This is a genomic window from Frateuria sp. GZRe12 (assembly GCF_051900535.1).
In the GTDB taxonomy this organism is placed as follows: Bacteria; Pseudomonadota; Gammaproteobacteria; order Xanthomonadales; family Rhodanobacteraceae; genus Frateuria_A.
This window is the reverse complement of sequence record NZ_JBHZGI010000003.1, coordinates 276,702-392,044: the sequence shown is the minus strand read 5'-3', so window position 1 is coordinate 392,044 and position 115,343 is coordinate 276,702. Positions and strand designations below refer to the sequence as shown.

Sequence of the window (115,343 nt, the reverse complement as noted above, 5' to 3'; positions counted from 1 at the left end):
ACACCCTAGTGTGCGGGCCCTCCCCCGTCTACGGGGGAAGGCGCCGACAGGCGGACCGGGGGCGCGATCCCCCGGCCCTCACTTGCGCTGGTCGGCCGTCTTCTCACGCACCGCGCGGAATTCCGAATCCTTCGACCAGGCCGGCCAGGCGTCCGAGTCGGCGAGCTGGTAGCCAAGCTGGTAAAGCAGCCGCAGGTCGTGCGCCATGCCGGTGAACGTCCAGCTGGCCTGCCATTCGTCCGAGGGCTGGTGGTAGTGCTCGCGGTTGTAGAGCTTGCCCGCGGCCTCGCCCGCCGCCTTGCCGCCCTTGACCAAGTCGTTGCCCGATTCGAACGAGATCGCCGGGATGCCCTGCTTCGCAAAGGAGAAATGATCGGAGCGGAAGAAGCTGCCTGCCTCCGGGTGCGGATCGGGCGCGTAGCTCATGCCGTAGGTCTTCGCCAGCGCGATCAGGCGATCGAGCAGCCCGAGCTTCGCGTTGCCGGAGATGGAAAAGTTGCGCGCGGGGCCGCTCGGGTCGAGCGCGTCGGTGTTGATGTCGGCCACGGTCTTGCCAACCGGGTACAGCGGATGCGTGGCGTAGTACTCCGAACCCAGCAGGCCCTTTTCCTCGGCGGTGACCGCCAGGAACACGACCGAACGCTCGGGCCGAGGTGCATGCGCAAAGGCGCGTCCCAGCTCGATCAGCGCCGCGGTGCCGGTGGCGTTGTCGACCGCGCCGTTGTAGATGCGGTCGCCCTTGGCATCGGGTGCGCCCACGCCCAGGTGGTCCCAGTGCGCGCTGTAGATCACCGTCTCGTCCGGGCGTTTGGCGCCCTCGACGCGGCCGACGATGTTCTGCGAGGTGATCACCTTGGCGTCGACGTCGTAGTGCGCCGAGAAGGTCACGCCATCGAGCGTCACCGGCTTGAAATCGCGCCGCTGCGCCTGCTTCTTGAGCGCGGCGAAATCCAGCCCCGCGGCCTTGAACATCTGCACCGCCAGGTCGTGCTGGATCCAGCCTTCCAGCGTGGGGTGCTCGGCGGCCGGCTTGTCCCGCACGATGTCGAACTGCACGTTGGTGTTGGAATTCTTCACCGTGGCCCAGCCGTAGGAGGCCGGCGCGGTCTCGTGCACCACCAGCATCCCCAGCGCGCCCTGGCGCGAGGCTTCCTCGTACTTGTAGGTCCAGCGGCCGTAGTAGGTCATTGCCTTGCCGCCGAAGTCGCCGCGGCCAGTCTCGAAGTCCGGATCGTTGACCAGCACCACGCCGATCTTGCCCTTGAGGTCCACGCCCTTGAAGTCGTCCCAGTGGCGCTCGGGTGCCTTGACGCCGTAGCCGACGAACACCAGCGGCGCGTTCTCGATGTCGACCTTGCGGCTGCCGTCCATCGCCGCGCGCACGGCGATCTGCTCGCCCTGGGTCAGCGCCATGGCCTTGCCGTCCTCGCTCAGCGAGAACGTGGGCGTACCGACGATCTCGAAGCGGCCCAGCGGCACCGGCTGGGTCCAGGTGCGCTTGCCGTCGACGATGGCGCCGCCCGGCGAAAGACCGGCGTCCTTGAACCGCGCGATCACGTAGTCGACCGTCTTCGTTTCGCCCGACGTGGCCGGGCCGCGCCCTTCGAAGGCGTCGGAGGAGAGCGTCCTGACCTCCTGCGACAGGCGGTGCGGGTCGAACGTCGGCAGGTCGGTGGACCATGCGGGGCTGGCGAGCGCGGGCGCGAGCAAGGCCGCGGCGATGGCGTAAGCGAGCGATCGGTTCACGGGAGTACCTTTGCGAGGGGACACCCCTTGCATGGTAGGCATGCGAGCTGCGGATTCCTACCGTCCCGAAGCTTGCCCTTGCAGGAGCTTCGAGCTCTTGCAAGGGCACGGCGCAGGTCAGGCGCCCATCACTGCCAGCACCTTGCGTTCCAGCTCGTCGTCGCGGAACGGTTTCTGCACCACCCGCTCCTCGCCGACGCCCGCCAATGCGGTCTGGTCGGCATAGCCGGTAACGAACAGCACGGGCAGTTCGGGCCGGCGTGCGCGCGCCTGCTGGGCAACCTCCACGCCGTTCATGCCGGGCATGGCGAAGTCCGCCACCAGCAGGTCCACCTGCGCCGAACGGTCCAGCAGATCCAGCGCCGCACCGCCAGACCCAGCCTCCAGCACCTCGAAGCCGAGCTGGCGCAGCCGCGCGGCGGTGACATCGCGGACCGCGCTGTCGTCATCGACCAGCAGCGCGAACCGGCGCTTTGGCAGCGGCTCGGCATGGGCATGGTTGTCGGCCATCGCCGGTTCCATGGCCACGCCCGCCTGCGCGCGCGGCAGGTAGACGCGCACGGTGGTTCCAGCATCCGGCCGGCTCTCGATGCGCACGCCGCCACCGGACTGCTGCGCAAACCCGAGCACCTGGGCCAGGCCCAGTCCGGACCCCTTGCCCACGCCCTTGGTGGTGAAGAACGGCTCGAACGCGTGCGCGCGCACTTCCTCGGTCATGCCGGTGCCGGTGTCGGTGACTGAAATGACGACGTAGTCGCCCGGCGTCGGCTCGCCGGGTGATCCCGGCTCGTCGGTGAGCGTGGCATTGGCCGTCTCGATGGCAAGGCTGCCGCCCACCGGCATGGCGTCGCGTGCGTTGATCGCGAGGTTCAGGATCACCAGTTCGATCTGGGTCGGATCGACCAGCGCGCTCCACAACCCCGGTTGCAGGTGCGCCGCCACCGCGACGCTGCCGCCCATGGTGCTGCGAAGCAGCTCGCTCATGCCCTGGACGGTGCCATTGAGGTCGACCACCTTGGGCTCCAGCCGCTGCCGGCGCGAGAACGCAAGCAGCTGCGAGGTCAGCGTGGCGCCACGCAGCGCGGCCTGGCGCATCAGGTCCAGCCGCCGGCGCACCTTGGGATCGTCCACCGTCATTTCGATCAGGTCGAGGTTGCCAAGCACGATGGTGAGCAGGTTGTTGAAGTCGTGCGCCACGCCCGAGGTGAGCTGGCCGACCGCCTCCAGCCGCTGCATCTGGCGCAGCGTCGCCTCGACCCGCTCGCGGCCTTCGATCTGGTTGCGCAGCTGGCGATTGGCCGCCTCCAGCTCGTGCGCGGCGAGCTTCTCCTGGGTGACATCACGCCCGACCGCGTAGATGCGGTCGTGCTCGGCCACCGCCGTCCAGGCGATCCAGCGCCAGCCCCCGTGCTCGCATTGCATGCGGTTCTCGAAGGGGGGAGCCACGTGCCCGCGGCGCAGGCAGGCCAGCACGGCGTCGGCAGTGGCCCGGTCCTCCGGATGGATGAAATCCAGGAACGGCCGCGCGAGCAGGGTCTCGCTGTCGTAGCCCAGGATGCGCGTCCAGGAGGGATTGACGACCTTGAAGTAGCCGTCGAACCCGGCCACCGCGAACAGGTCGCGGCTGAGTTCGAACACCCGCTCGCGCTCGCGCCCGATCCGCAATGCCGCTTCCTGCAGCGCACGGTTGCGGTCTTCCAGCGCCGTCCGCTCGCGGTGCGCGCTGGTCACGTCCTGGTTAACGCCGATCATCCGGCGCCGGCCATCGGAGCCGATGACGGGCGTGCCCTTGGAGAGGATCCAGCGGGTTTCGCCGTGGGTGCGGATGCGGAATTCGATGTCCAGAGGCTGGCCGCTTTCGGTGCTACGGCGGACCGCTTCGTCGACGGCCGCGCGGTCTTCCGCATAGACGGTGGCGAGCCAGGCCTCTTCGGGCGTGATTCCTGCGTCCGGGTCGAGCCCGAACAGCACGTACATCTCGCGCGACCAGCTGGCGTCGCCCGACGGCAGCTCCCAGTCCCATACGCCGATCTTGCCCACCCGCTGGGCCAGTTTCAGCCGCGCCTCGCTGGCGCGCAGCGCATCCTCGGCGCGGCGGCGATCGGTGACGTCCATCAGCACGCCCATCGCCTTCGCCGGCTGGCCATCCTCCGCATGGATCTCCGCGCGCAGCAGCAGCGCACGCCCTTCCCCGCCGGGGCAGACGTAGCGAAATTCGGTCTCGATGAAGCGTTCGCCGTGGGCCAGCGCATCGACCATGCAGGCCTGCAGACGCTCGCGTTCGCCAGCGGGGTAGCCGGCGCGAATCTGCTCGATCGTGGGCGTGGCGTCCTCGGGAAAGCCGAGCAGGCGGTTGAGTTCGGGCGAACCGGCCAACGTCTCGTTGCGCAGGTCCGCTTCCCACACCGCCATGCGACCGGCTTCGATGGCCAGGTGCAGCCGCGCCTGGCTGGTTTCCAGCGCCGCACGCAGCTGGCGCCACTCGCTGACGTCCTGCAACGTGCCGATGTAGCGCACGGCGCGGACCTCGCCATCGACGGGCGCGAACAACGCCTGGCCATGCGCGATCACCCAGCGTACCTCGCCGTCGTCGTGCACCACGCGGTATTCGAAAGGCACGCGCTCGCGGATCTGTGGATCGAGCGCGCGCAGCAGCATGCCGTGCGTGCGCGGCAAGTCGTCCGGGTGGGTGCGTGCCTGCAGCTGCTCCAGGCACAAGGGCTCGTCGCCCGGCGGCAGGCCGCAGATCTCGCGGGCGCGGGGGGAATAGACGAACGTGTTGTCGAGCAGGTTCCAGTCCCAGATGCCCAGCTTGGCCGCGCGTGTCGCCAGCTCCAGGCGCTCCTCGCTGCCAAAAGGCATTCCGGCGCACGCCTGCGTGGAGAACGGATCCGCGCGGTGCTGCATGGCAAACCACCTCGTTCCTGCGACCAGCCAGGGCACTTTAGCGCAGGCTGGACATGGCGACGTGAGGTTCCCGGCAGGATGCGGTGCGACGGCCGCCGATCACGCCCGCAAAGTGCTCAGTCGGCCTTCTCCGCCACCCCGAGCTGGCCGGCGACGTCGGTGATGGCCCGATGCAGTTCGCGCCTGGTGAAGGGCTTGCCCAGCCGTACCAGTTCCATGGCGGGCGCACCTGGCAACTCGGCATAGCCGGAAGCAAGCACGATCGGCAGGCCCGGATCGCGATCGCGCAGGAGTTTGGCCAGCCGGATGCCGGTCATGCCGGGCATCGCCTGGTCCGTGATGACCACGTCGACCTCGCCCTTGGCATCGACGTACGCCAGCGCCTCCTCGGCCGAGCGCACGGCATGGACGACGTGACCGAGGTCCTCGGCCATTGCCATCGTGCTCAGCAGCACGAGCTCGTCATCGTCCACGACCAGCAGGGTCAGCGGTTCACTCGAATGCGTCGGCGCATCGATGTCCTCGCTCACCTCCGCGACTACCGTGGACGAGTCGGCCGTCGCGGCCGCAACCGGCAACCAGATTTCCACCGTGGTGCCCTTGCCCGGCTGACTCTGCAGCAGCAGGCGCCCGCCCGATTGCTCGGCCAGGCCATAGGCCATCGACAGGCCCAGGCCGGTGCCCTTGCCCACGCCCTTGGTGGTGAAGAACGGCTCGGTGGCGCGCCGGACGGTGTCCGGATCCATGCCGTGGCCCTCGTCGGCCACCCACAGGCAGACGTACTCGCCGTGCGGGAGCGCGGTCGAGTGGCCCTCGCCAACCCATTCGCTGCGCGCCCCGATCTCCAGCCGGCCGCCTTGCGGCATGGCATCGCGACCGTTGACGGCCAGGTTGAGCAGCGCCAGTTCCAGCTGGTTGGGGTCGATCAATATCCGCGGGAGCTGCAGCGGGAAACTGGTGCCGATGCGGATTTCCGGCCCCAGCGAGCGACGGATCAGGTCCGCCATGCCATGCACCAGCAGCGGCACGTCGACCGGCCGCGGATGCAGTTCCTGGCGCCGCGCGAAGGCGAGCATGCGCTGAGTCAACGCCGCGCCACGCTGCGCGCCGGCCATCGCGTTGTCCAGCAGTTGCTGCGGGCGCGCGGCCGGCGGCAACCATTTGCGCAGCAACTCCAGGTTGCCCATCACCGCCATCAACAGGTTGTTGAAATCGTGCGCCACGCCACCGGTGAGCTGGCCGATGGATTCGGATTTCTGCGACTGGAACAGCGCCTCGCGCGCGACCGCCAATTCCTCTTCGGCCCGTTTCTTCTCGGTCACGTCGCGGGTGATCTTGGCAAAGCCCACGACCCGGCCCGTGTCGTCGGTCAGGCGGTCGATCACCACATGCGCGAAGAACAGCGAACCATCCTTGCGCCGGCGCCAACCCTCGCCCTCATACACGCCCTGTGTGCGCGCGACGGCGAGATTGCGCGCGGGCTTGCCGGCCCTGGCGTCCTCCTCCGCATAGAAGTCGCTGAAGTGGCGGCCCAGCACCTCGTCGGCGCGATAACCCTTGATGCGCTGGGCGCCGGCGTTCCAGCTGGCCACGTGGCCGTCCGGGTCGAGCAGGTAGATGGCGTAGTCGCGCACGCCCTGCACGAGCAGGCTGAACTGCTGTTCGTTGCTGCCAAGCATGCCGTCGGACTGGTGCGGCCATGGAATGTCGCGGACCAGGTAGGCGTAGCCTTCGAGCTTGCCCGCCCTGTCACGCACGGCCTCCAGGATGGATCGCGCCCATAACCGCTGGTCGTGCTTGCCCTGGCGCCAACCGGTTTCCTCGTCGCGCCCGTCGTCCCTTGCTGCCTTCAGAGCCTGCCCGGGCAACCCGGCCTCGCGGCTCTCCGGGGTGTGCAGCGACTCGAACGGCTGGCCGACGATGTCGGCCGCGGCGTAACCGAAAATGCGTTCGGCACCCGCGTTCCAGCTGGCTATCCGGCCCTGCGGATCGAGGAAAACCATGGCGAGCGTGTCCAGCGCCTGCACCATCCGGCCGTAGTTTTCCTCACCTGTCGACATGACCACCTCTCGAACCCAACAACCTGCCACAGCCGCAGGCAGACGGCGGATTATGCGACCTGCCTCCATCCACGCCGTGAATGCCTAGCCTGCGAGCCTTGCACGCTCAAGCGCCGCCACGTGCCGCTCCAGCCGCGGCCCCAGATAACAATGCGAGCCGCACGGCATCAGACCCGCCTGCGCGAACTCGCGAAGGAACCAAGAGGGCGGCCGCGACAGGAACCCTTCGCGATCACCCACGACGTCGTCGCGACTGGTGAACACCTCCAGGAACGCCACGCCCTCGAGCATCTCGCCGATGCCGGCCAGGCCGGCGCGGATCTCGGCGGGCCTGAGGTAGTGCAGCACGTCGGTGCACACGATCAGGTCGAAGCGGCTGTCGAAGCGCAGGTGCTCCAATTGGCCGAAACTCGCCAGCCCGACGTTGCGGCTGCGTCCGTAGCGGGCCACCACGTAGGCGCTCGCATCCAGCCCGCGGTATTCCACGCCAGGCCGCAACGCCCGCAGCGGTGCGCGCCAGGGCGCCTCGCCGCAACCGACATCGAGCACGTTGCGCAGCGGGCGTCCCAGGTAGTACTCCGCCTGCGCGACCGCCAGCGCCACCTTGCGCTTGAGTTCGGCGGTCGAGGCGACGGCGTGGCGCGGGTCGCGATACCACTTGTCGAAATAGGCGCGGTCGTAGGTCTTGGGCATGGACTGGGCGGCTGCGAAAAAACGCATGGTACGGCCTGGCAATCACCCGACGCATACATGGGGCACTCCAGCATTTTTGCAACCGCCCCATCTGGAGCCAGCCATGTCCATGATTCGCCTGCGCCTGATCGGCAACCGCGACGCCGCCGATTCGATCATCACGGTGCTGCACGGCATCGACGGCATCGAACACGTCGAGGAGATCGAGGACTTCATGCTGGGCGTGCGCGACGACTCCAGCTCGGCCAACCTCGTCGACGACAGCGAAGGCAAAGTCTTCATGGTCGAGGTGGACGCACCGGACGACATGCGGGCAGATGCGGCGCGAGTGGTCGCCGAAGCCGAAGCCCGCCGACTCGACGCGGGCCTGGAAATCGTCGACGGCGAGGACTTCTAGCCGGACTCACGCTGGAGCCCACGTGGGCTCTTCACGAGAGGCACCTCGAATGTCGGCTCCGCCTCAGCCGCGCACCAGCAGGTGCCGCGCCACGTGCCCATGCATGCGGCCCAACCCGCGCGCCAGGTGCAGTGTGGCGAACAGCAGCAGCACGCCCAGCACGCACAGCGCGATCGCGTCGCCCCAGCCCGGCACGTGCTGGCCGAAGCCCCAGTTGATGACCGGATGGCCGTCGACGTACACGTCCGACATCCAGCGCGGGGCGAATGCCCAGGCGATCGGCGCGCCGATGAAGCCCACCGCCACCGAGATCAGCGTCACCGCAATCGTGAAATAGACGATACCCAGCGGCAGCATCAGCAGCATGTACAGCAGCGTGGTCCAGGTGCGCGCGTCGGTGAACATGGCGCCGATGCGCTTCATCAGGGTCAGCTCGCGCGTCGGATAAGGCGGACGCCGTGGCATGCGCGCGCCCAGCATGGCCTCCACGATGCGCCCCTCCACCAGCGAGAGCACCCGCACCGAGCCGAAGAACAACACGATGAACGGCAAGCCGACGATCAGCACCGACAGGCCCGCCGACAACGACACCCCGGTGACTGCCCAGGTGAAATAGAAGATGCCCGTGGCCAGCGCCAGCACCATGTAGAACAACGCGCCATAGGTGCGCGGATCGGCCGCCACGCCGAAGAAACGCCCGGCCAGCGAGCGGCGCCTGGGCTGCAACGGCGGGCGCAACGCGCGCTGGATCCTGATTTCCTGGTCACGGTAGAGCTCGGCCACCTCCTCCGGTGCGCCGTAGCTGCCGACCACGTGGGCCAGCATGTCCGCTTCGCTGCGCGCGGGTTGCTCGGCGAGCTCGGCGCGCAGGTGTTCCTCGGCGTCGTAGAGCGCATCCTGCACCAGCGCCGGGTCGGCGCCGCGCAGCGCGGCGCGCAGTTGGTCGAGATATTCGTTGATCGTGCGCGGTGCGTTCATCACACCTCTCCTTGAAGGACCTTGTCGACGGAATCACGCGTGGCGTTCCAGGCCGCGACCCACTCGCGCAGCACGTCCCGCCCCGGCTCGGTAACGCGGTAATAGCGGCGCGGCGGGCCGCTCACCGAAGGCTCCACTTCGCTGGCCAGCAACCCGGCCGCCTCCAGGTTGCGCAGCACCGGGTAGAGTGCGCTCTGCTTGCCCGCCAGCACGCCCTCGCCCAGTTCTTCGAGCCGCTTGGCGATCTGATAGCCGTAAAGCGGCTGCCTCGATTGCTCCAGCACCGCCAGCAGCACCAGCGAAACGGTGCCGGCGGAGAGCTCCTTCTGGAATTTCTTCAGATGGGTGACCCGATCGTCCACGCGCTCGCCTGCACTGCCACTTGGGTTGACGTGCAGGTTAGTGCGAAGTTCGCACTAGTGCATGGGCCTGAAGTCACGCCTCACGGCCGGCGCGGTCGCGCCCAGGCCCAGCCACGGAATGTGAGTCAGGGCCGCGGGCTTCCCGCGAGCCGCTCGATCGGCACCGAAACGTGCACCTCGAGACCTTCGGGGCGCCACGTGCGCGTCAATTCCCCGGACAACTGGTCGCGCAGGGTCAGGTCGACAAGCCGGGTACCGAATCCGGTCCGCTGCGGTTCCTGCACGGTGGCCCCACCCCGTTCGCACCAGTGCAGGATGAAGCGGTCGCCCAGGCGTTCGCCGCACACTTTCACCCGTCCATCGGGCACCGCGAACGCTCCGTACTTCGCCGCATTGGTGGCCAGTTCGTGGATCGCCAGGGACAGGGGCGTGATTGCACCCGACTCGATGGGAACGTCGTCTCCCGCCAGTTCGACCCGGTCGTAGCCTTCCAGTGCATAGGGCCTGAGCAGGTGGCGCGTAAGGCCGAGCACGGTGGCGCCACTTTCGGAAGGCGCTTCGTCCCGCCCGTGGGGTCGGGCGTAGTCGTGCGCCTCCCCCAGCGCCATCAGGCGCTCCATCAGTTCCCCGGCGAAAGGCCGGCTTTCGGGAAATTGCCGGACTGTGAGGGCGACCAGGCCCGAGATCACCGCGAAGATATTCTTGATGCGGTGGCTCAGTTCCTTGCCCGCCAGCTCCAGTTGCTCGGCCGACGCCTTTCGTTCGTGGATGTCGGTACAGGTGCCCATCCAGCGAAGGATCTCGCCGGTCTCGTTGCGGACCGGGTGCGCGCGGCCCAGCATCCAGCGATAGACGCCGGTGCGGTGACGCATGCGATATTCGATTTCGTAGGCCTCACCGGTTGCGAGGCTGTGCCGCCACCGTTCGAACGTCCGCTCGCGGTCGTCCGGATGGAACAGGTAGGCCCAGTCGTTCCCATCGGTCGTCCCGGGCACCGCGCCGGTGAACTCGTACCAGCGCCGATTGAAAAAGTCGTGGTAGCCGTCCGGGCGCGCGGTCCAGATGATCTGGTCGACCGAATCGACGATCGTGCTGAGCGAGGCCCGGCTTTCTTCCAGCGCCTGCTCGATGCGCTTGCGCTCGGTGATGTCCAGGAACAGCACCGCGAACCGTTCCCCGCCCAGCGGGTGCGCGCGTGCCTCGAACGAACGGAACTGGAGCCCAGGCACCTCGACTTCGAACGCCGAAGGCGTGCCGCTGTCGACCACCGCGCCATAGAGCTGTATCAGCCGGAACGGCACGCCAGGTATCACCTCGGTGACCGGATGACCCAGCACGGCCTGCGCGGAACGGCCCGTCTGCCGGCTGAACGCTTCGTTGATTTTCAGGAACACGAAGTCGACGACCCGGCCCCGGTCGTCGCGCACGACCTCGGCGACGAAGAAGCCTTCGTGGATCCTGGCGAAGAGTTGCCTGTACTGCGTTTCGTCCAGCCCGAGGCCGGGCACCCCTTCCACCCTATAGAGCCCGCCCGTATCGGACGGAGTGCGGACGTGGTGAACGCTGCCGGTCGTGTCGTAGACGAACTGGAAGGCGCCGACCTGCTCCCCGTCGGCGCCGCGCAGGGGGAAGTAGCTCATCTCGTAGCTTTTTCGTTCACGCTGGACGTCGCCGTATTCGGCGATCTGCTTGAACGATTCCCCGGAAAGCGCCCGGCTCCATACCGCTTTGACTTCGGCCTGCTGCCTGGGCTGGTCGGCGAGCAGGTCGAGCATGGAATCGCCGCGCCTGGGCCGCACGCCGAAGATGCGCTCGAACTCGTCGGCGCTGGCGTTGTTGATGGCGAGGAAGCGGTAATCGAGGTCGGCCACCTGGATCATGGCCGGGCTGGCATCGATGAGCTGCTGGAGGATGTCCGGATCCGGAGTTCCGGCGGCCGGCCCGCCGGTGGGGCGGCCGGATGAGTTCGGCATTGCGCTCGGCTGAGCCTGTTGTGGGGTCATCTTGCCATCGCGCCTTCGGTTCGCGTTGGGTGCCCTCCGGTAACGGTTGCACACGCGGTGCTTCCGCATGTTACGCAGGCCGCCCGCTCTGCTGCGCGCGACCGCGACCGGTCCAGGAAGATGGACGCGGTTCGGTAAGGAAAGTGGTCTATCCGGGGTCAACGACGCGTCGGGACCCCGTGAATCCCTATCGCCGATTCGGCCCGCAGCTGCCACCCTGGCCGTTCGTTGAGTGAAGGCGGCAACGTTTCCGGAACGCCTGAGCGCCCCAGCCTGCCGCGCGCTCAGGCTTCGAGCGCGGCGTTCACCATGCCGGGCAGGGTTTCCAGCGAGAACGGCTTCTGCAGCACGCGATAGACCACCGACTGCAGCGTGGGCGGCAGCGGCGACGGAGCGTAGCCGGTCATCAGGATGACTTTCAGGCCCGGGCGAAGGGTACGGGCCGCTTCGGCAACCTGGTAGCCGTCGATGTCGGGGAGCTTGATGTCGCTCAGCAGCACGTCGATGCGCTGGTCCGATTTCAGGGCCTGCACACCGGAGGTGCCGTCGCTGGCCTCGAGCACGTTGAAACCGGCGTCCTGCAGGCCTTCCATGACCAGTTCGCGCAGGAATGCTTCGTCTTCGACCAGCAGGATGTGGGTGGCGGTGTCGGCAGAAGGCATTACGCTTCCTCGGGGAGGGTTTCGCGGGGGGCGCGGGGAAGGATGATGTGGATCGTGGTGCCACGACCGGGGCGGCTCTCGATGTTGGCCACGCCGTCGGATTGCTCGACGTAGCCCAGGATGGTGCTCAGGCCCAGGCCCGTGCCCTTGCCCACCGGCTTGGTGGTGAAGAACGGATCGAACGCCTTGCTGCGCACGTCTTCGCTCATGCCCACGCCGCTGTCGATCACGCGCAGGTGCACGTATTCGCCCGCATCGAGCCCGGCCATCGGATGCTGCGCATCCACGCGCAGGTCGTCGGTGCAGATGGAGATCTGCCCGCCGTCGGGCATCGCGTCGCGCGCGTTGATCACCAGGTTGAGGATCGCGTTCTCCATCTGGTTGGAGTCGCACAGCACTGACCACTGCGAATCGAGCCGGTATTCGATCATCCAGCTGGCGCCGACCGAATGGTCGAGCAAGGGCTGGATGCTGCGGATCAGCGCGTCCAGTCGAAGCGACTGGGGCGACAGCGGCTGGCGACGCGCGAAGGTGAGCAGGCGCTGGGTCAGGCTCGCGGCGCGGTCGATGCCGTCCTGCGCCATGTCGAGGTAGCGCTGGATCTGGCGATGGCGGCTCTGGCGCTGCTCGAACAGCTCGCGCTCCTGCGCCGGCATGGCCCCTGTGTCCGCGCCGGCGACGACACCCTCGCGCTCGAGCTGCGACTCGCGCTCGGTAGTCGGGTCGCTCTGCTGCAAGTGCTTGTTCAGCCGGCCCAGGCTGCCGCGGATGATCATCAGCAGGTTGTTGAAGTCGTGCGCGATGCCGCCGGAAAGCTGGCCGATCGCTTCCATCTTCTGGCTCTGCCGCAGCGCCTCCTCGGTGCGCGCGCGATGTTCCATCTCGGTGCTGAGCCGTTCGTTGGCCTTGGCCAGCGCGCGCGCGCGCCGCTCCAGCGCGGCATTGGCGCGCATGAGTACGCGATGGGCGACCGCCAGCGCGGACAGCATCAGCACGGCCATGAGGGTCAGCAACGCCACGCCGCTGTAGCGCGCCAGTTGCATGATCAGCGGCGTTTCTGCGGCACGCAGGTACACGCTGCCCACGGTGGTGGTGCCCTGCTGCGCGGGCACGGCCACCACCAGGCGGTCGTGCGGCAGCCGCCCGCCGTTGGCCAGGCTGTCCGCAAGCGGCTCGCTGCCAGGACGCTGGAAACCGGCGACCTGGCGGTGCGCCTCGTTGTAGACCGCCGCCGCGTCCAGGCGTGGATCGAGCATCAGCGCATTGACGTACTCCTGCGCGGTGGCGCGATCGTTGAACGCGATCGCGGCGGTGACGCTGGCGGCCAGGATCTTGCCCTGTACGGTGAGCTGACGGCGATGCTCCGTGTGCGCCGTGTGGTACTGGTAACCCGCCGCGAGCGCGCCGGCGAAAAGCAACAGTCCCGCGGCAACCAGCGACATCACCGGCCTGAACGCGAAGGGCTGGCCGATGACCCGCCTTTTCACGACGCCTCCCTCACCGCCAGGGCGAGGTTGAGCAGCTTGGAGCTGATGGTGATGTGGTTGCGCGCGGCCGCACCGGTGTCGATGACGAACCGCACCCGGCCGCGGTCGATGACGAAGTGGACGATGCTGCCGCCCTGGTGCGGCTCGGTCGAGTCGACCACGGTGAGGACCGGTTTGCCGCTGACGGCATCGAGCGCCTGCTGGATGCTTTGCGTCGAGAGGTGGCTGATGAACACGATCTGGCATTGCGTGTCAGACGTGAGGGTTTCGAGTCGGCGGACCTCGAACGGATGCGTGCCCAAGCTGCGCCCGGCGACAGCCTGCTGAAGATAGTCGTCGAACGGGTCTTCGCCAGCCACGCAGATGCGGAAGGGCTGGTCCGCCGCTTCGAACGTGGTGGGCGGCCAGTTGACGAACGGCGCCAGCTTGTAGAGATAGGTCGCCTTGACCGCGTATTCGAGCGACACGTCCGGCTGCGCATGGGCACCGGGCTGCGGCGAGGCCTCGCAGGTCGCGCACGCCAGCAGCACCGCAAGCAGGCAGGCAGGTGCGCGCAGGCGCGCGCCACCGAGACGGGCGAGCAGTCCCGCCGCGCGGGCGCGCAGGGCACCGGATGGGATATGGCGGGTGCGAATCGGCATCTCCTGGGCGCCCGGCAACGTCAGAAGTTCAGGCGCGCGTCGAGCGACACGCCGCGACCGATGCGGTTGCCGGCGGGATATTCCTGGTGCCACGCATGCAACAGGTTCGAGCCGGAGAGCGAAAGCTCGAGCTTGTCGTTCACCAGCCAGCCAATCCGCAGGTCCAGTTCCATGTAACCGGGCACCTTCGGATCGGGCAAGGCATCGACGCCGCGCAGGTCGGCGTACAGCGTCCAGCTGTCGGAGAGGTTCATCATGGAGCGGAGGAAACCCTGGTACTTCGGATCGTCGCCCGCCTGCGCCGCGCCAAGCAGGCCGCTGGCACCCGGCTTGAAGCCAAGGTGCTGGCGCTGCGCATCGAAACCGGCTCCCAGCTGCCACCAGTCGCTGATCGCGTAACTCCCCCAGGCCTCCACGCCGTAGGTGTGGCCTTCCATGCCGTTGCCCCAGACCAGCGGCAATCCCGTAGGCGACAGCTCGATCGACCTGAGGTCGTCGTAAACGTTGTAGTACAGCGACACCGACACGGTCGCACGGGTAGCGACCTGCCCGCGCCAGCCCGCTTCATAGGCGGTGAGCTTCTCGCGCTTGAACGCCGGGTTGCCGGTCAGGAACAGGACCGGGCCCAGCTTTTCCCTGACATCCACGTCGAACGGCGTCGGCGTGCGCACCGCGCGCGAGGCGCCGGCCCACAGCAGCGTGTTCTGGCCGGGAGTCCACGAAAGCCTGAGGTTGGGCAATACCGACACGCCCGAATACGGGTCGTCCTCGGCCTTGAGGCCCAGCGTCAGCTGGGTTTCGGGAGTGAGCGCCACCTGGTCCTGCACGAAGGCGTTGGCCAGGTTCTGCGTGTTGCGCGCCGGATCCCACAGCAGCGAACTGGCCACGCCGATGCGCGGCGTGATGTCGTAGCGATAGACCCGGTCGCCCAGGCCCCACAGCAACTGGTGGTGCTTGCCCACGGCAAGACCGTGCTGGATCTCCACGTCCAGCGTGTCCAGCGCGAAGCCGCTGCCACCGTCGTTGCTGCTGCGGCGATGCACGTGGTCGTAATAGGTCTGCAGCTGGAAGCTCGAGGTGCTGCTGATCGTGTGTTGCCAGCGCGCCAGAACGTCCGCCTCGGTGCTGCGAGCGTCCGACTCGCCGGGCTGGTCGGTACGGCCATCGTGCAGGTCACCCTGCAGCATCAACGCATCGTCGGGGCTGCTTTGCCAGTCCACGCGGAAGCCGACCTGCGGATTGTTCCAGCCGTTGCGCGCCGGCTGGCCCGCGGCGTTGTCCAGTTCGCGGCGGCGCACGTCACGGGCGTAGACGCGGTAGTGCGCATCCTTGCCCAGGACACCGCCATACTGGACGGCCGCGCTGCTCTCCAGGTTGCCCACGCGCACGGCGAGCAGGCCGCCGTCGGCTTCGCTGGTGTTGCGCGTGATGATGTTGATCACGCCGTTGACCGCGTTGGCGCCCCACAAGGCGCCGCCCGGGCCGCTGATGACTTCGATGCGCTCGATGTTCTCCGGCAGCACGAACTGGTCGTCCCAGTACATGCCCGAGAAGATCGGCGAATACACGCTGCGCCCGTCGATCAGCACCAGCAGCTTGTTCGGGAAATTCTGCGCGGTGCTGTTGCCGCTGAAGCCGCGTGCGGTGATGACGTAGTTGCTTGGACTGGTCTGGAACACTTCCAGGTTGGGCGCCAGCCGCAGGATGTCGGGCACGCTCCTGGCGCCCGAGCGCATGATGTCGTCGTGACTGATCACGTAGACCGCCGCGGGCGCCTTGGCCAGCGGCTCGGGGGCCTTGGCCACCGACGAGATGACCACCTTGCCCAGGTCCTCCAGCGAGAGGTTGCCCAGATCGGTCGGCAGCGCCGCGGCGCAGGCCGCGCGCGTCGACAGGGCGAGCAGGGTCATCGCAATGGCGCCATGCGCGAGCGCACGCTTTCCCGTGCTTTCGCGCGCGCTTCCGTGCGGAGTGAAATCCGGGCGGCGCATCGGGGACATCCTTACAGGGCAATTGTGCAACGGCATCATTGTTCGTGATGAGCCCGACGGCAGGAACGGCATCCGGGAGTGGATCGGCCCGCGTCGAGCTCGGTTCGCTGCCGGTCAGTGTAACGGCAATGGAAAAGGCGCACCGTGTCGCCGTGCAAGGATGCGGCTACTCGTTCCCGGATCACGCCACGTTGCCACCGGCACGTGCGCGCACGAACCGGCGCGACGAGCGCCGGTGTGGCGCCGGATAGCGAAGCGAACCGGGACGCGGAGATCGTAGACATGCGCGCAGCCGGGCGGCGGCTGCGCGTCCACAAGAGCATCACGGACTCTCACCGTTCCGGGGGCGTCCTGCACGCGTAGACGTGTCCGCGTCTACGCGTCCAGCGAAGCGTTGTCGATCACGAAGCGGTACTTCACGTCGCTGCGCTGCATGCGATCGTAGGCCTCGTTGATCTGCTGCGCGGGAATCATCTCGATGTCGGCCACGATCCCGTGCTCGGCGCAGAAGTCGAGCATCTCCTGGGTTTCGGCGATGCCGCCGATCAGCGAGCCGGCGATCGAGCGGCGGCCGAAGATCAGCTGCCCCACGCTGGGGCTGGGATGCGCGTGCTCGGGCACGCCGACGAGGCACAGCGTGCCATCGCGCTTGAGCAGGCGCGTGTACGCATCGAGGTCGTGGCTGGCGGCGACGGTGTTGAGGATGAAGTCGAAGCTGCCCGTGTGTTTGGCCATGTCGTCGGGATTCTTCGAGATCACCACCTCGTCGGCACCCAGGTCGTGCGCGTCCTGGCGCTTGGACCCGGACGTGGTGAAGGCGACCGTGTGCGCGCCCATCGCGTGGGCCAGCTTGATGCCCATGTGGCCCAACCCGCCGATGCCGACGATACCGACCTTCTTGCCGGGACCGGCGCCCCAGTGGCGCAGCGGCGAATACGTCGTGATGCCCGCGCACAGCAGCGGCGCGACTGCGGCGAGCTGGTCTTCCGGATGGTGGATCTTCAGCACGAAGCGGTCGCTGACCACGATCCGCTGGGAATAGCCGCCGAGCGTGTGGCCGGGCGCGTCGGGCGTCTTGCCGTTGTAGGTGCCAGTGAAACCGTTCTCGCAGAACTGCTCCAGCCCCTCGCCGCAGGAAGCGCAATGCTGGCAGCTGTCGACCAGGCAGCCGACGCCGACGGTGTCGCCGACCTTGAAGCCGGTCACGTCGCTCCCGACGGCGCTGACGTGGCCGACGATCTCGTGTCCCGGCACGCAGGGATACAGGGTGCCGGCCCACTCCGAGCGCACCGTATGCAGGTCCGAATGGCACACGCCGCAGTAGGCGATATCGATCTGCACGTCGTGCGGCCCGGGCTGGCGGCGCTCGATGTCGATCGCTTCGAGCGGCTTGTCGCTGGCGTGTGCGCCGTAGGCTCTGGTCTTCATGGAGGTTCCTGTGGGGTGGGATTTGGGCAATCGGGAAACGGTAGCAAAGCAGCCTTAGCGCTTGCCAACGCCGGCGAGGTATTGCGCGTCGCTGACGTGCTCCATCCACTCGACCACCTTGCCGTCGAGTGCTTCCTGGATCGCGATGTGGGTCATGGAGGTGGTCGGCGTGGCGCCGTGCCAGTGGCGGTGGCCCGGAGGGCAGTAGACGACGTCGCCGGCGCGGATCTCCTCGATCGGGCCATCGCCGCACTGCGTCCAGCCGCAGCCGGCGGTGACGACGAGGATCTGGCCCAGCGGATGCGAATGCCAGGCCGTGCGCGCACCCGGCTCGAAGGTGACGCTAGCGCAGGCGGTGCGCCCGGGTTCGGGCGCGGTGAACAACGGATCGATGCGGACCGATCCGGTGAACCATTCGGCCGGACCCTGGATCGAGGGCTGGGAGCCATTGCGCTTGATCTGCATGGATGGGAAAACTCGGTAGGTAAGGTTGCCCGCTAGTGTGGGGATGCCGCGCGCGCATGATTAGTCGCTGCAATGCGCATGCACCTATGATCCAAGCTCATGAATCAGCGGCGGTCGCGCAGCATGGGCAGGCAGAACTACAACGATCTACTCGCGTTCGTATCGGTGGCGCGTGAGCGCAGCTTCACCCGCGCGGCCGCGCAACTGGGCGTATCCCAGTCCGCCCTGAGTCATGCCATCCGCGGACTGGAAGCGCGCCTGGACCTGCGCCTGCTCACGCGCACGACGCGCAGCGTGGCGCCCACCGAGGTGGACGAGCGGCTGCTCGCCTCGATCGGCAGCCGCTTCGAGGAGATCGACGCCGAACTCGAGGCGGTCACCGCGCTGCGCGACAAGCCCGCCGGCACGGTGCGCATAACCACCGGCGAACATGCAGCCGAATCGATCCTCTGGCCCAGGCTCCCCGTTTCCTGCCGGCCTATCCGGACATCAAACTGGAACTGGACATCAGCTAGGGGCTCAAGGACATCGTTGCCGAGCGCTTCGACGCGGGCGTGCGCGTGGGCGAGCAGGTCGAAAAGGACATGGTGGCGGTGCGCATCGGGCCGCCGATGCGCATGGCGGCAGTGGCGGCGCCTTCGTATTTCGCCCGACGTGCGCGGCCGCGCACGCCGCAGGAACTGGCCAATCACGCCTGCATCAACCTGCGCCTCCCCACTTACGGCGGTCTGTATGCCTGGGAGTTCGAGCGCGGCCGGCGCGCGGTGAATGTGCATGTCCACGGGCAGCTGGTCTTCAACAACGTCACGCACATCCTTGCCGCGACGCTCGACGGCTTCGGCCTGGCCTACCTGCCCGAGGACATGGTGCTCACGCATGTACACGACGACCGCCTGGTGCGCGTGCTGGAGGACTGGTGTCCGCCCTTCCCCGGCTACCACCTCTACTATCCGAGCCGCCGGCAATCCTCGCCCGCCTTCGCGTTGATGGTCGAAGCGCTGCGTTATCGCGGCGAACGCTGAGCCGGGTTGGGCGATAGCTTGACGGCGCAAATATATTTCCATATTTTTGGAATCATGGAAATCAAAGTTGCCCTCGCGTCCCTCAGCGCGCTCGGCCACGAATCGCGCTTGGCCGCCTTCCGCCGGCTCGTCCAGGCCGGGCCGGAAGGGCTGTCCGTGGGTGAACTGCGCGAGTACCTGGAGCTGCCGCCGGCAACGCTCAGCGCGCATCTCAACGTGTTGCGCGCGGCCGGGCTGGTGCTCGACCAGCGCGAAGGCCGGGTGATCCGGGTGCGTGCCGACTACGCACAGATGGACGCACTGCTCGCCTACCTCACCGAAAACTGCTGCGCCGGGTCCGCTGCATGCGGCCCGACGCAGGCCTGCAAGCCACGCCGCAAGGAAACCTGACGCCATGAACCGCTTCCACGTGCATCTGAACGTCGCCGACCTGGCGACCAGCATCCGCTTCTACACCGCGCTGTTCGGCGCGGAGCCGACCGTGCGCAAGGACGACTACGCCAAGTGGATGGTCGAGGATCCGCGCGTCAACTTCGCCATCTCCAGCACCGGCCGCGAAGCGGGCATCGATCACCTGGGCATCCAGGCCGACAGCGGCGAGGCGCTGGCGGCGCTCGGCCAGCGGCTGGACGCGGCCGGCGGCGCGCTGGTGCCGGAGGAAGCCGCCGTCTGCTGCTACGCCCGCTCGGACAAGCTGTGGACCGAAGACCCGCAAGGCACGCGCTGGGAAACCTTCCACACGCTGGGGGAGGCGACCACCTACTACGCCGGCGAGGCGCCCTGCGCGACCGACGGCGCCACCTGCAGCCCCGACCCGCGGGCGATGAAGCCGAAGGTCGCCAAGGGCGCATCCTGCTGCGCTCCGGACTCCGGCTGCTGCTGAGCGAACGGGCCAGACCATGAAAAAGCGCATCCTGTTCGTCTGCGTGGAAAACGCCAACCGGAGCCAGATGGCCGAGGCCTTCGCGCGCCTGCACGGTGGCGATGCCGTGGAGGCATGCAGCGCCGGGTCCGCCCCTTCCGGGCGCATCAACCCGCGCGCTGTGCAGTTCATGGCGGAGCTGGGCTACGACCTGACCACCCACGCCTCCAAGTCGCTGGACGAGATCGAGGGCGGCTTCGATGCGGTGGTCACCATGGGCTGCGGCGATCGCTGCCCATGGGTGCCGGCGCGGCGGCGCGAGGACTGGAGCCTGCCCGATCCGAAGGACCTGGACGACGCGGGCTATCGCGCGGTGCGCGAGGAGATTTCCTCCCGCGTGCAAACTCTGCTGGCCTCGCTCTGACCATGTTGGGACGCAAGCTGTTGGCCGAGTTCATCGGCACCGCCCTGCTGCTCGCCACCGTGGTCGGCTCGGGGATCATGGGCGTGATGCTCTCGCCGGCGAACGCCGGCGTGGCGTTGCTCGCCAACGCGGGTGCAACGGCGGCAGCGCTGTACGTGCTGATCGTGCTGTTCGGGCCGATCTCCGGCGCGCACTTCAATCCCGTGGTGACGCTTGCCATGTGGCTGCGCCGGGAATTGTCCACCCGCGAGGCGTTGGCCTACGTACTGGTGCAACTGGTCGCGGCGATCGCCGGCGTGCTGCTGGCGCACGCCATGTTCGACCTGCCATTGCTGCAGCCGGGCACGCACGTGCGCAACGGCGCGGCGCAGTGGCTGAGCGAGGGCGTGGCGGCGTTCGGCCTGCTGCTTGCCATCCTCCTCGGGCTGCGGCATCGGCCCGCCGCCGTGCCGGCACTCGTCGCCAGCTACATCTTCGCCGCGTACTGGTTCACCGCGAGCACCTCGTTCGCGAACCCGGCAGTGACCCTCGCGCGATCGCTGACGCGGACCTTCGCGGGCATCCGCCCCGCCGATGTCTGCGGATTCGTGCTGGCGCAGATGGCCGGTGCGTTCGCCGCCGTGCTTGTCGCGGCAAAGCTGGACGGCGGCATGGACGACTGAAGCCACGCTCCGGAAACTCCTTTCGCCGCTTCTCTCTTTTCTTGGCTCCGGCCGAAACGCGCGTTTGTTATTGAAAAGTGGACGAAATTGTCTACGCGAAACGCCACGAATGCCTAGCGGATGCTTAACGGGAGCTGTGTTGCAGTCCGCCTCGAGTACGCCGATCCCCCGAGGTGGAAACCATGCACGACGCACTCGACATCCACACCGCTCCCCGCCGCCGGTCCGACTCCCCCGCCGCTGCTCGGGCCCGTCGTCCAGGCGCTCGCCGGCGCTTCCCGCGGGAAGCGTTCGATGACTGGGACAGCTCCCGCCATCGCGGCTTTGCGCCGGCCTGATCCGGCGTAACCGCTCCCCAAGGGAAACAACCATCACGCCAGCCTGCGGCCCTGCCGCAGGAACGGGTGTCTGCGCCTGCGGCGAGGACACCGCGTGCATTGCCCACAGCCGTCGTTCGCCAGGGAGACTCCATGAAGAAGTTGATTGCGATCTGCGCCGTGTTCGGCGCATTGGCCGCGGGCACCGTCGCGGCAAAGAGCGTGACGATGCTCAACGCGTCCTACGACCCCACGCGGGAGCTCTATCGCGACGCCAACGCCGCCTTCGCCGCGCAGTGGAAGGCGCAGCACGGCGACAACGTGGTCGTCCGCATGTCCCACGGCGGTTCGGGCAAGCAGGCGCGCGCCGTGGTCGACGGATTGCCGGCCGACGTGGTGACGCTGGCGCTGGCCCACGACGTCGACGTGCTGGCCGATCGCGGCCTGATTCCCGCGAACTGGCAGCAGCGCTTGCCGGACAACAGCGCGCCCTACACCTCGACCGTCGTGTTCCTGGTGCGCAAAGGCAACCCGAAGAAGATCCGCGACTGGTCCGACCTGGTGCGCCCGGGCGTGCAGGTCATCACGCCCAATCCCAAGACGTCGGGCGGCGCGCGCTGGAATTTCCTGGCCGCCTGGGGCTACGCGCTGAAGCAGCCGGGCGGCAACGAGGCCAAGGCCAAGGCCTTCGTGCACGAGCTGTTCAAGCACGTGCCCGTGCTGGACACCGGCGCGCGCGGCGCCACCAACACCTTCGTCCAGCGCGGCATCGGCGACGTGCTGCTGGCGTGGGAGAACGAGGCCATGCTGGCCAAGCAGGAGATGGGCGGGGCCGACGTGGAGATCGTGGTGCCCTCCATGAGCATCCTTGCCGAGCCCACCGTTGCCGTGGTCGACCGCAACGTGGACAAGCACGGCACGCGCGCGGTGGCCGAGGCCTACCTGAAGTTCCTCTATTCGCCGCAGGGCCAGGCCATCGCCGCGAAGCACTACTACCGCCCGCGCTCGCCGCAGGTGATGGCGCAATTCGCACGGCAGTTCCCGAAGGTGCAGCTGTTCACGCTGAAGGACACCTTCGGCGATTGGCGCCAGGCCCACGCGAAGTTCTTCGCCGACGGCGCGATCTTCGACCAGATCGGACCGGGGAGCTGACATGAAGCGGCGCATTCTTCCCGGCTTCAACCTGAGCCTCGGCTATTCGCTTACCTATCTCGGCCTGATCGTGCTGCTGCCGCTGGCGGCGTTGGCCTGGAAAGCCTCCGTGCTGGGGCTGGGCGGCCTGATCGAGCTGCTGCGGGTGCCACGCACGCTGGCCGCGCTCAAGCTCAGCTTCGGCGGCGCCACGCTGGCGGCGGCGATCAACGTGGTGGTCGGCCTGCTGGTTGCTTGGGTGCTGGTGCGCTACCGCTTCCCGGGCCGGCGCCTTTTCGACGCGGTGGTCGACCTGCCCTTCGCGCTGCCCACGGCGGTGGCCGGCATCGCGCTGACCGCGCTGTACGCGCCCAACGGCTGGATCGGGCGGTGGCTGGCCGCGCTCGGCATCAAGGTCGCCTACACGCCGTGGGGCGTGCTGGTGGCGATGGTCTTCGTCGGGTTCCCGTTCGTGGTGCGCACGCTGCAGCCGGTGCTGGAGACGCTCGAGCACGACGTCGAGGAAGCGGCCGAGACGCTGGGCGCGCGGCGCTGGCAGATCTTCGTCAAGGTGATCCTGCCGATGCTGCTGCCGACGTTGCTGACCGGCTTCGCACTGGCGCTGGCGCGCGCGGTGGGCGAGTACGGTTCGGTGATCTTCATCGCCGGCAACATTCCGATGAAATCGGAGATCGCGCCGCTCTTGATCGTGCAGAGTCTCGAACAGTTCGACTACGCCGGGGCGGCGGCCCTTGGCGTGGCGATGCTGGCGTTCTCCTTCGTGCTGCTGCTGGTGATCACGCTGCTGCAGCGCTGGAGCCATCGCTGGGCGGAGGTCACGCCATGAGTCGGCGCCATTCGCGTTCCTTCGGTTGGCCGCGGCTGCTCGGGCGGGCCCTGCTCACGCTCGCCGCGGTGGCGTTCCTGATCGTGTTCCTGTTGCTGCCCCTGACGGCCGTGTTTGTCGAGGCGTTCCGACAGGGTGCAGGTGCCTACTTCGATGCCATCCGCCAGGACGAGGCACGCTCGGCGATCTGGCTGACCGTGCTGGTGGCCGCGATCGCGGTACCGGTGAACCTGGTGTTCGGCATCGCCGCGGCATGGGTGATGGCGCGCTTCGAGTTTCCCGGAAAGGCGCTGCTCGGCGCCTTCATCGACCTGCCCTTCTCGGTCTCGCCGGTGATCTCCGGCCTGGTCTACGTGCTGTTGTTCGGCGCGCAGGGCTGGTTCGGACCATGGCTGGAGGCCCATGGCGTGAGCATCATCTTCGCCGTGCCCGGACTGGTGCTGGCCACGATGTTCATCACCTTGCCGTTCGTGGCGCGCGAACTGATCCCGCTGATGCAGGCGCAGGGCAACGAAGAGGAGGAAGCGGCCCGCGTGCTGGGCGCCAACGGCTGGCAGATGTTCTTCCGCGTGACGCTGCCGAACATCCGCTGGGCGCTGCTCTACGGCGTGCTGCTGTGCAATGCGCGCGCGATGGGCGAGTTCGGCGCGGTGTCGGTGGTGTCCGGGCACATCCGCGGCCTCACCACCACGATCCCGCTCGAAGTGGAGATGCGCTACAACGAGTACGACTACGTCGGCGCCTTCGCCGTGGCTTCGCTGCTGGCGCTGCTGGCGTTGCTGACGCTCGCCATCAAGACCGTGCTGGAGTGGCGCTACGGCGACGAGATCGCTTCGCACGCGCCCGGTGGGCGGTGATGTCATGACCCTTCGCACTATTGCCAATGACGGTCGCGCCCGAGTGCGCTCCTGCAGGAAGCCGCTCGGCGCCTGCCATACGACCTTTCCCGGAGACGACGCATGACTCTCGAACTGACCCGCCTCAACCGCCGCTTCTCCGATTACCCCGCGCTCAACGACGTCAGCCTGTCGATCGCGCCGGGCGAGTTCCTGGCGCTGCTCGGTCCTTCGGGATCGGGCAAGACGACGCTGCTGCGCATCCTTGCCGGGCTCGACTACCCGGAGAGCGGCCAGGTGAATTTCAACGGCAAGGACTACCTGGCCGCCGCGCCGCGCGAGCGCAACGTCGGGCTGGTGTTCCAGCACTACGCGTTGTTCCGCCACCTGACCGTGGCGGAGAACGTGGCCTTCGGCCTGCGCGTGCGGTCGCGGCGCACGCGTCCGAAGCGCCACGAGATCGACACGCGCGTCGAGCAGTTGCTCAAGCGCGTGCAGCTGGACGGTTTCGGCCAGCGCTTTCCCTCGCAGCTTTCCGGTGGCCAGCGCCAGCGCGTGGCACTCGCGCGCGCGCTGGCCGTCGAGCCGGACCTGCTGCTGCTCGACGAACCCTTCGGCGCGCTGGATGCCCAGGTCCGCGTGACCCTGCGCCGCTGGCTGCGCCGGCTGCACGAGGAGCTGGGCCTGACCACCGTGTTCGTCACCCACGACCAGGAGGAGGCGCTGGAACTGGCCGACCGCATCGCGGTGATGAACCGCGGGCGCATCGAGCAGGTCGGCACGCCGCGGGAGATCTACCAACAACCGGCCACGCCGTTCGTCTGCGAGTTCATCGGCAAGGTCAACCGGTTGACCTTGCGCCGCGAGGGCGGACGCTTCCTCGCCGGCGGCTGGATCTTCGCCGACGAGCCGTGGGCCGGCGAGCATGCGCAGGCGATCGCCTACGTGCGGCCGGAACACCTGACCCTGTCGGCCACGCCGACGGCAGGCGCGTGGCGCGCGCGCCTGCGACACGTCTACCTCGCCGGCAGCGTGGCGCACCTGGACCTGGAGGTGGCGGCGCTAGACCACCCGCTGGAAGCCGACATCGCCAGCGAGGACCTGGCGCGGATGGGGCTGCAAGCCGGCGCGGACTTGTTCGTCTCGCCCAGCCATGCGGTGATCTTCCCGCTCGACCGCGAGGACAAACCCGTCGCCGACGATCGCTGGCTTTGGCGGGCCGGCGCGGTGAGCCCGCCGGTCCGCCTGCCGATCAAGCGTTCAGAAGCTGAGCTGGGCGCGCAGCGCGTAGATGGTGGGATCCAGCGGTAGGTTGCCCCGGTCGCTGAAGGCGCGGATGACGTTGGCCTGCAGCTTGAAATGGCTGTCGATGTACCAGTTCAGGCCCAGCGTCCAGTCGTGTTCGCGCCCGCCCATCACCGCGCCGTCGTCCAGATCGAGCGTGGCGTAGCGCAGGGCCAGTTCCAGCGCACCCCAGTCGTGCCCCGGCTTCAGCCCGCCGATCGCCCCGGACTTGTAGTCGCGTGACTCGCCGGTGAGTGCCCATGTCCCGAACACGTAGTAGCCGCGGCTGTGGAAGTCGCCCGCTTCCGGGCGCACTGCCTGCATCGCCAGGTATTCGCCCTGCAGCAGCACGGGCCCGTGGATCCACGCGGCTTCCAGCCCCTCGCGGTCGAGCCGGTCGAGCCGGTCGACGCCATCGAGCGTACCGGTGTCGACCAGGCGCACCGGCGTCAGGTTCACCTCCGGGCGCGCGCGGATGCGGCCGGTGCGGTCGTCCCGCAGTTCGCGCGACGCCGAAAGACCCAGGTGAATCACCTCTCCCTTTTCGGCGACCGGGTTGTACACGACCCTTCCGGCGAAGGACTCGCCCGCCGCATCGTCGTTGAGATCGTGCCGCGTGAAGAACCCTGCCTGCAGCAGCCAGTGCGGGATGCCCTGGTACACCCAGTCGAGGCCGACGCGGCGTCCCTCGTAGACCGCCTGCTCGGGCAGGCTGCGCTCCATGAAGGTCACGTTGCCGGTGGCGATGTTGCCGTCTTCCCAACCGACCGGCGTCTTGAACTGGCCCAGGCGGAAGCGGCCGGCTTTGGTTTCCACGCCGATGTAATTGTCGACCCAGCTGTTGGCCTGGAAGTCGTAGCCGGCGTTGGCCGTAAAGACGCCCTTTTTCTCGACGTAGAGATTGAACTCCTGCCGCCGCCAGGTGTGCGCGTCGTCGAACCGGTCGGTCCCGTCGGGCAGCCGGTCGTCGGTGAACTGGTTGACGTCGTATTGCAGCAGGCCCTTGAGGCCGACGTTGACACCGTTGCCCAGTTCCACGCTGGTGGGCCACTGGTCCGAATCGCCCGCAAGCGCGGGTTGGGCCAGTCCGCAGGCCAGGACGGCCGCCGCCAGGATACGTAGACGCATGATCGCTCCCATCCAAAGAAAGCCCTTGGTTCGATGCTGGAATAACAGGGCGCTGGTTAGCCGGTGATCCACTGGACGTTCGCCATCGGTAAGGCGTGCGATTGACGAAAGCGAAACAGGCGCCGGAACAGGCGCGCATTGTCCCACGCATTCGCCGGATCGCGTACACCCGGCGCCCCGCACGCCCGGGGCGAACGCTATAAGCTTCGAGCCTCATCCAAGCCTGCAGGGACCTTAAGCATGCGCCGTACGCTTCTCGCCTTTACGCTCGCCAGCCTCCTTGCCCTGCCCGCGCTGGCCGACGAAGCCAGGCCCACGCCCACCCCCAAGGAACTGCTGGCCCAGTCCCGGCCGCAGGAGTGGCGCACGCCCGATCCCTCCAACCTGATCGACATGGAGCTGCCCGGCGGCCACGTGCTGATCGAGCTGGCGCCGGACTTCACTCCGCTGCACGCGGCCAACATCCGCACGATGGTGCACGAGCACTACTTCGACGGGCTGGCGATCGTGCGCGTGCAGGACAACTTCGTCACCCAGTGGGACGATCCGGCGGCGGACGACGAGGACAAGGCGCACATCAAGCCTTTGGGTACGGCGAAGAAGACGCTGCCGCCGGAATTCACCCGCGCGATGGATGCGAAGCTCGAGTGGACGCCGCTGCCCGACGGCGACGTCTATGCGCCGCAGGTGGGTTTCTCGGAGGGTTTCCCCGTGGCGCGCGATCCGGCTGCGGGGCGCGAATGGATCGCGCATTGCTACGGGACGGTCGGCGTCGCCCGCGACGTCGGTCCCGAGACGGGCAACGGCAGCGCGCTCTACGCCATCATCGGCCAGGCGCCGCGCGGGCTGGATCGCAATCTCGCGGTCGCCGGACGCGTGATCGACGGCATGGAACTGCTCTCGGCCATGCCCCGCGGGCCGGCGCCGATGGGGTTCTATACGGACAAGACGCAGCGCGTGAAGATCCAGTCCATGCGTCTGGTGGCCGACATGCCCAAGGCCGAGCGACCGAAGATCGAGGTGCTGCGGACCGACAGCCCCACCTTCGCGAAACTGGTCGAGGCCAAGCGGAACCGTCGCGATGCGTTCTATACGGTGCCGGCGGGGAAGATCGACCTGTGCAGCATTGGCATCCCTTCGCGCGAAGCGAAGTAGTACCCGTCGGGTGAGCGATCCTCGGGCGCGCGTGCACCACGCTCCGCCCGAGTCCTCGTCCGGGTGTCGACGTCCTTTCCTTCCGGCGTGAGGGTTCGGCGATATCCGGAACCCTCCTCCGGCGCCCCGTCCACCTACAATTGCGCGCCTCCCCTACCGCGACCTCCCCATGCAAGCCATCAGCAAGGCCCGCCTGCAGATCCACTTCTGCGTGGTGTTGTGGGGCTTCACCGCGATCCTCGGCAAGCTGATCACGCTGCCGGCGGCGGCGCTGGTGTGGTGGCGCATGCTGCTGGTGACGGTGGCGCTGATGGTGACGCCGCGCGTCTGGCGCGGGCTCAGGGCGATGCCGGCGCGGCTGCGCTGGGCCTATGCGGGCATCGGCGTGCTGGTGTCGCTGCACTGGCTCACTTTCTATGCGGCGATCAAGCTCTCCAACGCATCGGTCGGCGCCACCTGCATCGCGCTGGGACCGGTGTTCCTGGCTTTCGTGGAGCCGTGGATCGCGCGCCGCCGCTTCGACCCGCGCGAGCTGCTGCTCGGCGTGGCGGTGGTGCCGGGCGTGGCGATGGTGGTCGGCGGCGTACCCACCGCGATGCGGTTGGGCCTGGTCGTGGGAACGGCCTCGGCGCTGCTGGTGGCGCTGTTCAGCGCGTGCAACAAGCGACTGGTCGAGCACGGCGACCCGCTTACGGTGACCTGCCTGGAACTGGGCACCGGCACGTTGTTCCTGGGCCTGCTGGCGCCCCTGCTGCCTCACGCGGGCAACGCGTTCGTCCTCCCCGGACTGCATGACGCCATCCTGCTGGTGCTGCTGTCCTTCGGCTGCACGCTGCTGCCGTTTGCGCTGGCGCTGGTGGCGCTGCGCCACCTGAGCGCTTTCGGCACGCAGATGGTGACGAACCTGGAGCCGGTCTACGCCATCGTGCTGGCCGTGCTCCTGCTGGGCGAGCAGCGCGAGCTGACGTGGCCGTTCTACCTGGGGGTGGCGGTGATCCTGGCCGCGGTCTTCGTGCACCCGTGGCTGAGCCGCCGCCAGGAACCGGCGCAGCCGGAGCTGCTCGGCGTTAGCGAGTCCCACAGCACCACCGACTAGGCCCTGCGTGCTTCCACCGGATAGCGGGCCGCCGGCCTCTATACTTCCCCGATGAATTACCGCCACGCCTACCACGCCGGCAACTTCGCCGATGTCCTGAAGCACGTCGTGCTTACCGCGCTGATCGATGCGCTCAAGGCCAAGCCCACGCCATTCGCCGTGATCGACACGCATGCGGGCAGCGGCTGCTACGCGCTCGAAGGCAAGGAGGCGGAGAAGACCGGCGAGTGGCGCGAAGGCGTGGGCCGGCTCCTGTTCCCCGACGTGGGCCCCTACGCCAGCGCGGGCGGCACGCTGCCGCCGCTACTGCGGCACTGGCTGGACGGCCTGCTGGCGATGCCCGGCAACGAGCACGGCCTGAAGCTTTATCCCGGATCGCCGCTGCAGGCGGCCGTGGCGATGCGCGAGAGCGACAGCGCCCAGTTGTGCGAGCTGCAGCCGGAGGAAGCGTCGCGCCTGCGCGAGCTGTTCCAGCACGACAAGCGCATGCACGTGCACCAGCGCGACGGTTACGAGGCGCTCAAGGCGCTGCTGCCGCCGAAGGAGAAGCGCGGGCTGGTGCTGATCGACCCGCCCTACGAGGCGCAGGAGGCCGAGTACCGGTTGATCGAGCAGGCGCTCAAGGGCGCGCTGGTGCGCTGGCCCACCGGCATCTATGCCGTGTGGTATCCGATCAAGCAGCGCAGCCAGGTGCAGCCGTTCCTGCGCTGGCTCGGCCACAGCGGCGCCCGCCGTGTGCTGCGCGCCGAACTCCTGGTGCATCCGGACGACTCGCCGCTGCGGCTGAACGGCTCGGGCATGGCGATCCTCAACGCGCCGTGGAAACTGGACGACACCCTGCGCGAGCCTTTGCGCGCGCTGTCCCGGCTGCTCGCGCAGGAACGCCCGGCGGAATGGCGGCTGGATTGGCTGCTCGAGGAAGGCGCCGCGCCGCAACCGTCGCCGCTACCGCGTTCACACGGTCGCCGCTAAGCTCGCTCCGGACCGCGACGGCATCCCCGCCGCGCTTTTCCTCGCCCAGGTCAGGAGCCCGCCATGCGCATCCGCCTCGCTTCGATCATGTTCCGCTCGCTCGTGCCCGCCACGCTGCTGGTACTGGCCGCCTGCGCTCCCGCGCCGATCTACAAGCCTTCGCCAAACGCGGTGAGTGCCGCGCCGTTCCAGGTCGCGCAGTCGCCCGAGCAGTTCGCCAGCCAACAGGTGATCTGGGGCGGGCGCATCGTCGGCGTCAGCAACCTCGCCGACCACAGCGAGGTGGAAATCCTCGCCTACCCGCTGGACAAGTCGCAGCGGCCGCAGGCCAACGACAGCGGCAGCGGCCGGTTCATCGCGGTGATGCCCGGCTACGTGGAATCGCTCGATTACCCGGCCGGCGGCCTGATCACGGTGAACGGCCAGCTCAACGGCAGCCGCGCCGGCAAGGTCGGCCAGGCCGACTACGTGTTCCCGCTGGTGCAGGTGAACCAGTCGCACGTGTGGACTGCGGACGAGATGAGCAAGGGCAAGAACAACGTGCACTTCGGCGTAGGCGTCGGGGTCGGCATCCGCTGAGCCTGGACACGTTTTTGGGAGCCCATCGTGGGCGATGTTTTCCGCCGCCCCAGGCGCGTCGCCCACAAGCGGGCTCCAGCGAAAAGCGGTCCACGCGCGGCGCAATTTCATGCGCTGTCCTAGACTAGCCGGCTCATCTGCCACGGAAACGGTTTCATGTCCGGCCACGCCAACTCGCTCAAGGCGATCTTCCTCGCGCTCGGCGCCAACTTCGCCATCTTCATCGCCAAGCTGGTCGCCGCCTTCCTGACCGGTTCGGGCGCGATGCTCGCCGAGGCGGTGCATTCGCTGGCCGATTGCGGCAACCAGGGCTTGCTGCTGCTGGGCATGCGCCAGGCCAAGCGGCCGCCGTCGGACGAGTACCCGCTGGGGTGGGGCCGCGCGCTGTATTTCTGGTCGTTCCTGGTGGCGATCCTGCTGTTCAGCGTCGGCGGCGTGTTCTCCGTCTACGAGGGCGTGCACAAGCTCAGCCATCCCGAGCCGCTGAAGTGGCCCTGGCTGGCGCTTGGCGTGCTGGTGTTCGGCGTCATCGCCGAGGGCATCTCCATGCGCGGCTGCATGCAGGAGGTCAACAAGGCACGCGGCGAGCAGAACCTGTGGACCTGGTTCCGCGAGACCCGCTCCAGCGAGCTGCTGGTGATCTTCGGCGAGGACCTTGCCGCGCTGATCGGCCTGTGCCTGGCCGCTTTGGCGGTAGGCGCCACCATGCTCACCGGCAACCTGCTGTTCGATGCCATGGGTACCGTTGCCATCGGCGTGCTGCTGGTGGTGGTGGCCGTGGCGCTGGCGGTGGAGGTCAAGGCGCTGCTGATCGGCCAGGGCGTCGAGCCGCGCCGGCGCGGCGAACTGCTGGCGTTCCTCCAGAACCGCCCGGAAGTGGCCAAAGTGCTGAACCTGATCACGCTGCAGATGGGCGCGGATGTGATGGTGTCGGTCAAGGCGAAGATGGAGCCGTGTGCCAGCGATCGTGCGCTTATCGACGCGATCAACGTCGTCGAGCGGGACATGAAAGCGCAGTTCCCGGACATCCGCTGGAGCTTCTTCGAGCCGGACGTGACGGACTGACGCTTCGCTTCCTCTTCCCCTCGGGAGGATTCAGGTGAAGGCATAGAAACGGCGCGTTCGCTTCTCCTCCCCTCCGGAGAGATGGAGCGAACGCCCACTCCGTCCAGAACCCCGCGGCGGCGTAGAATGAACCGCCCTACCCGTGACCCGGCCCCATGATCTTCACCCCCCGCCTCATCGTCCTGCTGCTGTTCCTGCTGTTCGCCGGCTGCGTGCTGCTGGTGCACCTGCGCGGTCGGGCGCGGCTGCGCTTCGACCGCCAGCTGGTCGATCACTCGGCGATCTTCGCGCCGTACAACCTGCTGATGTACGCCTTCTCTGCGGTACCGGCGCGGCCGATCCTCGACCGCCGCGGCTTTCCGCAACTGGACCTGCTGCAGGCCAACTGGCAGACCATTCGCGAGGAGGCGCTGCGCCTGTTCGACGAGGGCCACATCCGCGCCGCCGAAAAGCACAACGACGCCAGCTTCAACAGCTTCTTCAAGCAGGGCTGGAAGCGCTTCTATCTCAAGTGGTACGGCGAGCCGCTGGCCTCGGCCGAGGCGCTCTGCCCGAAAACGGTCGAACTGCTCAATGCCATCCCCAGCATCAAGGCGGCGATGTTCGCCACGCTGGCGCCGCACAGCAAACTCAATCCCCACCGCGATCCGTTCGCCGGCTCCCTGCGCTACCACCTGGGGCTGATCACGCCCAACTCGCGCGACTGCCGCATCTTCGTCGACGGCGAGGAACACGCCTGGGGCGACGGCAAGGACGTGGTGTTCGACGAGACCTACGTGCACTGGGTGGAGAACAAGACCGACCAGACCCGCGTGATCCTTTTCGCCGATGTCGAGCGGCCCTTGCGCACGCGCTGGATGGGCGCGGTCAACCATCGGGTCGGCGCGTTCATGGGCAAGATCACCGCCTCGCCGAACGCGGACAACGGCAACGAGAAGGTGGGCTTCGTCAACCGCATGTTCGCGCTCAACCAGCGCAGCCGCGAGCGCAGCAAGGCGTTCAAGCGCCGGCATCCGAAACTGTTCCGCGGGCTCAAGTACGCCGGCATCGTGCTGCTGATCTGGCTGGTGTTCCTGGCACCCTGGCCGCTGGTGCGCTGAGGCCGGTCACGTTCTGCGCGTACCGCGCGTCCTGGCCGTATCCCGACGGAGATTTCCATGGATACCCAGACCGCCCTGTTCCAGCAGCACCGCCCCCGCCTGTTCGGGTTGGCCTATCGCATGCTCGGCACGCCCACCGATGCCGAGGACGTGCTGCACGACGCCTGGCTGCGGTGGCATGCGCAGGACACCGCCGCCCTCGACGATCCGGAAGCCTGGCTGGTCACGGTCACCACCCGCCTGGCGCTCGACCGCCTGCGCCGCGCCAAGACCGAGCGCGAGCACTACACCGGCCCCTGGCTGCCCGAGCCGCTGGTGCCGGATGCCGAGCATCCCGAAGCCGAGCTCGAGCGCGGCGAAACGCTCACCTTGTCTTTCCTGCTGCTGCTCGAACGGCTGAGCCCGGAGGAGCGGGCTGCGTTCCTGCTTCACGAAGTCTTCGATTACAGCCATGCGGAAGCCGCGGCGATCCTCGGCATCGCCGAGGACGCCTGCCGGCAGCGCGTACACCGTGCGAAGACGCGCCTGCGCGAGGGACGGCCGCGCTTCAGCGTGGATACGCCGACCCAGCGGCGCATGCTCCAGCGCTTTATCGAGGCGGTAAAGCAGCCCGACCTCGAATCGTTACGCGCGCTGTTCGCGGAAGACGCCATTGCCATCGCCGATGGTGGCGGCGTGGTGCGTGCCGTCCTGCGCCCTCTGCAGGGCGCCGACCGGCTTGCCCGCCTCTACATGCAGATCGGCACCCGTTTCTATTCGCGTCCGGACGTGCACTTCACCACGACCACGCTCAATGGCGAACCCGTGCTGCTGGCCTGGGCCGGTGACACGCTGGTCAGCGCGACATGGGTCGAGTGCGAGGGCGACCGAATCACCGCCACGCTCGCCCTTCGTCATCCCGACAAGTTGGCGCGCCTGGCGGCGGTCACGAAAAGCAGGCCTCTGGCGTCCTTGCATTGAACGGCCCATCCCGCGCCGCCTTCCAAGCCAAGGAGTCCCACCATGTCCCGTTTCGCCATTCAACGCCACTACAAGTCGATGATGCCGCTGGTCCAGCTCGGCAAGCAGGTCCATGACGCCGGCCGCCTGGAGCCGCGCCTGATCGACCTGGTGCTCATGCGCGTGTCGCAGATCAACGGCTGCGCCTACTGCCTGGACATGCACAGCAAGGACGCCCGTGCCGCCGGCGAGACCGAGCAGCGCCTGTACGTCCTGCCGGCCTGGCGCGAAACCACCCTGTTCAGCGAACGCGAGCGCATCGCCCTGGCCTGGGCCGAGGAGCTGACCGAACTGGCCTCGCACGACGCGGTCTCCGACACCCTCTACGAGCAGGCCCGCCAGGTGTTCGACGAGGAAGCCCTGGTCGACCTGACCTTGCTGGTGGTGACCATCAACAGCTGGAACCGCATCAACGTCGCCGCGCGCACGATCGGCGGCAGCTACAAGCCCGGCCAGCACGGCTGAGCACGCCCGTAGGCACAAGCTGAAAAAAAGGGCCGCGGACGAATGCCGCGGCCTTGATGACGTTGCCGCCCGAAACTCAGGCCTTCACGCGCCTGGCGATTGCCTCGCCGAAACTCTGAGTGTTGCCCTTGCCGCCAAGGTCCGGCGTGACGTGCTCATGGTCGTTGGCCATGGTCTCGCGGATCGCGTTGCGCAGGCGGGTGCCCTTGTCGACCATGCCCAGGTGGTCGAGCATGTCGGCTGCGGCCAGCAGCAGCGCGCACGGGTTGGCGATGCCCTTGCCGGCGATGTCCGGGGCGGAGCCATGGACTGCTTCGAAAATGGCCGCGTGCTCGCCGATGTTGTCGCCCGGCGCCAGGCCCAGGCCGCCGACCAGGCCGGCGCACAGGTCCGAGAGGATGTCGCCGAACAGGTTGGTGGTCACGATCACGTCGAACTGCTCCGGACGCATCACCAGCTGCATGCAGGTGTTGTCCACGATCATCTCGTTGAACTCGATCTGCGGGTATTCCTTGGCGATTTCGCGCGCCACGTTGAGGAACAGGCCCGAGGCGGTCTTGATGATGTTGGCCTTGTGCACCGCAGTGACCTTCTTGCGGCCTTTCTTCACCGCCATCTCGAAGGCGTAGCGCACGATTCGCGCGCAGCCCTTGCGGGTCACGCGGATCATCGAGGTCGCGACTTCGCCGTCCTCGGACAGCGTCTGGCCCTCTGCGAGGTAGGCGCCTTCGGTATTCTCGCGCACCGTGATGATGTCGATGTTCTCGTAGCGCGCCCGGGTGCCGGGGAAGCTGGTGGCCGGGCGCACATTGGCGTACAGGTCGAAGTGCCGGCGCAGGGTTACGTTGATCGAGGTGAAGCCGCCGCCGATCGGGGTGGTAAGCGGGCCCTTCAATGCGACGCGGTGTTCGGCGATCTTGTCCAGGGTCGGCTTGGGCAGCAGGTCGCCGTGCTTCTCCAGTGCCACCATGCCGGCGTCGACGACGTCGTAGCTCAGGCCGCAATCGAGCGCGTCGAGCACGCGCAACGTGGCGGTCATGATTTCCGGGCCGATGCCGTCGCCCGGGATCACGGCGATGGTTTTGCTCATGGGAGACTCCTTGGGGACTGATCGCGGCCGCGCGGCGGGAGATGCGCACGGCAAAGAGCCCCATTATCGCCCAAGCGCGTCGCCCCGGCGGCGGGCGGGGCGCGCCAGGGCGTTGCAAATCCTCGCATGGAGCGTTGCGGTTCATCGCACCGCACGCTGTGGCAGGCGGGCTTCAGCCCACCGCGACGTATCGGGGTAGCGGGCGGAAGCCCACCCTACGGGTCTATGCGTGGTCGGTGCAGGCGGCGCTTTCGGTCTGGCCACCTTCCAGCCGATCGAGGAAATCCACGGCCCGGCGCAGGTGCGGGATCACGATCGAGCCGCCGACCACCAGGCCCACGCTGAACGTCTCGAAGAACTCCTCGCGGGTAACGCCGGCTTCCTTGCACTGCGCCACGTGGTAGCTGATGCAGTCGTCACAGCGCAGCACCATCGAGGCGACCAGGCCGAGCAGTTCCTTGGTCTTGACGTCGAGCGCGCCGGGCTTGTAGGTCTGCGTGTCGAGCGCGAAGAAGCGCCGCACGACCTGGTTGTCCTCGGACAGGATGCGTTCGTTCATGCGCTGGCGGAACGCGGTGAATTCCGCCAGGCGGTCCTTGCTCTTTTCGGCGTCGCTCATGCAGCCTCGCCCAGCAGTTGCTTGAGCTTGCCGCTGCGGTCGGCGGCGACCAGGTCGTCGTAACCGCCCACGTGCTGGTCATTGATGAAGATCTGCGGCACCGTGCGGCGCCCGCCGCTGCGCTGGAGCATCAGGTCGCGCTGGGCCGGATCGGCATCCACGCGAACCTCGTCCCACTCCAGTCCCTTGGACTTGAGCAGGTTCTTGGCGGCCACGCAGTAGGGACAAACGGCGGTGGAATAGACCTCGATCTTGGGCATGACTGCACTCCGGGCGACTTTTAAAAGCTGACCACCAGATGGGGCGCCCGACGCCTGTTTGCAAGCAACGAACGATGAACCGACGCCCCGACCGGCGGTCTTGTACTGATGTATTGTCGCCCACCTATGGCCATGGCACCACGACCCGCCCTCCGCCTGCTGACCGCGCTGGTCACCGCCTGCCTTGCCTTCGGCGCGGGCGCGCAGGAGGACATCCGCCTGCCGGACCTGGGCAGTTCGGCGGACGCGCTCATTTCCCCGCAGGACGCCCGGGACTACGGCGCCGCCATGCTGCGCGAGATGCGCTCGCTGGACATGGTGGTGGAAGACCCGCTGCTGGACGACTACCTCAACGACCTGGGCTACCGCCTGGTGGCAGGCAGCGACCGTCCGAAGGACCACTTCACCTTCTTCGTGGTCAAGGACGAGGAGATCAACGCCTTCGCCGCTCCCGGCGGCTACATCGCCGTCAACTCCGGCCTGATCGGCATCACCCGCAGCGAAAGCGAGCTGGCCGGCGTGATCGCGCACGAGATCGGCCACATCACGCAGAACCACCTGCAGCGCGCGTTCGAGGATTCGAAGAAGGACGCGCCGCTGATGGCGCTGGTGCTGCTGGGCGCGGTCGCCGCCGGCGCCAGCTCGCACAGCGGCGATTCGCCGATGGCGGTGCTGGCCGCCGGACAAGGCCTGATCGCGCAGCGCTCGATCAACTTCACCCGCAAGGACGAGGTCGAGGCCGACCGCGTGGGCATCCAGACGCTCGCCAACGCCGGATTCGACCCGCGCGCGATGGCCAGTTTCTTCGAGCGCATGCAGGACACGCTGCGCGCCGGCGCTGGCGGCACCGACGTGCCCGCGCTGCTGCAGACCCATCCGGTCACGCTCGCGCGCATCAGTGACGCCAAGTCGCGCGCCGGCGCATTGCTGGCGGCGCAGAAACTGCGCCCGAGCGGCACCACGCTGGTGCGCAGCGAATGGGAGAAGACCACCGCGCCGATCGCCTACGTGAAGGACCCGACCGCGCTGCTCGCCGCCACCGCGCCCAAGGACGGACTGGACACCTACGCGCTGATGCGCGAACGCGCCCGCGTGCTGGCCGGCGACGCTTCCAGGCTGGTCCATTACTACAACGCGAGCTTCGGCGAGGCCGGCTTCGACAGCCCGGCCAACCGGTATGGCTATGCGTTGGCGCTGACCCGCAGCGGCGCCGGTGCGCAGGCGATCACGCAGCTCAAGCCGCTGCTGGCGACGCATCCGGACAACCTGGTCCTCGACCTGGCGATGGCCGACGCACAGCTGCAGGATGGCCAGCGCGCCAACGCGCTGGCGCGCTACGCCCGCCTCAACACCCGCTCGCCACGCAACCGCGCGGTGGCGCTGGCCTACGCCAAGGCGCTGACCGCCGGCGGCGACACCGCGCAGGCCACGCTCGCCGCGTCGTTGCTGCGGCCGTTGCTGGACAACGCCGACGAACCGGACGTCTACCGCAGCTACGCCCGCGCCAGCGACAAGGCCGGCGACAGCGTGCGCGCCGGCGAGGCCTACTCGGACGCCAGCTACCTCTCCGGTCGCCCGTTCGACGCCATGGAACAGTTGAAACGCCTGCTCAAGCGCGACGACCTGGACTACTACGCCCGGGCGCGCATCCAGGCACGCATCGCCGACCTGACGCCGCTGGTGCTGGAGTTGCGCAAGCGCAAGGTTCAGACCGAGGACAATCCGGACGGGCGGAGCCAATAGAGCGGCCATCGGATAACGGGAGCCGCGGGCGGTTGATGCTGCACGCCTTGATGCAGTCCAGTGTCGCCGACGAGCCGCAAACCGAAAGGTTGATGTTCCCGTCGCTCCCCCTGTCATCCCCACGTAACATTCCCCCACTGCAATACGCTCGTCACAGGCCAGGCGAAACCCGCGTGCACAAGCGCATCCTCATCGTCGAAGACGAAGCCTCCATCCGCGACATGGTCACCTTCGCCCTGCGCAAGGCCGGCATGGAGGCCATGCAGGCGGCGGATGCCCGTGCCGCGCAGATCGCCATCGCCGAGCAGGTGCCGGACCTGATCCTCCTCGACTGGATGCTGCCGGGCACCAGCGGGCTGGAACTGGCGCGGCGGCTGCGCAAGGAGGAGCTCAGCCGCGAGATCCCCATCATCATGCTCACCGCGCGCGGCGAGGAGATGGACCGGGTCAACGGCCTGGAAGCGGGCGTCGACGATTACGTCGTCAAGCCCTTCTCGACGCGCGAACTGATTGCCCGCATCAAGGCCGTGCTGCGCCGCAGCCAGGGCGACGACGGCAGCGGCATGGTGGAACTGGGCGGCCTGCGCATCGACGGCCCCGCGCACCGCGTCTTCGCCGGCGAGGAGCCGGTGCCGATCGGCCCGACCGAGTACCGCCTGCTGTATTTCTTCATGACGCATCCCGAGCGCGTGTACACCCGCGCCCAGTTGCTCGACCACGTCTGGGGCGGCAGTGTCTACGTGGAGGAGCGCACGGTGGACGTGCACATCCGCCGCCTGCGCAAGACGCTGGAGCCCTGGCAGCTGGACAGCATGGTGCAGACCGTGCGCGGCGCGGGCTACCGATTCTCGGCCAGCGTCTGACCATGAACTCTGCCGTGGGCGGCCTTCTGTTCCTTCTCCAGCGGCGCCGCCGGGCGAGAGAGGAAAGCCTTTCGGGATGCCACCGATGAAACACCGCGCCCGCCGCCTCGCCATCACCCTGCACGACCTGCGCGACGCGGCCGACAGCCTGCCCGATGGGATCGTGCTGCTGGACGAAGCCTGGCGCGTGCGCTGGTTCAATCGCGCCGCCGAAACGCTGCTGGGCCTGCGCCGCGGCAAGGACCGCGGCGTGCTGCTGTCCGAGCGCCTGCACGGCACCGACCTGGCCGCCTGGCTGCGATCCGGGGCCCGGATGCCGCTGCACGACGTGCCGGCGCCCGGCCGCGCCGAGGGCCACCTGGACGTCTCGGTACAGCCGTTCGGCCGCCGCCAGCGGATGCTGCTCGCACGCGACATCAGCCCACTGACGAGGCTCGAACAGATCCGCCGCGACTTCGTGGCCAATGTCTCGCACGAGCTGCGCACGCCGCTCACCGTGATCCATGGCTATCTGGAGTTGCTCGACCCGGAGGACGTGCCCGAGCTCGCCCCCGTGCTCGGCGAGATGCGCGCGCAGTCCAAGCGCATGGGCCAGATCGTGGAAGACCTGCTGACCCTCTCGCGCCTGGAAACCCAGGAGCATGTGATCGACGAGCGCGTGCCGATGGCCGCGCTGCTCGCCACCCTGCGCAAGGAAGCGGAAGCGCTGAGCCAGGGTCGCCACCAGATCGCGCTGGAGGTGGAAACCGACTTCGACCTGCTTGGCTCGCCCCGTGACCTGCACAGCGCGCTGTCGAACCTGGTCAGCAACGCCGTGCGCTACACCCCCAGCGGCGGCAGTATCACGATCCGCTGGCAGCGCACGGCCGAGGGCGCGACCTACGCCGTGGCGGATACGGGCTACGGCATTCCCGCCAGCCACCTGGCGCGGCTGACCGAACGCTTTTACCGCGTGTCGTCCAGCCGCTCGCGCGAAACCGGCGGCACCGGGCTGGGGTTGTCCATCGTCAAGCACGTGCTCAACCTGCACCAGGCGCGCATGAGCGTGGAAAGCACGCCGGGCCAGGGCTCGACCTTCGCCTGCCATTTCGGGCCGGAACGTCTGCTCCCCGCCGAACCTGGATCCCTGTAGGTGCGCGGCCCTGCAAGGGCTTTCGGATGAAGGCTGCCCTACCGGCGTGACCGCACCGGGTGTACTCCGGCCCGGCATCGTCCAGAATGGCTCCCCATGGCCCGCAAACTGCCGCAAACCGCCACCGAGATCGCCGACCTGTCCGCGCCGGAGCTGTACCTGAGCCGCGAGCTGGCCGCGCTGGAATTCAACTTCCGCGTACTCGCCATGGCACGCGATGCGCGCGTGCCGCTGCTGGAACGGCTGCGCTACCTGAGCATCGTGGCGAACAACCTCGACGAGTTCTTCGAGGTGCGCGTGGCGATGCTCAAGCACCACCACGCCTACGGCTCGGCCGCGCCGGGACCGGACGGGCTGTCCTCCAGCGAGCTGCTGACGCGCATCCGCACACGCGCGCTGGACCTGGTCACCGAGCAGTACGCGACCTGGCAGGAGCAGCTCAAGCCACAGCTGGATGCCGAGGGCATCCGCTTCCTTACCCGCCATCAGTGGAACCCCGTGCAGCGGCGCTGGCTGCAGGGCTATTTCGAGCATGAGGTGCTGCCCGTGCTTTCGCCGCTGGGACTGGACCCGGCGCACCCGTTCCCGCGCATCCTCAACAAGACGCTCAACATCGCGGTGGTGCTGCAGGGCCGCGATGCGTTCGGCCACGAGGGCCACATGGCCCTGGTGCGCGCGCCGCGCTCGCTGCCGCGCATCGTCAAGCTGCCCGCCGAAGTGGGCGGCGGCGGCGACAATTTCGTGTTCCTGGCCGAGTTGCTGCAGGCCTTCGTCGACCTGATGTTCGCCGGCTTCAAGGTGGTCGGCTCCTACCAGTTCCGCGTCACCCGCAACAGCGAGCTGATCGTCGAAGAGGCGGAGGTGGAAAACCTCGCCCGCGCGCTCAGCGAGGAGCTGCTGGGCCGCGGTTACGCGCGGCCGGTGCGGCTGGAGATCGCCAACGACTGCCCGAAGGCGATCACCGCGATGCTGGTGGCCAACTTCGAGCTGGAGGAGTCGGACGTCTACCGCTGCGACGGGCCGGTCAACATCATCCGCGCCGGCGGCATCTACGACCATGTCGACCGACCTGAGCTCAAGTTTCCGCGCTTCGTGCCCTGCCTGCCGGCCGCGATCGAACCGGGCGCCAACCTGTTCGAACTGATCGGCCAGCGCGACGTATTGCTGCACCACCCCTACGAGAGCTTCGCGGCGGTGGTCGACCTGCTGCGCCAGGCCGCGGCCGATCCCGCCGTGCTGGCGATCAAGCAGACGCTCTACCGCGCCGGCGAGGACACCCCGCTGGTCGACCTGCTGGTGGAAGCGGCGCGTAACGGCAAGGACGTCACCGTGGTGATCGAGTTGCGCGCGCGCTTCGATGAGGAGGCGAACATCCGCCTGGCCACGCGGCTGCAGGAAGCCGGCGTGCAGGTGGTCTATGGCGTGGTCGGGTACAAGACCCACGCCAAGATGATGCTGATCGTGCGACGCGAGACGGACATGCTCCGCCGCTACGTGCACCTGTCGACCGGCAACTACCACCAGGCCAACAGCCGGATGTACACCGACATCGGCCTGATGACCTCCCATCCGGAGATCGGCGAAGACCTGCACAAGGTGTTCCAGCAACTGTCGGGTCTCGGCTCGGTGATCAGCCTGAAGCGCCTGCTGCATTCGCCCTTCACCCTGTACAAGAGCGTGGTCGCGAAGATCGAACGCGAGACCGCCAACGCGCGAGCCGGCAAGCCGGCGCGCATCGTGGCCAAGCTCAACGCGCTGAACGAATCGCACGTGATCGAGGCGCTCTACCGCGCATCGCAGGCGGGCGTGGAGATCGACCTGATCGTGCGCGGCGCCTGCACGCTCCGTCCCGGGCTGCCGGGGATCTCCGAGCGCATCCGCGTGCGCTCGATCGTGGGAAGGTTCCTGGAGCACAGCCGCGTGTACTGGTTCGCCAACGACGGCCAGCCGGAGATCTATTGCGCTAGCGCCGACTGGATGGAGCGCAACCTGATGCGTCGCATCGAGGTGGCCTTTCCCATCCTGGATCCGGCCCTGGCCAAGCGCGTGTTCGACGAAACGCTGGCCAACGGCCTGGCCGACAACACCCAGGCCTGGCTGCTGGATGCCGGCGGCCGCTATACCCGCGCCACGCCCGGCGACCAGCCCCCGCACTGCGCGCAGCAGACGTTGCTGGACAAGATTTGCAAATGACCCTGCAAGCGCCGACCTCCTGCAGGATCGCACCTGTACGCGACCTCGATACCCCGCAGATCCATGGCGCCAGCACAGATCGCCATGGCGGTGGCGTTGCACAGGTCCGCTCCTTCAGAGCGGGCGACGCGGCCGCGCGCGCCCTGCACGGCGTGGCAGAATCCCCGCTTCGCCTGACTGGAATGCCCGCGTGACCACCGAGCCCGTACCCATCAAGGATGGCGAGCTGATCGCGGCCGTCGACCTGGGCTCGAACAGCTTCCACATGGTGGTGGCGCGCATGGAACACGGCGAGCCACGCGTGATCGACCGGCTGCGCGACAGCGTGCGGCTGGCCGCCGGCCTGCGCTCGGACGGCACGCTGGATGCCGCCCACCGCGCGCGCGCCCTGGCGTGCCTGGCGCGCTTCGGCCAGCGCATCGAAAGCCTTCCCTCGGCCAACGTGCGCGCGGTAGCCACCAATACCGTTCGGCGGCTGGCGTCGCCGCACAACTTCCTGGGCGCAGCCGAGGACGCGCTGGGCCATCCCGTGGAGATCGTCTCCGGCCGCGAGGAAGGTCGGCTCATCTTCCTGGGAGTCGCGCACGACCTGCCGGCTTCGCGCGAACCGCGGCTGGTCATCGACGTGGGTGGCGGCAGCACGGAATTCATCATCGGCCGCGGGCTTGCCCCGTTGCACACCGAGAGCGTGCAGGCCGGCTGCATCGCCTCGACTCTTCGCTTCTTCCCCGGTGGACGGCTGACGGCCAAGCGCTGGCAGCGCGCGCGCAGTGAAGTCGGCGTGCTGCTGCAGCAGTTTGCGGAAGATTTCCGGGAAGCCGGCTGGCAGGAAGCCTATGGATCCTCCGGCAGCGCCAAGGCGGTCGACGCGGTGGTCCAGGCGATGGGCCTGACCGACGACGGCGTGACGCTGGAGGCCCTGGCCGAACTGCGCGAGGCGGTACTGGAACAGGGTCAGATGGATCTGCTGCGCCTGCCCGGCCTCACCGAGGAACGCGCACCGGTGTTCGCCGGCGCCGTGGTGATTTTCGAGGCCGCGTTCGAGGCGCTCGGCATCGAGCACATGCGCGTGTGCGAAAGCTCCATGCGCGAAGGCCTGCTGTGGGACCTGCTCGGACGCGCCGGCGGCCGCGACCCGCGCACCGACAGCATCGATGCGCTGGCCACCCGCTACGGCGTAGACCGCGCGCAGGCGCGGCGCGTCGAACAGACGGCGCTGGGACTGTTCGACCAGGTCGCGCGCCCCTGGAAGCTCGATGCCGAGGCGCGCGAGTGGCTCTCCTGGGCCGGCCGCGTGCACGAGATCGGCCTGGCCATCGCACATAGCCAGCACCACCACCACGGCGCCTACATCCTCCGCCACGCCGACCTGGCGGGCTTCTCGCGGCAGGAGCAGCAGATGCTCGCGGCAGTCATCGAGGCGCACCGGCGCAAGCCGGCCAAGGCGCTGATCTCGGTGTTGCCGCAGCGATATCGCGCGCTGGCCCGGCACATCACCGCGCTGCTGCGGCTGGCCGTGCTGTTCCGTCGCGGACGCCGGGCCGAATCGCTGCCACCCCTGAAGCTGAGCGCCACCAGCCACCGGCTGCGCCTGGCCATTCCCGCCAGCTGGCTGGACCAGCATCCGCTGACCGAGGCGGACCTGGAACAGGAGCAGGGACCGATGGCGGAGCTGGGGTTGACGCTCGAGATCCAGCGGACCTGATTGCTTCGAAGCTCGGCTCTTTACGTTCGCTTCCTCTCCCCTTCGGGGAGAGGATTGAGGTGAGGGGCCGGGCTTGCGGGAAGCCTAACGGCGCCACGCTTCCGATCCATTTTTTCCGCAAGGGCCCCCCTTCAACCCAATCCTCTCTCGGAAGGGGAGAGGGAGTTAGTAGCGCCGCGCTTCAGCCCATGTAGCCCCAACGCGTATCATGCGGAGGCAACCCACACAGGTTCCGCCCATGCCCCGACTCCTGCTGGCCCTCCTGATGTTCCTGCCCCTGGGCGTGCTCGCCCAGGCCGCGCCGCCGTCGGCAAGCACCAGCGCCACGCCGCCCGCGCCGGGGCCGAAGGTGCTGCTGCACACCAGCGTCGGCGACATCACGCTGGAGCTGTTCCCCGACAAGGCACCCAAGAGCGTGGCCAATTTCCTGCAATACGTGCGCGAGGGCTTCTACGACGGCACCGTGTTCCACCGCGCGATCAACGGCTACCTGGTGCAGGGCGGACTGTACACGCGCGACCTGCAACCGAAGCGCACCCACCCGGCGATCGCCAGCGAAGCGGACAACGGCTTGTCCAACCTGCGCGGCACCGTGGCGGTGGCGCGCGGCGCGGATCCGAATTCTGGCACGGCGCAATTCTTCATCAACCTGGTCGACAACCGCCGCCTCGACTTTGCCGGCAACCAGAGTGGGCTGACCTGGGGCTACGCGGTGTTCGGCCGGGTGGTCGAGGGCATGAACGTGGTCGACAAGATCGCCGGCCTGCCCACGCGCGGCCAGGGTGCATTCGCGGCCGACGTGCCCTACCCGCTGCCCATCATCCAGAGCGTGCGCGTGGTGGGCGAGGAAGCGCCTGCTTCCGCCGCCAGCGCCACGGCGCCAGCCAAGGCCACGAGCGCCACCCGGCCGTCCAGGCCGGCCGGCAAGAAGGGCGGCTGATGGCCAGTCTGTTCATCGCCGACCTGCACCTGGACGACAGCCGCCCGCACATCACCGACCTGTTCGAGCGCTATCTCGCCGGGGACGAGGTGCGCCAGGCCGACGCCTTGTACATCCTCGGCGACCTGGTCGAGGCCTGGATCGGCGACGACGACGATGCGGAACTGCCCGCCCGCATTGCCGGCGCCACGCGTGCCGTGCGCGATTCGGGCAAGCCGGTGTACTTCATGCCCGGCAACCGCGACTTCCTGCTCGGCCGGTATTACGCCGACCGCGCCGGGCTGACCCTGCTGGAGGACGGCGTGGTGCACGACCTCTACGGCCGCCCCACCCTGCTGATGCACGGCGACACGCTGTGCACCGACGACGTCGCCTACCAGGCGGTGCGCCGCCAGGTGCGCACGCCCGAGTGGAAAGCCAACATCCTGGCCATGCCGCTGGAAGCCCGCCGCGCCTTCGCCGCGAAGGCCCGCGCGGACAGCCGCGCGCATACCGGCACCACGATGGAATCGATCATGGACGTCAACGCCGACGCGGTCGCCCAGGCCATGCGAGGCGCCGCCGTCACTCGTCTGATCCACGGCCACACCCATCGGCCGGCGATCCACGAGTTTTCCCTTGATGGCCAGAACGCCCAGCGCATCGTGCTGGGCGACTGGTACGAACAAGGTTCGGTGCTGCGCGTGGCGCATGACCGGAGCGAGCTGCACGGCCTGTCGCTTTGAACCACGCGCCGCGTACGACGCGGTGACAGAGCGCGCCGGTCACGCGCCAACCGTCAAACGCTGTATGGCCGACTGCCTGCCGCCAGGGGGAATCCTCCATGCGCATTCGTCGATCGCTCCCGCTCGGGCTCGCATTCGCCCTCCTCGCCGGTTGCGTCACCACGCCGCGCCAACCGGCGCCGCCCACGCTGATCGATGCGGCGGTGCCCGACGGCCTGTCCACCAACGTCCGCTTGCTCAGCATCGACCGGCGACACTTCCTGCAGCAATCGCCCCTCCTTCTCAGGAACATCCGGCGGGCCGCGCACGGCAGTCTGGACATCCTGGCGCTGTCGGGTGGCGGATCGGGGGGCGCCTTCGGCGCAGGCGCACTGGTAGGCCTGAGCCGCGCCCACGCACGCCCGACCTTCGAGCTTGTCACGGGCGTCAGCGCAGGCGCCCTGATCGCGCCGTTCGCTTTCCTCGGTTCCGACTGGGACCCGCAACTGACCTCTGCTTTCACCGGCAAGGCCAGCGCCAGCCTGCAACGTTCTCCGGCGATGAGCGTGGCCAGCCGCCTGCTCTTCCCGCAGGGTTTCGGCCGGCACGATCCGCTGACCGCATTGGTGGACCAATACGTGACCGACGCGATGATCGCCGCCGTGGCGCGCGAGCACGCGAAAGGCCGGCGGCTGATCGTGGCCACGACCGACCTGGACAAGCAGGAAACCGTACTGTGGGACATGGGCGCGATCGCCACACAGGGTGGCAAAACGGCACGCACGCTGTTCCGTGACGTGCTGGTTGCCTCGGCCAGCGTGCCGGGCGTATTCCCTCCGGTCCTGATCCGGGTAAACGAAGGTGGACGCCAGTACGAGGAAATGCACGTGGACGGTGGCGTCACCACTTCGCTGTTCGCCGCGCCGCTGATCGCGCAGATACTGCCTGCCGATCTCGGCCTGCTCCACGGCGCGCATCTGTACGTGATCGTCAACGGCCAATTGGTCGCGGCGCCTGCCACCACGCGGCTGAGCACTCCGGCGATCCTCGAACGCAGTTTCTCCGCGCAGACCACCTACAAGACGCGCGAAACGCTGGTGCTAACGCTGGGCTTCGCCGACCGCTACGGCATGCAGCTGCGCATCAGCGAGATTCCCGGCGACTATCCCTTCGGCAGCTTCATCGATTTCCGGCCGCGGCATCTGCGCGCGCTGTTCGACTATGCCGCCGCCTGCGCCGCGCACGAGCGACTCTGGATGACGCCGGCGCAGTCGCTGCACCGCAACCTGGAGCCGCCGCAGCCCACGCCCGGTGGGCCCGTCGCCTGTCCGGCGCCCGCGCCCTGACGCCCGCGCCTCGGCTACCATTGCCGTTTCGCTTCGCACTCGAGGGACGAATATGCAGCTCGATCAGGTCAAGGCCGTCATCACCGGCGGCGCCTCCGGACTCGGCCATGCCGTGGCACAGCATCTCGCCGCGCACGGCGCCAAGGTGGCGCTGTTCGACGTCAACGAGGAGAAAGGCCAGCAGGCCGCGCAGGCGCTCGGTGAAGCCGCCCGCTTCTACCGCACCGACGTCACCTCCGAAGAGGGCGTGACCGCCAACGTGGCCGCCGCGCGCGAGGCCATGGGCGGGCTCAACGTGGTGATGAACTGCGCGGGCATCCTGGGCGCCGGGCGCGTGCTGGGCAAGGAAGGCCCGATGGCGCTGTCGCAGTTCCAGGCCACCGTGATGGTCAATCTTGTCGGCAGCTTCAACGTGGCCAAGGCCGGCGCGGCGCTGATGCAGTCCAACGAAGCAGGCGAAGACGGCGAGCGTGGCGTCATCATCAACACCGCCTCGGTCGCCGCCTACGAGGGCCAGATCGGCCAGGCCGCCTACTCCGCATCCAAGGGTGGCGTCGTGGGCATGACCCTGCCCATGGCGCGCGAACTGGCACGCTTCGGCATCCGCGTGGCGACCATTGCCCCGGGCATCTTCTGGACGCCGATGGTCGATGGCATGCCCGAAGCCGTGCAGCAGTCGCTCTCCGCCTCGATTCCCTTCCCCTCGCGCCTGGGCAAGCCGGAGGAGTTCGCGCAGACCGTCGCGTTCATCCTCGGCAACCGCTACATCAACGGCGAGACGATCCGGCTGGACGGCTCGGTGCGGCTGCAGCCCAAGTAAACGCAAAACTTTCCGGACGTCGTTCCGCGAAAGCGGGAATCCATTTTGCCTTGGCTCAGGGCGCAGATGGATTTCCGCTTTCGCGGAAATGACGGCCAGGCACAAGGGTGTCATCGCGACACCTTGTCATTTTCCGAATACCAACCTGACCGGCACCCCATGAAAGCTTCCGACGTCAAGAAAGGCAACGTGGTCGAACACGACGGCACCGTCTACCAGGTGCGCGACATCGAGCGCAGCTCGCCCACCGCCCGCGGCGGCAACGTCACCTTCCGCTTCACCATGTATTCGATCCCGGGCGGACGCAAGTTCGACTTGAGCCTGCGCGCCGACGACGACCTGAAGGAAATGGACCTGGTCCGCCGCGCGGCCAACTTCTCCTACATGGACGGGGAGGTTTTCGTGTTCATGGACGCCGAGGACTACACCCAGTACCTGCTCGGACCCGAGCTGGTCGGCGACAACGCCGGCTACATCGTCGAGGACACCGAGGGCTACTACGTGCAGTTGATCGACGACGCACCCGTCGGCCTGCAGGTGCCGACCAGCGTGGTGCTGACCGTGGTCGACACGGCGCCGGAACTCAAGGGCGCCAGCGCGACCAAGCGCACCAAGCCGGCCAAGCTCAACACCGGCGTCGAAATCCAGGTCCCCGAGTACATCACCAACGATGAGAAGGTGTGGGTCAACACGCTGACGGGCGAGTTCGCCGGCCGCGCTTGAACCCTGTGGCGACCGGCCTCCTCGGGGCGGCCGGTCGCAGTGCACGGACGCACGGTCGACGCGGCGTGGATTTCCGCCGCTGAAGCCATCGGCAACTCGCCTGTCGCGCTCCGTTCAACTGGCCTCGTGCAGAATCGCCGTTCCCACCCAGCGATTCGGCCATGACCGCCAGCGTCTACTCGCTCCGCGCCAACGTGCTGGAAAGCCTGACGCGGACCAAGCGCCCGGACGTCCCGCTGTGGGTGGTCGTGCGCAATACGCTGGCCGTGGTGCTTCCGCTGGCGGTCGGCATGGCGACCGGCTACACCGCGGTGGGCCTGGGCATCGCCGCCGGCGCGCTGGACACGATGTTTTCCGACCAGCCCGGACCGTATCGGCAGCGCGTGCGCCAGCTCCTGCTGGCCTCGCTTGCCGCCGGCCTGGCCGCGTTCGCCGGCTTCCTGATCGGCGGGCACCTGCCCTCGATGCTGCTGGCCACCGCACTGGTCGGGTTCGGCGGCGGCATGCTGGTGGTGTTCGGCACCGACCTGGCGCGCGTGGGCATGACCAGCATGATCCTGCTGGTGGTCACCGCCGCCTATCCCACCTCGCCCGGGCATGCGGCGGCGGGCGCCGCGCTGATTTTCGCCGGCGGACTGCTGATGATGCTGTTCTCCATCGCCGCCTGGCCGCTGCAACGCTACCGACCCGAGCGGCAGGCACTGGCCGTGGTCTACCGCGGACTGGCCGCGGTCGCCCGCCAGCGCGCGCAGGACGATGAGGACGAGCCGGCACTCAGTGGCGCGATGACTACCCTGCAGCAGACCCTGCTGGGCCGTTACCACGCCCGCGGTCGCGCGATGGAAGCCTTCGGCGTGATGCTGGAGCTGGCCGAGCGGATCCGCCTCGAACTCACCGCGTTGTCCGACGGGTCACCGGCCAATGCCGTACCGCTGCGCTTCCGCGCCCGCGTCGCACGGGTCCTCGACCACATCGCCGAGGCGCTGGAGGACGGCGCCTCGCCGGTCGCGGCCGAGCGCGCCCTGCGCGCGCTGCGCACGATCGAGCGCCATGCCGCCGAGACCAATCCGCAACGGGCGCTGCACATCCATGCGCTGGCCGGCCAGCTTGCCGCTGCCGTGCGCAACGCGAACTGGGCCGGCAGCCGCGGCGAACAACGCGCCGAAGCCGCGGACCTGCGCCTGCCCGTCTCCCTGCGGCAGAGCTCGGCCCGCGCCATGCTGCTGGCCAACCTCACTCCGCATTCGGTGGCGTTCCGTCACGCGGTCCGCTCTGCGGTGGCGTTGAGCCTGGCGTTGGCGCTCTCGCGCGGGCTGGAACTCCCGCACGGTTACTGGCTACCGATGACCGTCGCCATCGTGCTGCGCCCGGATTTCGCCGCCACCTTCAACTTTGGCCTGCTGCGCGTGGTCGGCACCGTACTGGGCCTGCTGCTGACCACCGCCCTGCTGCACGTGATTCCTGACGAGCCATGGGCGCACCTGGTACTGATGGGCGTGCTGTGCATGGCGTTCCGCTACCTTGCCACGGCGCACTACGGCATCGCCGTGGCCGCGCTGACCGGCACCGTGGTGGTACTGCTCTCCTTCGAGGGCGTCGACCCAGGCGTCGCGGTGACCGATCGCGTGATCAACACCGCGCTGGCAAGCGGCATGGCATTGCTGGCCTACGTGTTGTGGCCCACCTGGGAACACGGCCGCGCCCGCGCAGCGCTGGCCGACATGCTCGACGCCTATGCCGACTACCTGCGCGCACTGGGCCGACCGCAACGGCGGGGCACGCACCGCGAAACGCGCACCGCTGCCCGCACCGCGCGCACCAACGCGCTGGCCTCGCTCGAGCGCATGCGTGCCGAGCCGGCCACGCCTGCCGCGCTGGTCGACCTGGCGCAAGCGCTTTTCGCCAACGGCAACCGCCTGGCGCGTACGGCGATGACGCTGGAAGCGCTGCTGCAGCACCGCACGAGCCTCCCCGAGCAGGCCGAGGTGAGCGCCTTCGTCGATCACGCCGCCACCGCGCTCCACGTCATCGCCGGGGCCTTGCGCGAGCAGCGCGCCGTACTGGAGTTACCCGACCTGCGGCTGCTCCAGCGCAGCCTGGCGACGCTGCTGGCCATGTCCGAGGACCAGGCCAGCGCCGAACAGGTCGCCCGCCTCACCGATCGCCTGGTCGACAACGTCAACACGCTGGCCCACGTGGTCGGCCGCTGTCCGCAGGAACCGGCCGCGCAGTCGGCAGGGCGCCACGTGCATCCCTGAAGTTACCGGTAAATCTGGATTTACGAAGCGGGCGTATTGCGTAAATCCGCGCCTGATTTACCCACCCTTTTTTTGGCGACTCCCGGTCGCTATCGGGCATCGGCCGTGTTGTAATTATCCCGTTGTATCACAGGGGATTTACGACCGATGACGCGTTACGACCCGGCAGCTTTTCTCGAACCGCTGGATGGCGACTCTCCCACCGGCAGCGACCTCGAATACGATCCCGATTTCATGGCACTCGAACGCGCCGCCGCACCGCGCGCGGAACGCGCCATGGGCGACAGCGTAAAGGCGGCCGAGGAGCCGGACTGGGACGAGGTCGATTCACTCGCCACCGGCCTGCTCCAGCGCTCGCGCGACCTGCGCGTGGCCACGCACCTGGCGACCGCCTGGATGCGCACCGGCGGCATGTCCGGCTGGGCCGCCGGCCTGGCCTTGATCCACGGCCTGCTCGAAGAGCATTGGGATGGCGTGCATCCGCAACTGGACGCCGAGGACGACGACGATCCGACCGCGCGCGTCAACGCGGTATCGGCCATCGCCAATCCGCTGGGATTGCTCACTTATTTCCGCAATACGCCATTCGTACAGTCGGCGCGACTCGGTCGTTTTTCGTTGCGCGACCTGCGCATCGCCAATGGCTCGATCAAAATCGACGCCGGCGGCGAAGCTCTGCCGAGCATGACGGAAATCGAAGCCTGTTGCCTGGATTGCCCGGAAGAGGAACTGGCCGGAACGTTGGAGGCGCTGACGCGCATCCTCGACGAAGCCAAGGCGATCGACCGCATCTTCAATGACCGCATCGGCACGGCCGGCCCGGACCTCAAGCCGCTGCTGACCGACAGCTACGAACTGAAGAAATTCGTCGAATCCCAGGCAGCACGTCGCAACCCCGCCATGGCCGGTGACGGCGAAGGCGACGCGGAGGGCGGCGAGCCCTCCGCCGCCGGCGCCCGCAGCGGCGTTCCGGGTCGCATCGAAACGCCGCAGGACGTGCTTCGCCGGATCGACGAGATCTGCGACTACTACGCCCGCTGCGAACCCTCCAGCCCGGTCCCGCTGCTGCTGCGCCGCGCCCAGCGCCTGGTCGGCAAGAACTTCCTCGACCTGCTCAAGGACCTCGCGCCCGGCGGCGTCAGCGAGATGGAGGTCATCTCGGGCCCGAGCGAGGAGTAGCACTCCCGCGCCTGTGCGCCTGTGCGCTTGTGCTCCCTCTCCCCGCCGGGGAGAGGGCTGGGGTGAGGGGCCGGGGCTCGCGGGGACGTCCGGCTAGAACAATGGATCGTCTTTCGCCTTTGCGACTTCCCCGCGACGTGGCTCGCCTGCCGCGGGCTTTCGATCGCCTGACGGCGCTCGAGTCACTTTTCTTTGCGGGCCCAAAGAAAAGTAACCAAAAGAAAGGGCCTGCGCAGCCCGGAATGGCAAAAGAGCTAGGTGCCATTGCGCCTTGCTGGGTGGGTCTCTTGCTCATAGAGGAGCTGCTCCCGCTTTACCGACGGGCGCTCGGGAGTCAAGGCCAGGGAGGGTTGCCGGCGAGACGGGGCTTCCGCGCAGCTCTCGTGCGTTTACGTCTTCAAGAGTGGCGAGAACGCTGCTTCCAACCAGCTCAATTAATCAAGTCGAGTTCTTGCAAGCGACCACGCAACCGCCGACCCGGTGCGCCCACGCTATCCACTCACCTTGATGCTTCCCTTGCCTCAGCTCCCGAGCGCCCGTCGGTAAAGCGGCGGCAGCTCCTCTAAGAGCAGGCGCTTACCCAGCAAGGCGAGAGGGCGCCCAGCTCTTCAGTCACTCCGGGCTGCGCCAGCCGTTTGTTCTGGTTGCTTTTCTTTGGGCCAGCAAGGAAAAGTGACCCGAGCGCCGTCAGGCAATCGGAAGCCCGCCGCAGGCGAGCCAAGTCGCGGAAGGGCGCGCGAGGGCGACAAACAACATTCCTCTTGGGGACCATTTCAGCGAGCCCCGCCCTGCACCGGATACAAGCGAAAAGCTCAACGCACGCCCTTGCACATCGGGGCGCCCGACCGCACCAGCAGCTGGCGCACCGCCGGGTCCCAGCTCAGCGACAGCCCACCGGGAAGCCCGACGGTGGCATTGGCGTCCGCGCTCTGCTCGAACGGCCCGGCCTTGGCGCTGGCGCCGTCGGCATAAATGACCGTGGCGGAGATGCGGTAGGCCACCGGATCGGCGCAGGCCGACGTGTCGATGGTCTGGATCACGGTGGCGCCGTAGCCATCCAGTGGCGGCAAGATGCCCTTGCCCAGCGGCACCGTGCGCGGCGCGGCGCGACCACACACCGCATCCAGCGCATAGCCGACGGTGAACTTAGGCGCGGCCAGGACCTGCACCGCGACGGTGGCCTCCGGCTGCGCGCTGCACCCGACCAGGAAGGCCTTGTGCTGCGGCCGCGCGTGCAGCAGGTAGTTCCCGGCCGCGAGTGCGGCGGTTCCGGGCCACTCGAACTCGATCCGCGTGGGCAGCACGTTGGTGATGTGCGGCTGCACGGACAGCGGCGTACCGTTGGCGTCGGTGGCAGTCAGCTGCGGATCGGGACATTGCGGATCGTGGAGCTCGCTGCCGACCAGCGCCAGCGCGAGGGGTTTGTCCTTCGTACGCAGGGCGAACACGGCCGCGTGGTCCGCAGATTCGACCCTGTCGATGGTTGGCTGCATCGGCTTGCCTTCTGCGGGCGCCTGCGCCAGCTGGCGGACCGACAGCGCGAGTGCCTTCGCCATGGATTCGGCCTCGCCCTCGCGACAACCTCCAGTGCTGTCGGCGAAGTCGGTGGCAAGTTGCGCGGCCGCATGCGCGCGCAGGACCAGTCCACGAGCTCGATCGTCCAGCGCGGTGAGTGGCTGTGCGAGCTGGTTGGCCAACGCGCCCCGTAGGTTTTGCGCGAGCGCCTGCAACTGTTGCCCGGTCGCCGCCGCGACGGACTGGCCGGCCAGCCGCTGCCGCGCGGCATCGAGCTGGTCGGCAACGCTGCCTGCCGTCAACCGTGGCGGCAGCTGCGCCGGCACCGGTGCAGCCAGGGTCAGCAGCAGGGCGAATCCGACCCGCTGGCGAAGGCGATGCCTCGCCTCATTCATCGCACTCCTCCATTTCCGGATCGCAGGCCTGCTGGTCGGCAGGCAGCAGGATGCCGGAGGGCACGATGCCGAACGAACGGTAGTTGGCCGAGATCACGCTCGGATCGATATAGACGTCCGTGTGGTTATTTGCATTCTGTGCGCGGCTGGTGAACAGCGAGGTCGGCACGTTGACGCTGTCGCCGCCGGTCAGCGGCAGCAGGTTGCCGGCGGAGTTGACCGCATAGAAGTACGCCGGCGGCAGGCCGACGAACGCAACCGCCTGCGGTCCGGTGCCGGTGACGTAGATGGGCGCGTCCGAGGTACCGATGCGGCCGGTCGAGGCGAACGTGCCCTCGCCGTCGTACAGCCACGTGGTGCCGATCTGCAGCAGATCGCCGCCGGTCACCCCCAGGTACAACGAGGAGGTGCCCGCATCGACGGTGTAGGTGCTGCCGCCGACCGAGGCCAGGGCCAGCGTCTGTGCGTTGGTAAGGCTGAAGCCCGCGGTTGAGGAGAAGCCGCCCAGGGTGCCGATGTAGTTGGCCAGCGGGCTGTTCGCCGTGCCGAGCTGGGTGTAGCCGCCGGCCTGCCCGGACAGCGTGTCGGCCACGATGCTGCCGCCCTGCCCCTCGGTGATCGCGCCCGAGGACACCAGCCGGGTCGCCTTGCCGCTGACCTGGCCGTTGATCAACAGGTCGCCGCGGGTGGTGGTCAGGTTCACGATGGCGCCGCCGTCGAGCGGGCCGGTCACCGTAAGCGACGGACCATTGCTCAGCGCGAAGCCGGCGGATCTGAACTCGCCCAGCGTATCGAGGCGGTTGGCGCCGGTGAGCGCGACGGCGCCGCTGGCCTGGCCGGTCAGCGTGTGCGCGGTGATGCTTCCCGCACTGCCCTCGCTGATGTTGCCGGTGACCGCCAGCGTGGTGGTGTCGCCGGTCAGCGATCCGTTGATGGCCAGGTTGCCGCCGGTCGTCAGCGTGGCGCTGCCGCCGCCATCGACCGTGCCGGTCACCGTAAGCGCGCGCTTGGTGGTGATCGTCAGTCCGCTGGCGCTGAAGCCGGCGAGGGAATCGATCGCGTTCGCCTGGTCCAGAGTGGTGCTGCCGGCCGAGTGGCCGCTCAAGCTGTCGGCAGTAATGATGCCGCCAGCGGTCTGGCTGATCTCGCCGCCGGACGCGAGGGTCACCGCGCCGCCGTGGATGCCCTGGGCCAAGGCCAGGTCACCCGCCGACTCGAGCGCAATGGTATTTCCGCTCAGCGCGGTGTTGAGCGACAACTTGCCGGAAGTGGTGGCGAGCGAGATATCGCCACCGCTGGCGGTCAGCGGCCCGTTCACCGACAGTGCCTTGCCGTTGCTGAACGCGAAATCTCGCGCGCCGAAGCTGCCCAGGATGGAAACGCGATTGTCGCCGTCCAGCGCTACGTCGCCGCCGGCCTGGCCGGTCAGCGTGCCCGCGGTAATGCGGCCGTGATTGGACTGGTCGATACCGCCGGCGACGTCGAGCGTGGTGGTGGTGCCGCCGAGCGTGCCGTTGATGGTGAGGCCGCCGACCTTGGTGGTCAGCGTCGTGCTGGCGCCGCCGTCGACGGTGCCGGCAATGGTGAGCGCCTTGATGTTGGTGAAGCTGAGCCCAGTTGCGTCGAGATTGCCCAGGCTGCCTACCGCGTTGTTGCCGCCGAGGCTGGCGCTGCCGATGACATGTCCGGCCAGCGAGTCGGCAACGATGCGGCCGCTGCCGCTTTCGCTGAGCGCGCCGGTCACGTTCAGGCGGGTGCTCGTGCCCTTGACGGTGCCGCTGATCACCAGGTTGCCGCCGGTATCGAGCGTGGTACTGGCGCCGCCGTCGACGGTGCCGGACACGCGCAGGTTCTGCGCGTCGTACAGGCTGAAACCGGCGGCCTGGAAGTTGCCCAGCGTGCCGATGTGGTTGGCGCCGTTGAGCGTGACGGCGCCGCCGGCCTGCCCGGTCAGCGTATCGGCCACGACATTGCCGCTCGCGCCTTCGCTGATGGTGCCGCCGGCAGAGAGCTTCGTGTCATCACCCTTCACGGTGCCGTTGATGCGCAGGTTGCCGCCCGCGGCGAGCGCGGTGCTGGCGCCGCCATCGACCGTGCCGGCGACCGTCAGCGCGCTGGTGCTGGTAAGGCTGAAGCTGTCCGCGCTGAAATTGCCCAGCGTCGAGATGGCGTTGGCCTGGTTGAGCGTGGTGGCGCCAACGGACTGTCCGCTCAAGGTGCCGGCAGTGATCAGACCGGTAGCGGTCTGGCTGATCGAGCCGGCAGATTTAAGGCTCAGCGTGTTGGCGTTGATCGCCTTGCCCAGCACCAGGTTGGCGGCCGAATCCAGCGCGATGCTGCCGCCGCTGAGCGCCGAGTTCATGTTCAGCGCGCCGGTGGTGGTAGTCAGCGCGATGCTGCCCGTGCCTACGTTGAGGCTTCCGTTGACCGCAAGCGCCTGGCCGTTGGTCAACGCGAAGTTGGCAGCGGTGAAGTTGCCCAGCGTACCGACGTGATTGCTGCGGGTAAGGCTGACGCTGCCGCCCGCCTGGCCGCTCAACGTACCCGTGACGATATTGCCACTGGCCCCTTCGCTGATCGCACCGTCCACGTCCAGCGAGGTGCTGGCGGCGTCGAGCGTGCCATTGATGGCCAGGTCGCCGCCGATCGTCAGAGACGTGGCGCCGCCGGTCGTGACCGTGCCCACCAGCGCCAGGTCCTGTGCGTTGGTGAGCGCCAGGCTAGCCGCGCTGAAACTGCCCAGGTTGTCGAGGTAATTGGTACCGGCGAGGGCGACGTTGCCGGTGGCGCTACCGGTCAGGGTGCCGGCGGTGATCGACCCGCCGGTCTGGGTGATGTCGGCACTGGAGGTAAGTTCGACCTGGCCCGTGCCGGCATCGATGTTGCCAGCGCCCTGGCTGATGCCGACACCCTGCAGGGCGATGTCGCCGCCGCTGATGCCGGCGGCCACGTTCAACAGGCCACCGCTGCCGATGTCCACGCCGCCGGCGCCGCCGGCTACCGCACCGGTGACCGTCAGGTCGCCCGCAGTGCGCAGCAGGAAGCCATCGGCGCTGAAGCTGCCCAGCGCGGCGATCGCGTTGGTCTGGCCGAGCGTGGCATGGCCGAACGCGCTGCCGGTGAGGGTGGCGGCGGTGAGCACGCCGGCGGTCTGCGTGATGTCGCCGGCTGCGCTAACGAGGGTCAGCGTGCCAGTGGCGTTGACGTCGTGCGCCAGCGTCATGCCATCGCGCCCGCTGAGCGAGACGTTGGCGCCACTGAGCGTGCCCTGCGTATCCAGCGTCCCGCCGTTGGCGGCGAGCACCAGGTCACCGGTGCCCGTGTCGATCGCGGAGGTTGCCAGCACCAGCGAGCCGCCCGCGACGAGGCTGACGTCGGTGTTGGCCGCGGCGGCCAGCGTGCCGATGGTCAGGTCGTTGGCGTCGCGCACCGACAGGCCGGCGCCGGTGAGGCCGACGCTGCCCTGGAAATCGTTGCCCGCGTTCGCCAGCGTGATCGAGCCGGTATCGGCATCGAGCGTGCTGTCGCCGGTGACGGTCAGCGCGCCGGACTGGCTGATCGCGCCGCCGTTGCTGGTCGCCGAGAGGTTGCCGGCGATCGTGCCGTTGCCCAGGTCGAGCGCACCGGTGCTGGTGACGGTCAGGGCTGCGGTGTCCAGCGTGCCCAAGGTCAGCGCATTGGCGTCGGTGAGCTGGGTAACGCCACCAGCCAGGCTGACCGCACCGTTGAAGTCGTTGACCACGTTGGTGAGCGTGATCGCGCCGTTGCCGGCATCGATGTTGCTGGTGCCGCTGATCGCGAGCGCCCCAGTCTGCGTGACCGCACCGCCATTGCTCGAGGCGACCAGGTTGCCGTTGATGGTGCCGGCACCGAGATCCAGTGCGCCGCTGCTGGTGGCGGTCAACCCAGCCGTGGCGAGCGTACCCAGGGACAGCGCGTTCCTGTCCGTGATCTGGGTAGTGCCGCCGGTGAGGCTCACCGTGCCAACGAAGTTGTTGTTGGCGTCGGCCAGGGTGATCGCACCGCTGCCGGCGTCGAGCGTGCTGGCGCCGGTGACGGTCAGGCCGCCGCTGGCCTGGCTGATCGCGCCACCGTTGCTGGTCCCCTGCAGCGTGCCGGCCACCGTACCCTTGCCCAGGCTGAGGCTGCCGGTGCTGGTGGCGGTGAGGTTGCCGGTGGCCAAGGTGCCCAGCGTCAGCGCGTTTGCATCGACGATCTGGGTGGCGCCGCCGGTCAGGCTGACCGCGCCCTGGAAGTCATTGCCGGCGCTGGCCAGCGTGACGGTACCGCTGCCCGCGTCGACGGTGGTGGCGCCCGCGGCGAAGAGCACGCCGGCGGTCTGGTTGATTGCCGCGTTAATGCTGCCCAGGTAGAGGGTGCCGCTGGCGTTGACGTTGCCGCTGAGGGTCAGGCCCGTGCCACCGGTCAAAGACACGTTGTGGCCGCTCAGGTCGGCGCTCGTGGCGAGGCCGGCGCCCGCGCTCAGCGTGAGATCGCCGGTGCCGGTATCGATGGCGCCGAACGAGGCCAGGTCCAGCGCGCCGCCAGCGACCAGGCTCAGCGAACCGTTGGTGGCGACATCCATGCCGACGATGTGCAGGTCGCCGAGGGTGCGCAGCGAGACGGACGTGCCCTGAGCATCGACCGGGCCGGTGAAGTCGTTGCCGGCGTCGCCCAAAACCAGCGCTCCGCCGCCGGCCGTAAGGGTCACCGCGCCTGCCCCCGCCGCCTGGCTGATGCCTCCGACCTGGCTGATGCCGCCGCCCGCCAGCGACAGCGTGCCGCTGCCGACGTTCGAGGTGCCCAGCACCAGGGCGTTCGTGCCGTTGTCCAGCGCGACGTTGTTGGCGCCGTTGTTGAACAGGCTTACCGCGCCGATGAAGTCGTTGCCCGGACCGGTGAGCGCGATGGCGGCGTTGCCCGCGTCGATCGCACTGGTGCCGTTGACGGTCAGGCCGCCCGCCTGGCTGATCGCGCCATCGTTGCTGGTGGCGGTCAGGCTGCCGGTGACGGTGCCGCTGCCGAGATTGAGCGCGCCATGGCTGACGGCGGTCAGGTTCGCGGTCGACAGCGTGCCCAGGGTCAGGCCATTGGCATCAGTGATCCGCGTGGCGCCGCCGGTCAGGTTCACGCTGCCGACGAAGTCGTTGGCTGCGTCGTTCAACGTGATCGCGCCGCTGCCGCCGTTGATCGTGGTGCTGCCGCTGATGGCGAGCCCGCCAATGGCCTGGGTGATCGCGCCGCCGTTGCTGGCGGCGACGAGGTTGCCGCCGATGCTGCCCTTGCCGAGATTGAGGGCGCCGTGGCTGGTAGCGGTCAGGCCGCCGGTGGCCAGCGTGCCCAACACCAGCGCGTTGCGGTCCACGATCTGGGCATTGCCGCCGGTCAGGCTGACCGCGCCGCCAAAATCGTTGTTGGCCTGGGTGAGCGTGATGGCGCCCGTACCTGCGTCGAAACTGGAAGTGCCGGACACGTCCAGTGCACCGGTCTGGCTGATGTCGCCCGTGCTTGTCGCGACAAGGTTGCCGCCGACGGTGCCGCCGGCAAAACCCAGCGTGCCCGCGCTGACCACCGTGAGATCGCCGGTGTCGAGCGTGCCGAGGACGAGGTTGCCGCTGTTGGTGATCCGGGTGTCGCCACCGGCCAGGCTGACCGTTCCGGCGAAACTGTTGGCGGAGTTGTCGAGCGTGATGGTGCCGGTGCCCGCGTCGATGTCGCTCGCACCGCTGACGGTGAGGCCACCGCTCTGGCTGATCGCGCCATCGTTGCTGGTGGCCGAGAGGCCGCCGCCGATCGTGCCCTGGCCCAGATCGAGCGCGCCGGTGCTGGTCACCGTCAATGCGCCGGTGGCGAGCGTGCCCAGCGCCAACGCGTTGCTGTCAGTGATGGCGACGGTGCCGCCGGTGAGGCTCACGGCGCCACCGAAATCGTTGGCTGTGTCGGTGAGCGTGATGGCATTGGCGCCGGCATCGATGCTGCTGGTTCCACTGACGGCGAGCCCGCCGCTGGCCTGGTCGATGGCACCGCCGCTGGTGGCGGCGAGGTTGCCGCCGACCGTGCCCGTGCCCAGCGTCAGAGCGCCCGTGCTGGTGACCGTCAGGTCGCCGGTGGCGAGCGTCCCGAGCGTCAGCGCACTGGCGTCGCTGATCTGCACGCTGCCGCCGCTGAGGCTTACCGCACCCTGGAAATCGTTGGCGATGCCGGTCAGCGTGATGTCGCCGGCGGCATCGATCGAACTGGTGCCGCCGACGATAAGCGTGCCCGCCGTCTGGGAGATCGCGCCGGCGCTGCTGGCCAGGCTGAGCGTGCCGGTGGCGGCGATGTCGTAGGCGAGGGTCAGGCCGGTGCTGCTGGCCAGCGACACGTCCGCGCCGCTCAGGTTGCCGTTGATGCCCAGAGTGCCGCCGTTCGCGGCGAGCGTGAGATTGCCGAGCCCCGTATCGATGGCCATCGTCGGCAGGAACAGCGAGCCACCCGCGACCAGGCTCACCGATCCGTCCGCGCCGCTGGTCAATGCGGCCACGGTGAGATCGCCAGACGACTGCAGCGATACGTCGCTGCCGGTGGCGCTCACCGCCCCGGTGAAGATGTTGCCGCCATCGGCCAGCGTGATCGCGCCGGCGCCGGCATTCAGCGTGCTGATGCCGGTTACGGCGAGCGCACCATCCTGGGTGATCGCACCGCCGTTGCTGGTGGCCGCAAGCGCACCGCCCACCGTGCCCTGGCCCAGGTCGAGCGCACCGGCGCTGGTGGCGGTGAGGTCAGCGGTCGCGAGCGTACCGAGCGTCAGCGTGCCGCCACTGGTGATCCGTGTCGCGCCGCCGGTCAGGCTCACCGCCCCGCCGAACGTGTTGGCGGACTGGGTCAGCGTGATGGTGCCGCTGCCGGACGCGAACCGGGACGTGCCGGCGATGTCGAGCGCACCGCTCTGGCTGATGTTGCCGGCGGCGGCGGCGTCGAGGTTGCCACCCACGCTGCCGCCGGCGAAGACCAGCACGTCGCCGCTGTCGACCGTGAGGTCGCCGGTGTCGAGCGCGCCGAGGGAGAGCGCACCACTGCTGGTTATCTGCGTGGTGCCACCGGTGAGCGCGACGACGCCGGTGAAGTCGTTGGCTGCATCGGTGAGCGTGACGCCCCCGGTGCCGGCATCGATCATGCTGGTGCCCGTGATGGCCAGGCCGCCGCTGGCCTGGGTGATCGCACCGTCGTTGCTCGTGGAGGTGAGGTTGCCCGAAACCGTGCCGGTGCCCAGGGTCAACGCGCCCGTGCTGGTGGCGGCAAGGCCATCGGTGTTCACCGCGTCCAGCACCAGGGCGTTCTTGTCGGTGATCTGGGCTGCGCCGCCGCTGAGGCTCACCGCATCCTGGAAATCGTTGTTGGCCTGGGTGAGCGTGATCAGGCCCGTGCCCGCGCTGAAGTTCGACGTGCCGGTGACCGTGAGCGCGCCGCTCTGGCTGATGTCGCCACTGCTCGTCGCCGTGAGGTTGCCGTTGATGGTGCCGCCGCCGAAGGCCAGCGTGCCGGTCGTGGTGGCGGTGAGGTTGCCGGTCGCCACCGTGCCCAGCACCAGGTCGGTGCTGTCGGTGATCTGCGTGGTGCCGCCGTAGAGGTTGGCCGTACCGATCGCGTTGCCGCCGTTGGCCAGCGTGATGCTGCTGTTGGAACGCGCGTTGACGGTGGTCGCGGCGATGCTGCCGTTGGTGCCTTCCCTGATCGAACCGACCTTGTTCGTGGCGCTACCGATGGTGAGCGTCGTGGCCTTGATGACCGCGGTGTTGGTGCTGTTGCCGATCCTCACCGCGCCGGAGGTCAGGATGTCGACGAGCCCGCCATGCGTGTCGATCGTGGCGGCGGCGGTATCGCCGATGGTCACCACGCAGGCGGTGGTGCACGAACCCTTGGTGTAGGTATTGGCGCCGCCCGTTCCCGCGTAGTTCGCCCACAGGTGGACGTCGAGCGACTGGCCGGCCGCGGCGGTGATGTTGTCGTTGACGTAGATGCTGCCGTAGGCCTGCAGGTAGAGCTGGCCCGCGCCGCTGGCGGTGATCGGCGCGGCGACGGTGATGTCGCCGTTCTGCGATCCGCCTGCGGTGTTGGTAAAGACATAGACGCTGGTGCCGCCGGTCAGTGCGGTGCCGATCCCACCGGCGTTGACCACTGAGTTGTTGCCGCTCGGGGTGTAGATCGGTCCAGACGACGTCCTGCTGTCCGCGGCGCTGCTGATGGTGACGCTGTAGGGATCGAGCAGCCAGCTGCCCATCTCGCCGTGCGCCGCCGACGCGTCGACGAGGCCCTGCGCGTTCAGCCCGTCATGCGAAGACGTCTCCACCCGGCCGCCGTCACCGCCGCTGGCGCCGCCGCGCGCGCTGATGCTGCCGTAGAAGTTGTTGGCGTGGTCGCCCCATACCACCACCGAACCGCCATTGCCGTTGCGCGTGGCGTCGGCCTTGAGCGTGGCATCGTCGGCCACGTACACCGCATTCGCCGTCTGCAGCCCTTCGCCGCCCTGCCAGCCGCCGCCGACGCGGATGTCACCGCCGCCGTAAGTGCCCGAGGCATCGATGTTGCCGCCGGTCACGCCCACGTTGCGATCCGACAGCAGCTGGATGCTGCCGCCGTGCGTCCCGGTCGCGTCGATGCGGCCGCTGTTGACGGTGTCGCCGCCCCGGGCGACCAGGCGCACCACGCCGCCGTCATGGCTGATCGCGCCGGCATCGATCACGCCGGAGTTGTTGACCAGGTTGGTGAACAGGTCGCGCGCCGCGGACGCCTCGAGCACCACGGTGCCGCCGTCGGCCTGCAGCGTGCCGGCGTTGCTGACCGCGGCCTTGGCATCCAGCCGTTGCTTGAGCTCACCGGTGATCTGGACGTTGATCAGGCCGTTGCCGTCGAAATCCAGCACCGCATGCTCGGCACCGTCGAGGTTGATCCGGCCATAGTTGGCCAGGATCACGCCGTCGTTGGCCACACTGCCGCCGATCAGGCTTATCGAGCCGCCGCTGGCCGCCGCGAGCGTGCCATGGTTGACGATGCCCGCGCCGCCACCAACGGCGTTGAGGTTGAAGTGGTGGGACAGGAAATCGGTGGGCGTCAGGTCAAGCGTACTGGCCACGAGACCGCCCACGTTCACCTGCGCGGTCGAGCCGAAGATGATGCCGTGGGTGTTGATCAGGAACACCTGCCCGTTGGAGCTGATCTGGCCGAAGATCTGGCTCGGATTCTGGTCGAGGATCCGGTTGAGCGCGACCGCCGAAGCGCCCGGCTGGTTGAAGCGCACCGTGGCGTCCTGGCCAAGGTTGAAGCTCTGCCAGTTCAGCACCAGCTTGTTGCTGGCCTGGTTGATCACCACGTTGGCGCCATCCTGCAGGATGCTGCCGCTGCCGCCGATGACCACGCCGCCAGTGGGCGTCGTGGTCCGGCCCACGCCGCCCCCGGCCTGGGCCGGTGTGCTGGCGAGCGCGCCGCACAGCAGCAGCGACAGGCTCAGCGGCAGTGTCTTGCGGCGCAGGCTGGCGAGGGAATCCTTGCGGGAAGTCGCGCGGGTGGTGTGCATGGGTATGGCCCGTCAGAAAGTGAAGCCGAAGCGCGAGTACACGTGGTAGCCGCTCTTGTCCGAAGCGTCGCGGCTGCCGGTGGGCACCGAGGCGTCCAGGCGGAATTCGAAGTGGTGGAAGCGCGGGATGCGGAAGATCAGCCCCGCGCCGATGCCCTCGAGCCGCTCGACCGGGTTGTTGCCGTCGCGGTGGTTCGAGGCGTAGCCGCGGCCGAAGTCGTAGAACACTTCCACTTCCAGCAACTCGCGCCAGGGCCGGTCGTAGAACGGCGAGACGCGATCGCCCAGGCCGGGCGCGTCGATGTGGTACTCCAGAGAGCTGTACCAGCCGCGGTCGGTGAGCGCATCGGCGATCGGATAGGCGCGCACGCTGTCCGGGCCGCCGATCACGAACTGCTCCAGCGGCGGCAGCGCGTCACGCGTGTACTGGCCGCCGAGCTTGAAATAGAGCCGCTGCGAGCGGGTCAGGAACTGCAGGCGCGTGTAGGAGAGCCGCGCCAGCAGGAAGTTGCTGTCGTGGTCGGGACTGACCAGGTCCGGCTCGACCGAGTCGTCGCGCACGGACTTGCGCAGGCTGCCCTGCACCACGTCCAGGCCGCGCAGGCGCTGGTCGGTGCGTTGCAGGCCGAAGCCCAGTTCCGCCACGTCGAAGCGCTCGTCCGAGAGCTTCACCCCGAGCGCACCCAACTGCGACTTCTCGCGGATGTAGCGCAGTGAGGTCTGCATCGAGACGTCGTCGGTGTTGACGAACTTCCAGTCCGCGCCGGCGTAGGTCGAGGACGTCGGCCCGCGGACCTTGAGGTCGGCGAACGCGCCGCTGTTGATCTGCAGTTCGCTGCGGGTGGCCCCGATCACGCCGCTCAGGCCCGGCACCACCACGGTGGGCAAGCGGTAGCCCAGTGCGTAGTAGACGTTGCTGTGTGGGTCGAGCGCGTAGTCCACGTTGGCGGTGAGCTGGTCGCCGATGCCCAGCGGGCTGTTCCACGCCGCGCCCGCCTGCGCGCGATAGCGACCGGTAAGTTCCGTGCCGTAGTTATTGCCGCCGAGCGTGAAGGTGAATGGGCGCTTGGCCTCGTGCGCGACCATCACCAGGTCGGTCTGGCCGGTCCTGGCGCCGGGCTGGAAGGTGGAGGACACCGTCACGCCTGGCAAGTCGCGCGCGTAGAGAAGCGCCGAGTCGATGTCCTGCTTGCGCAGAGGCTGGCCCTTGAGCTTCTCGGCCGGCGCGGCGATCACGCCCGACCGGTAGCGCGAGGTGCCCTTGACCACGACCTTGCCGATCGTGCCTTCCAGCACGCCCAGCTTCACGATGCCGTCGCTGCCCACGTCCTGCGCCGGCACGAACGCGGTGGCCACGATGTAGCCCGCCTTGCGATAGCGATCGGTGATGCGGTCGGCCACCTGCTGCAACTGGCTGAAGTTGGCCTGGGCCGGCTTGCCGGAACCTCCGGTAAGCGTGGCGAATTGTTCATCGACCATCGCCTGCACGGTCGACGGGGTGATGCCATCCTCAGGATGGTCGCCCACGCCCTGCACGCGAAAGCCGTGCACGGTGAGGGTCTGCTCCTGCGCCCCGGCGGCCTCGCGCTCGCGCAACGGCGGTACCGCGGCGGCAGGGGCGGCAGGGGCGGCTTCAGGCGCCGGCGCCGTGGGCGTCGCCAGGGCTTGCGCCACGGTCGCGGCGGGCGTCGCACCGGCGCCCAGATGCACCGCGAGCACCTGTCCTGGCGGGTAGGCGTGGGCCTCGGGATAGCCGGCCGCGTGCAGCCGGGTAGTGATCAGCACGGCGGCCGCCTGCAGCTGCCCCGCGTCGAGCGAGGAAGCGCCCGCGGTCGCCAGCGCCTGCTGGTATTCGGCCTGGATCAGCGCCTGCACCTGGGCGGCCTGCGGCCCCTCGGTCGGCACGCCGCTGACCAGGATGTCCTGCGCCGGCGCGCCCGGGGCCGGCGCCGGGGGCGGCGAGGTCTGGGCCCAGGCGTCCCCGCCCGCCAAGGCAAGGGCCACCGCTGCTGCGAGGCAAGCAATCCGCACGACATTCCCCTCTTGATGACCGGTTCCTTGGCGCGGTGCCGGTTGCCGGCGACCGCATCAGCGCCAACGGCCGGGTTTCGGGCCCGGCCGCTGGCGGGCCGCGCAAACACGCGCCCTCACCCAGTAGTGCGAACTGCGTCAACAAAACCGCCCATTAGAGGTCGTTTTCGTTCACGCTTTACTCATCAGACATTCACATTTCAGGCGGCAAAAAAGAGCAGGCCGAGCAGCAGGGCGCACACCAGCGCACCGGCGGCAAACACGGCCAGCAACATCCGGCTCGAGCGCGCGCCCCCGCCCAGCAGCACCGGCAACATGTCGTCGTCGAGCCGAGCCTCCGCGGCGCGCGGCGGCTGCACGAGGGCATTCCGGGCGGTGATGCCATGGCTGTCGCGCAAGGCAGCCAGCACATTGCGTCGGCGCGCCCGGTATTCGGCGCGCGCGATCCGGCCGCCGTAGTGGGCCTCGTCGAGCAGGCTCAGGTCTCGGTTGACGATGTGCTCGCGCTCGTTCATGGCACCTCCCTCACCAGGCGCAGGCCGACGTCCTTCTGCGCGCCGCCGCCGTCGGCGCGACGACTGTCGACGGTGCAGTCGGACCAGTAGCTGGTGTAGCTGCCGCCACGGACCGCGGCGCCGCCGTCCACCCATTCCCAGACGTTGCCGGTCAGGTTGATCAGACCCCACGGATTGGGGCTGCGTCCGCGCGCCGCGATCGGTGCCCCGCTACCGTCGTCGGCGCCGGCGGTGGGCGGGATGCAGTTGCTGTCCGTCGCCTGCTTCCAGCCGCCGCCGGCGCGCGCGGCGGCCAGCCACTCGGCATCGGTCGGCAGGCGGTAGACGTGGCCGCTGGCGCTGCCGAGCCACGCCGCGTAGGCGCGCGCCTGGGCCACGCTGATGTTGCTTACCGGCAGGCTGCCCGCGGAGCGGTCTTCCAGCGTGATGGCGCTGCACTTGCCGGTGGCCGCGCAATAGCGGTTGTACTCGTTGATGGTGATTTCCGAGCGGGTCATCGCCAGTGTCCTGCCGCCGGCACGCACGACCACCAGCGCGGGGCCACGCTTGCCGTCGATGGTGTCGAAGCAGGCGCGGCCCGCGCCGACCAGTTCGGGAGCGGCGCAAGGATCGGACGTCGGTCCGGCAGTGGCGGTGGCTGGAGCCGGACGGATCACCGCCGGACTGCCCTTCCCTGCCGCGGCCGTGGGCTGGCCAGCTGCCGGCGCATGGCCTGGGGCCGGAGTCGCGGTGTTGTCCGTGGCGGGCACCGGCGCGGCGATCGGCGAGACCGGTGTGGCGGTCGCGCCCGTGGTCGGCTTGAGCGAGTCCAGCAAGGCAGCCAGCGAACCTTCACCCAACTGGCCGCGCAGCTTCATGTCCGCCTCGAGCGTGGCAAGCGCGTCGGCATCGGCATGCTTTACCTGCGCCAGCTGCCGCCGCATGCGATCGAGATCGGTCGAGGCAACCGCCTGGCCGCGCGCTTTCACCAGATCGGCCGCCAGGCCGTAGCGGGCGCCGGCCTTGGCGAGATCGGCGCGCTGGCCGAGCAGGCCGGTGGCACGTGCAAGCACATCGGCGGCGGCCTGGTAGCGACCCTTGCGGAAGGCCTCGCGCGCCTGGCCGAGGTAGGCGTCGGCCAGCAATTGCGGGCCTTCGCTGGCCAGGAACGGATGCTGCGGCGCCAGCGTGCGAATGCGCGCCAGCGATTCCTGCGCCTTGCCGGTGTCGCCCGCCGCGGCGGCGCGCTTGACCGACTCGATGCGGGCGGTGACCTCGGCTGCCGCGCTTTCCTGCGCGAGGCGATCCTGCTGCTGCTTGTCCAGCGTGGCCAGGCGATCATGCTCGCTCTTGAGCGCGGTCGACTGCGGCGCGACGCTGAGGCCGAAGTCGACCAGCGCCTGGTCCTGTGGCAGGTGCAGCGCATCGGTCTGCTGGTCGGCGACCCGGGCGATGGCGGTGGCCAATTGGTCGACCAGCGCGCGGGTCTGCGGCGAGGGATCGCCCTTGAGCGGCGCCACGGCGGCGGCGACCTGACGTTGCCAGTCAGCGCTCGCTTCCGGGCGGGCGATCAACGCCGCCAGGGCGGTGCGCGCCTCTGGCAGGCTGGTCGCCGCGGCGGCCGTCGGGGTGGTCGCCACGGCGGCGCCCGTGCCTATCGCATCGAGCTGGGCCTGCCGGCGCTGCAGGCGGGCCGAATCGGGGAACAGCGCCAGCGCCTGCTTCAGGTGCGCGGCGGCCTGGTCGCCGTGGTGCTGCGCCATCGCATCGCCGATGGCGATGTCGTACTTGAGTTCGAGTTCGGCGTTCTTGAGCAGGCTGCTGGTCGGGTCGATGGCGCGGATCTTTTCCAGCGTCTCAATCGCGTTGTCCGGCTGGTCGGCGAAGATCGCGCCGGCCTCGATGCGCTGGGCGAGCTGGGTATCGAGCGAGTTAAGCAACTCGTTCTTCTGCTGGTCCATCGCGCTGCGGCGGATGTCCAACTCGGGCGAGTACAGCTTGAGCTGGTCGCGCAGTGCGAACAGCTGCTGCGCGCGGGCGTAGTCGTAACGGCCTTGCGCGGGATTCCAGTACGCATCCAGGCGGGTCAGCAGGAAGCGCTGGATGAGATCGCTCTGGTCGAGCACGAGGCGCTTGCGCTCCTCCTCGCCGAGGGTATCCAGCGCGGCCACGGCTTGGGCCTCGTCGGCGTAGCGGTGTGCGTCGCCCGGCGCGAAACGGGCGATCACCTGCGCCACCTTGCGCTGGTGCAGGTACTGCGTTCCGCCCCAGCCGCCAGCGACCATGACGACCAGGGCGCCAGCGCCCCAGGCCAGGTACGGGCCGATGCGCTCGCGCAGACCGATTTCGCGCAGGCCTTCGACGAAGTCCTGCGCGGTGCGCAGGCGGTCCTGGCCGCGGAACGCAACCGCGTCGCACAACGCTTTGTACTGGCGGCGGGTGAGCCCCGGCACGAGTGGCGGCTTGCGCCCTTCGCGCATCGCCACCTCGGCGCTGACCTTGTCGAACGGGTGCTTGCCGGTGAGCAGCTCGAACGCCACGCAACCCAACGCGTAAAGGTCGTCGCTCGGCGTCGGCTCCTCGCCCTGGATCATCTCGAGGCTGGCGTAGGCGGGCGTGAGCGCGCCCAGCGTGCCGGCGTCGAACACGGTCTGTTCGCCGACCGCCTCGCCCATGTGCTTGCCGGCGCGCGCGATGCCGAAGTCGAACACCTTCGGCACGCCGTCGCGCGTGACCATCACGTTGCCGGGCTTGAAGTCCGAGTGCACCACGCCGGCGGCGTGCGCGCGCTTGAGCGCCCAGGCCATGCCCTCGATCAGCGGTCGGGCCTTGGCCAACGGCATGCCGTTGTAGGCGCGCTCACGGATCAGCGCCTTCATGTCCGAGCCGTCGACGTACTCCATCGTCATGAAGACGATGGTCCCGTCCTTGTCGAAGTCGTAGACGCGCACGATGTTGTCGTGCGCCAGCGACTGCGAGCGGCGCGATTCGCGCTGCAGCGCGATCAGCGAATCGGGATGGCGGCGGAACTCGTCGTTCAGCACTTTCACCGCGACATAGGGATCGCGGTCGCGCGCTTCGACCTTGCGCTCGTCGCGCGCCAGGAACACCACGCCCATGCCGCCGCGGCCGATCTCGCGCTCGAGCAGGAAGCGGCCCTTGAGCAGCATGCCGACGTGCGCGTGGTCGCCGCCCTCGGCGCCTGCCAGGCGCTCCCAGCTGGCGCTGTTGCCCGAATGGGAGTCGGTGCCGGTGCCGGACTGGGTGCCGGTGGACTGCGCGTCCTCGATCGCCTCGCCGCGCGAGGCGGGCATCACTACGGTCGCTTCGTCGACTGATGGCGCGGGCGGACGCGACGTCGGCATGACCACGGTGGCGTCGCCCATCGCTTCGGACGCGCCGCGGGCAACGGGGGCCGGGACGACCATCGTGGCATCGCCCTCCATGACCGCCCCGGTCGGTGCCACCACCGTGGCATCGTCGGCCACGGAGATGTCCTCGGCCACGACCTGCGCCGCCATCAACCGGTCGAGCAGCACGCGGCCGATCTCCGCATCCAGTTCGCCCTCGTCGTGCAGGCGGCGCAACAGCGCGAGTTCGTCGTGGTGGCGATCCTCCGGCACCGAGCCGCGGCGGCCCAGTGCATCGAGCAGCACGGGCAGCGGCAGGTGGCCGTTGCGGAAGGCGGCGATCAGTTCGGCAAGCGTGTTCATGCAAAGCTCTTCGTCGGTGCGACAGCCGCGCCGTTACGGCGGCGTGTGCGGGTGATCCGGGTCAGCTGACCACCAGCATGGGGACTTCGTTGGTGCGCACCTGCTGGCCATCCATGAAGAGCGCCGAGCGCATCGTGTAGCGACCGTCCTGGATGCCCTTGGGCAGGCTGAAATCGAAATTGGTCTCGTACTCGCCGGTGCCATCGATGGCGGTGGCGTCCTTGGTCACGGTGGTCAGCTGGCGGCCGTCCGGCGCGAACAGGGTCAACTGTTCCTTCAGTTGCGGCGCCATGTCGTTCGTGCCGCGCACCAGCGTGACGCGCGACTGCATCGCCGCCTTGCTGCCGGAGCGGACCGTTTCGCCTGGCAGCAGCGCGGTCTGGTAGGCGCTGATGGTGTTGCTGGCCGGCAAGGCACCGCGGTCGTGCCGGTACTGGTCTTCGACCGAGCGCGCGTCCCTGACCTTGCGCGCGTGATAGTTGTAGGCCACGCAGGCGAACGCGCCGATGCCGGCACCGATCGCGGCGCCGGCCAGGTGGCCCTTGCCTTTGCCGAACATCGAGCCGGCCAACGCGCCGATGGCGCCGCCCACCGCCGGATTGCATTCGGGCGATGCCGGTTCGCTGGCGTTCGTGCGGCCGGTGTTGGCGGCGGGCATCCCTAGTCCGCCCATCTGCGCGCAACCACTCACCAGGGCGAGCACGCAGGCTGCACCCAGAAGGCTGATACCGCGGATTCGGTCATGCATGGCGAGTCCTTCCTCAGTTGATCGAGATGCTGTTCATGGCGTTCTGCTGCGCTTGCTGGGCGCGGCGCAGCAGGCGTCTGGCGGCCGCATCGCCCGGATTCACCTGCAGCGCGGCCTTGGCGTTGGCGATGGCGGCGGAATAGTTCTGCTGCGAGAAGTTGCGCTCGCCCTCGCGCAGCAGGCCCGCGGCGACTTCCTGCATGCGTGTGGAAGGACCGGACGATTGCGGGGCGACCGGCGGCCTTTGGGTAGACGTCGTCTTCGCTGGAATCGAGGCCTGCGAGGTTGCCGGAAGTGGACTGGATTCCGGTTGCGGGACCGGCGACGGCGGTGTGCGCTCCTGCGGCGGCGCTGGCGCCGCCTTCACTGCGACCGGCCGGTCCAGCTCCTGCTTTTCCTTCTCCACGGCGGCGCGCCTGAGATCCAGCCGCGGCAGGAAAAGGTGCAGCCGCGCGGGCAGTTCGAGCACGCGCTCGGCCGCGGCGTAATCGCGTCGCCCCTGCGCCGGGTTCCAGTAGGCATCGACGCGGCTGAGCAGGAATTGCTGGACCTGGTCGCCCTGGTCGAGCATCAGCTTTTTGCGTCCGTCCTCGCCCAGTTGGTCGAGCGCGGCGGCGGCCTCGGCTTCGTCGCCGAAGTGTTGCGGGTTGGCTGGCTGGAATCGCGCGGCGACCTCGGCGACCTGGCGCGCGCGCCACTGGCCGATCGCGCCCCAGCCCACGACCGCCAGCAGCAGGATGCCGATCACCGTCCACGCCAGCGGCCGCCCCAGGCGCTCGCCAAAGCCAATGTCGCGCAGGCCCTCGACGAGCAGGTCAGCGCTTTTGAGGCGCTTGTCGGCAGTGAAGGCCACGGCGTCGCACAACGCCTTGTACTGGCGACGGGTCAGCCCGGGCACCACCGGCGGTTTGCGCCCTTCGCGCATCGCCACCTCGGCGCTCACCTTGTCGAACGGGTGCTTGCCGGTGAGCAGTTCAAAGGCGACGCAACCCAGCGCGTAGATGTCGTCGGTGGGCTGCGGCGGCCGGCCCTGGATCATTTCCAGGCTGGCATAGGCCGGCGTCAGCGCGCCGAGCCGGCCCGCGTCGAACACCGTCTGGTCCTCGGCGACCTCGCCCGGCTGCTTGCCGGCGCGCGCGATGCCGAAGTCGAACACCTTCGGCATGCCCTCGCGCGTGACCATCACGTTGCCGGGCTTGAAGTCCGAGTGCACCACTCCGGCGTCGTGCGCGCGCTTGAGCGCACGCGCCATGCCCTCGATGAAGGGCCTTGCCCTGGCCAGCGGCAGGCCACGGAAGGCGCTCTCGCGGATCAGCGTCTTGAGGTCCGAGCCGTCCACATACTCCATCGTCATGAAGACGATGGTGCCGTCCTTGTCGAAATCGTAGACGCGCACGATGTTGTCGTGCGCCAGCTGCTGCGAGCGGCGCGATTCGCGCTGCAGCGCGATCAGCGAATCGGGATGGCGGCGGAACTCGTCGTTCAGCACTTTCACGGCCACGTACGGATCGCGGTCGCGGGCCTCCACCTTGCGCTCGTCGCGCGCCAGGAACACCACGCCCATGCCGCCGCGGCCGATCTCGCGCTCGAGCAGGAAGCGACCTTTGAGCAGCATGCCGATCGTCGCCCGCTCGCCATCGGCCACGCCAGCCAGTTGCTGCCAACCGGCAGCGTCGACGCTGCCGGTGCCGCCGGCGGTGCGCGAGCCGGTAGCGCCGGTGCGGGTGGATTCCGGCCGGGTAGCCGGCTTGACCACGGTTGCCTGGTCTGCAGCGACGCTGGTCGATGTCGGCCGTGTCGACGGCATGACACAGGTCGCCTCGTCGGCATCGGCCATGGCCAGGACCGACGCAACTTCTTCGCCGGCACGCTGCAGTGCCTCCAGGCGCTCGATCACCAGTTGCGCCACACCCACATCGAGGCTGCCCTCCTCGCGCATGCGCGCTAGCCAGCGCAGCTCGTCCGCATGCTGATCCGCGGGAACCGCGCCGCGCGCGGCCAATGCGTCGACCAGCAATGCCGGCAACGACAGCTCGCCCGCCTGGTAGGCCTCGATGAGCGCGCTTAGCGAGGGGATGGCCATGATCGTCGCGTCAACCCTGCAACCGCACGACCACGGCCGATACGTTGTCGCGCGCAGCACGCCCCATGGCGAGCGCGAACAACCCCTGCAGCAAGTCGCCCGGCGGCTGCGGGCGCGCGCACTGCGCGTCGATCTCCTCGTCGGACATTTCCTTGTTGATGCCATCGGAGCACAGCACGAACTGCATGCCCGAGCGGTTGCCGGCCACGACCCAGTCGACGAACAGCCGGTCCTCGGCGCCGATCGCACGGGTCAGCACGCCGGCGCCCGGTTGCGGCCTTGCGGGCGCGGGCCCACCGGCGAACTGGGTCACTTCCTCCTTCAGCCCATGCACGTGGTCGCGGGTGATCTGCCGAAGTCGCCCGTCCTCGAAGCAGTAGGCGCGGCTGTCGCCGACCCAACCGCACAGCATGAAGTCCGGATCGTAGACCAGCACCACCACGGTCGAGCCGATCAGGTCGACACCACGCGCCGCGGCGACCTGGCGCAGTTCGCTGTTGACCTGCGCCAGCGTGTCTTCGATCGACTCGACGAAGTCGAACACGTCGCCGTTTCGCGGGAGGGAGCCCAGCCGCTCGACGATCAACCCGCTGGCGTAGTCGCCGGCCGAATGGCCGCCCAGGCCATCGGCGACCACCCACAGGCCGACGTCTTCGCGCACCAGGATCGCGTCCTCGTTGTGCTTGCGGACCTTGCCGGTGTCGGTATGCCCCGCGGACTGGTAACGCACGGTCATGGCTGCACCTCGATCACGGCCAGCGGCCAGGGCCGCGAATGGGTGGGACCCAACGCCTGGGCCAGGCGCAATTGCGCGTCCTGCGGCGTGCTGGCGGCGAGCGCCTGCGCCAGCGTGGCCTGCGAGAGCTGCGTGTGTGCCACGCCGGCCAGCAGCACCAGGCGGTCGCCGGGCATCAGTTCGCAGGCGACCTGCTCGCAGCCGGGCATGCCTTCGGCGCCCAAGCCAGGCGCGGTCGGCGCGTCATTGCCGCCGAACAACAGGTCGTCCAGTTCGCCGCCACCGGGAAGCGATGGCTGCGCGGGCGCGGTGGCGAACAGCGGGCGCACGCGGCCACCGCGCCAGTGCCACGCTCCCGCGGCACCCACCCGCAGCAGCCCGGCCTGCGGACCGGCGACGCGCGCGGCTACCACCGCGCCGTCTTCGCTGACGCGGCCATGGCGCAGCAGCGGATGCAGCGCCATCAGGCGGGCACGCAGCGCGTGCGTGCCCGGCGCGGCCTCGTCCGCTGCACTCATCTCGGCACCGACGCTGGCGACCGCGGATGCGGCGCGACGGCGCGGATCGGCCAGGCCCACGTCGGCCGCCACCAGGGTGAGCGCGCAGGCCGGGTGGCGCACGACGGCTGCGCCGGGCGCGGTCTGCACCGACAGTTCGGTGTTGAATGCCGGTGCCGCGACCGGCGCCGCCGACGCCCCAGCCTGGCGCACGAAGCCGGGCACGGTCACGTCGTCATCAGCATCGCGGACCACCGGAGCCGGAGCCGGCGGCGGTTCGGCAATAGCGGGAGCCACCGGCACGGCATGCGGCGCGGCGCCGCCCAGGGGTGTCTGCCACGCACCGGAGCGGGCCGCATCGAGAAAGCCCGCGTAGGCGTCGGCCGCCGGCAGGCCGCGAGTGGCCAGGACGCCGGCCGGCACGCGGCCGGCGCCCTCGCTCCACCACAGGCACCAGGGGCCACCGTGGCCCGCCAGCCGTCGCCACAGCGCGACCAGCGCATCGGTATCGATGGCACGTTCCGGCACCGGCAGGCGCCAGTGCGTCGCGCGGCTGAAGTCGATCCCCTCGGACGGGTCGACCGGCACGGGCGCGTGGGCCGAGGGGCCGGGCAGCGCCGCCACCAGGGCGTCGAAGCCTTCGGCATCCAACGGCGCGCCGCGCTGGCCCCGCGCATGGACGCGCGCCAGCGCATCGAACCAGCCGGCACCGTCGCGCAACAGCGGCTCGATCTGCGCGGGCGCGACCGGCGCGGCCAGCACCATCGGAAAACTGCGTCCGACGCGGTCGTCGGCGGGGCCGAACACGCCGGCCCAGGCACCCTCGTCGCACGCCTGCGGCGACAGCACGAACCGCCAGGTCGGACTGGCGCGATAGGCCGCCGCCCAGTCCTGGCCCAGTGCTTCGCGGCTGGCGAAGACCGCCTGTTCGAAGTGGCGGTCCCAGCGTTCGACGAATGCCATCGGCAACCGCCGCTGCACGAAATCCCCTGCTCCCGGCAACTTGCCGAAGAAACCCACGCTGGCTGTCCCGCCCCCTGTCGGCCCGGACATGGCTAGCCCCCGCACCGGAAGCGTTGCACCTGCGTGTTGAGGAACGGGTTCTTCAGGTTGCTGGCCTGCACCACCAGTTGCACGGCCTGGCCGCCGAAGTCGAAGTGCGCCTGGTAGCGCAGGTCCGACTGGCGCGAGAGCTGCGCCGCCTGCAAGGCATGGAAGAACGCCCAGTCGCCCTGGTAGTCGTAGCTGCTGAGCAGGTTGCCGGCGGTGTCCCACGCGGAAACCTTGACCTGTCCCGGGGTCGGTCCGGGCCACTTCATTGCCATGCTGGTGGTACCACCGGGCTTGTAATCGAAGGTCTGTCCGTCGATGGCGATGGCGAAGTGCCCGATACCCGGCGCCAGCACAGGCGCCAGCAGGGTAAAGCCGACTTCGGGAGTGGGGCTACCGTTGCGGAAGTACATCTGCTTGATGCTGTCGGCCAGTTGCATCTGCGCCAGCATCGAGGCCGAACCACTGACCGCGCCCGGCCCGCTCTTCCATTGCCAGTTGCGGCCGCTGGTGTCGACCAGCTTGGCCAGGGTCTGCTTGAAGAAGCCGTCGTAGCGCCCGCCGTAGCCGAACATCTCGCCAAAGTTCTGCACCGGGATGTCGTTGCGGCTGCTCGGCGAGAACGGGAAGCGGCCCTGGGTGAAGGCCGCGCAATCCTGCGCCGCGGCCTGCTGGAATTGATCGTCGAGCGCGCCCTTGGTGCCGCTGGCGACCAGCGCCTGGCTCTTTCCGGTGAGCGAGGCGACCCAGCCGGCCACCGGCGGCGGCAGCTGCGCGGCCGCCTGTTGCGCCATCAGCAGTTGTGGATTGGGCTGGCCGGCCGCGTCGCTGAAGTCGGTCATGGTGAGCAGCGTCTTGCTCAACTGGTCGAGCGCGGCCAGCGTCTGGTCGATCGGCGCGGCGCCGGGCGCTCCTTCGCTGAGCTTGTTGAGCGTGTCGAAGTGCGCGCTGATGGCGCTGCCGGGCGGCGTTTCGTCCGCGCTCCCGGCACCGCCGCCGACCTTCGCCAGCGCCCGGCCGAGCGCGTTCTGCGTGGCCTTCTTGGCGGCCGCATCCTTGGCTGCATCCAGGGCCTTGTCGCCCGCGTCGGGCGCCGGCGTGCGCAACATGTCGCTGGTGTTGTCGCGCACCAGCTTGAGCAGCGACTTCAGCGGCGAGCTCGGGCCCGAAAGCTTGGCGGCGATGGTGCTGGCATCCTGGATGCTGGCCGCCGGCTGCAGTTGCAGGTCGGCAAGCAGGGCGTCCCAGGCGTTGATGTAGTCGGTCTCGTAGAGCGCCAGCACCTGGCGCGAAAGGCGCGCCTGCGCCAGCGCATCGATCGGTTCGGCGCCGAACACCCAGTCGTCCGCGGCAAACTGCTTGACCGCCTCCTCCACGCCCTTGTCCGCCTCGATGGCGAACACCGGCTGCGTGTAAAGCGCGGGTAGCGGATCGGACAGCGGCTTGCCGCTCTGGCGGCGGAATACGTTGCCGAGCAGGCCCAGTTCCTTGTCCAGCTGCAATGGCTTGCCGGTGCTTTCGGCCGACAGCTTCATGCTGCCGTAGACCAGCGTCGACAGGTCCGCCGTGCGCAGCGTGGTGCGCGCCTGCTCCACCAGCGCCGCGTCCAGCGGCAGGGCGCGCAACTGGCCAGGCTCCTCGACCAGCGCCTGGAAGTGCTTGGCCAGCGCTTGCTGCAGCACCGGTTCGTCGGGGAACACCTTGCGCCATTCCAGGTTGGCCAGGGCCACCAGTTCGTCGGCATCCAGGTGCTGGGGCTCGCCCAACATCAGGTAGCCCTTCAGGTAGTAGTACAGCGCCTGCGGATCGGACGCGCTGGCGGCCAGGCCACCGCGGAACTGCGCGCCCACGCCGGGCAGCAACAGTGCATTGAGCTCGCGCAAGTAGGCCGCGTGCAGGTCCTCGCCGACCGCCTTGCCCTGGTAAAGGCCCAGCCGCATCGACATCGGCACGCCGCCTTCGGGCGTGGCCGTCTGCTGCACGGCCGACAGCGCTTCGAGGCGGTCGAGCACCTTGGCGAAGTATTCCTTCGGCGTGGCGCTGGCCGGCAGATCGACGCCTGCGGGGTAACCCTTGAGCGCGTCCTGCACCTGGCCCAGGTAGGCGCGGTTGCGCGCATAGCTGGTGGCGAAGCCGAAGCACAACAGCACGGTCAGCAGCGCCATGCCGGCGTAGGACGCCAGTTGCACGGCAACCTTGCGCCGCTCGATGGCGGGGTTGGTGCCGGCCAGGCCGGACTCGCGGAACAGCACTTCCTTGAGCAGTCGCTCGACGAAGAACGTACGTCGCTGCGCGCCCTGCGGGTTCACCCGCGCGGCGTCCAGCCCGAAGGTGCGTGCGACCGCGCCCATCATGCGGTCGATCGGGGTGCCTTCCTGCGTACCGGAAGTGAGATAGACGCCACGCAGCAGCGGCGGCGTGCCGTAGGCATGGCCGGCGAACACGCCCTCGACGAACTGCCGCGCGGTCTCGCCCAGCGCCGCCAGCTGCTGCGGGAACGACAGCACCGCCGCGCGGCGACTGCGGTCGCGCTCGGCATGCAGGCGGTCGAGCGTGCGCGTGTTGAGCCTGTCCAGCAGCAGCCGGTATTCGTCGGCGAACGCCTTGGCGGCACTTCCCTCCATGGTCTTGCCCAAGGGGAAGGACACACCCCAGACTTGGCTGCGCAGCTCCGGGTTCATGTCGTCGAAGAATTCGCCGAAGCCGGCCACCAGATCGCACTTGGTCAGCACCAGGTAGACCGGCACGCCGATCTTCAGGTGCTCGGACAGTTCGTCCAGGCGGCGGCGGATGGCACCCGCGTGCTCCTGCCGCCCCGCATCGTCCAGCACCATCAGGTCGGACAGGCTCATCGCCACGATCACGCCGTTGATCGGCCGGCGCTTGCGGTAGCGGCGCAGCAGCTTGAGGAACTCGCCCCAGGCGGTGGCGTCGGCCGAGCGGTCCGAATCCTGCGTGGTGTACCGGCCGGCGGTGTCGAGGAATACCGCCTCGTCGGTGAACCACCAGTCGCAGTTGCGGGTACCGCCGACGCCGCGCAGCGCTTCCTTGCCGAAGCGCTCGGACAACGGGAAGTTGAGCCCGGAATTCTGCAGCAGCGTGCTCTTGCCAGAGCCCGGCGGGCCGATCACCACATACCAGGGCAGCGCATACAGGTTGCCGCGTCGGCGCTTGCGCAGCATCTCCACCGCTTCGGCGAAACGGCCCTGCAGCTGCGCGCCTTCGCCCGCGCCGCGGTTGTCGCCGCCCCCGGCGGGCGCCGCGCCGCCCTGCCCGGCCAGCTCGCCGGACATCTTGTTGGCCTTGCCGCGCGCGCGCAGCGCCTGCACCTGCAGCCAGGCACCCCAGGCAAGCACGATCACCATGATCAGCAGCAGCCGCGCGACCGGGCTGGCCAGTGGCTGCGAATCGCCGATTCCGAGGTACGGGCCGCCCAGCCACACCAGCACCGAGAGCAGCAGCACGCCGATCAGCGTGACGAACCAGGCGGACTTCAAAAGGCTCAGCAACTTCGCCACGGCGTCAGGCCTCCGGAATGAACTTGATTTCGACGCGGCGGTTGCGCGTGCGGTTGTCCGGCAGGTCCGGCGGCAGCGCGATCGGCTGCGAGGCGCCGGCGCCGGTCGATTCGATGCGGCCCGGGTTGTCCAGGCCCTGCGTGAGGATCTGCCTGACCGACTGCGCGCGCGCCGCCGACAACGCGAAGTTGTCCTTGAACTTGAGCGAGTGGATCGGCTGGTCGTCCGTGTGGCCGATCACGATCACGCGACCGGACACCTGGTTGAGCGCGGCGGTGATCTTGTGCAGCAGCGACAACTGGCGCTCGTTCACGTCGACGCCGCCGGAGGCGAACATCGCGTTGCCGGAGAGGCGCAGCATCGCCTGCCCGTCCGGCTGCTCGTCGATGGTCAGCAGCCCGGCCTGTTCCTCGGGTGCCAGTAGCTGCTTCAGGCGCTTGCGCTCGGGCGCGGGACGGTGCGCCGTATCCGGTGGCGCCGCGCCTTCCAGCCCGATCCGCGCGAGCTGGGCGTTGACCGGCGAGGCCGCGTCGTTGAGCCGGGTGTAGAAGAACAGGAACGCGGCCAGCAGCACGCAGGCAGCAGCCGTGGCGATCACCCACAGCGGCACGTAGCGCACCAGCGGGTTGCGCCGGTCTTCGACACCACGCCAGTGCGGCGCCAGTTCCTGCGCGGCCGGTGCGCGCTGCTCCTTCAAACGCCGGTACAGGTCTTCCTGGATGTCGGCCAGCTTCGCGCGCCCGCCGGCCTCGATCTGATAGCGGCCCCCGAAGCCGAGCGCCAGGCAGATGTACATCAGCTCGATCAGGTCGATGTGCTTGGAAAAATCCGAGCACAACCGCTCGAGGATCTGGAAGAACTTGGCGCCGCCGTAGGACTCGCTGTGAAAGGCCACCAGCAGGGTCTGCTGCGCCCAGCCGCTGTGCTCGCCCCATGGCGCGTTGAGCACCGACTCGTCGAGCATGGTGCACAGCACGTAGCGCGCCGCGAGCACGGTTTGCTGCGGCAGGTTGGACGACTGCGCGCGGCTTTCGAAGCGGCGTACCTGCATGGTCGCCTGTTCGCGCAGGCGCGCGGCGTCGGGCGCGGTGACGCTGTGGCGCAACTGCACCGCCAGCAGCAGCAGAGGGCTGGCCGCCTGCACCAGCGGGTTCATGCCGCCGCCGAGGAAACCGCTGATGTCCTCCTCGCGCGCCGGTTGGGCTGCAGCAGCATAGGCGGCCGGCGGCGGCACATGGGCGGCCGGTGGCGGCGCCACGGGCGCGGCGGGGGCCGGAGCGCCGCGAGGGCGCACCACGGTGGCGTCGCGCATGTCCTCGTCGAAGGGACCGCTCATGGCATCAGCTCCGGATGGCCCAAAGTTGCAGGTCGAGGCCGGCGAACTCGCTGCCGAAATGGAACGCGATGCCGCCGGAGGTCTTCAGCTCGCGCCACATCGGCGAGTGCTTGTCGAACTCGAAGTAGAGGTAGCCCGCGTTGTAGGGAATCTGCCGCGGCGCCACCGGCATCGCCTGCACCGCGATGCCGGGCAATTGCAGGTTGACCAGGTCGCGGATCTTCTCGGTCGGGCCGATCTTGGCGTGCGCGGGCAACTGCCGGCGCAGGTCCTCGGACTTCATGTCGGCCTTGGCCGAGAGCACGAAGGCCGCGGTGTCGATGAGGGTCAGGTCGGGCACCACTGCCACCCACACGCCGTACTTGCGCTGCTGCAGCGGGATCGGCATGGCGGTCTGTTCCATCACCGCGCTGAGCGCGTTGCGCAGCGAGACAATCACCGGTTCGAAGCTCTCCCGCAGCAGTTCGTGGCGGTACGGCGGGAACATCGGCGGACGCTTGCCCGGCGCCGTGAACGTGGTGAGCTCGCCGGCCATCGCGACCAGCGTGCGGTAGAAGGCTTCCGGGTGCTCCAGCGGCGCCTCGGCCAGGTGCGCGACGAGCGGCTGGTAGCGGTTGACCACCTGCAACATCAGGAAATCGGCGATCTCCGCCGCGCCGCCACGGTCGGTCAACGCCACGCGGCTGGCCAGCGCCTCGCCGCGCTGGTGCAGCAGGCCGAGCAGTTCGGTAAGGAAGGTCACCAGTCGCGGTACGGCCTGGCAGCTCAGGCCCGTGGGCATGAACGCCTCGTCCAGCATCACGCGACGGTCGGCGCGGCACTCGACGATGCGCGCGACCGGGATCTGCGCCAGCCCTTCCATCGGTTGCGACTGCGGCAGCAGGCGCGTGCTCATGCCACCGACTTCCAGCGGCGTCATGCCCTCGACGCTGCCGGAGCTGTCGCGTACCTCGGTCTCGCGCACACGGTATCGGAACAGCCGCTCGGCCGGGGCTTCCGGCCGCCCGCTCTCCGGCTGCGTGGGCGTGCGCAGCGGCAGGGTCAGGTAGACGGTCTGGTCGCGCCAGTTGGCGTCGACCTCCAACGCCGGCGGCAGCGGGTCGTCGCCGGGCATGGAGAACGGCGTGCCATCGGGGAAAATGCCGCTCGCGCGGCGGATACCAAGCTTGCCGATGGCCAGCAGGTCAGGCTCCAGCTCCAGTTCCTGGAAGCCCCAGGCGTAGGGCCGCAGGGCGCCGGCGCGCAGCTCGACGAAGCGCTCGAAGTAGCGTTCCTGCTGCTGCAGGTGCTGCGGGCGCAGGAACAGGCCCTCGCTCCATACCACTTTGTTGTTTTGCGTCATGACCGACCTGTCTGCTGTTGGTTGCTTTTAGGGCGCCTCGCGTCCCTGGACGCACCCCACGGCCGCGAACTGCCTGTAGGAGCGCCCTTGGGCGCCCCCGGGGTCCGCGGTCGCGCCCACTGGTGCTCCTGCAGGGGATGCCCTGGCGTGGGAGGCCCTTCTTCTAGTGCGTGTTTTTCACGTGAAAAGCGCCATGCGCTCTTACCGCTGCCGCACCCGGGCCGACTTCAGACGCGCCAGCTGCTCCTCGTAGGCGCGTGCGAACTCGTCGCCGAACAGGCGGCGGAAGCATTCATCCGGGTCCTTGGCCAGGCCCTCGAAGTTCTCGCGATAGCGCTCCCAGTAGCGCCCCTTGCCGCCGAAGGCCGAGCGCTTGCTGCCGTCCACTTCCTGCTCAAGCCGGTCGGGGTTGAAGTGCGCCAGCACAGCCTCGAAGCCCGCGCGCACGCCGGCCAGCATCGCCATCTGGTGGCAACGGATGTCGTCGAAGGCGTCCTGGAATGCATCGGTGCCGGAGAGGAAGGCGCCGGTGGCCGGGGCGAGCAGCTTCTGCAGTGCTTCGTCGGCGGTCGGCGCGAACTTCAGCGGATTGTTTTCCGATCGCTGGATCAACGTGACCGGCAGGCGGAAGGTGTTCTTGATCTCCGCGCGGGCGCGCAGTACGTCCATCACGCCATCGACGACGATGCGGAAGATCGTGTCCAGCTCGGGCGGGACACCGGCCGACGGGGCCGGCGCGGCGGCGACCGGCGCCACCGGCACGACAGGCTGCGGCGAGATGGGCGCCACGGGCGCGACTGGCGCCGCCGGTGCCGGTGCTGGCGTGGGTGCCGGTGCCTCCCGGGGCGCGAAGTCGCCCATAGTCAGGTCCCAGTTCTCCGGCAGCGCCGGCCGCTGGCCGGCAACGCCCGGCGGATGGAAATGATCGGCCATGCCGCTGGAATGGTTCCAGCTTGCGGCCGGTGCGGGCGCGGGCGCCGGCGGCGCACCAAAGGGCTCGTCCAGGAACGCCAGCGGATCGAGCGTGGCGGCCGGACCGCCGGACGCCGGAATCAGCGGCTCGTCAGGGATGCCGCGCGCGGGCGCCGGCGGCGCGCCGAACGCGCCACCCAGCATCTCGTCGAGAAAATCGCCGCCGGGCAGCGGCGCGGCCGCCGCCATCGCGGGTGCCGGGGCTGGCGCCGGCTGCACCACGGTGGCGTTGTCGGCCTGGAAACGAACCGACACCTCGAAAGTGTCGATCTGCAAACGATCGCCGTCCTTCAATGACGCCGGGTCACCTTTCACCAGCGGCCGGCCGTTGAGCAGCATGCCGTTGGTGCTGCGGTCCTCGATGAAGTACATGCCGTTGAGGCAGCGCACCATGGCGTGCACGCGCGACACGCCGGCCGCGGCCAGCACCCAGTCGCAGTCCTCCGCACGGCCGATGCTGCCGTCGCGGCCCTCGAAGGCCTTCTGGCTGCGTGCGCCGAACTGCGCGGCGTGCGGGCCGAGCACGGCGAGCACGAGTGTCTGTGGGATAGGCACGCGTCGCTCCTTCAGCAGGTCTGGGTTTCGCCGGCGCCGAGCAGGCTCATGGCGCGCGCCATGAAGCCGGCGCGGCGCTGCTCGAAGCGTTCCGGATCGAGGCCGGCCATGAGGTTGATGGCCGCCACCACGGCGCAGGCGGTCAGGTGTTCGGCCGGCGGCACCGGGGTTTGCTGGGTCGCCGGCGCCAGGCTGCCGCCGGACCAGCCCGCGCAGGCCGCCAGCCAGGCGCCGATGTTTCGGTAACCGCCGGCGTTGGCGAACTCGAACGCGGCACGCCGATTGGGTTCCTCCGGCTCGCGCACCCATTGCTCGGCGAGCGCGGCGCCGGCCTTGTCCTCCAGCGGCAAGGCCACGTCGCGCGCGCACTGGCAGGCCCAGGCCACGGCGTAGCGCTTGGGCAGGAGGCGCGCGAGCAACTTCAGCGCATCCTGCGTTTCGCCGCCTTCGAGCAGCGCCTGCACGGCCTCGCGCGGCCCCATGCCGGGCTCCAGCCGGGCGCGCGCGGGATCACCCAGCTCCATCTGCTCGGCAGCTTGCATGACGATCGACATGACGCTCTCCCCCTTACCCGATCATCACCACGCCGCCGGACACCTGGTTCATGCCATCGCCCTTGAGCGTGAGCATGGGTGCCTTGACGGTGGCCATGGCGCCGCCGGCCACTTCGAGCATGGCGTCCGAATGCATCTTGAGCGTGGCGCCCGCGCCCAGGTCCATCGTGGCGCCGGCCTTGACGCCGACTTCGACCTGGCCTTCGACCTTGACCCCCACGCTGCCGGTAATCTTGATGTTGACGCCCTTGATCTCGATGTCGCCCGAGCTCTTCATCACGATGCTGGAAGCACCGGTGACCAGCTCGATCTCGGTGCCGGCCGAAAGCTTGAACTTCTGGCCGATGCTGGTGGTGCCGTTGGCGGTGACGTCGAGCTTGTCCTCGTTCTGCACGGTGACCTTGCGGTCGTGCTTGATCGTCTCGGTCTGGTCGTTCTCGACGGTGAGCGTCTGGTCGTGCTTGACCGTCACCGTCTCGTCGTGGTCGATGGTCACGACGTGGTCGTTCTCGACCTCTTCGTGCATGTCCTTCTGGGCGTGGATGAAGAAGTCCTCCTCGCCCTTTTTGTCCTCGAAGCGCAACTCGTTGAAGTCGGCGGTGCCGCCGAGCAGGCTTCGGCTCTTGATGCCGCTCTGTGTCTTGTTGTCGGGCAGCGCGTAGGGCGGCATGTTGTCGGCGTTGTAGACGCTGCCGATCACCAACGGCCGGTCGGGGTCGCCCTCCAGGAAGCTGACCACCACTTCCTGGCCGATGCGCGGAATGCTCACCGTGCCCCAGTTCTTGCCGGCCCAGGCGGACGCGACCCGCACGGGGCACGAACTTTGCGCGTTCTTCTTGTCGGGCTTGTTCCAGTGGAACGTGACCTGGATGCGGCCGTACTTGTCCACGGCGATGTCTTCGGCCGTGTCGCTTCCCGTGACGACGGCCGTCTGCAGGCCGACGACCATCGGCTTGACCGCCATCGGCATGGCGCGGAACGGCTGCTTGCTCTGGATGGCGGTGAAACTGCAGTGGACCTGCTCGCCTTCCCCGCCCTGCGTCGGATTGGCGATGTGCAGGGTCGAGCCGGCCACCAGGTATTCCTGGTTCAGCTTGTCCTGCGGGAACCCTTCCAGCTTGAACAGCGCGCCGGTAAGCAGGCCGCCGGCATTGGTTGCGCCGGAGAACTGCGACTGCATCGCATTGATCGCTTCGACTCGAACCTGCGCATAGTGCTTGCCCACGTCGGCGGAATCGTGCTCGCCGGGGTAGTCGAACGACTCCAGGTCGGACATCGCATGGTTGCCGTCGGCATTGTTGGCCGAATTGACGCCCAGCAACGACGCCTTCGGCTTCAGCGGATCGTAGTCGGCCAGCGAATACTTGATCGTCTGCACCGAGCGCGCCGGCGAGAACTCGGTGACCGCGATCTCGTGCGACGCCCCGCCGTCCCCCGCCTGCGGCAGGTACGGCAGCGTGGCGAACCCTTCGGACGCGGAATGGGCTCCCAGCGAGTCGGCCAGCACCATGGTGTGCACGCCGTCGGCATGCCGGAAGAAGTAGTAGATGCCCTCCTGCTCCATCAAGCGGCTGATGAAGTTGAAATAGTCCTCGCGGTATTGCACGCAGTACTCGCGTGCCGGGTAGCTCGCGGTGAGCTCGAGCTTGATATCGCTGTAGCCGATTTCCGCGAGTACCGCCTTGACGATATCGGGCACGGACTGGTTCAGGTAAATCCGGCAGTCCACCTTGTTCAGCAACAGCCAGGCCTTGGGAACGAGCGTCACCGAATAGGCGGCGTAGTCCTTGCCCTGGAAGCTCTCGAAACCGCTTTGGGATGCCTCGGCGACGATGCCGTTGACATGGCGCGTGTACGTCCCTTCCTCGTACGTCACCGTGATGGAACTGCCGAGCAGCGCGAGCAGGTCGAGGCCGTTGTCCTCGCTCCACATCTTCAGCTGGTAGGAATAGAGCCGCCCCAGTTGTTCGCTGCCCGAAAGGCTTGCCGCCGTGAGCTTGTCGCCGAGCGATGAAGTCATCGTCATGCGGTAGGTCATGTCCAGTCCCTCAAAAACCTGCGATCGCGAGCAAACGAAGCCATGCGCGACGCGCAGGCCGGACACAAGCGGGTGCTCGTGCACCGCGCCACTGCCACGGGCAGACGTGTCCGCCGCCGCAAGCACTGTCGATACGCATCCAAGCCCCCTTAAGCCAACCGATGCACGCAAGCCCCGTTTCCGGCGGTTGCGCCCACAACACCAGGAGGCCCTGCTGCACCTGCAGGCAGTCCCCCATGGTTCTTAGTGCGTAAACCGGGGGCATTTCAGGTCACGCAGCTTCAGCGTCGGCAGAGCAACCACCAACTGGTTGATCCAAAAGCCATTGTTCGGCTTTTTCCAGCTTCGCTCGCAGGCAAGCGCAGGTGTACCGGCCCAACTCCGCCGCAGGCACGCGCGCGGAGGCCAACGCGTCTAGAATCGGTGCGCGCGCCACCTGCCCGGATCGGTGCGAACGTCACCGGAGGGAACCTCATGCGCCACCACCGCAACGCTCACCCGACGGCCCCCGGCGCCATATCGCAGCAGGCGCTGCCGGGCCATCATCACGCACCGGGCGCCGGGCGTCTTCCGAATGCCCTGGGCGCCAAGCCGCGTTTGCGCACGCCTGTCAAATCGGCTGCCGAGCAAGCGGCCGACAACGCGGCTAACGCCATCTATGCCTGGCAGGGAAAATTCGACCGCATCAAGTTGCGCGAGGGCTTCGTTCGCGAGTTCGGCAAGTCCCCGCATTTCGATGCAGCCGCGATTCCGCAGCTGGAACTCCTGGTCGGCTTCATCGAGGGCGACGCGCGCATCACCGACGTGCGCTGGACGGCTTACATGCTCGCCACCGCGTACTGGGAAACCACGTCGCTCAAGAAAGAAACCGTGCCGGTACTGGACAAGCACCACAAACCGGTCGTCGACAAAAAAGGCAATCCTCTGGTGAGGTCGCGCAGGCGTTGGGCGATTACCATGTCACCAGTCGAGGAAGTGGGCCACGGGGCAAATCGCAATTACTACCTTCCCGTAAAAGTGAAATCCCTCCCGAAAGGAGGCGCGCGCGTCACCGAGCAGGACGGCGACCAGTTCACGGTAACGGCCGAAGGCACGTACAAGGCGATCACCCACGGCGCCAAGCAAGGTGCGGCCCCGGCCCAGAAGGCCGTTACGGCCTACAAAGACGATGATGGCGACGAATACGCCTACTACGGCCGCGGCTACGTGCAACTGACCTGGTGGTCGAACTACGCCAAGGCCAGCACCGAGTTGAACCTCGGCCTCCAGCTCCTGCTCAACCCGGACGATGTGCTGCAGCCGCAGATCGCTTACAAGGTCATGGCGCACGGCATGCTGACGGGCAAGGGTTTCGCCAACGGCAGGAAGTTCTCGACCTACTTCCACGGCGCCAGGAGCGATTACGTCGGTGCCCGCCACATGGTCAACGGCAGCGACCACGCGGCGGACATCGCCGGCATCGCGCAGCAGTTCGAAGCCATTCTCATCGCTGCAAAGTCCTGAGGCGAGCCCCTGTCCATGCGCCACCCCTATCGTCGTCGCCCATCGCTGCGCCTGCTCGGATCGACCATCGGCTGCTTCGCCCTCATGCAGGCCGTCGCCGCCACGGCGCCGACCACCCTGCAGGGGCACTGGGAGGTCGTCCAGGTGGCCGTCGATCATCGGGACCAGTCCCACTGGCAGTACTTCCCCGACGACCCTCGACTGCTCGGCCGCCAGCTCGTCGTCGACGATGCGGGTATCCGGCTCGACGACGGCTCGCAGGCGTGCGACGCGCCTGCCTTCTCCACACTGCCGGCCGACAAACTGCAGCACTTCATCGGCGATCGCTTTCCGCGTCCCGAATCCTTTGACACGCCAACGCATCCGAACCTTGCGGATTTCGACATCCATCTTGCCGACGCGGCGGTATCGCCCGTGGAAGTCAGCTGCACGCCCGCCGGATCGCCGTGGAACAGTGCATGGCTGGTGATGCCCTCCGCCGACCGCCTGCTGACGAACTACGACGGTAGCGGTTATGTGTTGGTGTTGCGCAAAGTGGAGAACAAGGAACCGATACGCGCGTCGTTCGCCTGCGCGAATGCGCACAGTGCCGCCGAACGAACCATCTGTGCATCGGCGACGCTCGCCGGCTACGACCGCAGCGTGGCCGCGGCCTATCGATTCGCCTTACCACGGGTGGGCGACGACGCCGCTGCCTTGCGCCAAGCCCAACGGCAGTGGATCGGCTCACGCGACGCCTGCGGCACGGATGTCCACTGCCTCGGCGAAAGCATGCGCGACCGCATCGACGAGCTGATGCAGCAATGACGATCGTCGTGGGCAAAGCAGCCTCCGGCGCGTCGTAGGCGCCGTGTTGGCGCGCCATCTTGACCATGCCACCGGGCAGATCCATGTCAGCGAGCCACCGTGCATGGTCATGCGCGGATTTCCAGACATTCGGGTTCGCTTCCGAGCGGGCGTTCCACGCCCGCGTTGACGCGCCCAGCGGCTGCGCGCCTGTCGACGATTGCACGAAGTGGCGCGCGCCGGGGCCATCCGGGGTCAGCTGGATACGCTCGGCAGAAACCTTCGCTGTGATCCCGACAACGCGCTCAACGGCGGCGGCTGTCGCTGAGTCGCAGCGCCTGGTGGGCGGCGGACCAGCGGCCCGTCATGACGCCAATCCTCAGGGCTGGCGCTGCGCCAGCACGACCCAGCCGGCGACTGCCTGGCCAGCCTCGCGGCGCAGCGCGTCGGCCTGGATGCGCACGTCGCCGAAGCCGCTGGAAGCCAGCACGCGTTCGACGTAGCCGCGACCGTGGCGATAACGTCCGCTCGGCGTGATTTCCAGCTCTCCGGACTCGTCTGCCATGGCTTCGAGGGTGAACCCGAGCCACCCATCGGGCCGGAGGGCCGCGTGAGCGGCGGCCAGCACCTCCTCCAGCCGACCGAAGTACACCAGCGTGTCGGCCGACAGCACGAGGTCGTAGGCGTCCGGGTGCGCCTGGAGGTAGCTGGTCAGCTCGGCCACTTCCAGCGCGTCGTAACCGCCACGCAGGCGCGCCTTGTCGACCATGCCGCCGGACAGGTCAACGCCGACCAGGTGCCGCGCGTGGGCGCGCATCAGCGGCGCGCATAGTCCCGTGCCGCATCCGGCATCGAGCACGTCCAGGCCTCCGTGCGCGGCAGGCAGTACGCCCTCCAGCGCGGCGGCGAGCACCTGCGGCGCGCGGTAATCCAGGTTCTTCAGCAGTTGTTCGTCGAAACTGTCGGCGAAGCCATCGAACAGCTCGCGCACGTAATCATCGTCGGCGCGCGACGGCGCGTCGGCACCGCCACACGCGGCCAGCATGTGGCGTGGCACCGGATTTTCCGGCTCGCGCGCGAGCCAGTCGCGGTAGACCTGGCGGGCTTCGTCGTGGCGCTTGAGCGCATACAGCGTGACGCCCAGGGCCTCCAGCGCGCGCAGGTTGCGTGAATCCACCTCGAAGGCGCGGCGGAAGCACTCGGCCGATTGCTCCAGGTGTTCCATGTTCTGCGCGTGGTTGCGCAGGAACAGGCCCAGCAGGTAGTGGCCGCGGGCATCGTCCGGCGCCTGTTGCAGCAGCGTGCCATACGCCTCGAAAGCCTCGTCCAGGCGATCCTGCGCCTCCAGCACCACCGCCAGGTTGCCCTGAGCGTTGTGATGCTCCGAAGCGCATTCGAGCGCGCGCCGATAGCAGGCTTCCGCCTCGGCGGGCCGGCCGCACTCCTTGTGGATGTTGCCCAGGTTGTTGTGCGCGTCCGGATGGCGCGGGGTGATCTTCAACGCGGTGCGTATGAGTTCCACGCCTTCGTCGCTGCGCCCCTGCTGGTGGCAGAGCACGCCCAGGTAATGCAGCGCGTCGGGTTGGGCTGCGTGCAGCTCCAGCACCTCGCGGTAGAGCCGCTCGGCCGTGTCCAGATCGTCCGCCTGGTGTGCGTTCATGGCCTGGCGCAGGACGCCGCGATGGTCGCGCACCACCGCCGCGGGAGCGGGCCGGCGAAGGTAGGCATGTGCAGGGTCGCGTTTCACGGTGCGTTCTCCGTCTAACGGGCTCGTCAGGTACGTGCTGCTGGCGGTTTCGGCCGCCTGCGTTGGTGTGGGTTCCGTTGCCATCCGCTCGTCATCCCATGAAGACGTCGCCCAGGCCTCCCGGGTGTCACAGGGCCTTGCAGATTCCGTAGTGCTTGCCCTCGTGTTCGGGCGCGTGGATCAATTCGCAGACCGGGTTCAACGGCCGCCCGCCGAGTTCCGACCGGTTGTCGTGGGAATCGCTTCCGCAGCGCCAGGCGAGGTATCGCTGGCCTTCGAATGGATCGTGATGGTCTGCGGCATCATCGGCTGGGCGGGGATCATCCGGCGCAGGCCGGCACCACGTTCGATGGCCGGGAAGCGGAAAGCGCCGGTTGCGTCGTTAGTCGTGGGCGGCTGCGGAGGAATCTCGTCCGGCTCGTCCGACCAGATCACCTTCTGGACGAACTCCGCGCCGGCGACGGTTGGCCGCCCCCGCAACACCGTTCCATGCACTTCGGAAAACAGGACCAGCCGATCGAACAACCCCGTGGCGCGCACCCCAGGCAACCCAAACGACCAGAATACAGCCAGCGCGACCAGGAACGCCGCCCGACTGCGCAGCGAACGCCGGCGCCCGCGCCCGGCAACGCCGCGCATCAAGCGATCAATACCGTGAAGCAGCCCAGCACGATGGTGCCGCCATGGGCGCAGCTGTCGCCCATGCGTGCAGCGGGCTGGCCGCCGATCAGGACCTTCGGCGATCCCAGGATGATGCTGTCCGGCGGGCCCACGCACGTCGCCATGTCGCCCAGGCGCGCGGCCGGCAGGCCGCCGATCAGCACCTTCGGGGCGCCCGGCGCCGTGATCGGGCCGCCCACGTGGGGCACTACGCCGGTGACCATCGGGCAGACGTGCATGTCGGTGAGGCGGGCGGCAGGTTGCATGCGGTTCCTCGACTGAAAGGGTTGCCCGCCCCGGCAAGGCGAGCGGAAATCGCCGTATCCGGCCCGCCAATGGCAACCATTGGCAGCACCGGTTCTCCCGGGAGAGGCAGCCGTCCTGGATTTCAGCCACCGATCGACCGGTAGCTCCCCTGGCGGTGGCGCGCCGGCCGGGCTGGCCAACGACGCCTATTACGTGAATTCGTAAAACGCGAGCAAATCCGGTCACGCCGCCTGGGCTGGCCTGCGGAGCGAAGTGGGCCGAGCGCCTGAACGCGCCAGGATGTCGGCAGGCAGTGCGAGTCAGGCCAGTCCGACTTGTTTGAGCGCCTTGCTCTTTACCCCGGCGAAGAACCCCTTCTTGGTATGCGTGCCCTTGTTGCTGGCGAGCCCCTCCAGCTGCAGGCGCGAGCCCTGGATGTCCTTGCTGGCGATCTTGAGCATCGGGTCCATCTGTTTCTTCTTCATCTGCTCCACGCGATCCATCCAGCCCGGCAGGCCGACGTCCGCGACGAACATGTTCGCCACCGACGAGGTGTCGGCGCAGGTCAGCAGGTAGCAACCCAGTACGGGACACTCGTTGAACACGGTCAGGTCCAACGTGTTCGGCGTGGCCAGGCGTTTGTTGCCCGCACGCATGTCCTTGACGTCCAGGCCCAGCGAGAACAGCTGCAGGCCCAGGCTGGCCAACGCATTGGCCGCGCCGATGCCGGCGGTGGTAGCGGTACCGAAGTCGGCGAACAGCCCGGCGATCTTGGCGCCGGTGGCCACGCTCTGCTGCCCCAGCTTCACCGAGTGCCGCGCCAGGTCGCGCTTGATGATCGCCTGGATCGCCTCCGCCGCGGCGTAGGGATCGCCCGGCCGGAAACCTTGCTTGTAGTCCGAGCTCTTGTAGAGGTTGTAGCCGTCCTGGGCCACGGCCTTGCCGGCCTTGACGAGCTTCACACCGCTGGTGACCACGCCCAGGAACGGAGTGATCTCGGCCACGAGCTCGGACAGTACCTCGCCGGATACCGCCTCGATGACGTCTTCGATGCCCGAAACGTCGGCGCACTCGACGATGAAGTCGCTGACCGCCTCCCTCATGCCCGGCAGGCTGGCCAGCTTGCCGACGGTCTTGCCGCCCTTGGCCAGCTTCTGGGTCGAGGTCACGACCTTCTTGCCGCCGGACAGGAGTTCCTTGGCGCTGGACAGCCGGCTCGCGAGGCCGAATTTCAGCTGGGTACCGGCGAACATGTTGACCAGCAGTTGCCGGCGTGCCTTGGCGAGCTCGCCCAGCGCCAGGAATTCTTCGCGACTCAGAGTGGCAGTCGGCATACCGTTTCCCCCGAATTGATGTTTGTCTGTCCCATCCTGCACGGCATCGCGATCCCAAGGCCGCGCGGGCTAGCGCCATGAGGCTTCCGTCCAATCGTTGTTCGGACGCCTTGAGCAGCTATCGTGTTTTCGCTCTCAGTAGTTGATCGAGCCATTGAGCCATGTCGCATTGATCGACGAGGACTGCGTGGGCAACGCGCTGTTGGGAACGGTGCGCCCGCCCAGTGGATGACGCCATCCGCTCAGCGGCTTCTTGCCCAGCGCATCATTGCCACGGACGATGCCCAACTGGCCCATCAGTGCATGCCAGCACCAGCAGGCCGGCTGTGACGCGTAAATGGCCCTTCGAACACTTCGGATGGAACGCTCATGTCGTCTCCGGGATACCGCGAGGAACGCGTGCGCAACCGCCCAATGGAAAAAACTCAGGCCGCATGCGGCTTACGCATGAATCCTGTGGTCGTCGCGCGTCCCGTTGTAGGAAGCGTGACCGGCCTGATACAGGATGGTCACGGGCACCTCTTCGACGGTCAGGCCGCTTATCCGGTGGCAGCGGTTGTATTCCCCCTTGTTGGCCGTCACCGCGATGCTTATCGTGCAGCTTGCAGACAGTTCCAGCAGAGCCGCGTGGCATTTCTCACAGGGAAAGGCGTTCTGATCCAGTTTCACGTTTCCCAATTGGGTAGCGGTGACACAGGACAACGCCCTCATCTCCGCGTGATCCGTGCAACCGTGCTTGGCCGCTGCGCTGATCGTCGTCTTCGCACTGCCTGAGATGATCTTGAAGCAGCTTGCCGATCCCTTTTCGGTCCATCCGCCGCCACCCTCGCGCGGAATGCTTACCGCGCTGACGATCTCGCCTTCTTTTGGCATGTCACCCTCCCTTGATCGGACACTGGCGGCAAGCGTCGCGCCGGCAGCGGCTCCCTAACGTCAGCACACCCTGGGGTCGGCAAGGCCGACACGATGGATGCGCCCCCTCTCGTCCTCCACCACGAGCAGGCCGCGCACGGCATCGATGCTCATGTTTTTGAAAAACGTCCTTTGCACATCCGTTTCGATGCGCGTATCGACGGATGATGCGTACAGGCGCTTGACCCACAGCCGCTTGCCAGACCCGATGTCGGTAGCCTCCACGTAGCCTCCCGGCGGAAGGCCCTCGGCCACGGGGTTCTTCAACTGCTCATAGCGGACGCCACCGTGGACGACCGGCGACAGCTCCGGTGGACGGCCTCGACTGGGTGCCGCGACCGGAAGTTGACCTGGCGGGAAATTCACTGGCCGTCGCGCGGTTTGTGGACCGAATCCGGGCCGCTCATCCACGTCGAGGTGCGCTCTCGCAAATCCACTACGTATTTGCCGCCGACTTCGCTCTGGATCTCGATCCGCTCACCGTCCGGCAGCAGTTGCATGCTTTTGAAGTAGCGTCCGGGCGTGCTCACGCCCGCGGCATCCTGGCTGGGCACCTCGTACACCTTGAGCATCCATAGGCGTTCCCCGGTCGACTGGTCGATAGCGACCAGATAACCACCGGACTGGGTGCCGCCATGGCGGTAGCTCTGCATGTCCTGCTCGTAACGAACGCCGTCGTGGACGACAGGCGCCACGGCAGGAGGGGACGGGCGGCTGGGGCGTGGCATGTCGTCGTTCATGGTCTGAGCCTTGGTAGTGGACGGTGAGTCTGGCGGCATGTGTGCTTGGTCGGACGCGCACGCCGAAACGGCCAGCAAGAGTCCCCACGCACACGCCAGGAGGACAACTGCGCGGATCGGCTGGCTGCGCGGCGTGCACGCGCTCATATGATCTTCAGCGCGTGGTTGCGTTCCGCATCGGACAGCGCGTTGCCGCAATCGGCTGCGAAAAAGGCCCAGTTATCCGCATTGCGCACGCAGTCGGACGCGGGATAACCGGCATGGGGCCCGATGCCGTACCAGGCATACCGGTCCTGGCCATTCTTGACGTCCAGCGTGCCGCAAACCAGATGGGACAGCTCGTGCACGATGATTCGCGTCCAGTTGGCTTGCCCGTGCACAACCCCACCGGGGTCGTCGGTGAAGAAATTGCTCTCGATGTAGACCACGTCCATGCCTTCGGTGCCGTTGCGGAAAGTGAACGCTTCGGAGGCCAGGAAATCCGCCTCATCGGCATCGCTGGTACCGCGGAAGGGTACCCAGTCGGTGACCACGAAGCGCCCCTTGTTCAACATGCCGATGATTTTCTTGAATCCGCTTGCCAGGTTCGCGATATGGTTGTCGAGGGCCGCGTCGGCCAAGCCCGGTTCGGCAAACCATCGCTTCACCATCGCGCGCGACTCGGCGTGTTTCGCCGCCGATCCGCTGGAAGAGGCGGCACTGGCGAGGACGATGCCGGCCTTCTGGCACCAGGCGAGTGCCTGCTGGGTCGAATTGCCCAGGTAACGGCGTTGCTGGTCAGTGAAATGTTCGTCCTGACCCGCCAGGCACCGTTTGGCGTGCCCCACAGTGGGCGCATGCGTGTCGAGATACGCACTGGGCCAGTCGGTGAAATTGGTCGGCAGCGAGAACACCCATACCCGCCGGTTGCCTGCCTTGTTCTGGAGGTAGACGTGGCGGAGGAACTTCAGGCTGGCAGCACGGCGCCGGGTTTCCTGGTCGATCAGGCCGGCATCGCTGTCGTTCCATCCCGCGGCCGCCTGGAGCATGCCCTTCTCCTCGGCGATCCGGGTCTGGCTGGCGCCTTTGGTGAGGCTGCTTCGCAGATCGTTCAACGCCGGCTCTTCGCTGGCCTCGAAGCCGTCCGCACCCATCAATTTTCCAAGCTTGACCACCAAGGGCTGCCAGCTCCGCTCGAAACTGGCGCTTTTGCCGATCGCGGTCCGCGCGGCGCGGTATTCGGTAATGAACTTTTTGTTCCAGTCGACCATGTCCGTTTCGCCGATGGTTGTTGCTTATGGGCCGGAGTTCGTCACCCGGCCGCCGAAAGACCTGGCTGCAGCGACGATCCATGGATCGCCGCGTGGCTGCCTAGAAGGTGTAGGAGAAGTTGCCGTCCTGTACGCCCACGCGCGCCTGCTCGATGGGCTTGCCCTCGATCATGCGGTTGAGGAATTCGCGACTGATATCCGGAAGCATCGTGTTGGTCAGGATTGCGTCGATCATGCGGCCACCCGATTCGCTCTCGGTGCAGCGGCTGACCACGAGCCTGACCACGTCTTCGCCGTACTCGAACGGAATCCTGTAGCGCGCTTCGATGCGCTTCTTGATGCGGCCCAATTGGAGCTCGACGATCTTGCCCAGCATCTCCGGGCTCAGCGGGTAGTACGGGATCGTCACCAGACGACCAAGCAGCGCCGGCGGGAATACCTTCAGCAACGGCTCGCGCAGTGCCTTGGCGATGCCTTCGGGTTCGGGCATCAGGTCCGGGTCCTGGCACAGTCCGGCGATCAGGTCGGTGCCTGCATTGGTGGTGAGCAGGATCAGCGTGTTCTTGAAATCGATCTGTCGGCCTTCGCCGTCCTCCATGACACCCTTGTCGAACACCTGGAAGAAGATCTCGTGGACGTCCGGATGGGCCTTCTCGACCTCGTCCAGCAGCACCACGGAGTACGGCTTGCGCCGCACCGCCTCGGTCAGCACGCCACCTTCGCCGTAGCCCACGTAACCGGGGGGCGCACCCTTGAGCGTGGAAACGGTGTGCGCTTCCTGGAACTCGCTCATGTTGATGGTGATGATGTTCTGCTCGCCGCCGTAGAGCGCCTCGGCCAGCGCCAGCGCGGTTTCGGTCTTGCCCACGCCCGAGGTGCCGGCCAGCATGAACACGCCGATCGGCTTGTTCGGGTTGTCCAGGCCCGCGCGCGACGTCTGGATGCGCTTGGCGATCATCTCCATCGCGTGGTCCTGGCCGATCACGCGCTTGCCCATCAGGCTGGCCAGGTTCATGACGGTCTCGAGCTCGCTCTTGACCATGCGGCCGACCGGGATGCCGGTCCAGTCCGACACCACCGAGCCGACCGCCACGTAGTCGACGGTGGGCAGGATCAGCGGGCTCTCGCCCTGCAGCTCGGCCAGTTGCGCCTGCAGGCTCTTCAGTTCCTCCAGCGCGGTGGCGCGCTCGGCGTCGGTCAGCGCGATGCTTGCCACGGCAACCTCGCCAGCCTCGGCGTTGGCCGCGCGCTCCAGCGCGCTGCCCGTGCCCTCGACCGGCGCCGCGTCACCGCGCAGGCGGGCGCGGATGGCAAGGATTCTCTCGACCAGACCCTTCTCGACCTGCCAGTTGATCTCGAGCGTTTCGAGCCGCGCCTTGGCGACGGCGAGCTTCTCGCCGGCCGACGCTTCGCGCTCGGCCACGTCCACGCCCACGGTCTTCTCGCGGGCGATGATGGCGAGTTCGGTTTCCAGGGCCTGGATACGCTTGCGGGTATCGTCCACTTCCGGCGGGACGGCGTGCTGGCTGATCGCCACGCGCGCGCAGGCGGTATCGAGCAGGCTCACCGCCTTGTCCGGCAGCTGGCGCGCGGGGATGTAGCGGTGCGAGAGCTTGACCGCCGCCTCCAGCGCCTCGTCCAGGATCTGCACGCGGTGATGCTTTTCCATCACGCTGGCGACGCCGCGCATCATCAGGATGCCTTTCTCCTCGCTCGGCTCGTCGACCTGCACGGTCTGGAAACGGCGGGTCAGCGCGGGATCCTTTTCGATGTGCTTCTTGTACTCGGCCCAGGTGGTGGCGCCGACCGTGCGCAGGTTGCCGCGCGCCAGCGCCGGCTTGAGCAGGTTGGCCGCGTCGCCGGTGCCGGCCGCGCCGCCGGCGCCGACCAGGGTGTGGGCCTCGTCGATAAACAGGATGATCGGCTTCGGGCTCGACTGCACTTCCTCGATCACCTGGCGCAGGCGGTTCTCGAACTCACCTTTCATGCTGGCGCCGGCCTGCAGCAGACCCACGTCCAGCGTGCGCAGCTCGACGTCCTTCAGTTGCGGCGGCACGTCGCCCTGGGCGATGCGCAGGGCAAAGCCTTCGACCACCGCGGTCTTGCCCACGCCCGCCTCGCCGACCAGCATCGGGTTGTTCTGGCGGCGGCGCATCAGGATGTCGACGACCTGACGGATTTCCTCGTCGCGGCCGACGATCGGATCGATCTTGCCACTGCGGGCCTGCTCGGTGAGGTCGACAGTGAACTGCTTGAGCGCCTCCTGCTTGCCCATCTGCGCCGGGCCCATCGCGCCACTGGCCTCGCCCGGCACCGCGCCGCCCATCTGGAAGCCGTCGCTCGCGCTCTGGCCGTCCTCGGGCGAGCCGGCAACGACCTCGGCGAACTTCTCCACCAGGGTCTCGGGCTTGATCTTGTCGAACTCGGGCGAAATGGCGACCAGCGCGTTGCGCAAGTGTCGCGTACGCACGACGCCGACCATGAGGTAGCCGGTGCGCACCTGCGCTTCGCCGAACATCAGCGTGGCGAACACCCAGCCGCGCTCGACCGCTTCCTCGACGTTGGAGGACAGGTCGGTGATGGTGGTCGAGCCGCGCGGCAGCTTGTCCAGCGCGTCGGTGACGTCGCGCGCCAGGTTCGACGGGTTGATGTTGAACTGCTTGACGATGCGGTGCAGGTCCGAATCCTGCAGTTGCAGGATCTGGTGGACCCAGTGCACCAGCTCCACGTAGGGATTGCCGCGCAGCTTGCAGAACACGGTGGCGCTTTCGATGCCCCGGTAGGCGAGCTTGTTGAGTTTCCCGAACAGGGCGCTGCGACTGATCTCGGCCATGATGTCTCTTCCCTTCGCGTTTGCTGCGGCCCGCGTGGCGGACCGGTCTGGTGTTCGGTATGGCGGGTGTCAGCCCACCGGTTTAAGTACGACGTCGTCGGCATCCGTGCGTGTGGCGCGCTGGCCCAGCCAGGTGGTCAGCCCCAGCCGGCCGCCCTGGCCCAGCCGCGTCGCTGGCACCTGGGCGTGTGCGAGCACAAGCTGCACGTCCCAGGCCTTCTCGTCGCCGATGTAGCTGCGCACGGCCGCGACCAGTTGCGCCAGCGCGGCCCCGCCAGGGAGGAAATGCTCGAACTGGCTGCGCTCGAGCGGACCCAGGCGAAGGCGGAAGCGCTGCTGCGCCCCCCATACGTTGCCGCCTATGACCGCGGTGCGGCCCAGGCAGGCCACTTCGGTCGAGCGGCCCAGCCGCAGGTACGCCTCGCGCGGAAGGGGCATCCATTCGGCGACGAACTCGACTATCCGCACCGGGACGGCGAAGAATTGCTGCAGGAGGCTACGCAGCCCTTCGGCGTTGCGCGTCTGCGCCAGCATGTGTCCGGCGAAGAAGCGCTTGAAGTCGTCCGGCAGGGCATCGCGGCCCTCCAGCCCCGGCGTGGCCAGCCCGACCAGCGCGCCGGTGTAGAGGCGGAAGCGGTCCTGCGCCGGGCGGTCCGCCTGCACGGTTGGCTGGGAGTTGGCCCAAGCGCGGTAGAAAAGGCTCGCCATGCGATGGTGGAAGACGTCGGCGAACGCGACCAGCGTGGTGTCGCGCGCGTTGCGCTCGCGGTCGATCGCGTACTCGGTCAGGTGCAGCGGAAGCGGTGCATTGGGCCCGAACAGGCCGAAGAACAGGGCACGCATGCGCGCCGGACGCCCTTCCGCAGCGGACCTGTAGTCGCCGATGGTATTCGGCGCGAAGGCCAGCGATGGCGTCTGGCACAGTCGCACGAAATCTTCCGAGGGCTTGGTCGACTCGCCCAGCCGCGGCCGCGTCGGATGCGCGCACTCAAGCTGCCGGATCGCCTCGAAGAAATCGAAGTGGCCCGGCCGCTCCTCGAGCGCACGCTCGAGCGCTACAGCGTCTGGCGCGAGCCCAGGCGTGCCGGCCATCGGGCGACCTCGTTGCGTTCCAGGGTGCGCAGCACCGTCTCGGTGAAGGAGTTGATCGAGACGTAGCGTGCGAAGAAATGCTGCATGACCGCGCCGAGCAGGAAGGCGCCGGTACCTTCGAAGGCGCCCTCGTCGCAGGTCAGGGTGATTTCCAGGCCGCGACCGAAGCTGATCGGACCGGGTACCGGGATGCGCCGCACGATCGGTTGCGAGCCCACCGCCTTGATGCCGTCGATCTGCCGGCGCGCGGCCGAGTCGAACTCGTCGCAGTAGAGCGTGAGCAGCTCGCGCAGCGCGGCGGCGCCATCAGCGTTGCCTTCGCCCAGCAGCGAGACGTAGTTCAGCTGCAGATGGCTGAGCAGCCGCCAGGCGGTCTCGCCGCCAGCGACCGGGGCACGCGGCTTGGTCGGTCCAGCGACACAACGCACCGATTCGACCGGCGCACCGATGTCCAGCGTGAAGTCGGTATGCGACTTGCCCACCGGCATCTGCAGCGGGAGGTCCCGGTTGGTGCACATCAGCTGCATGCCGACCTGGCGCAGGCGGCTGGAATACGGCGCCTCGCTGCCGTCGACCAGCGCGATGAACAGCTCGCTGCCGACGTAGCTGGAGCGTGCACCCTGCAGTTTTTGCCGCGACGACAGCTGGCGCGGCTCGCGCCGCACCGTGTAGAACGCGCCATGGCCGGCCTGCCAGGTGCGCTCGTCGCAGCCGTAGAACGGCTGGAAGCGCTGCTCCGGCTCCTGGCTGTCGCCGAACCCCTCGACATTGCCGATCGAATGGATCTCGAAGTCCATCGGCCGTGTGCGGTCGGCCAGCACGTGATATTCGGTGCGGCCCTGTTGCAGGTGGATGCGATCGGCGCGGCGCGGAAACAGGTTCACCGCCGGCGTGCAGAACAACCGGAAGTTGCCCGCGTCCACCGCGTTGTGCAGGCGGCTGACGCTGCGATCGAACAGCACCACGATCTCGAAGTCGCTCCCGTGCGCCCGGGCAAGCGCCTGGCGCAGGCCGGTGAACACGGCGAACAGGAAGCGCTCCGGACAGGCGAAGTACTCCTGCAGCAGCCGGTAGCCGCTGAAGGAACGGCCGCTGTAGGGAATCATCGCCTCGGCGTCGTCGAAGCCCTTGGGCTTGATGCTGCCCGGTTCGAGCCAGGTGCTGGAGATACCGCCCTCGCCCTTGGCGCGCACCACCACGGCCGAGACGTTGCCCAGCAACTGCTCGTACAGCCTCTTGGGCAGTTCGTCGGCACCGGCCAGGAATACCGGGAGCTCATCCATGGCCAGCAGGTTGGCCTGCGCTCCGGCGGTGACCGCGAACTTCAGGCGCAGGCCGGCCCGCACGGCGCGGTCCGCGGGGACGGACACGCCCGCGGCGGCGACGGCCGCCGGCGTATCGAAATACTTCGCCTCGGTGAGCTTGAGCGGCCACAGCGATACGTCGTGCGCCGTGCGGTACTCGCATGCGGTGCGGTCATCGCGACCGGTCAGGCTGCGCAGGGCGGTGTGCCGCGGCACCACGTGACCAGCGACCAAGGCGCTTTCCTTGAGGTCCGCCGCCAGTTCCACCACCGCCATCGAGGGCACGGGGGCGAGATAGTGCGGATACACCATCTCCATCAAGTGCTGGGTGAACACCGGCTGCTGGGCGTCGAGCTTCAGCTGCACGCGCGCGGCGAGGAACGCGAAGCCCTCGAGCAGGCGCTCTACATAAGGATCGGCGCACTCGAAACCTTCCAGGCCAAGCCGGCCGGCGATCTTCGGGTACTCGCGCGCGAACTCGCCGCCCATCTCGCGCACGTGCTGCAGTTCGCGGTTGTAGTAGCGGAGCAGGCGCGGGTCCATGGCGTCAGCCCAGGCTTTCGGAGACGTTGAAGCGACCGGTTTCCAGGTCGATCTCGGTCTTGAGGTAAAGATTCAGCGGGATCGGTTGCGCCCACATCTCCGATTCGATGTTGAAGACCAGCGACTGCCGGTCCATGCGCTTGCCGTCGGCGTTGACAGTCACGCGCAAGGTGCTTCCGGTGAGGCGCGGCTCGAACGCGATCAGCGCCTCGCGCAACTGGCGTTGCAGGACGCTGGCGTCGACGCCGGACAGGGCCATGCCGGTCAGGTCCGGGATACCGAAATTGAGCACGGAGCGAGCCACTTCCGGGTAATCGTCAAGTTCCACGCCGCTGCCGAGGTTCACGCAGTTGAGCAGCCAGGAAATGTCCCGCGCCACGCAATCGCGCAGGCGCGTGGCGGAGATCACCCGCTTCTCGCGGCTCTCGTCGGCCTTGCCCGGCTCTTCGTCGGTCAACCGGTCGAGCAGCGAAGGCTGCAGGCGCTCCTGGGTAGTCAGCTCGGCCATCAGGCGGCTGGATCGTTGTTGAAAACGATGGTGCGCACGTCCAGCAACGAGTATTCGCCCGCGTCGGTGGCGAACATGCGCTGGCCAAGCCCGACGACCAGGCCGCAATCGCGCTCCTCCCAATCGGTGCGACGCGCGAGCACCACCTCGGCGTCGGCCGACCGCTCCGAGGCGGGATAGCGGCAAGGCACGAAGCCAACCGCCTGGCCGCCGTTGCTCCAGGTCACCTGTACCGGCGCCCAGATCTTGTCGCGAAGGTCGGTGGGCGCTTCGAAGGCCAGTTGCTTCAGGCGATCGAACGGCACCCAGGCATAGCCGCCGTTGACCACCATTTCCAGGCATGGTCCGAAACGCGGGTCCGCGTCGGCGATCCATTCGAAGGCCTCGCCGTCGATCTCGCCCGACACGGTCGGCGCCAGTTCGAAGGCCTGTTCACGCAGTGGCGCCGCTTGCGCATGCTGCCCCTGTGCATCGAGCCGGAGTGCCTGCAGCAGCAGCGCCATCCACTGGGACGGCTCGCCGACCACCGAAGGCATGCGCTCGCCGGCGAGCACGCCGACGCGCATCATTTCGCCCCGCAGGGCCTGCGCATAGGCGCCGGCCATCAGGGTGTTGTTCACGTCCAGATCGCCGCTGACCTTCAGCTGCGCCTGTGCGCGGTCCCACTGGCCCAGCAGGGCCAGCAGCTGGAACAGGAACACCCGGCAGCGCGCGTCCGCCGGGTTGTTCCGCACCTGCGAGGTGAGGCCCTGCAACGCCTCGTCCAGGCGACCTTCCTTCAGCATGTTCTCGGGTGTCATGGTCACGCCCCTGGAGGTTTCCGGTACGCCTGGCAAGGCGTTGCAGGTCAGGATCAGGCCTTGGCCACGCCCTGGATGTCGTAGGTGAACTCCTTGGCGCCGCCCTGCTTGGCACCCTTGTCGTCCTGCGGCTGGAACGAGTACTTGAACTTGCCGAAGTGCAGGGTGATGTTCTCGGTCAGGCGATCTTCGCCGCCGCTGCCGCCGGTCGACACGGAGGTCACCAGCACGCCCTCGGAGAGCTCGATGGTGAGGAAGTCGGTCTGCTCACCGGTGGCGTTGGTGACGTACAGCCACGCCTGGTCCATGCGACCGCCCGTGCAGACCGCGTCCAGCAGCGCGTTGGAGCAGCCGTCGACGTACTTGGTGATCGAGATGTCCTGCACATGGGCCTTGCCGCCGCTGGCCGAGCCACCGCCGGTGTGCAGGTCGCCGGTGTTGCTGACGCCCCACGACCAGGCAAGGATCGGCACCTCGCCCTTGTGCTTCTTGTGGTTGGACGCGCCTTCGATCTTGACCTTGCCGGCGCCGAACTTGATGTGCATGTCGAATGCCATGAAACCTTCTCCCTACGTTTCGTGATGGATGTTCGATACCGCCGGCGGGACGCGTCCCTGCCCTTCGGATCGTCTTGCTGCGGTGCGGTGGAACTTCGCCGGATGGCGCATGCGACGCGGCGATGGCGGCATGCGCCGCCATCGCCGGTCATGAGCGTCAGGCCTTGGCAGCCGACGGCAGGCGCGAAACCAGCCGCAGCGACACGGTGAGACCCTCGAGCTGGTAGTGCGGCTTGAGGAAGAACTTGGAGGTGTAGTAGCCGGGTGCGCCCTCGACCTCTTCCACTACCACCTCGGCGGCGGAGAGCGGTTTGCGCGCCTTGGTCTCCTCGCTGGAGTTGGCCGGATCGCCGTCGACGTACTGCATGACCCAGTTGGTCAGCCAGTTCTGCATCTGCTCGCGGTCGCTGAAGGAGCCGATCTTGTCGCGCACGATGCACTTCAGGTAGTGCGCGAAGCGGCAGCAGGCGAACATGTACGGCAGGCGGCAGCTCAGCGCGGCGTTGGCGGTGGCGTCCGGATCGTCGTACTCCTCCGGCTTGGCCAGCGACTGGGCGCTGATGAAGGCGGCCATGTCCGAGTTCTTGCGATGCACCAGCGGCATCAGGCCCATCTTGTCCAGCTCCGCCGAACGGCGGTCGGTGATGGCGATCTCGGTCGGGCACTTCATGTCCACACCGCCGTCGTCGGTCGGGAAGGCGTGCACCGGCAGGCCCTCGACCGCGCCACCGGACTCGATGCCGCGGATGCGCGAGCACCAGCCGTAGGCCTTGAACGAGCGGTTGATGTTGACCGCCATCGCGTAGGCGGCGTTCTGCCAGGTGTACTTGGAGGAATCGGCACCGGCGGTGTCTTCCTCGAAGTCGAACTCCTCCACCGGGTTGGTGGCGGCACCGTAGGGCAGGCGCGAGAGCGTGCGCGGCATCGCCAGGCCCAGGTACTTGGCGTCGTCCGACTCGCGCAGCGAACGCCAGGAGGCGTAGTCGGGCGTGGAGAAGATCTTGGCCAGGTCGCGCGGGTTGGACAGCTCGTTCCAGCTCTCCATGCCCATCAGGCTGGAGTTGGCCGCGGCCAGGAACGGCGCGTGCGCGGCGGCCGTTACCTGGGCGATACCGCCCAGCAGCTCGACGTCCTGCGGGCTGTGGTCGAAGTAGTAGTCGCCGACCAGGCAGCCGTACGGCTCGCCGCCGAGCTGGCCGTATTCCTCTTCGTACATCTTCTTGAAGATCGGGCTCTGGTCCCAGGCGGTGCCCTTGTAGCGCTTGAGCGTCTTGCCCAGCTCCTTCTTGGAGATGTTCATGACGCGGATCTTCAGGAGCTGGTCGGTCTCGGTGTTGTTGACCAGGTAATGCAGGCCGCGCCAGGCGCTTTCCAGCTTCTGGAAATCGGCGTGGTGCATGATCTGGTTGATCTGCTCGCTGAGCTTGCGGTCGATCTCGGCGATGTAGGCGTTGATCGTCTGCGCGACGTCGTCGGAAACCACGTCGGACTTGCTAAGCACCTGCTCGGCCAGCGTGCGGACGGCCGACTCGACCTCTTCCTTCGCACGGTCGCTCTTGGGTTTGAATTCCTTGCTCAGCAGCGCGGCGAAGTCGCCGGCCTCGAGGGTTTCGGTGGCTTGGCCGCGTTCGGCCAGGGTCTCGGTGGACATGTGCTTACTCCCCGTCGCTCGGCTTGGCGGCCGAGACCAGCGACTGCAGCAGTGCCGGATCGTTGATCGCCTGGGCGATCAGCTTCTCCGCACCGGCCTTGCCGTCCATGTAGGTGTTGAGGTTGGCCAGCTGCGTGCGGGCCTCGAGGAGCTTGGCGACCGGAGCGACCCTGCGCGCCACGGCGGCAGGCGAGAAGTCGTCCATGCTCTCGAAGGTGATGTCGACGCTGAGGTTGCCCTCGCCGGTCAGCGTGTTTGGCACGGCGAAGGACACGCGCGGCTTCATCGACTGCAGACGGCTGTCGAAGTTGTCGACGTCGATTTCCAGCGCCTTGCGGTCCTCGATCGGCGGCAGTTCGGCGTTGTTGGCGCCGGAGAGGTCCGACATCACACCCATCACGAACGGCACCTGCACCTTCTTCTGTGCGCCGTAGACCTCGACGTCGTACTCGATCTGCACCCGCGGCGCGCGGTTACGCGCGATGAACTTCTGACTGCTTTGCTTGGCCATTGCGGCTGTCTCCTGGGACTTGAGGTCTTCCGGTTGGAACGCGACGCCTTGAGGGCACGCCCGCGGACACGCGGCGCAGCGCGCGCACGTCCCTGCAGCGCGTCGACGGCACGGGCGTTGCGGAACGGGACCGTTCCGCTTGCGGCTCTGTCCGACTGGCGTGGCAAAGGGCGGGCTAGCGCCTTCCCACTGTTCTAGTGCGTGGGGGGCTTCACGTATCGACCACGGAAATGAACGCGCTGTTCAGCTTGCATTCACGAAGAAAACACGGGCACAGCAGCGCCCGTCAGGAACCCGATTGTGGGCTAATTTTCCCTGCCTCTCGAAATGGGATCGTCTGCGAGCGTGCTTCTACAAAGAAGGCCGATCGGCCTTCGCGTCGGCTTCAGGCCTGCAGCTCGCGCTGCAACCAGGCACGCGCCAGGCGCCACTCGCGTTGCACGGTGGTGGCGGAGATACCCAGCGCGGCGGCGATCTGCTCGGCGCTCAGGCCGACGAAGAAGCGCATGGAGACGATGCTGGCCTGGCGCGGGTCGATCTGTTCCAGCGTGTCCAGCGCGTCGAGCAGGCCCACGTAGTCGACGTCGGGCATCAGCGAACCGGAGATTTCGGACAGCTCGATGCGGTCGCAGTCCTGCGGGCGCTTGGCTGCCTGGCGGCGGCGGGCCGAATCGACCAGCACCTCGCGCATCGCCCTGGCTGCCACGCCGAGCAGGTGGCCGCGGCTTTCCCATTGCGGCGGGCAATTGCCGCCGAACACCTTCAGGTAGGCCTCGTTGACCAGGGCGGTGGCGCTAAGGGTGCGCTCGCTGGTGTTGCGGCGCAGTTGCGCGCCGGCCAGCCGGTGCAGCGCCGCGTACATCTGGCGCAGCGCCTCCTCCAGCGCGGCGGTATCGCCCGCCTGCGCCGAATGCAGCAGTCGCGTCACATCGACACTGGTATTCACGGCTGTGGTGGCCCCTTCCCGCCCCGATGGCCGCGGACCGGCTGGCGCCGATCCCGGACGCGGCCAGACTCGGCCGCGGGGAAAAGTATAGGCCAAAGGCCTGGCAACGACGGGAAGTGGGCCGGGTTTTCGCACTACGGGGTCGCCGCGACTGCCCTGCTAGACTCGCCCGATGCTCAAGATCGACACCCACGCGCACATCCTGCCCCGCGACTGGCCCAACCTGGCCGCCAAATACGGCAACGACCGCTTCCCGGTCATGACCCATACCGACGGCCGCCACCGCATCTACAAGGACGGCAAGTTTTTCCGCGAAGTGTGGGATTCGGCGTTCGATCCGCAGACCCGCATCGACGACTACGCCCGCTTCGGCGTGGACGTGCAGGTCATCTCCACCGTGCCGGTGCTGTTTTCATACTGGGCCCCCGGTTACCAGGCGCTGGAGCTGCATCGGCACCTGAACGACCACATGGCGCAGATGTGCCAGGACTACCCGCGCCACTACGCGGGCATCGGCACGGTTCCGCTGCAGGCGCCGGAACTGGCCATCCGCGAGTTGGAGCGCTGCATCGACGAACTGGGGCTGCAGGGCGTGCAGATCGGCTCGCATTGCAACGACTGGAACCTGGACGCGCCGGAGCTGTTCCCGTTCTTCGAGGCCGCAGCGGACCTGGGGGCCGCAATCCTGGTCCATCCCTGGGACATGATGGGCACCGACACCATGCCCAAGTACTGGATGCCCTGGCTGGTAGGCATGCCCGCCGAGCAGTCGCGCGCCGGCTGCTGCCTGGCCTTTGGCGGCGTGCTGGAACGGTTGCCGAAGCTGCGCATCATGCTGGCCCACGGCGGCGGCAGCTTTCCCTGGTCGATCGGACGCATCGAGCACGGCTTCCGCATGCGCCCGGACCTGGTCGCCACCGACAACCCGCGCAACCCGCGCGAGTACCTCAAGCGCCTGTACTTCGACTCCTGCGTGCACGACGAGCGGGCGCTGCGTTATCTCCTGGATGTGACCGGCGTCGATCGCGTGATGCTGGGCACCGACTATCCTTTCCCGCTGGGCGAACAGGAGCCCGGCAGCGGCATCGAGGCCTTGAGGCTGGATGAAGCGGACCGTGCTCGCTTGTTCCACGGCACCGCACTGGAATGGCTGGGCCTGCCCTTGCAGCGATTTGTCCCCCAGGCACCTATTCCGGAGCGTTCATGAACCTCTACCGCAGCTTCTTCCTGGTCGGCGCCCTGCTGCTGGCCGGCCCCGCCTGCGCCACCGATGTCAGCATGGCCGGCGGCGATGTCGCCTTCAGCACGCCGGACAACTGGGTCACCATCATGGAAACCCAGGGCGTGCCAGAAATGCGCGTATTCCAGGTACCCGACCCCTCGCCCACCGCCCGCGACAATCTCTCCTCGGTCACGGTGGAAGTGGAGCCGGTCAGCGACCTTGCCGCCTTCCAGCAGTACGTGGGCATCGCCACCCGCAAGGCCAAGGCGCTCGACGGTTACAAGGCCATCGGCAGCCCCGATGGCCCCAACAGCCAGGCCTACACCTCGCAGGAACACGGTACGGCCTACCGCTACGACGAGCGGTTCTGGTTCAAGAACAACCACGCGGTCCGCCTGCGCTGCGCCCGACCGGCCCGCAGCGAGGCCGGCGCCGCCTGGGCCGCCGCATTCGACAAGGGCTGCGACGCGGTCGCCGCCGACCTGGCCCGATGAGGTTCCAAGGATGACGCACTACCAGGCCTCCGCCACGTGGGCGGCCGCCGCCGATGAAGCCGACCCGCTGCGCGCGTTCCGCGACGAGTTCCTGATTCCCCCGCACGAAGGCCGCGATTCGCATTACTTCTGCGGCAACTCGCTGGGCCTGCAGCCCCGCGCGGTGCGCGACTCGGTTGCAGCGGAGCTGGACTACTGGGGCGAGTTGGGCGTCGAAGGCCATTTCAAGGGCCGGCTGCCCTGGATGGACTACCACGAGTTCGTGCGCGACGACCTGGCGCAGGTGGTCGGCGCGCTACCGTCCGAAGTGGTGGCGATGAACACGCTGGGCGTGAACCTGCACCTGATGATGGTGAGCTTCTACCGTCCCTCGCCCGAGCGCCACGCGATCCTGATCGAAGCCGGCGCCTTTCCCACCGATCGCTATGCGGTCGAGTCGCAGATCCGGTTCCACGGCTACGACCCCGCCACCGCGCTGATCGAGCTGGAGCCGGACGAGCCCAATGGCACGATCTCGGACGCGGCCTTCGAGCGCGCCCTGGCCGAACACGGCGCGCGCACCGCGCTGGTGATGCTGCCGGGCGTGCAGTACCGCACCGGCCAGGCGTTCGACCTGAAGGCGATCGCCCGCCTGGCCCACGCACAGGGTTGCCAGGTCGGGTTCGACCTCGCCCATGCGGTCGGCAACCTGCCGCTGCAGCTGCACGACAGCGACGCGGATTTCGCCATCTGGTGCAGCTACAAGTATTTGAATTCCGGCCCTGGCGCCGTCGGTGGGGCGTTCGTGCACGAGCGCCATGCGCGCGAAGCGTTGCCGCGCTTTGCCGGCTGGTGGGGTCACGACAAGACCACCCGCTTCCAGATGGGTCCGCAGTTCGAGCCGACGCCCGGCGCGGACGGCTGGCAGCTTTCCAACCCGCCGATCCTTGCGCTGGCGCCGCTGCGTGTGTCGCTGGAACTCTTCCGCCGCGCCGGCATGGCGTGGCTGCGCGAAAAGTCGCTGGCGCTGACCGGCTATCTCGAATGGCTGGTGCGCACGCAGTTGCCCGACGTGCTGGAAATCGTCACGCCCGCCGACCCGGCGCGTCGTGGCGCGCAGCTGTCGATCCGCGTGCTCGGCGGCCGCGCCCGTGGGCGCGCGCTCTTCGAATACCTGATGGCCCACGGCATCATCGGCGACTGGCGCGAGCCGGACGTCATCCGCATTTCCCCCGCCCCGCTCTACAACCGCCACGCCGATTGCCTCGCCTTTGCGGAGGCGGTGCGGCGCTGGGCCACCGGCTGACATGTCCGACGAGCAGGCGCACTGGGAAGGGGTCTACCGCAACCGCTCCGCCCAGGCGGTGAGCTGGTATCGCCCGCACCTGGACGCGTCGCTGGCATTGCTGCGCCAGGCCGGCCTGGATGCTTCCACGCGCCTGGTGGACGTAGGCGGTGGCGCCTCCACGCTGGTCGATGACCTGCTCGCGCAGGGACTTGGCGGCATCACCGTGCTGGACCTTTCGCAAGCGGCCCTCGACGTCGCGCGCGAACGCCTGGGTTCACGCGGCGAGGCGGTGCACTGGCTCGCCACCGACCTTCTGGACGCCGACCTCGCGCCTGCCGCCTTCGATCTCTGGCACGACCGCGCGGTGCTGCATTTCCTTACATCGCCGGCGCAAACCACACGCTATGCGGCACAGGCGGCGCGCGCCGTGCGCCCGGGCGGGCATGCCGTGATCGGCGGCTTCGCCCCGGACGGCCCGGAGCGATGCAGCGGGCTGCCGGTCGCGCGGCGCTCCGCCGGCGACATCGCCGCCCTGCTCGGTGCGGCATTCCGCCTGGTCGACGAACGCTCCGAACAACACACCACGCCCGCCGGCACCTGCCAGGCGTTCGCCTACGCGTTGCTCGAACGGCGCTGACGCGTTTCATCGTGGCTTGATCGCGGATCGGCGAGGGTTGGTCCTTCCGCCGCCCGGAGACCGCCATGAAAAACGACGCACCGCACGACGATACCGACCTCAACAAGCTCGGCGAATTGATCGACAACATCGAGGTGGCGATGCTCACCACGCTGGCCTCGGATGGCTCCCTGGTCAGCCGCCCGCTGCAGACGCTCAAGCTCACCGCCGACGGCGAACTGGTGTTCTTCACCGCCGCCGACAGCGCCAAGGTCGACCAGCTCACCGACGACCTGGACGTCAACCTCGCCTACGCCAACCAGGGCGACAAATGCTACGTCTCCGTGCGCGGGCGGGCGCGCATCAACCGCGACCAGGCCTTGATCGAAGAACTGTGGTCGCCGGCGCAGAACGTGTTCTTCTCCGGCAAGGACGATCCCAACCTCACGGTACTTCGCGTGCGCGTGCGCGATGCGATGTACTGGGAGTCGTCGGGCAATTTCGTGGAGCGCGCGCTGGATTTCGCCCGCGGCATGTGGAGCGAGCAGCCGCGCGACCTCGGCCACCAGGGCCACCTCCACGGCTGACGCTGCTTTACGTCAGCCGCCTCGCAGCACCTGCCGCAATTTGCGTCCCAGTTCGGCGAGCGTATAGGGCTTGCCGAGCAGCGGTGACTGCGGATCCGTCGCGCCGTTGCGCTGCGCCGCCGCGGCCGAGTAGCCGGTGGTGAACAGCACCTTCAGGCCTGGCCGGCGACGGCGAGCTTCCTCCGCCAGCCGGCGTCCGTCGATCTGTGGCATGACCACGTCGGTCAGCAGCAACGCCACGTCCGCGTGCGCGGCGAGGCCGTCCAGCGCGGCCTGCGCGCCGTCCGCCTCCAGTACGCGGTAGCCCAGCTCCTGCAGGGCCTCGGCGGTGACCCTGCGCACCGCCGGCTCATCGTCCACCAGCAGGATCAGTTCCTGTTGTCCGGTCGGCAACGCGGCCGGCCCCGGTGATGCTTTCTGTCCGCCCGCCTCGCCGACCAGCCGCGGCAGGTAGACCTTGACGCCGGTGCCGCGGCCCGGCTCCGAATAGATCGCGACGTGTCCGCCCGACTGCTTGACGAAGCCATAGACCTGGCTGAGGCCCAGGCCGGTGCCCTGTCCCGCCTGCTTGGTGGTGAAGAACGGATCGAAGGCGCGCGCGGCCACCTCCGGCGGCATGCCGGTGCCACTGTCGCTGACCGTGATCGACACATAGTCGCCGGCGTCCGTGTCCGGATGCGTGGCCACATAACGCCGATCGAGGCTGGCGTTGGCCGTTTCGATGGTCAGGCGGCCGCCGCCGGGCATGGCGTCGCGGGCGTTCACCGCGAGATTGAGGATGGCGTTCTCAAGCTGGTTCGCATCCACCAGCGTCGGCCACAACCCGGCGCCCGTCAGCACTTCCAGGCGAATGTTCGGGCCGATCGCATGGCGCAGCAGCCCGGACATGCCTTCCACCAACACATTGGCATCCACCGGGCGCGGCTCCAGCGGCTGCTGTCGGGCGAAAGCGAGCAGGCGCTGGGTCAGCGTGGCGGCGCGGCTGGCCGCCTCCATGGCGTTCCCGGCGTACCGCTGCTCGGGCGTGTCTTCGGGCAACCGGTGTTGCAGCAGGTCGAGCGAGCCGATCACCACGGCAAGCATGTTGTTGAAGTCGTGCGCGATGCCGCCGGTAAGGTGGCCGACCGCCTCCATCTTCTGGCTCTGCCGCAAGGTCGCCTCGGCCTGGGCCAGTGCGTTCGCCTGTTCCTTCTGTTCGGTGACGTCGCGCCCGCTGGCGTAGATCGTGCCTTCGTCCTGGCTGGCGAGCCAGGAGATGTAGCGGTAACTGCCGTCCTTGTGCCGCATGCGGTTCTCGAACGCCGGGCCCCTGATCAAGCTCGAGAAGAAGGGGCGCTCGCCGACCTGGCGATCGTCGGGGTGGATGAATTCGTAGGCGCGGTGCCCGACCACCTCTGTCGCCCGCCAGCCGAGCATCGTGTACCAGGCGTCGCTGACCTGCAGGAAGTAGCCGCGCTCGTCGACCATCGCCTGCAGGTCGCGCGAATGCTTCCACGCGCGGTCGCGCTCGAGGGTGCGGGCCTCGACCCGTTGCTCGAGCGTTTCGTTGATCTCGCGCAGGCGTTCTTCCGCGGCGCGGCGCTCGTCGATCTCGCCTTGCGCCACGGCGTACAGGTTCGCATTGTCGATCGCGATCGCCGCGTGCGCGGCGATGCCGGCCATCAGGCGTTCGTGCCGCGCCGAAAAACGCCCGGGCTCGGGATGGCCGAAAAACAACCCACCCGACACCCGCCCCGAGCGGGAGACCACCGGCACGGCCAGGTAGCTGCGCACCGGTGGATGGCCGGGCGGCAGGCCATGGTAGGGCGGGCCCTTGCCGTAACGCGGGTCGCGCAGGACGTCGTCGCAGCGGACGACACTCTCGCCCGAGAGCGTGGGACGGAACAGGAGGCTGGCCCGCGGCATGGGGTACCGATCGAACACGTGCCGGTCCACGCCGGAGAGGGTGTAGAGCATCATGCGCTCGCCCGCCTCGTTGGTGGTGTTGTAGAAGAACGCGCCCATGCTGGCGCCGATCAGCGCGACGCCGGCGTCGGTGACCGTCTGCACGACGCGCTCCAGTTCCAGTTCGCTGGCCACCGTCGCACCTACGCGATTGAGCGTCTCCAGCGCCTGGCTTTCGTCACGCAATGCCCGCTCGGTCTGCACGCGCACCGTGTCGTCGTGCATGGTGAGGACGGCACCGAGGGGCTTGCCATCGACATCGTGGATCGGGCGCGCGGAGCCCTGCGCGATGATCTCGGAACCGTCCGGACGCCGGATGCGCCAGCAGGCGCCGGTGACGATTTCACCATCGAACACCGCCCGCGACAGCGGCAGCTCGCGCGACGGATAGGGCCGTCCATCCTCGGTCAGCAACCTGTAGGCGCAGGCGTAGTCGTCCGGGCCTACGTCGAGCCGGGCAACTCCATGCAACCGTGCCGCGGCTTCGTTGACGAAGGTGATGCGGCCCGTGGTGTCGACCAGGATCACGCCTTCGGCCAGCTGTCCCAGCACGGCCGCCTGCTCGGCGGCGAGCAGCTCGCGCGGCATGCCTCGCCGATTTTCAGCCCCGGTCATGGCGGTCGCCCTGGCGCCGACCGACCCCACGCCGGGTCTTGCGGATTGTCGCGGGCGGGATTGGAGGCATGGCGCGGAGTATCGGCTGGGGGCCGTGAATCGCCCCTCAAACGGACTGAAGGGTTGTTCAGCCCGGCAGCGCGGCCAGGCGCGCGGCCAGTATGTCCAGCCGCACATCCGCACCGCCGCCGGGCGACACGCGTTCGGCAAGGCTGCGCTCCGGCGTGCGCCCCTCGCCCGCGGTCGCTGCGGCGGCCGCCGCGGCACGGTAGGCGTCGCGGAACGGTACGCCGGCCGCAGCCTGCTCGATGGCCACGTCGGTGGCGTACATCGCCGGCTCGATCGCCGCGCGCATGGCCGGCTCGTTCCAGCGCATGCGCTCGACCAGGTCGGGCACCAGTTCCAGCGCAGCCAGGCCGTGGGCCATTCCGTGGAAGATCGAGCCCTTGGAAAACTGAAGGTCGCGCTGGTACCCGCTCGGCAGGGACAGCAACTGTTCGATCTCGCAACGCGCCGCGGCCACGGTGGCGTAGCTGGCGCGCAGCAGCTCGACCACGTCCGGGTTGCGCTTGTTGGGCATGATCGAGCTGCCGGTGGTGTACTCCGGCGGCAGGCCGACGAAACCGAATTCGGCGGTGGTGAACAACGACAGGTCCCAGGCCAGGCGGCGCAGGTCCAGCAACGCGCTGGCCATCGCCTCGAGCGCGGCCAGCTCGAATTTGCCGCGCGAAAGCTGGGCGTAGATCGGCGATACCTGCATGCGCGAGAAGCCAAGCGCCGCGGTGGTGTGTTCGCGATCGAGCGGCAGGTTTACGCCGTAGCCGGCGGCCGTGCCCAGCGGGTTGGCGTCGATCCAGGCGAGTGTCTGGCGGGCGCGTTGCGTGTTGTCGATGAAGGCTTCCGCGAAACCGGCGAACCACATGGCGGTGGAAGACACCACGGCGCGCTGGAGGTGCGTGTAGCCCGGCAGCGGCAGCGCCGGTTGCGCGGCGCGCTCGAGACACACGCCCGCGATGGTGCGGCAGTGCGTGGCAAGCGCATCGAGCTTTTCCTTCAGCCACAAACGCGTGGCGACCAGGATCTGGTCGTTGCGGCTGCGTCCGGTGTGCACGCGCCGGCCGGCATCGCCCAGCCGCTCGGTGAGCCGCGCCTCGATCGCCGAATGGCCGTCCTCGTAGCGCTCGTCCAGGACGAAGTTGCCCGAACGGAAGTCCCCGGCCAGCGCGTCGAGCTCGTGCGCGAGGGCCGCGGCCTCATCGGCACTGACCACGCCGATGCGCGCGAGGCCTTCCACGTGCGCCTTGCTGGCGGTGACGTCTTGCAGGAAGAACGCCCGATCCAGCAGCACGTCGTTGCCGGCGAGGAACCGCATGATCCTGGCGTCGGTCTCGACGCCGGCTTTCTGCCACAGGAGATCGCTCATGGCTGGTCGTCCGGATGCAAGGGTGAAAGGGATTGGCGAAGGAAGGCGATGGCGGCGTCGGGCGCCAGTTCGCGCCGCTCGCCGCTGGCCCGGTGCTTGATTTCGACCGTGCCGCTGTCCAGCCCGCGCGGTCCGACAAGCACTTGCCAGGGCAAGCCGATCAGGTCCATGCGGGCGAACTTCGCGCCGGGCCGTTCGTCGGCGTCGTCGAGCAACACGCTCAGTCCGGCGGACTGCAAGCCGGCGTACAGCGATTCGCATGCCGCGTCGACCCGCGCATCGCCATGCTTGAGATGCAACAACCCCACCTGGAACGGCGCGACACCGTTCGGCCAGACGATGCCATGGTCGTCATGGCTGGCCTCGATGATCGCCCCGAGCAGCCGCGACACGCCCACGCCATAGCAGCCACCGTGGATCGGCCGCTCGATGCCGTCGGTTCCACGCACCATGGCCTTCATCGGCACCGAGTATTTGGTGCCGAAGTAGAAGATCTGGCCAACCTCGATGCCGCGTGCGAGCAGCTGCCGTTCCGCCGGTACCTCGTGCTCGAAGCGCCCGGCGTCGTGCACGTCCTCGGTGGCCGCGTACGGCGCCGTCCACGCGTCGACCAGCGGCGTGAGATCGCCGCCGTAATCGACATCCGCGCCAGGCACGGGCAGATCCAGCACTCCACGATCGCAAAACACCGCCGACTCGCCGGTCTGCGCCAGCACCAGGAACTCGTGCGAAAGGTCGCCGCCGATCGGGCCGGTTTCCGCACGCATGGGTATCGCCTTGACGCCCATGCGGTCGAACATGCGCAGGTAGGCCACGAACATGCGTTGGTAGGAACGGCGTGCGGCGGCTTCGTCCAGGTCGAACGAATAGGCGTCCTTCATCAGGAATTCGCGACCGCGCATCACGCCGAACCGCGGCCGCTGCTCGTCGCGGAACTTCCACTGGAACTGGTAGAGATTGAGCGGCAGGCTGCGCCAGGAGCTGACGTAGCTGCGGAAGATCTCCGTGATCATTTCCTCGTTGGTCGGCCCGTACAGCAGCTCGCGTTCGTGGCGATCACGAAGGCGCAGCATCTCCGGCCCGTAGGCGTCGTAGCGGCCGCTCTCGCGCCACAGGTCGGCGAGTTGCAACGTGGGCATCAGCAGCTCCACCGCTCCGGCGCGGTCCATTTCCTCGCGCACGATGCGCTCGATGTTCTTCAAAACGCGCAGGCCCAGCGGCAGCCAGGCGTAGATGCCGGCCGCCTCCTGCCGGATCAGGCCGGCGCGCAGCATCAGCCGGTGCGAGGCGATCTGAGCCTCGGCGGGATTTTCCTTGAGCGTGGGTAGCAGGTAGCGGGTCAGGCGCATGGCGGTTTCTCGGCAGCGGACGGAAGGGCGAAGGTGATGCAGCTTCGCCTCACGGTCGTTCCGCTTGTGCTACCGGGATGCCCGTCAGTTCGCTCTGTCCCAGCGCGCGGTTGATGTTCTGCATGGCCTGGGTGGCGGCACCCTTGAGCAGGTTGTCGAGCGTGGCGACGACGACCACGCGGCGTCCGTCCGGGCCCATCGCAAAGCCGCCGATCTCCGCGTGGTGCCTTCCGGCGATGCGGCTGACCCACGGCGCCTCGTCCATCACGCGCACCAGCGGCTCGTCCCCGTAGGCGTGACGGAAACGCGCCATCACGTCCTCACGCTTCATCGCGCGGGCGAGGTAGAGATTGCAGGTGACGGTCAGGCCGCGGAAGTGCGGCGCGACATGCGGCATGAACTCCACCGGCACGCCCAGGTGCGCGGAGGTTTCGCGTTCGTGCATGTGGCCGGTCAGCGAGTACGGCATCAGGTTGTCGCGCAGCTTTTCCGGATCGTTCTTGTCCGAGGGCGTGGTGCCCGCACCGGAGTAGCCAGAGACGCCGAAGCACACCGGCGGCGCGGCGAGCAGGTCTTTCAGCGGGGCGACTGCCAGCTGGATCGCGGTGGCGTAGCAGCCAGGGTTGCTGATGCGCCGCTGCCCGCGCCAGCGGTCGCGCGTCAGTTCGGGCAGGCCGTAATACCAGCGTTCGTCGAAGCGGTAGTCGGCCGACAGGTCCACGATCAGCGGATCGGCACCCGCCTTGTCGAAGGCTTCCACGCAGGCGGCCGCCTTGCCGTTGGGCAGGGCCAGGATCACCACGTCGGCGCCCAGCGCGGGCAGGTCTTCGTGCGCGGGGGCGCTGTAGCGCAGTTCGCCGGCGTACTCGGGCACGTGGGCGTCCACGCGCTGGCCGTCCAGCTCGCGCGAGGAGACATAGGCCAGCTCCAGCGCGGGATGGCGGGCGATCAGGCGGATCAGCTCCGCGCCGGTGTGGCCGCGTGCGCCGACGATCCCTACGGTTTTCCGTTCCATATCTGCCGGCCTCATGCTGCGTTGTCCTTCAAGGGGGCCGGATCGACCAGCGTCGGCTGCCGCTGCGCGCAATGCGCCACGCAACGCTCGATCAGGCGGAAATCGTCGATGCCGTACCAGTACACCTTCCAGCGCGGCTGCTTGAGCGAGCCGTCGCATTCGGCGTCGTAGAACGGATTGACGTTGTTGCCGTGGCGGGAACGCCAGAACAGCCGGGGGTTAGCCTCGCGCATCACCAGCCATACGGCGCGCCCCAGGCCCTCGCCCTGCGCGTCGTCCAGCACGGCGAACTTGTCGAGGTAGGCCATGCCCTCCTCCCGCGTCAGGATCATCGCCGCGCGGTAATTCTCGCTGACGTAGACGCGCCAGGGCCGCGTGCGCTCGAAGTAGTCCGGCACCAGCGCGCGACCGAAGCTCGA

General features: G+C 68.2%; 89 protein-coding genes and 5 pseudogenes (2 of these 94 cut by a window edge). 38 read left to right on the top strand and 56 right to left on the bottom strand.

What is annotated here, in order from left to right; all coding sequences use genetic code 11:
- Positions 1–9, top strand: the 3' end of a protein-coding gene (locus ACFWZ4_RS10310; RefSeq protein WP_439704582.1) for a hypothetical protein. 1,356 nt of this gene lie to the left of the window's left edge; only the last 9 of its 1,365 coding nucleotides appear in the window; its start codon lies off the left edge, out of view; it ends in the stop codon at positions 7–9.
- Between the two features lie 69 nt (positions 10–78).
- Here ACFWZ4_RS10310 and ACFWZ4_RS10305 read toward each other — a convergent pair whose 3' ends face one another.
- The 4 genes from ACFWZ4_RS10305 to ACFWZ4_RS10290 all read right to left on the bottom strand — a co-directional run bounded on the left by ACFWZ4_RS10305 (position 79) and on the right by ACFWZ4_RS10290 (position 7,406).
- Entirely contained in the window at positions 79–1,779 is a 1,701-nt protein-coding gene (locus tag ACFWZ4_RS10305; RefSeq protein WP_439704617.1) for a M28 family metallopeptidase, read from the bottom strand.
- Positions 1,780–1,863: 84 nt separating this feature from the next.
- Positions 1,864–4,653 carry a PAS domain-containing protein gene (locus ACFWZ4_RS10300; protein WP_439704581.1) on the bottom strand — a complete coding sequence of 930 codons (2,790 nt, stop codon included), beginning with the start codon at positions 4,651–4,653 and terminating at the stop codon, positions 1,864–1,866.
- Positions 4,654–4,769: 116 nt separating this feature from the next.
- Positions 4,770–6,713, bottom strand: coding sequence for a PAS domain S-box protein (locus ACFWZ4_RS10295; RefSeq protein WP_439704580.1), 1,944 nt, complete (start codon positions 6,711–6,713; stop codon positions 4,770–4,772).
- Positions 6,714–6,797: 84 nt separating this feature from the next.
- Complete coding sequence (locus ACFWZ4_RS10290) at positions 6,798–7,406, bottom strand: class I SAM-dependent DNA methyltransferase (RefSeq protein ID WP_439704616.1); 609 nt, start codon at positions 7,404–7,406, stop codon at positions 6,798–6,800.
- 103 nt (positions 7,407–7,509) lie between these two features.
- On the opposite strand from ACFWZ4_RS10290, the gene ACFWZ4_RS10285 reads away from it, so the two are divergent.
- On the top strand, positions 7,510–7,803 hold the full coding sequence (locus tag ACFWZ4_RS10285) for a hypothetical protein (protein WP_439704579.1): 294 nt from the start codon (positions 7,510–7,512) through the stop codon (positions 7,801–7,803).
- A 63-nt stretch (positions 7,804–7,866) separates the two neighbouring features.
- On the opposite strand, the gene ACFWZ4_RS10280 is transcribed toward ACFWZ4_RS10285, so the two are convergent.
- The 10 genes and pseudogenes from ACFWZ4_RS10280 to ACFWZ4_RS10235 form a co-directional block, all read right to left on the bottom strand.
- Complete coding sequence (locus ACFWZ4_RS10280) at positions 7,867–8,781, bottom strand: sensor domain-containing protein (RefSeq protein WP_439704578.1); 915 nt, start codon at positions 8,779–8,781, stop codon at positions 7,867–7,869.
- On the bottom strand, positions 8,781–9,143 hold the full coding sequence (locus tag ACFWZ4_RS10275) for a PadR family transcriptional regulator (protein WP_439704577.1): 363 nt from the start codon (positions 9,141–9,143) through the stop codon (positions 8,781–8,783). Before ACFWZ4_RS10275 ends, ACFWZ4_RS10280 begins: the two co-directional genes overlap by 1 nt.
- Before the next feature lie 125 nt (positions 9,144–9,268).
- The gene (locus tag ACFWZ4_RS10270) at positions 9,269–11,308 is read right to left on the bottom strand and encodes a PAS domain-containing protein (protein WP_439704576.1); all 2,040 of its coding nucleotides are present in this window, start codon (positions 11,306–11,308) and stop codon (positions 9,269–9,271) included.
- Positions 11,309–11,430: 122 nt separating this feature from the next.
- Complete coding sequence (locus tag ACFWZ4_RS10265) at positions 11,431–11,808, bottom strand: response regulator (protein ID WP_439704575.1); 378 nt, start codon at positions 11,806–11,808, stop codon at positions 11,431–11,433.
- Positions 11,808–12,185 (bottom strand): annotated as a pseudogene (locus tag ACFWZ4_RS10260) (ATP-binding protein); the annotation flags it as partial. The pseudogene ACFWZ4_RS10260 and the gene ACFWZ4_RS10265, both read right to left, overlap by 1 nt.
- A gap of 702 nt (positions 12,186–12,887) precedes the next feature.
- A pseudogene (locus ACFWZ4_RS10255) lies at positions 12,888–13,250 on the bottom strand (CHASE sensor domain-containing protein); the annotation flags it as partial.
- 41 nt (positions 13,251–13,291) lie between these two features.
- Positions 13,292–13,954 carry a YfiR family protein gene (locus ACFWZ4_RS10250; RefSeq protein ID WP_439704574.1) on the bottom strand — a complete coding sequence of 221 codons (663 nt, stop codon included), beginning with the start codon at positions 13,952–13,954 and terminating at the stop codon, positions 13,292–13,294.
- Positions 13,955–13,956: 2 nt separating this feature from the next.
- Positions 13,957–15,927, bottom strand: a complete 1,971-nt coding sequence (locus ACFWZ4_RS10245; RefSeq protein ID WP_439704573.1) for a TonB-dependent receptor plug domain-containing protein — start codon at positions 15,925–15,927, stop codon at positions 13,957–13,959.
- A gap of 375 nt (positions 15,928–16,302) precedes the next feature.
- Positions 16,303–17,355, bottom strand: coding sequence for an NAD(P)-dependent alcohol dehydrogenase (locus ACFWZ4_RS10240; RefSeq protein WP_439704572.1), 1,053 nt, complete (start codon positions 17,353–17,355; stop codon positions 16,303–16,305).
- Positions 17,356–17,409: 54 nt separating this feature from the next.
- Positions 17,410–17,820 carry a (R)-mandelonitrile lyase gene (locus tag ACFWZ4_RS10235; protein WP_439704571.1) on the bottom strand — a complete coding sequence of 137 codons (411 nt, stop codon included), beginning with the start codon at positions 17,818–17,820 and terminating at the stop codon, positions 17,410–17,412.
- Between the two features lie 123 nt (positions 17,821–17,943).
- Here ACFWZ4_RS10235 and ACFWZ4_RS10230 point away from each other — a divergent pair.
- From ACFWZ4_RS10230 to ACFWZ4_RS10190, 9 genes and pseudogenes are all read left to right on the top strand, one after another.
- A pseudogene (locus ACFWZ4_RS10230) lies at positions 17,944–18,842 on the top strand (LysR family transcriptional regulator).
- Positions 18,843–18,896: 54 nt separating this feature from the next.
- A complete protein-coding gene (locus ACFWZ4_RS10225; RefSeq protein ID WP_439704570.1) occupies positions 18,897–19,232 on the top strand; it encodes an ArsR/SmtB family transcription factor in 336 nt (111 codons plus the stop codon).
- Between the two features lie 4 nt (positions 19,233–19,236).
- Entirely contained in the window at positions 19,237–19,725 is a 489-nt protein-coding gene (locus ACFWZ4_RS10220; protein WP_439704569.1) for an ArsI/CadI family heavy metal resistance metalloenzyme, read from the top strand.
- A gap of 16 nt (positions 19,726–19,741) precedes the next feature.
- Complete coding sequence (locus ACFWZ4_RS10215; RefSeq protein ID WP_439704568.1) at positions 19,742–20,128, top strand: arsenate reductase ArsC; 387 nt, start codon at positions 19,742–19,744, stop codon at positions 20,126–20,128.
- A 2-nt stretch (positions 20,129–20,130) separates the two neighbouring features.
- Complete coding sequence (locus ACFWZ4_RS10210; RefSeq protein WP_439704567.1) at positions 20,131–20,790, top strand: aquaporin; 660 nt, start codon at positions 20,131–20,133, stop codon at positions 20,788–20,790.
- Between the two features lie 470 nt (positions 20,791–21,260).
- On the top strand, positions 21,261–22,259 hold the full coding sequence (locus tag ACFWZ4_RS10205; protein ID WP_439704566.1) for a sulfate ABC transporter substrate-binding protein: 999 nt from the start codon (positions 21,261–21,263) through the stop codon (positions 22,257–22,259).
- A gap of 1 nt (position 22,260) precedes the next feature.
- Positions 22,261–23,085 (top strand): sulfate ABC transporter permease subunit CysT, encoded by an 825-nt coding sequence (gene cysT, locus ACFWZ4_RS10200; protein WP_439704565.1) that lies wholly within the window; start codon positions 22,261–22,263, stop codon positions 23,083–23,085.
- On the top strand, positions 23,082–23,942 hold the full coding sequence (gene cysW / locus ACFWZ4_RS10195; protein ID WP_439665834.1) for a sulfate ABC transporter permease subunit CysW: 861 nt from the start codon (positions 23,082–23,084) through the stop codon (positions 23,940–23,942). The genes cysT and cysW overlap by 4 nt, the downstream gene beginning before the upstream one ends.
- A gap of 102 nt (positions 23,943–24,044) precedes the next feature.
- Positions 24,045–25,091, top strand: a pseudogene (locus tag ACFWZ4_RS10190) (sulfate/molybdate ABC transporter ATP-binding protein); the annotation flags it as partial.
- A 90-nt stretch (positions 25,092–25,181) separates the two neighbouring features.
- Here ACFWZ4_RS10190 and ACFWZ4_RS10185 read toward each other — a convergent pair.
- Entirely contained in the window at positions 25,182–26,333 is a 1,152-nt protein-coding gene (locus tag ACFWZ4_RS10185) for an OprO/OprP family phosphate-selective porin (protein WP_439704564.1), read from the bottom strand.
- Between the two features lie 240 nt (positions 26,334–26,573).
- Here ACFWZ4_RS10185 and ACFWZ4_RS10180 point away from each other — a divergent pair, with 240 nt between their 5' ends.
- From ACFWZ4_RS10180 to ACFWZ4_RS10145, 8 genes are all read left to right on the top strand, one after another.
- Complete coding sequence (locus tag ACFWZ4_RS10180; RefSeq protein WP_439704563.1) at positions 26,574–27,488, top strand: peptidylprolyl isomerase; 915 nt, start codon at positions 26,574–26,576, stop codon at positions 27,486–27,488.
- A 169-nt stretch (positions 27,489–27,657) separates the two neighbouring features.
- Positions 27,658–28,584 (top strand): EamA family transporter, encoded by a 927-nt coding sequence (locus ACFWZ4_RS10175; protein WP_439704562.1) that lies wholly within the window; start codon positions 27,658–27,660, stop codon positions 28,582–28,584.
- Positions 28,585–28,635: 51 nt separating this feature from the next.
- Positions 28,636–29,556, top strand: a complete 921-nt coding sequence (locus tag ACFWZ4_RS10170) for a 23S rRNA (adenine(2030)-N(6))-methyltransferase RlmJ (RefSeq protein WP_439704561.1) — start codon at positions 28,636–28,638, stop codon at positions 29,554–29,556.
- Positions 29,557–29,619: 63 nt separating this feature from the next.
- On the top strand, positions 29,620–30,135 hold the full coding sequence (locus tag ACFWZ4_RS10165; protein WP_439704560.1) for a Slp family lipoprotein: 516 nt from the start codon (positions 29,620–29,622) through the stop codon (positions 30,133–30,135).
- Between the two features lie 156 nt (positions 30,136–30,291).
- On the top strand, positions 30,292–31,200 hold the full coding sequence (locus ACFWZ4_RS10160) for a cation diffusion facilitator family transporter (protein WP_439704559.1): 909 nt from the start codon (positions 30,292–30,294) through the stop codon (positions 31,198–31,200).
- A gap of 155 nt (positions 31,201–31,355) precedes the next feature.
- A complete protein-coding gene (locus ACFWZ4_RS10155; protein ID WP_439704558.1) occupies positions 31,356–32,300 on the top strand; it encodes an aspartyl/asparaginyl beta-hydroxylase domain-containing protein in 945 nt (314 codons plus the stop codon).
- Between the two features lie 57 nt (positions 32,301–32,357).
- Positions 32,358–33,260 carry an RNA polymerase sigma factor SigJ gene (sigJ, locus tag ACFWZ4_RS10150; RefSeq protein ID WP_439704557.1) on the top strand — a complete coding sequence of 301 codons (903 nt, stop codon included), beginning with the start codon at positions 32,358–32,360 and terminating at the stop codon, positions 33,258–33,260.
- Positions 33,261–33,302: 42 nt separating this feature from the next.
- Positions 33,303–33,764, top strand: a complete 462-nt coding sequence (locus tag ACFWZ4_RS10145) for a carboxymuconolactone decarboxylase family protein (protein WP_439704556.1) — start codon at positions 33,303–33,305, stop codon at positions 33,762–33,764.
- A 76-nt stretch (positions 33,765–33,840) separates the two neighbouring features.
- Here the strand turns inward: ACFWZ4_RS10145 and ACFWZ4_RS10140 are convergent, their stop codons facing one another.
- The 3 genes from ACFWZ4_RS10140 to grxC all read right to left on the bottom strand — a co-directional run bounded on the left by ACFWZ4_RS10140 (position 33,841) and on the right by grxC (position 35,733).
- Positions 33,841–34,854, bottom strand: a complete 1,014-nt coding sequence (locus ACFWZ4_RS10140) for an isocitrate dehydrogenase (RefSeq protein ID WP_231324808.1) — start codon at positions 34,852–34,854, stop codon at positions 33,841–33,843.
- Between the two features lie 223 nt (positions 34,855–35,077).
- Complete coding sequence (locus tag ACFWZ4_RS10135; protein ID WP_439704555.1) at positions 35,078–35,473, bottom strand: carboxymuconolactone decarboxylase family protein; 396 nt, start codon at positions 35,471–35,473, stop codon at positions 35,078–35,080.
- On the bottom strand, positions 35,470–35,733 hold the full coding sequence (gene grxC / locus ACFWZ4_RS10130) for a glutaredoxin 3 (RefSeq protein WP_439704554.1): 264 nt from the start codon (positions 35,731–35,733) through the stop codon (positions 35,470–35,472). Before grxC ends, ACFWZ4_RS10135 begins: the two co-directional genes overlap by 4 nt.
- A gap of 126 nt (positions 35,734–35,859) precedes the next feature.
- On the opposite strand from grxC, the gene ACFWZ4_RS10125 reads away from it, so the two are divergent.
- The 12 genes from ACFWZ4_RS10125 to tssA all read left to right on the top strand — a co-directional run bounded on the left by ACFWZ4_RS10125 (position 35,860) and on the right by tssA (position 51,339).
- Positions 35,860–37,476: a M48 family metalloprotease gene (locus ACFWZ4_RS10125; protein WP_439704553.1), complete on the top strand. Its 1,617-nt coding sequence runs from the start codon at positions 35,860–35,862 to the stop codon at positions 37,474–37,476.
- A gap of 173 nt (positions 37,477–37,649) precedes the next feature.
- Positions 37,650–38,339 carry a phosphate regulon transcriptional regulator PhoB gene (gene phoB / locus ACFWZ4_RS10120; protein WP_439704552.1) on the top strand — a complete coding sequence of 230 codons (690 nt, stop codon included), beginning with the start codon at positions 37,650–37,652 and terminating at the stop codon, positions 38,337–38,339.
- Between the two features lie 85 nt (positions 38,340–38,424).
- Positions 38,425–39,471, top strand: a complete 1,047-nt coding sequence (gene phoR, locus ACFWZ4_RS10115; RefSeq protein ID WP_439704551.1) for a phosphate regulon sensor histidine kinase PhoR — start codon at positions 38,425–38,427, stop codon at positions 39,469–39,471.
- A 96-nt stretch (positions 39,472–39,567) separates the two neighbouring features.
- Entirely contained in the window at positions 39,568–41,664 is a 2,097-nt protein-coding gene (gene ppk1, locus ACFWZ4_RS10110; RefSeq protein ID WP_439704550.1) for a polyphosphate kinase 1, read from the top strand.
- Positions 41,665–41,854: 190 nt separating this feature from the next.
- Complete coding sequence (locus ACFWZ4_RS10105; RefSeq protein ID WP_439704549.1) at positions 41,855–43,369, top strand: Ppx/GppA phosphatase family protein; 1,515 nt, start codon at positions 41,855–41,857, stop codon at positions 43,367–43,369.
- Between the two features lie 238 nt (positions 43,370–43,607).
- Positions 43,608–44,309 (top strand): peptidylprolyl isomerase, encoded by a 702-nt coding sequence (locus ACFWZ4_RS10100; protein WP_439704548.1) that lies wholly within the window; start codon positions 43,608–43,610, stop codon positions 44,307–44,309.
- Positions 44,309–45,034 carry a UDP-2,3-diacylglucosamine diphosphatase gene (gene lpxH, locus ACFWZ4_RS10095; RefSeq protein WP_439704547.1) on the top strand — a complete coding sequence of 242 codons (726 nt, stop codon included), beginning with the start codon at positions 44,309–44,311 and terminating at the stop codon, positions 45,032–45,034. Before ACFWZ4_RS10100 ends, lpxH begins: the two co-directional genes overlap by 1 nt.
- A gap of 98 nt (positions 45,035–45,132) precedes the next feature.
- Positions 45,133–46,359, top strand: a complete 1,227-nt coding sequence (locus tag ACFWZ4_RS10090) for a patatin-like phospholipase family protein (RefSeq protein WP_439704546.1) — start codon at positions 45,133–45,135, stop codon at positions 46,357–46,359.
- A 52-nt stretch (positions 46,360–46,411) separates the two neighbouring features.
- Positions 46,412–47,179, top strand: a complete 768-nt coding sequence (locus ACFWZ4_RS10085) for an SDR family NAD(P)-dependent oxidoreductase (RefSeq protein ID WP_439704545.1) — start codon at positions 46,412–46,414, stop codon at positions 47,177–47,179.
- A 159-nt stretch (positions 47,180–47,338) separates the two neighbouring features.
- Positions 47,339–47,902 carry an elongation factor P-like protein EfpL gene (efpL, locus tag ACFWZ4_RS10080; RefSeq protein WP_231324787.1) on the top strand — a complete coding sequence of 188 codons (564 nt, stop codon included), beginning with the start codon at positions 47,339–47,341 and terminating at the stop codon, positions 47,900–47,902.
- A gap of 161 nt (positions 47,903–48,063) precedes the next feature.
- Positions 48,064–50,160, top strand: coding sequence for an FUSC family protein (locus ACFWZ4_RS10075; RefSeq protein ID WP_439704544.1), 2,097 nt, complete (start codon positions 48,064–48,066; stop codon positions 50,158–50,160).
- Positions 50,161–50,307: 147 nt separating this feature from the next.
- Entirely contained in the window at positions 50,308–51,339 is a 1,032-nt protein-coding gene (gene tssA / locus ACFWZ4_RS10070) for a type VI secretion system protein TssA (protein WP_439704543.1), read from the top strand.
- 812 nt (positions 51,340–52,151) lie between these two features.
- Here the strand turns inward: tssA and ACFWZ4_RS10065 are convergent.
- The 15 genes and pseudogenes from ACFWZ4_RS10065 to ACFWZ4_RS09995 all read right to left on the bottom strand — a co-directional run bounded on the left by ACFWZ4_RS10065 (position 52,152) and on the right by ACFWZ4_RS09995 (position 84,469).
- Positions 52,152–53,249, bottom strand: coding sequence for a hypothetical protein (locus ACFWZ4_RS10065; RefSeq protein ID WP_439704542.1), 1,098 nt, complete (start codon positions 53,247–53,249; stop codon positions 52,152–52,154).
- Positions 53,242–62,802 (bottom strand): beta strand repeat-containing protein, encoded by a 9,561-nt coding sequence (locus tag ACFWZ4_RS10060; RefSeq protein WP_439704541.1) that lies wholly within the window; start codon positions 62,800–62,802, stop codon positions 53,242–53,244. The genes ACFWZ4_RS10065 and ACFWZ4_RS10060 overlap by 8 nt, the downstream gene beginning before the upstream one ends.
- 12 nt (positions 62,803–62,814) lie before the next feature.
- Positions 62,815–64,512 carry a ShlB/FhaC/HecB family hemolysin secretion/activation protein gene (locus ACFWZ4_RS10055; protein ID WP_439704615.1) on the bottom strand — a complete coding sequence of 566 codons (1,698 nt, stop codon included), beginning with the start codon at positions 64,510–64,512 and terminating at the stop codon, positions 62,815–62,817.
- A gap of 521 nt (positions 64,513–65,033) precedes the next feature.
- Positions 65,034–65,348 carry a hypothetical protein gene (locus ACFWZ4_RS10050; protein ID WP_439704540.1) on the bottom strand — a complete coding sequence of 105 codons (315 nt, stop codon included), beginning with the start codon at positions 65,346–65,348 and terminating at the stop codon, positions 65,034–65,036.
- A complete protein-coding gene (locus ACFWZ4_RS10045) occupies positions 65,345–69,040 on the bottom strand; it encodes a protein kinase domain-containing protein (RefSeq protein ID WP_439704539.1) in 3,696 nt (1,231 codons plus the stop codon). The genes ACFWZ4_RS10050 and ACFWZ4_RS10045 overlap by 4 nt, the downstream gene beginning before the upstream one ends.
- Before the next feature lie 61 nt (positions 69,041–69,101).
- Complete coding sequence (locus tag ACFWZ4_RS10040; RefSeq protein ID WP_439704538.1) at positions 69,102–69,788, bottom strand: hypothetical protein; 687 nt, start codon at positions 69,786–69,788, stop codon at positions 69,102–69,104.
- A 385-nt stretch (positions 69,789–70,173) separates the two neighbouring features.
- Positions 70,174–71,865 (bottom strand): annotated as a pseudogene (locus tag ACFWZ4_RS10035) (protein kinase domain-containing protein); the annotation flags it as partial.
- 16 nt (positions 71,866–71,881) lie between these two features.
- On the bottom strand, positions 71,882–72,607 hold the full coding sequence (locus ACFWZ4_RS10030; protein ID WP_439704537.1) for a PP2C family protein-serine/threonine phosphatase: 726 nt from the start codon (positions 72,605–72,607) through the stop codon (positions 71,882–71,884).
- Positions 72,604–74,157 (bottom strand): type VI secretion system-associated protein TagF, encoded by a 1,554-nt coding sequence (tagF, locus tag ACFWZ4_RS10025; RefSeq protein WP_439704536.1) that lies wholly within the window; start codon positions 74,155–74,157, stop codon positions 72,604–72,606. Before tagF ends, ACFWZ4_RS10030 begins: the two co-directional genes overlap by 4 nt.
- A gap of 2 nt (positions 74,158–74,159) precedes the next feature.
- Positions 74,160–77,672, bottom strand: a complete 3,513-nt coding sequence (tssM, locus tag ACFWZ4_RS10020; RefSeq protein ID WP_439704535.1) for a type VI secretion system membrane subunit TssM — start codon at positions 77,670–77,672, stop codon at positions 74,160–74,162.
- A gap of 4 nt (positions 77,673–77,676) precedes the next feature.
- Positions 77,677–78,984, bottom strand: a complete 1,308-nt coding sequence (gene icmH / locus ACFWZ4_RS10015; RefSeq protein ID WP_439704614.1) for a type IVB secretion system protein IcmH/DotU — start codon at positions 78,982–78,984, stop codon at positions 77,677–77,679.
- A 28-nt stretch (positions 78,985–79,012) separates the two neighbouring features.
- Positions 79,013–80,350 (bottom strand): type VI secretion system baseplate subunit TssK, encoded by a 1,338-nt coding sequence (tssK, locus tag ACFWZ4_RS10010; RefSeq protein WP_439704534.1) that lies wholly within the window; start codon positions 80,348–80,350, stop codon positions 79,013–79,015.
- A gap of 201 nt (positions 80,351–80,551) precedes the next feature.
- Positions 80,552–81,871, bottom strand: coding sequence for a type VI secretion system-associated FHA domain protein TagH (gene tagH, locus ACFWZ4_RS10005; RefSeq protein WP_439704613.1), 1,320 nt, complete (start codon positions 81,869–81,871; stop codon positions 80,552–80,554).
- Between the two features lie 17 nt (positions 81,872–81,888).
- Positions 81,889–82,431 carry a DUF6931 family protein gene (locus tag ACFWZ4_RS10000; RefSeq protein WP_439704533.1) on the bottom strand — a complete coding sequence of 181 codons (543 nt, stop codon included), beginning with the start codon at positions 82,429–82,431 and terminating at the stop codon, positions 81,889–81,891.
- Positions 82,432–82,444: 13 nt separating this feature from the next.
- Positions 82,445–84,469 (bottom strand): type VI secretion system Vgr family protein, encoded by a 2,025-nt coding sequence (locus ACFWZ4_RS09995; RefSeq protein ID WP_439704532.1) that lies wholly within the window; start codon positions 84,467–84,469, stop codon positions 82,445–82,447.
- Between the two features lie 474 nt (positions 84,470–84,943).
- Between ACFWZ4_RS09995 and ACFWZ4_RS09990 the strand changes: the two genes are divergently transcribed.
- Together ACFWZ4_RS09990 and ACFWZ4_RS09985 are read left to right on the top strand one after the other, a co-directional pair.
- Positions 84,944–85,972, top strand: coding sequence for a hypothetical protein (locus ACFWZ4_RS09990; protein ID WP_439704531.1), 1,029 nt, complete (start codon positions 84,944–84,946; stop codon positions 85,970–85,972).
- Positions 85,973–85,987: 15 nt separating this feature from the next.
- Positions 85,988–86,779 (top strand): lysozyme inhibitor LprI family protein, encoded by a 792-nt coding sequence (locus ACFWZ4_RS09985; protein ID WP_439704530.1) that lies wholly within the window; start codon positions 85,988–85,990, stop codon positions 86,777–86,779.
- Between the two features lie 358 nt (positions 86,780–87,137).
- Here ACFWZ4_RS09985 and ACFWZ4_RS09980 read toward each other — a convergent pair whose 3' ends face one another.
- From ACFWZ4_RS09980 to ACFWZ4_RS09895, 18 genes are all read right to left on the bottom strand, one after another.
- A complete protein-coding gene (locus tag ACFWZ4_RS09980) occupies positions 87,138–88,418 on the bottom strand; it encodes a tetratricopeptide repeat protein (RefSeq protein WP_439704612.1) in 1,281 nt (426 codons plus the stop codon).
- 285 nt (positions 88,419–88,703) lie between these two features.
- Positions 88,704–89,144: a DUF6795 domain-containing protein gene (locus tag ACFWZ4_RS09975; RefSeq protein ID WP_439704529.1), complete on the bottom strand. Its 441-nt coding sequence runs from the start codon at positions 89,142–89,144 to the stop codon at positions 88,704–88,706.
- Complete coding sequence (locus tag ACFWZ4_RS09970; RefSeq protein WP_439665804.1) at positions 89,144–89,431, bottom strand: PAAR domain-containing protein; 288 nt, start codon at positions 89,429–89,431, stop codon at positions 89,144–89,146. The genes ACFWZ4_RS09975 and ACFWZ4_RS09970 overlap by 1 nt, the downstream gene beginning before the upstream one ends.
- Before the next feature lie 300 nt (positions 89,432–89,731).
- Positions 89,732–90,745, bottom strand: coding sequence for a hypothetical protein (locus ACFWZ4_RS09965; protein WP_439704528.1), 1,014 nt, complete (start codon positions 90,743–90,745; stop codon positions 89,732–89,734).
- A gap of 135 nt (positions 90,746–90,880) precedes the next feature.
- A complete protein-coding gene (locus ACFWZ4_RS09960; RefSeq protein ID WP_439704527.1) occupies positions 90,881–91,042 on the bottom strand; it encodes a hypothetical protein in 162 nt (53 codons plus the stop codon).
- 144 nt (positions 91,043–91,186) lie between these two features.
- Positions 91,187–91,618 (bottom strand): hypothetical protein, encoded by a 432-nt coding sequence (locus tag ACFWZ4_RS09955; RefSeq protein ID WP_439704526.1) that lies wholly within the window; start codon positions 91,616–91,618, stop codon positions 91,187–91,189.
- 60 nt (positions 91,619–91,678) lie between these two features.
- Positions 91,679–91,882 (bottom strand): hypothetical protein, encoded by a 204-nt coding sequence (locus tag ACFWZ4_RS09950; protein ID WP_439704525.1) that lies wholly within the window; start codon positions 91,880–91,882, stop codon positions 91,679–91,681.
- A 137-nt stretch (positions 91,883–92,019) separates the two neighbouring features.
- Positions 92,020–92,397 carry a hypothetical protein gene (locus tag ACFWZ4_RS09945; RefSeq protein WP_439704524.1) on the bottom strand — a complete coding sequence of 126 codons (378 nt, stop codon included), beginning with the start codon at positions 92,395–92,397 and terminating at the stop codon, positions 92,020–92,022.
- Positions 92,398–92,540: 143 nt separating this feature from the next.
- Positions 92,541–93,647 (bottom strand): M35 family metallo-endopeptidase, encoded by a 1,107-nt coding sequence (locus tag ACFWZ4_RS09940; protein WP_439704523.1) that lies wholly within the window; start codon positions 93,645–93,647, stop codon positions 92,541–92,543.
- A 100-nt stretch (positions 93,648–93,747) separates the two neighbouring features.
- A complete protein-coding gene (gene tssH / locus ACFWZ4_RS09935; protein WP_439704522.1) occupies positions 93,748–96,480 on the bottom strand; it encodes a type VI secretion system ATPase TssH in 2,733 nt (910 codons plus the stop codon).
- 69 nt (positions 96,481–96,549) lie between these two features.
- Positions 96,550–97,572 (bottom strand): type VI secretion system baseplate subunit TssG, encoded by a 1,023-nt coding sequence (gene tssG / locus ACFWZ4_RS09930; RefSeq protein ID WP_439704521.1) that lies wholly within the window; start codon positions 97,570–97,572, stop codon positions 96,550–96,552.
- The gene (gene tssF / locus ACFWZ4_RS09925; protein WP_439704520.1) at positions 97,536–99,419 is read right to left on the bottom strand and encodes a type VI secretion system baseplate subunit TssF; all 1,884 of its coding nucleotides are present in this window, start codon (positions 99,417–99,419) and stop codon (positions 97,536–97,538) included. Before tssF ends, tssG begins: the two co-directional genes overlap by 37 nt.
- A gap of 4 nt (positions 99,420–99,423) precedes the next feature.
- The gene (tssE, locus tag ACFWZ4_RS09920; RefSeq protein WP_439704519.1) at positions 99,424–99,927 is read right to left on the bottom strand and encodes a type VI secretion system baseplate subunit TssE; all 504 of its coding nucleotides are present in this window, start codon (positions 99,925–99,927) and stop codon (positions 99,424–99,426) included.
- The gene (locus ACFWZ4_RS09915) at positions 99,927–100,727 is read right to left on the bottom strand and encodes a type VI secretion system accessory protein TagJ (RefSeq protein ID WP_439704518.1); all 801 of its coding nucleotides are present in this window, start codon (positions 100,725–100,727) and stop codon (positions 99,927–99,929) included. Before ACFWZ4_RS09915 ends, tssE begins: the two co-directional genes overlap by 1 nt.
- Before the next feature lie 53 nt (positions 100,728–100,780).
- Positions 100,781–101,284, bottom strand: coding sequence for an Hcp family type VI secretion system effector (locus ACFWZ4_RS09910; protein ID WP_231324726.1), 504 nt, complete (start codon positions 101,282–101,284; stop codon positions 100,781–100,783).
- A 157-nt stretch (positions 101,285–101,441) separates the two neighbouring features.
- Positions 101,442–102,935, bottom strand: a complete 1,494-nt coding sequence (gene tssC / locus ACFWZ4_RS09905) for a type VI secretion system contractile sheath large subunit (protein ID WP_439704517.1) — start codon at positions 102,933–102,935, stop codon at positions 101,442–101,444.
- 4 nt (positions 102,936–102,939) lie between these two features.
- The gene (tssB, locus tag ACFWZ4_RS09900; RefSeq protein WP_231324722.1) at positions 102,940–103,446 is read right to left on the bottom strand and encodes a type VI secretion system contractile sheath small subunit; all 507 of its coding nucleotides are present in this window, start codon (positions 103,444–103,446) and stop codon (positions 102,940–102,942) included.
- Positions 103,447–103,831: 385 nt separating this feature from the next.
- Positions 103,832–104,392: an ECF-type sigma factor gene (locus tag ACFWZ4_RS09895; protein WP_439704516.1), complete on the bottom strand. Its 561-nt coding sequence runs from the start codon at positions 104,390–104,392 to the stop codon at positions 103,832–103,834.
- 172 nt (positions 104,393–104,564) lie between these two features.
- Between ACFWZ4_RS09895 and ACFWZ4_RS09890 the strand changes: the two genes are divergently transcribed.
- The 5 genes from ACFWZ4_RS09890 (at position 104,565) to ACFWZ4_RS09870 (ending at position 108,578) form a co-directional block, all read left to right on the top strand.
- Positions 104,565–105,599 (top strand): amidohydrolase family protein, encoded by a 1,035-nt coding sequence (locus ACFWZ4_RS09890; RefSeq protein ID WP_439704515.1) that lies wholly within the window; start codon positions 104,565–104,567, stop codon positions 105,597–105,599.
- Positions 105,596–106,108, top strand: a complete 513-nt coding sequence (locus ACFWZ4_RS09885) for a hypothetical protein (RefSeq protein WP_439704514.1) — start codon at positions 105,596–105,598, stop codon at positions 106,106–106,108. Before ACFWZ4_RS09890 ends, ACFWZ4_RS09885 begins: the two co-directional genes overlap by 4 nt.
- A gap of 10 nt (positions 106,109–106,118) precedes the next feature.
- On the top strand, positions 106,119–107,393 hold the full coding sequence (gene kynU, locus ACFWZ4_RS09880) for a kynureninase (RefSeq protein WP_439704513.1): 1,275 nt from the start codon (positions 106,119–106,121) through the stop codon (positions 107,391–107,393).
- Between the two features lies 1 nt (position 107,394).
- A complete protein-coding gene (locus ACFWZ4_RS09875; RefSeq protein WP_439704512.1) occupies positions 107,395–108,012 on the top strand; it encodes a class I SAM-dependent methyltransferase in 618 nt (205 codons plus the stop codon).
- 65 nt (positions 108,013–108,077) lie between these two features.
- Positions 108,078–108,578, top strand: coding sequence for a pyridoxamine 5'-phosphate oxidase family protein (locus ACFWZ4_RS09870; RefSeq protein WP_439704511.1), 501 nt, complete (start codon positions 108,078–108,080; stop codon positions 108,576–108,578).
- A gap of 12 nt (positions 108,579–108,590) precedes the next feature.
- On the opposite strand, the gene ACFWZ4_RS09865 is transcribed toward ACFWZ4_RS09870, so the two are convergent.
- The 5 genes from ACFWZ4_RS09865 to ACFWZ4_RS09845 form a co-directional block, all read right to left on the bottom strand.
- The gene (locus tag ACFWZ4_RS09865) at positions 108,591–111,137 is read right to left on the bottom strand and encodes a PAS domain S-box protein (protein ID WP_439704510.1); all 2,547 of its coding nucleotides are present in this window, start codon (positions 111,135–111,137) and stop codon (positions 108,591–108,593) included.
- A gap of 127 nt (positions 111,138–111,264) precedes the next feature.
- Complete coding sequence (gene argH / locus ACFWZ4_RS09860) at positions 111,265–112,560, bottom strand: argininosuccinate lyase (protein WP_439704509.1); 1,296 nt, start codon at positions 112,558–112,560, stop codon at positions 111,265–111,267.
- Positions 112,557–113,909, bottom strand: a complete 1,353-nt coding sequence (gene proS, locus ACFWZ4_RS09855; protein WP_439704508.1) for a proline--tRNA ligase — start codon at positions 113,907–113,909, stop codon at positions 112,557–112,559. The genes argH and proS overlap by 4 nt, the downstream gene beginning before the upstream one ends.
- Before the next feature lie 49 nt (positions 113,910–113,958).
- On the bottom strand, positions 113,959–114,939 hold the full coding sequence (argC, locus tag ACFWZ4_RS09850) for an N-acetyl-gamma-glutamyl-phosphate reductase (RefSeq protein WP_439704507.1): 981 nt from the start codon (positions 114,937–114,939) through the stop codon (positions 113,959–113,961).
- On the bottom strand, positions 114,936–115,343 hold the 3' end of the coding sequence (locus ACFWZ4_RS09845; protein ID WP_439704611.1) for an acetylglutamate kinase. 885 nt of this gene lie beyond the right edge of the window; only the last 408 of its 1,293 coding nucleotides appear in the window; its start codon lies beyond the right edge, outside the window — the gene reads right to left on this strand; the stop codon is at positions 114,936–114,938. Before ACFWZ4_RS09845 ends, argC begins: the two co-directional genes overlap by 4 nt.

Coding starts and splice junctions, on each gene's coding strand:
- ACFWZ4_RS10305 (WP_439704617.1), bottom strand. CDS start 1,779: ATGCAAGGGGTGTCCCCTCGCAAAGGTACTCCCGTGAACCGATCGCTC.
- ACFWZ4_RS10300 (WP_439704581.1), bottom strand. CDS start 4,653: ATGCAGCACCGCGCGGATCCGTTCTCCACGCAGGCGTGCGCCGGAATG.
- ACFWZ4_RS10295 (WP_439704580.1), bottom strand. CDS start 6,713: ATGTCGACAGGTGAGGAAAACTACGGCCGGATGGTGCAGGCGCTGGAC.
- ACFWZ4_RS10290 (WP_439704616.1), bottom strand. CDS start 7,406: ATGCCCAAGACCTACGACCGCGCCTATTTCGACAAGTGGTATCGCGAC.
- ACFWZ4_RS10285 (WP_439704579.1), top strand. CDS start 7,510: ATGTCCATGATTCGCCTGCGCCTGATCGGCAACCGCGACGCCGCCGAT.
- ACFWZ4_RS10280 (WP_439704578.1), bottom strand. CDS start 8,781: ATGAACGCACCGCGCACGATCAACGAATATCTCGACCAACTGCGCGCC.
- ACFWZ4_RS10265 (WP_439704575.1), bottom strand. CDS start 11,808: ATGCCTTCTGCCGACACCGCCACCCACATCCTGCTGGTCGAAGACGAA.
- ACFWZ4_RS10245 (WP_439704573.1), bottom strand. CDS start 15,927: ATGCGCCGCCCGGATTTCACTCCGCACGGAAGCGCGCGCGAAAGCACG.
- ACFWZ4_RS10240 (WP_439704572.1), bottom strand. CDS start 17,355: ATGAAGACCAGAGCCTACGGCGCACACGCCAGCGACAAGCCGCTCGAA.
- ACFWZ4_RS10235 (WP_439704571.1), bottom strand. CDS start 17,820: ATGCAGATCAAGCGCAATGGCTCCCAGCCCTCGATCCAGGGTCCGGCC.
- ACFWZ4_RS10225 (WP_439704570.1), top strand. CDS start 18,897: ATGGAAATCAAAGTTGCCCTCGCGTCCCTCAGCGCGCTCGGCCACGAA.
- ACFWZ4_RS10220 (WP_439704569.1), top strand. CDS start 19,237: ATGAACCGCTTCCACGTGCATCTGAACGTCGCCGACCTGGCGACCAGC.
- ACFWZ4_RS10215 (WP_439704568.1), top strand. CDS start 19,742: ATGAAAAAGCGCATCCTGTTCGTCTGCGTGGAAAACGCCAACCGGAGC.
- ACFWZ4_RS10210 (WP_439704567.1), top strand. CDS start 20,131: ATGTTGGGACGCAAGCTGTTGGCCGAGTTCATCGGCACCGCCCTGCTG.
- ACFWZ4_RS10205 (WP_439704566.1), top strand. CDS start 21,261: ATGAAGAAGTTGATTGCGATCTGCGCCGTGTTCGGCGCATTGGCCGCG.
- cysT (WP_439704565.1), top strand. CDS start 22,261: ATGAAGCGGCGCATTCTTCCCGGCTTCAACCTGAGCCTCGGCTATTCG.
- cysW (WP_439665834.1), top strand. CDS start 23,082: ATGAGTCGGCGCCATTCGCGTTCCTTCGGTTGGCCGCGGCTGCTCGGG.
- ACFWZ4_RS10185 (WP_439704564.1), bottom strand. CDS start 26,333: ATGCGTCTACGTATCCTGGCGGCGGCCGTCCTGGCCTGCGGACTGGCC.
- ACFWZ4_RS10180 (WP_439704563.1), top strand. CDS start 26,574: ATGCGCCGTACGCTTCTCGCCTTTACGCTCGCCAGCCTCCTTGCCCTG.
- ACFWZ4_RS10175 (WP_439704562.1), top strand. CDS start 27,658: ATGCAAGCCATCAGCAAGGCCCGCCTGCAGATCCACTTCTGCGTGGTG.
- ACFWZ4_RS10170 (WP_439704561.1), top strand. CDS start 28,636: ATGAATTACCGCCACGCCTACCACGCCGGCAACTTCGCCGATGTCCTG.
- ACFWZ4_RS10165 (WP_439704560.1), top strand. CDS start 29,620: ATGCGCATCCGCCTCGCTTCGATCATGTTCCGCTCGCTCGTGCCCGCC.
- ACFWZ4_RS10160 (WP_439704559.1), top strand. CDS start 30,292: ATGTCCGGCCACGCCAACTCGCTCAAGGCGATCTTCCTCGCGCTCGGC.
- ACFWZ4_RS10155 (WP_439704558.1), top strand. CDS start 31,356: ATGATCTTCACCCCCCGCCTCATCGTCCTGCTGCTGTTCCTGCTGTTC.
- sigJ (WP_439704557.1), top strand. CDS start 32,358: ATGGATACCCAGACCGCCCTGTTCCAGCAGCACCGCCCCCGCCTGTTC.
- ACFWZ4_RS10145 (WP_439704556.1), top strand. CDS start 33,303: ATGTCCCGTTTCGCCATTCAACGCCACTACAAGTCGATGATGCCGCTG.
- ACFWZ4_RS10140 (WP_231324808.1), bottom strand. CDS start 34,854: ATGAGCAAAACCATCGCCGTGATCCCGGGCGACGGCATCGGCCCGGAA.
- ACFWZ4_RS10135 (WP_439704555.1), bottom strand. CDS start 35,473: ATGAGCGACGCCGAAAAGAGCAAGGACCGCCTGGCGGAATTCACCGCG.
- grxC (WP_439704554.1), bottom strand. CDS start 35,733: ATGCCCAAGATCGAGGTCTATTCCACCGCCGTTTGTCCCTACTGCGTG.
- ACFWZ4_RS10125 (WP_439704553.1), top strand. CDS start 35,860: ATGGCCATGGCACCACGACCCGCCCTCCGCCTGCTGACCGCGCTGGTC.
- phoR (WP_439704551.1), top strand. CDS start 38,425: ATGAAACACCGCGCCCGCCGCCTCGCCATCACCCTGCACGACCTGCGC.
- ppk1 (WP_439704550.1), top strand. CDS start 39,568: ATGGCCCGCAAACTGCCGCAAACCGCCACCGAGATCGCCGACCTGTCC.
- ACFWZ4_RS10100 (WP_439704548.1), top strand. CDS start 43,608: ATGCCCCGACTCCTGCTGGCCCTCCTGATGTTCCTGCCCCTGGGCGTG.
- lpxH (WP_439704547.1), top strand. CDS start 44,309: ATGGCCAGTCTGTTCATCGCCGACCTGCACCTGGACGACAGCCGCCCG.
- ACFWZ4_RS10090 (WP_439704546.1), top strand. CDS start 45,133: ATGCGCATTCGTCGATCGCTCCCGCTCGGGCTCGCATTCGCCCTCCTC.
- ACFWZ4_RS10085 (WP_439704545.1), top strand. CDS start 46,412: ATGCAGCTCGATCAGGTCAAGGCCGTCATCACCGGCGGCGCCTCCGGA.
- efpL (WP_231324787.1), top strand. CDS start 47,339: ATGAAAGCTTCCGACGTCAAGAAAGGCAACGTGGTCGAACACGACGGC.
- ACFWZ4_RS10075 (WP_439704544.1), top strand. CDS start 48,064: ATGACCGCCAGCGTCTACTCGCTCCGCGCCAACGTGCTGGAAAGCCTG.
- tssA (WP_439704543.1), top strand. CDS start 50,308: ATGACGCGTTACGACCCGGCAGCTTTTCTCGAACCGCTGGATGGCGAC.
- ACFWZ4_RS10065 (WP_439704542.1), bottom strand. CDS start 53,249: ATGAATGAGGCGAGGCATCGCCTTCGCCAGCGGGTCGGATTCGCCCTG.
- ACFWZ4_RS10060 (WP_439704541.1), bottom strand. CDS start 62,802: ATGCACACCACCCGCGCGACTTCCCGCAAGGATTCCCTCGCCAGCCTG.
- ACFWZ4_RS10050 (WP_439704540.1), bottom strand. CDS start 65,348: ATGAACGAGCGCGAGCACATCGTCAACCGAGACCTGAGCCTGCTCGAC.
- ACFWZ4_RS10045 (WP_439704539.1), bottom strand. CDS start 69,040: ATGAACACGCTTGCCGAACTGATCGCCGCCTTCCGCAACGGCCACCTG.
- ACFWZ4_RS10040 (WP_439704538.1), bottom strand. CDS start 69,788: ATGCATGACCGAATCCGCGGTATCAGCCTTCTGGGTGCAGCCTGCGTG.
- ACFWZ4_RS10030 (WP_439704537.1), bottom strand. CDS start 72,607: ATGACCGTGCGTTACCAGTCCGCGGGGCATACCGACACCGGCAAGGTC.
- tagF (WP_439704536.1), bottom strand. CDS start 74,157: ATGTCCGGGCCGACAGGGGGCGGGACAGCCAGCGTGGGTTTCTTCGGC.
- icmH (WP_439704614.1), bottom strand. CDS start 78,984: ATGCGCGACGCCACCGTGGTGCGCCCTCGCGGCGCTCCGGCCCCCGCC.
- tssK (WP_439704534.1), bottom strand. CDS start 80,350: ATGACGCAAAACAACAAAGTGGTATGGAGCGAGGGCCTGTTCCTGCGC.
- ACFWZ4_RS10000 (WP_439704533.1), bottom strand. CDS start 82,431: ATGTCGATCGTCATGCAAGCTGCCGAGCAGATGGAGCTGGGTGATCCC.
- ACFWZ4_RS09995 (WP_439704532.1), bottom strand. CDS start 84,469: ATGACCTACCGCATGACGATGACTTCATCGCTCGGCGACAAGCTCACG.
- ACFWZ4_RS09990 (WP_439704531.1), top strand. CDS start 84,944: ATGCGCCACCACCGCAACGCTCACCCGACGGCCCCCGGCGCCATATCG.
- ACFWZ4_RS09985 (WP_439704530.1), top strand. CDS start 85,988: ATGCGCCACCCCTATCGTCGTCGCCCATCGCTGCGCCTGCTCGGATCG.
- ACFWZ4_RS09980 (WP_439704612.1), bottom strand. CDS start 88,418: ATGAACGCACACCAGGCGGACGATCTGGACACGGCCGAGCGGCTCTAC.
- ACFWZ4_RS09975 (WP_439704529.1), bottom strand. CDS start 89,144: ATGCGCGGCGTTGCCGGGCGCGGGCGCCGGCGTTCGCTGCGCAGTCGG.
- ACFWZ4_RS09970 (WP_439665804.1), bottom strand. CDS start 89,431: ATGCAACCTGCCGCCCGCCTCACCGACATGCACGTCTGCCCGATGGTC.
- ACFWZ4_RS09965 (WP_439704528.1), bottom strand. CDS start 90,745: ATGCCGACTGCCACTCTGAGTCGCGAAGAATTCCTGGCGCTGGGCGAG.
- ACFWZ4_RS09960 (WP_439704527.1), bottom strand. CDS start 91,042: ATGGGCCAGTTGGGCATCGTCCGTGGCAATGATGCGCTGGGCAAGAAG.
- ACFWZ4_RS09955 (WP_439704526.1), bottom strand. CDS start 91,618: ATGCCAAAAGAAGGCGAGATCGTCAGCGCGGTAAGCATTCCGCGCGAG.
- ACFWZ4_RS09945 (WP_439704524.1), bottom strand. CDS start 92,397: ATGAACGACGACATGCCACGCCCCAGCCGCCCGTCCCCTCCTGCCGTG.
- ACFWZ4_RS09940 (WP_439704523.1), bottom strand. CDS start 93,647: ATGGTCGACTGGAACAAAAAGTTCATTACCGAATACCGCGCCGCGCGG.
- tssH (WP_439704522.1), bottom strand. CDS start 96,480: ATGGCCGAGATCAGTCGCAGCGCCCTGTTCGGGAAACTCAACAAGCTC.
- tssG (WP_439704521.1), bottom strand. CDS start 97,572: ATGGCCGGCACGCCTGGGCTCGCGCCAGACGCTGTAGCGCTCGAGCGT.
- tssF (WP_439704520.1), bottom strand. CDS start 99,419: ATGGACCCGCGCCTGCTCCGCTACTACAACCGCGAACTGCAGCACGTG.
- tssE (WP_439704519.1), bottom strand. CDS start 99,927: ATGGCCGAGCTGACTACCCAGGAGCGCCTGCAGCCTTCGCTGCTCGAC.
- ACFWZ4_RS09915 (WP_439704518.1), bottom strand. CDS start 100,727: ATGACACCCGAGAACATGCTGAAGGAAGGTCGCCTGGACGAGGCGTTG.
- ACFWZ4_RS09910 (WP_231324726.1), bottom strand. CDS start 101,284: ATGGCATTCGACATGCACATCAAGTTCGGCGCCGGCAAGGTCAAGATC.
- tssC (WP_439704517.1), bottom strand. CDS start 102,935: ATGTCCACCGAGACCCTGGCCGAACGCGGCCAAGCCACCGAAACCCTC.
- tssB (WP_231324722.1), bottom strand. CDS start 103,446: ATGGCCAAGCAAAGCAGTCAGAAGTTCATCGCGCGTAACCGCGCGCCG.
- ACFWZ4_RS09890 (WP_439704515.1), top strand. CDS start 104,565: ATGCTCAAGATCGACACCCACGCGCACATCCTGCCCCGCGACTGGCCC.
- ACFWZ4_RS09885 (WP_439704514.1), top strand. CDS start 105,596: ATGAACCTCTACCGCAGCTTCTTCCTGGTCGGCGCCCTGCTGCTGGCC.
- kynU (WP_439704513.1), top strand. CDS start 106,119: ATGACGCACTACCAGGCCTCCGCCACGTGGGCGGCCGCCGCCGATGAA.
- ACFWZ4_RS09875 (WP_439704512.1), top strand. CDS start 107,395: ATGTCCGACGAGCAGGCGCACTGGGAAGGGGTCTACCGCAACCGCTCC.
- ACFWZ4_RS09870 (WP_439704511.1), top strand. CDS start 108,078: ATGAAAAACGACGCACCGCACGACGATACCGACCTCAACAAGCTCGGC.
- ACFWZ4_RS09865 (WP_439704510.1), bottom strand. CDS start 111,137: ATGACCGGGGCTGAAAATCGGCGAGGCATGCCGCGCGAGCTGCTCGCC.
- argH (WP_439704509.1), bottom strand. CDS start 112,560: ATGAGCGATCTCCTGTGGCAGAAAGCCGGCGTCGAGACCGACGCCAGG.
- proS (WP_439704508.1), bottom strand. CDS start 113,909: ATGCGCCTGACCCGCTACCTGCTACCCACGCTCAAGGAAAATCCCGCC.
- argC (WP_439704507.1), bottom strand. CDS start 114,939: ATGAGGCCGGCAGATATGGAACGGAAAACCGTAGGGATCGTCGGCGCA.